Below are 87,796 nucleotides of genomic sequence, written 5' to 3'. Positions count from 1 at the left end.
CAGAACGTACACGATTCATTCGGATTTGGCTCTTGTTCTTTTTGATTACCCTATTATGTTTATGAAAAAGCGACGAATTTTTGAAGTCTCTCGCGTTATCAGATGAATAATGGAGAAATGAATTTATGGGAAATGCGGTTAAGTTGGGCGATATAGATACGGGGCACGACAGCCATCCGCCGACGTCAGTCATTGCTGGCTCTTCCACGGTTAAGGTCGATGGCCTTTCTCTGGCGCGTGAAGGCGATCCGTTGGCGGCTCATGGCCACGCACGTAACATCTGCGGTGGTTCATCAACCGTGATCGCGGATGGTAAGCCTGTCGCCCGTACCGGTGATGCAGTGAGCTGTGGGGGGGTGTTGATCGGTGGGGGAACGGTGACTATCGGATAGCTTTTCCGAAGTGATAACCCACTCATCGATATTTCAAACCAACGTATCACTAGCCGAAAGTTAGCGAGCAGCGGTGGGCTATTCATCTGAGGGGCAAGATAGTACGACCGGGTCATAATGCGTCAGCCCTTTCATTCTGTTTCCCTGAAGGGGCTATGACCTCGACTGGCGTGGTCTTATGGTGCAATGCGGTCAGCCAGTCTCCTACGGTTTCAAATCTCCGCCTTATCTACGTCCAATCCTTCGCTGCATTCTGGCGCTGGCGTTTCTACTCACCCCAACCCGTAATTAAATTACATTTTTCCCCAATTTCTCCGCCGAAACAGAAAACGCAAACCTTCGACCTCTATCCAGGACTCTGAATTGAACGGCGCAACGTGATGTAAGTCACAATGTTAAAACAAAGTTACTGAATTGAAGTGTGATGGTGGTCACGTAAGAGGGGCTGTCAAACGCCAAATTTTAACAATGTAACTGACTTTCAGATCTGATTTGTGATGGAGATCGCGTGAAATCCTACCTGAGGTGGGGTAACTGAGTGATCTCAGTCACAAATTCCCCTCGGGGTACTGGGGGCGAAAACGGCGTGATAGAGTCGATTTGTCTAGAGAACGACCGATGGTTTTTGGCGAAACCATCTCACTATTACGACGCGCACCGTCCCTGAGCGCGTACCACCGAGGGGAGTGAGTTTTATGCTATCACCAACTATTAAGGTCAAGATACAGAATTTTGGCCGCTTCCTCAGCAACATGGTGATGCCCAATATCGGCGCATTCATCGCCTGGGGTTTAATCACCGCGCTGTTTATTCCTACCGGCTGGCTGCCGAATGAGACGCTGGCCAAACTGGTCGAGCCCATGATTACCTACCTGCTGCCGCTGCTGATTGGTTATACCGGCGGCCGGTTGGTCGGCGGCGAACGCGGCGGGGTCGTGGGCGCTATCACCACAATGGGCGTCATCGTTGGCGCAGACATGCCAATGTTTATGGGGGCGATGATGGCCGGCCCGCTGGGCGGCTGGGCTATCAAACGTTTCGACCGCTGGGTTGACGGTAAAATCAAAAGCGGCTTCGAAATGCTGGTCAACAACTTCTCTGCCGGGATTATCGGGATGCTGCTGGCGGGGCTGGCCTTTATGGCCATTGGACCGCTGGTCTCATCGTTGTCCAAGGTGCTGGCGACCGGGGTAAACCTGCTGGTGCAGGACAACCTGCTACCGCTGACCTCCATTTTTGTGGAACCGGCGAAAGTGCTGTTCCTCAACAACGCCATCAACCATGGGATTTTCTCCCCGCTGGGGATCCAGCAGGCGACGGAAACCGGCAAGTCGGTGGTCTTCCTGATCGAAGCCAACCCCGGCCCGGGACTCGGCCTGCTGCTGGCCTACATGTTCTTCGGCAAGGGCAGTGCGAAACAGTCCGCGCCGGGCGCCGCCATCATCCATTTCTTCGGCGGTATCCACGAAATTTATTTTCCGTACGTCCTGATGAATCCACGCCTGATGCTGGCGGTGATCCTCGGCGGTATGACAGGCGTCTTTACGCTGACGCTGTTCAACGCGGGGCTGGTCTCTCCGGCGTCTCCGGGGTCGATCTTCGCGGTATTGCTGATGACGCCGAAGTCGTCGCTGATCGGCGTGGTGCTCTCTATCCTGATGTCGGGTTTGGTCTCTTTCCTGGTCTCTGCGGTGATGTTGAAACGCGTGCCGGTGGGGGATGAAGAAGACAACGGTCTGGCGGACGCGACCCGTCGCATGCAGAGCTTGAAACAGAAAGCGAAAGGCGGCAACGCGCCGGGCGCGGCTCAGCCACAGCCGGTGATGCGCGCTACGCTGGATGCTTCGCAGGATCTGAGTTTGGTGCGGAAGATCATTGTGGCCTGTGATGCCGGTATGGGGTCGAGCGCGATGGGCGCGGGCGTGCTGCGCAAGAAGATAAAGGATGCTGGACTGACGCATATCTCGGTCACGAATATGGCGATCAACAGCCTGCCGGAAGAGGTCGATCTGGTCATTACCCACCAGGATCTTACCGAACGAGCGTTGCAGCACGCGCCGCACGCGATCCACCTTTCTCTGAGTAACTTCCTCGACAGCGGCTTGTACAACGAGCTGACGACCCGGCTGCTGGCGGCGTACCGTCCGGTAGCGGCGAACGATAACCGACTGATTAATCAAACCATTGTCGCGGCCAATGATGACTGGTTCGATCCGGCCGAACACGAAGCCAATCTGTTCGAACTGGGTGAGAACAACATCTTCCTCAATCTACAGGCCGACAGTAAAGAGCAGGCCATCCGCTTTGCGGGCGAACAGCTGGTCGCGGGCGGATACGTGGAGCCGGCCTACGTCGAGGCCATGCTGGAGCGCGAAGCCATGACCTCCACCTATCTGGGGGAATCCATCGCCGTTCCGCACGGCACGGTTGAAGCCAAAGATCGCGTCCTGCGCACCGGCGTCGTGATTTGCCAATATCCGCAAGGCGTCAGATTCGGCTCCGAGCCGGACGACGTCGCGCGGTTGGTGATTGGGATCGCCGCCCGTAATAACGAACATGTTCAGGTGATTGCGCGTCTGACGAATGCCCTGAATGACGACGGCATCATCGAGCGGCTGGTGGAAACCCGCAGCGTGCAAGAGATGCTGGTGCTGCTCTCCGGCGAACGCGTGGCGTGAAGCCTATCGGACCGGCGTTTGACCGGTCCGTACGTGCAGCTCAACGATTTTGACAAGATATCGAGGTCGACAATGAAAGCGATTCATTTCGGTGCAGGCAATATTGGTCGTGGCTTCATCGGCAAATTATTGGCGGACGCCAAGTCCGAACTTATTTTTGCCGACGTCAATCAGCCGCTGGTGGATCAACTGGCTCATCAGCAGCACTATGAGGTTCATGTTGTTGGAGAAGCGTCGCATGTTGAACGAGTTAACCGCGTCAGCGCGGTGCATAGCGCCAGCCCCGACGCCATCAATGAGATCGCCCGCGCGGATATCATCACCACCGCCGTCGGGCCGCAGGTCCTGAGTAAAATTGCGGGAACGTTGGCGCAGGGATTGATAGCGCGGCATGAGCGCGGCAACCGGCAGCCTCTAAATATCATCGCCTGCGAAAATATGGTGCGCGGCACCAGCCAGCTTCGTCAGCATGTTATGGCGGCACTGCCCGACGCGTTGCATGCATGGGTCGACGAGCATGTGGGATTTGTGGATTCGGCCGTGGACCGCATTGTGCCGCCCAGCGCAGCGGCGAACGACGATTCGCTGGAGGTGACGGTCGAAACGTTCAGCGAATGGATCGTCGACAGCACGCAGTTCAAGGGCGAGCTGCCGGTCATCGCCGGGATGGAACCCACCGCCAACCTGATGGCCTATGTCGAGCGCAAGTTGTTTACGCTCAATACCGGCCACGCCATAACCGCGTATCTTGGGTGTCTGGCGGGCTACCGGACGATCCGCGAAGCCATACTCGATGATGCGGTGCGCGCGGTGGTAAAAGGCGCAATGCAGGAAAGCGGCGCGGTGCTGATTCAACGCTACGGCTTCGATCCGGCGCAGCATGCGGCATACATCGACAAGATCCTCAGTCGTTTCGAAAATCCGTATCTGCACGACGATGTCGAACGCGTGGGCCGACAGCCGCTGCGCAAATTGGGCGACGGCGACCGGTTAATCAGGCCGTTGCGCGGTACGCTGGAATACGGCCTGCCGCACCGTAATCTGCTGATCGGCATCGCCGCGGCGCTGAAATACCGTAGCGATGAGGATGAGCAGGCGCGTGAAATGGCGGCGCTGATTGATGCGCACGGCGTCGAAAATGCGCTGATCCAGATTACCGGACTGGAAGATCGTCCCGAGGTTGTCACGCAGGTGGCAACGTTATATCACTCTCTGTAACGCAAGGTGAAAAACGATACTGATGCCAGAACAGCGTTATTCTCCCGCAGGTAAACGTCGGGTGGCGGCTTCCGAGCCGCGCCCGACGCAGAAAAACGTGCCGCAGCCCAAGACGGGGATGGAAGACGAGCAGGCGTTCGAAAGTCACATTCTGGAACGCCTGAACGCCAGACCGACCGTCTCGGGGTTTATCCAGGCGGCGGTCGAACTTCTGGCCGATGCGATTGACCATCTGGTCCTGCAGGCGTTCCGCAAGGATGATTATGCCGTCAAATATGCCGTGGAGCCGCTGCTGGAGGGCAGCGGCCCGCTGTCTGCGCTGCCGGTTCGCCTTAAACTGATCTATGCGCTGGGCGTGATCAGCCGAGACGAGTACGAAGACGTTGAACTGCTGTTGGCGTTAAACAATGAACTGGAGCATGGCGGACAGCGTTACCGGTTTACCGATGATGAAATTCTGGGGCCGGTCAGCATGTTGCACGGTATGACGCCGCTGCCGCCTCAGTTCAACTCGCATTTGCCGGAAGATGGGGTGGACACCTCGCTGCTGGAGATGCAAAAACAGCGCTATCAGCAGCGTATCCAGTCCTCGCTGGTGTTGTGCATAACGGATCTGGTCTCGCGCCTGTACCACAAGACCGCGTTCTGATCGGCATTATGCCTGTAATATGACGGGCAAAGCGCTCGACGCCGTGGGGGTCGTACGGCGTCGGCCGTTTATTCACTAGACAATCAAGGCGTATCCCTATGCGCTCTTGTTTCTTGTTTCTTGTTTCTTGTTTCTTGTTTCTTGTTTCTTGTTTCTTGTTTCTCGCTGTAATTCCTGGCTTTTCCCTTCTGAACTCCTCTTCATACCTTGTTTCGCCCGTTATCGTCGATGCGCGATGGTTGGCGGCCGTTGACCTTTGCGCCGTCAGGCCGAATAATCATGAACGTTGACTCGGGGTGCCCTTCCACGTGAAGGCTGAGAAAGACCCGTACCACCTGATCTGGATAATGCCAGCGTAGGGAAGTCACGGAGTCTCACCGGCTCCCGCCTTCTTGATCGCCGGTTGGGAGACTTATGAATACTCGACCTGTGCCGTTTCCGTCCGCGCTTGCGGCGGATTCTCTGAAACTCTTTCACCGCCGCCCCCCTTTAATTCACTGTCTGACCAATGATGTCGTGCAAAGCTTTACCGCGAATGTGCTGCTGGCGCTGGGCGCGTCGCCCGCGATGGTGGTGGAGCGCAGCGAAGCCGCGCAGTTCAGCGCGTTAGCGGATGCGCTGCTGATTAATATCGGTACGCTGGAGCCGGTCCGGGCCGAAGCCATGCGATCTGCGGTGGCGAACGCCAATCGGGCCGAACGCCCTTGGGTGCTGGACCCGGTCGCTGTCGGCGCGCTGACGTTTCGCAGCGACTTCGCCCGTGAACTGCTGGCGCTGCGGCCTGCCGCCGTACGCGGTAACGCTTCAGAGATCCTGGCGCTGTCCGGCGCCGCTTCGCAGGGCCGGGGGGTAGATAGCGGCAACACCTCGCTGGCCGCGCTGCCTGCGGCGCGGGAGCTTGCCCGACGCTGGTCCGTTTGCGTGGCCGTGACCGGCGAGGTGGACTACGTCACCGACGGCGAGCGTGACTGGGCGGTGGCGGGCGGGCACCCGCTGATGACCCGCGTCGTCGGGACCGGCTGCGCGTTGTCGGCGGTGGTGGCGGGGTTTTGCGCGTTGCCGGGCGATCGCCTGCAACATATCGCCGCCGCCTGCGCGGTGATGTCTGAATGCGGGCAACGTGCCGCCAACGGCGCGGGCGGTCCCGGCAGTTTTATCCCGCGGTTTCTGGATCAGTTGTTTATGGCAATGGAGGCGACCGCGAAATGAAGCGTATCAACGCATTGACGATTGCGGGCACCGATCCAAGCGGCGGCGCGGGCATCCAGGCCGACCTGAAAACCTTCTCGGCATTGGAAGCCTACGGCACCAGCGTGATCACGGCGCTGGTGGCGCAAAATACCTGTGGCGTGCAGTCGGTCTACCGTATCGAACCCGCCTTCGTGGCCGCGCAGCTTGACTCGGTGCTCGGCGATGTGCGGATTGATAGCGCCAAGATCGGCATGCTGGCCGAGGCCGATATCGTCGAGGCCGTCGCCGAACGTCTGCGCCGTTATCCGGTACGCTTCGTCGTGCTCGACACGGTGATGCTGGCGAAAAGCGGCGATCCGTTGCTGCAACCGTCGGCGGTACAGTCGCTGCGTCAGCAACTGCTGCCGCAGGTCTCCATCATCACGCCGAATTTGCCGGAAGCGGCCGCGCTGCTGGCGTGCCCGATCGCCGAGAACGAAAACGAGATGCGGGAGCAGGGCGAAGCGCTGCTCGCGTTGGGCTGTCAGGCGGTGCTGATGAAAGGCGGCCATCTTTCCGATCGCGAAAGTCCGGACTGGCTGTTCACCGTTGGGGCATCACCGTTGCGTTTTTCGGCGCAGAGAGTCAATACCCGCCATACTCATGGTACGGGCTGCACGCTGTCGGCGGCGTTGGCGGCATTGCGTCCCCGTTGTGACGACTGGTCGGCCTGTGTGGCCGCCGCCAAAGCCTATCTGCAAGGGGCCTTACAACAGGCGAATACGCTGGAAGTCGGTCAGGGCATCGGGCCGGTGCATCATTTCCACCGCTGGTGGTGATGCCTATCTCTGCGGAAAATGAAATTTACATGGACAGTCTCAGGGGCTACCGGTAATTTTGTGACCGGTGTCAGGTTTTTCCGGCCGATTCACGACGTTCGCAGGGACGTCGCACACAGCAATAGCAGTTCGCCGCCGGCGTAGATGCAGAAAAATGAAGGATGGTTAGGAGTCATGTACATGGCAGGTTCAACGCGTTCGATCATGATCGCCAAAGGGTTACAAACAATACTTAACATAGGTTTATTGGCTCTCGCTATTATTCTGGTGGTGTTTTTGGGCAAAGAGACGCTGCACCTGGCGAAGGCATTGATGGTGAGCAGTGAGAAGGATTCCACCTATCTGTTGATTGAAAGTCTGGTCGTGTATTTTCTGTATTTCGAATTTATTGCGCTAATCGTGAAGTATTTTGAGACGGGCTATCATTTTCCGCTGCGTTACTTCGTCTATATCGGGATCACCGCCATCGTGCGGCTGATTATCGTCGACCACAAAAATCCCACCTATACCTTGATCTACGCGGGCGCGATATTGATTCTGGTGGTGACCTTGTATCTGGCAAACAGCCAGCGGCTAAGACGCGAATAGCGATGTCCCGACCCCGGTCGTTTACTCGCTCAGCAGCGGGCAAGGGCTGGGGAAGCGGCAGCGCAGCGCCGCTGGCACCACCTCGATACGGAAGTGTTTGTCGGTCAGCGGCTCGCCATCGAGGTTGAACGTCATCTCGTTCGGCGCGCTAATGTCCAGCCACGGCAGTGCGGTCGTGATCACGTTGGGATTTTCACCGCCGGACATCAGCGCCTGCATCATATTCGGCAGCAGCTCTTTCGCAGACAGCACGCGCAGCTGCAACAGCCCGTCATTCAGTACCGCATCCGGGCACAGTTGCTGTCCGCCTCCCGCCTGACGACCGTTGCCGATGGCGATGACCAGCGTATCGCCCTCCCAGTCAAAATCCGGACCTTTAACCTGACAGCGTTCGGCCTTCAGCGTGTCGATGCGCAGCAGCGCGTTCAGCACATAGGCCGCGCCGCCCAGCGCAGATTTCATGGCCGCCGGCGTTTCGGTGGTGATACGGGTGGCGAAACCGCCCGTCGCCATATTGATAAAGTAGTGTCGGTCGTTGACCCGAGCCAAATCGATTGCGGTCGCGCGGCCTAAAATCGCCAGCCGCAGCGCCTGATGCAGGTCGGTCGGAATCCGGCAACTGGTAGCGAGATCGTTGGCCGTGCCCAGCGGCACAATCCCCAGACAGGGGCGATGTTCCGCTTCCTGATGCGCCAGCGCCACGGCGATTTCGTTGATGGTGCCGTCGCCGCCTGCGGCGATCACATTGTCCGCTTCCATCGCTATCGCTTCACGGACATAGCGCAACGCGTCGCCGTGTTCCCAGGTGACGCGCACGTGCAGAGGATAACCTTCTTCACGCAGGACTGTCACCGCCTGACGCAGTTCGTCGTTTTGGCTGCTTTTGCCGTTCAAAATGATGATGGATTGAGGTTTTTGCGCCATGACGACGTACTCCCTGAAAAGACCTTGATGAAACCGAAAATGAGGCGAAGCATGCAGATCGCCTCCGAAAATAGTGTAGTCAGCGTAGCAGAAAAGCGTGACGCGCGGACAATGGATACGTGGCGGGGTGATCAGGAAAAGAAAAAGCCAGCTCAAGGGAGATTGAGCTGGCGAAAGAGGTGGTTCCTGGTAGTGTTACTACGCTTATTTTTCGTTCTGTGTTTTCTCAGCGGTTGAATAATAACCGACCGCGTCCGCCATTGATGTGATCCATTTCTAAAAAACGTCAGAACAGCGTTCTGCTCTGACTGTCGGCACATTATTTGGCGTGAGGATGACGGGTGTTGGTCCCCGGCAGATTACGCAGCAGCAACGCGTATTCCAGCGAAATGTCTTCCGGGACCGGCAGGTAGACGATATGGCCGTTGCCCGGCGCGACGTCGGTATCCTGACCTTTAGCGTTCTGCATCCCTTCAATCGTGAACTGCACGTTGCCGCCCGGCGTCATCATTTCTACGCTATCGCCGCAGGAAAACTTGTTTTTCACCGCGACTTCCGCCAGACCGTTACGCCGTTCGCCGGTGAACTCGCCGACAAACTGCTGGCGGTCGGACACCGAATAACCGTAGTCGTAGTTCTGGTAGTCTTCGTGGACGTGACGGCGCAGGAAACCTTCGGTATAGCCGCGATGAGCCAGCCCTTCCAGCGTCTGCAACAGCGATGGGTCAAAAGGTTTTCCCGCCACGGCGTCGTCGATGGCGCGACGGTACACCTGCGCGGTGCGTGCGCAGTAGTAGAAGGATTTGGTACGACCTTCGATTTTCAGCGAGTGCACCTGCATTTGCGTCAGGCGTTCAACGTGTTGGATCGCCCGTAGATCGCGGGAGTTCATGATATAAGTGCCGTGTTCATCTTCGAACGCGCTCATATATTCGCCGGGGCGCTGGCTCTCTTCCAGCATAAAGACCTTGTCGGTCGGCTCGCCGATGCCCAGCGTGGGTTCGACGTTAGCGACCTGAATCGGTTCATGCATGTGGACAATGTTGCCCACCTCGTCTTCTTTACCTTCCTGCACTTTGTATTCCCAACGGCAGGCGTTGGTGCACGTGCCTTGATTGGGGTCGCGTTTGTTGATGTAGCCGGAGAGCAGGCAGCGGCCGGAATAGGCCATACACAACGCGCCGTGAACAAAAATTTCCAGCTCCATCTCCGGCACCTGCGCGCGGATCTCTTCAATTTCCTGCAGAGACAATTCGCGGGACAAAATCACGCGGCTCAGCCCCATCTGTTGCCAGAATTTTACGGTTGCCCAGTTGACCGCGTTGGCCTGCACCGACAGGTGAATCTGCATCTGCGGGAAGTTTTCACGCACCAACATGATCAGACCCGGATCGGACATGATCAGCGCATCCGGCTGCATGTCGATCACCGGCTGGAGGTCGCGCAGGAAGGTTTTAATTTTGGCGTTATGCGGCGCGATGTTAACGACGACGTAGAACTTTTTGCCCAGCGAATGCGCTTCGTTGATCGCCTCGGCCAGCGTCTGATGATTGAATTCGTTATTGCGCACGCGCAGGCTATAGCGGGGCTGGCCGGCATAAATCGCGTCAGCGCCATAAGCGAAGGCGTAACGCATATTTTTCAGCGTACCGGCCGGAGACAGTAGTTCCGGTTTAAACATGGGTTTCTCTCAAGTCTGATCTCAGGTCAGGCTGCCCCCGGGCGGGAGCAGTAAGGCGGCAGATTCTAGCGCTTATGCGGGGAAAAATCAGTATTCGGCTTACAAAAAGTATGCCTATTTCGTTTCTCCACGGCGGGTGCGGCGGTTCTGCGGTCGATCGAGATCGATTTCCGGTCCCTGCGGCACGATGCCGGTAGGATTGAGCCAGCGAATGCCGTAATAACCGGTCTTGTAGACGCCGTTGGTGATCGTATCGTAAGTCAGCGTGTTCCCGCGGTTGATGTCAGGACGCAGCCCGGCGGGATAGAAGCCCTCGAGGTTGCCAGCGAGCGTTTTGACGGCGTCGCTCGCCATGTACAGCACAGCTCATGGACGTTGCGCACGGCGGGGGGATGCGGACCGGCAATCTGCGGCGTGCTGAACGTCCAGCCTTGCTCGCCGTTTTTAGGCTATTCCGCCGCCACGACCCGACCCCATAGACCATCCGCAGAATCCGACATCGCTGACGTTTTTAGCGTTTGATAACCAGAACATTCAGGCTAACAACCTGAGCTTGAGTGGCTATCGTGAATTTTTCACCGACTCTGACAGTTTCTTTGAATGCCCGTCAGGACGACTCCGGCAGTGTCACCGGGCGGCGCGCGCGTCGGTGGGATAGTCGGTCAAAGAACAGATAAACCACCGGCGTGGTATAGAGCGTCAGCAGCTGACTCATGACCAGCCCGCCGACGATGGTGATCCCCAGCGGCTGACGCAGCTCCGCGCCGTCGCCGCTACTTAACACCAGCGGCAGCGCGCCCAGCAGGGCGGCCAGCGTCGTCATCAAAATGGGGCGGAAGCGCAGCTGGCAGGCCTGAAATATCGCTTCGCGCGCGCTGAGATGCTGAGTGCGTTGCGCCACCAACGCGAAGTCCACCATCATGATGGCGTTCTTCTTCACGATGCCGATCAGCAGCATAATGCCGATGAGCGCGACCAGGCTGAACGGCTTATCAAACAGCTTCAGCGCCAGCAACGCGCCTACCCCCGCCGACGGCAGGGTGGAGATGATGGTCAGCGGGTGCACGTAGCTTTCGTACAGCATCCCCAGCACGATATACACCGTGACGATGGCGGCGATGATCAGCGCCACCTGGGACGACTGCGACTGCTGGAACGCCAGCGCGGTGCCGGCGAACTGGCCGCGGACGTTGGAAGGCACGCCCAGCGCGGTCATCGCGCGCTCAATGGCGAAGGTCGCCTCGGACAGGCTGGCGTCCGGCGGCAGGTTGAAGGAGATCGTCGCCGCGGCGGATAGCCCTTGATGGTTGACCGACAGCGGCGCATTAGCGGGCAGCCAGTGGGCGAAATAGGACAAGGGGATCGCCTTGCCCTCACTGTTGATAACGAACATCTTGTTCAGCGCGGTGGCGTCCTGCGCATACACCGGATCGACCACCATCACCACCTTATACTGGTTCAGCGGCTGATAGATGGTGGAGATCTGCCGCTGCCCGAAGGCGTTGTTGAGCAGGGCATTGATATCCGACACGCTGATGCCAAGCTGAGCCAGGGTGTCGCGATCGTAGGTCAGCGCCAGCTCGGCACCTTTGTCCTGCTGGTCGGAACTGACGTCCGCGAGTTCCGGCAGTGCGGTGAGGGCCTCGCGAATTTTCGGCTCCCACTGGCGCAGCGCGCTCAAATCATCCGACAGCAGGGTGTATTGATAGCTGGCGTTGGCTTCGCGGCCGCCCATCCGCACATCCTGCACCGCCATCAGGAACAGGCTGGCGCCCGGCTCCTGAGCCAGTTTAGATCTCAGCCTTGCGATAATCTGCTGCGAGCTGGCGCCGCGTTCCGCCAGCGGCTTTAGACTGATGAACATCGACCCGCTGTTGGTCCGGTTACCGCCGGTAAAACCGGTCACGTTATCCACAGCGGGATCGCTACTGACGGTTTTCATCAGGTCCTGCATCTTGGTTTTCATCGCCTGGAACGAAATGCTCTGGTCGCCTTGCACAAAGCCCATGATCCGCCCGGTATCCTGCTCCGGGAACAGGGTTTTCGGCATGTCGATATAGAGCCACACACTGAGGCCGATCGTGCCGAATAGGACCAGTACGACCCAGCGCGCACGCGCCAATACCCAGTTCAGGGAGAGCGCATACCGCTCCTGCAAGGCCAGCAGCACCCGGTTGAATCCTCGCCGGCGAGGCTGGCTGCGGGGGGCGTGGGGACGCAGCAGGCGCGCGCACATCATCGGCGTCAGGGTGAGCGAGACCACCAGCGAAATCATGATCGCCACGCACAGGGTGACGGCGAATTCACGAAACAGTCGTCCCGATAGCCCGTCCATCAGCAGCAGAGGAATGAAAACGGCGATCAGCGACACGCTCATGGAGACGACGGTAAAGCCCACTTCGCGCACGCCCTGTATGGCCGCCTGCATCGGTTTGATGCCGGCTTCGATGTGCCGGGCGGTGTTTTCCAGCACCACAATGGCGTCATCCACCACGAAGCCGGTGGCGATCGTCAGTGCCATCAACGACAGATTATTCAGACTGAAACCGCACAGATACATGGCGGCGAACGTGCCGATCAGCGAGATAGGCACCGCCGCCGCCGGGATCAGCGTGGCGCGCCCCGAGCGCAGGAACAGGTACACCACCAGAATCACCAGCGCGACGGCGATGACCAGCGCCCGCTCCACCTCCGCCAGCGACGCGCGGATGGTGGGGGAGCGGTCTTGCGCGACGTTTAAATGCACGGATGCGGGCAGCGTGGCGCTCAGTTCGGGCAACGCGGCGCGGATGCTGTCGACGGTGGAGATGATGTTGGCTTCGGGCGCGCGGCGGATAATGACCAGCACGGCGGGTTCGCCGTTCGTCATCCCCGCGTTGAGCGTGTCCTGCACGGAGTCTTCGACTTTCGCGACATCGCTGAGTCGCACCGGCGCGCCGTTATTGTAGTGAACGATGAGCGGACGATAGACCTTCGCCGTCTTCAGCTCGTCGTTGGTTTCAATCTGCCAGTGGGTCGTCTTGTCATTCACGCTGCCGACGGGCAGGCGCACATTGGCGTTATCGATCGCCTGGCGGACTTCATCCAGCGATACGCCCTGATTGAACAGCGCCAGCGGGTTAAGCGATACCCTCACCGCCGGAAGCGAACTGCCGCCAATGGTGACATCGCCGACGCCCTCCAGCTGTGAAATGCGCGGATAGACCTGATTGGTGGCGATATCGTACAGCTGGCTGGGGGAGTAGGTGTCCGAGGTCAGCGTCATAATCATGATCGGCGCGTCTGACGGATTCACCTTACGGTAGGTGGGGCGGCTAGCCATGCCGGAGGGCAACAGACTCTGGGCGGCGTTGATGGCGGCCTGCACGTCGCGGGCGGCGCCGTTGATATCACGATCCAGCTCAAATTGCAGAATGATGCGGGTGCTACCGAGTGAACTCATGGAGGTCATTTCAGTGATGCCCGCGATGCGGCCGAGCGCCCGTTCCAGCGGCGTCGCCACCGAGGATGCCATGGTTTCCGGCGAGGCGCCCGACAGCGAGGCCGAGACCGAGATCACCGGGAAGTCTACCTGCGGCAGCGGCGAGACCGGCAGCAGTCGGAAGCCGAGCACGCCGCATAGCGCAATCGCCAGCGCCAGCAGCGTGGTCGCGACGGGACGATGAATAAACAGCGCGAACAGCTTCATCAGACTTCTCCCTGCGTTTCAGCCGGTTTGCGGCGCAGACGAAGAGAAAGGCGGTCAAACAGCAGGTAGATCACCGGCGTGGTAAACAGCGTCAGCACCTGGCTCATCACCAAACCGCCGACCATACAGATGCCCAGCGGACGCCGGAGTTCGGCGCCGACTCCGGTGCTCAGCATCAGCGGCAGCGCGCTGAGCAGCGCGGCCATCGTGGTCATCAGGATGGGGCGGAAACGCAGCAGACAGGCCTGATAAATCGCGTCATACGGCGACATGCCCTGTTGGCGTTCGGCGGCCAGCGCGAAGTCGATCATCATGATCGCATTCTTTTTCACGATCCCGATCAGCAGGATGATGCCGATGATAGCGATGATATCCAGATCGCTTCCGGCGACCAGCAAGGCCAGCAGCGCGCCGACGCCCGCCGTGGGGAGGGTGGAGAGGATGGTGATCGGATGGATGAAACTTTCGTACAGCACGCCGAGCACGATATACATCGCGATCACCGCAGCGATAACCAGCCAAACGGTACTGGTCAGTGCGGATTGGAAGGCAAGGGTGCTGCCCTGGAAACGCGTGGTGATTTCCGACGGCAGTTCCATGCTCTGCTGCGCTTTCTCGATGGCTTTGACCGCATCCCCCAGCGCATAACCGGGCGCCAGATTAAAGGAGACCGTCGCCGCCGGGAAGCGGTCGACGTGGTTGATCGCAAGCGGTCCCTGACGCTGTTCCACCGTGGCGATACTGGCCAGCGGGACGACGCCGCCATCGCTGTTGATCAGCCGGATATCGTCGAGGGCCGCTAATCCGTCACGCTGGCGGGTGTCTTGCTCCAGCACGACGCGGTACTGGTTCGACTGCGTGTAGATAGTGGAAATCAGCCGTTGTCCGAAGGCGTTGTAGAGCGCGTTATCGATATCCGACATCGAAATACCGAGCCGGGTGGCGCTGTCCCGGTCTACCTTCACGTAAGCGACGGCGGCTTCGTCCTGCCAGTCGCTGCTGACGTCCTGCAATTCGGGCAGGGCGGAGAGCTGTTCCACCAACTTTGGCACCCAGGCGCTGAGCGTATCCAGCGACAGCGTTTGGACCGTCAGCTGGTACTGGGTTTTGCTGATCTGGGTATCGATAGTCAGATCCTGAACCGGCTGTAGATACAGCGTAACGCCCGGCAGCTGCGCCGTCTGCTGCTGCAAGCGCGTGATGACCTCGGTCATGCTGTCGCTGCGCTCGCCGTGCGGCTTAAGGTTGATTTGCAGACGTCCGCTGTTGAGCGATGGGTTGGTGCCATCCACGCCGATCAGCGACGAGACGCTTTGTACGTCCGGATCTTTCATGATGATGGAGGCGACCTGCTGCTGCTTTTGCGCCATCGTGGTGAAAGATACGGTCTGGGAGGCGTGTACGGTGCCCTGAATGATCCCGTTATCCTGCTGGGGGAAAAAGCCTTTCGGCATCACCAGATACAGTAATACGGTCAGCACCAGCGTGCTTAACGCCACACAGAGCGTCAGCCAGGGATGTTGCAGTACCCGGGTCAGTCCCCGACCGTAGGCGGCGATCACGCGGTCGAAGAAGCGTTCGCTGGCGCGGGTGAAACGGTTTTGACGACTCAGGCCTTTGTGGCTCAACATGCGGGCGCACATCATCGGCGTCAGAGTGAGCGACACCACGGCGGAAATCAAAATGGAGATCGCCAGCGTCATCGCGAATTCGCGGAACAGCCTGCCGATGATATCTCCCATAAACAACAGCGGGATCAGCACGGCGATGAGCGAGAACGTCAGGGAGATAATGGTAAAGCCGATTTCGCCTGCGCCCTTGAGCGCCGCATTCAGCGGTTTCTCGCCGCGCTCAATGTAGCGGGCGATGTTCTCGATCACCACGATGGCATCGTCCACCACGAAACCGGTGGCGATCGTCAGCGCCATCAGCGTGAGGTTGTTGATGGAGAAACCGAGGAAATACATGGCGGCGAAGGTGCCGATCAGCGACAGCGGTACCACGATGCTGGGGATAAGCGTGGCGACCGCGTTACGCAGAAACAGGTATATCACCATAATAACCAGCGCGATGGCCAGAATCAGTTCGAACTGTACGTCGTCGACCGAAGCACGGATGGTAGTGGTGCGGTCCGTCAGCAGCGACATTTCGACCGACTTGGGCAGGCTGGCCTGTAAAGACGGCAGCAAACGACGGATATTGTCCGCCGTCGCAATGACGTTGGCGCCCGGCTGGCGCTGCACATTGATAATGATGGCCTGCTGACGGTTCGCCCACCCGGACAGATAGGTGTTTTCCGGCGCCTGTTCGACCGTGGCGACGTCGCGCAGCCTGACCGGCGCGCTGTTGCTCCAGCTGATGATCAGCTGGCGATAGTCGTCAATCGAACGCATCTGGTCGTTGGCGGAGAGCGTTACCGAGCGGGCTGGGCCGTCGAAGCTCCCTTTCGGCGCGTTGACGTTAGCGGCGGTGATGGCGGTGCGCACGGTTTCGCTGCTTAGGCCATAGGCCGCCAGCGCGGTTGGATTCAGACGTACCCGAACCGAGGGGCGTTGCCCCCCCGCGAGCGATACCAGTCCGACGCCGGAAACCTGAGAGATTTTCTGGGCGATGCGGGTTTCCACCAGATCCTGCACCTGCGTCATCGGCATGGCGGTGGAGGTCACCGCCAACGTCATAATCGGCGGATCGGCCGGGTTGACCTTACTGTAAACCGGCGGATTAGGCAGATCGCTGGGCAGCAAATTGGTGGCGGCGTTGATGGCGGCCTGAACATCCTGTTCCGCGACGTCGAGCGCCAGATTGAGCTGGAACTGGAGCGTGATGACCGAGGCGCCGCCGGCGCTTTGGCTCGACATCTGCTTTAGTCCGGAGATGCCGCCGAACTGCCGTTCCAGCGGCGCGGTCACCGCAGACGTCATGACGTCCGGGCTGGCGCCGGGATACAGTGTGACCACCTGAATCGTCGGGTAATCGACTTCCGGCAGCGCGGAGACGGGCAGGGCGCGATAGCCGATGATCCCGGCCAGCAGAATCGCCACCATCAACAGCGTGGTGGCGACCGGACGTAGAATGAACAGTCTGGATGGGCCGCCGCCCTGATTCGGCGTGCTGTCCTGCATTAGGGCGTCTCCGCTTTTCTTGCCTGACGATCGTCACCGGCGGTCGTAGACGTTCTTTCGGTGGAGGACGACGGAATGACGTCGACCTGCATGCCTTCCGTCAGACGGTCGATTCCGTCCGTCACTACCTGTTCGCCTGCGTTCAGGCCGCTGTTAATCACCACGTTCTGTCCGTACTGGATACCGATGGTGACCAGATGCTTGCTCGCCTGATTTTTGTCATTCAACAGCCAGACGAAGTGGCCTTCGTTGCCCATCTGCACGGCGGCGGCGGGGGCGAGGACCGCGTTCAGCAACGTATCCACCTTCATCCGGATATTCACGAACTGATTAGGAAACAGGAGGTCGTCGCTATTTTCGAAACGCGCTTTCAATTTGATGGTGCCGGTGGTGGTGTCGATCTGGTTATCCATGCTGAGCAACTGGCCCTGCGACAGCATCTGCTGGTTGGCGCGGTCCCAGGCTTCGACGACGATGGGCTGGCCGGATTTCTGCGCCTTGATAATAGTGGCGATGCTATCTTCCGGTAGCGAGAAAACGGCGTCGATAGGATGCGTTTGCGTCAGCACCAGCAGGTTATCCGTACTGGTGATGTAGTTGCCGATATCCACCTGACGCAGCCCGACGCGTCCGCTGGCGGGCGCGGTAATCTTGCTGTAGTCCAGCTGTAACTGGGCGCTGTCCAGCGCGCCCTGATCTGACTGGACGGTGGCTTCGTACTGTTTCACCAGCGAGGTCTGAGTATCCAGCTCCTGACGGGATACCAGATTGGTTTTTACCAGTCCCTGATAACGTGCCAAATCCTGACGCGCATTGGCAAGCAGCGCTTTGTCTTTCGCCAGCTGTCCTTTCGCCTGCGTCACCTCAACTTCGAACGGGCGCGGGTCGATTTCCGCGAGTAGCGCGCCGGCGGCGACCTGTTGGCCTTCTTCGAAGTGCAGCGCCATCAATTGTCCGCTGACCCGGCTGCGTACGGTGACGGTATTCGCCGATGTGACGGTGCCAAGCCCGGTCAGGTAGTAAGGAACCGAGGAGGTAAATGAGCGCGCCACCTGCACGGGCGGCGTGGTCATGGATCGACGACCTTCTCCTCTGCCGCTGCTGGACGCAGTTTTCGCCGTTGAACCCGCGGGCGGGGTAGTGGAGTGGAAATATCGCCATGCAATGACGGCGATGACGGCAACGGCGATCAATGACAGCCAGCGAAAGAGACGTTTGGTATTCATAGTAATGAAACGAGATCTCCAATGCCCCAAACTGGGGGAGTTAGCAAAGGGTTTAGTGCTTATGCTATCGGGTGAAGTGCGTATAACTATAGAGAGTAAATAAGAAACATAAATGAAGACAATAGGGAAGAGATCTTCATACGGATAAAAATTACCCGGTCAGCGTTTGATGACCGGGTAGCATGACGTCAGATAATCATTAGTCAGGCGCTATAACACCAGTCCAGCGATAGCCGCAGACAGCAGGCTCACCAGCGTGGAGCCGTAAACCAGCTTCAGACCGAAGCGGGATACCGCGTTACCTTGTTGTTCGTTCAGGCCCTTGATCGCGCCGGCCACAATGCCGATGGAAGAGAAGTTGGCGAAGGAAACCAGGAACACAGACAAAATCCCGACGCTACGCGGAGACAGCTGGTCGGAAACTTTCTGCAATTCCATCATGGCGACGAATTCGTTAGACACCAGCTTGGTCGCCATAATGCCGCCAACCTGGAGGGCTTCATTCGCCGGAATACCCATGATCCAGGCAAAGGGGTAGAAGAAGTAGCCGAGAATTTCCTGGAAGCTAAGTCCGAAGAGCGCACTGAACAAGGCGTTAATGGCGGCGATCAGCGCAATAAATCCAATCAACATGGCGGAGACGATGACGGCCACTTTGAAACCGGTGAGAATGTAATCCCCCAGCATTTCGAAGAAGCTCTGATTTTCGTGCATGTTGCTGAGCTGCAGTTCCGGCTCATCGTTGACGCTATAGGGGTTGATCAGAGACAGTACGATGAATGTACTAAACATGTTCAGTACTAGCGCGGCCACGACAAATTTGGCGTCCAACATGGTCATGTAAGCGCCGACGATAGACATGGACACCGTGGACATTGCCGTCGCCGCCATCGTGTACATTCGTTTTTCCGACATTTTGCCCAAAATATCTTTATAGGCGATAAAGTTTTCCGACTGTCCCAAAATCAGCGAGCTAACCGCGTTGAAGGATTCCAGTTTGCCCATTCCATTTACTTTTGACACGACGGTACCGATTACGCGGATGATAAAAGGCAGAACTTTGATGTATTGCAGGATACCGATCAACGCAGAGATGAAGACGATGGGGCAGAGTACCTTGAGGAAGAAAAAGGCCAGGCCTTGAGCATTCATGTTGCCAAAGACGAAGTTGGTGCCTTCAGCGGCAAAACCGAGCAACCTGTCGAACATGCCCGCGAATCTGGTAACGAAACCCAACCCGACGGAAGAGTAGAGGAAGAAATAGGCCAGTATGATTTCGATGACTAAGAGCTGGATGATGTAACGGATACGAATGCTTTTTCGATCGCGGCAGATCAAAAGCGATAGGCCGGCGATAACGATTAACGCCAGGACGAATTGCACGAGATGGGACATGTTTGCTCCAGATATGATACGGGCCAAATTTTCACGTTAGGTTGGTAACGTCGGCGTCAACATTGAGAGTAGATACGCTGGGCGCGAATTATATATTGGAAAATAACCTAAACTAAAGCGTTGGTCTCATAGCATTAACTTTTATTCGGCGCAGTGGTGCCGGGGACCAGCGCGTTGTTGACTAAGCATTGTACAAGCGCGGCCGCTTTTTAGTGGCTACTTTAAGGCGAGTTTAATTAAAAAGGAGATTGCCTATGACTGCTTCCACCCCTTCCCGAGAGCTTGGACGTTCTGGGATCCACGTTCCTCTGATCACTTTTGGCGGTAACGTTTTCGGCTGGACTATCGATGAGCCGACCTCGTTTAACCTGCTGGACGCGTTGGTGGATCAGGGACTTAATTTCATCGATACGGCGGATGTGTACTCCGTATGGGCTGATGGCAACCAGGGAGGCGAATCTGAGACGATTATCGGCAACTGGCTGAAGAAAAGCGGTCAACGCGACAAGGTCATCATCGCGACCAAAGTCGGTATGGAAATGGGAAATGGCGGCAAGGGGCTGGCTCCTGCCTATATTCGACGTGCTGTAGAAGATTCTCTGCGTCGTCTGAACACGGACTATATCGACCTCTATCAGGCGCATACCGACGATAAATCGACGCCGCTGGAAGATACGCTGTCGACGTTCGATGCATTGATTCGAGAGGGCAAAGTTCGTGCTATCGGGGCCTCGAATTATGAAACCGATCGGTTGGCTCAGGCGCTGAAAATCAGTAAAGACCATCAGTTGGCTCGTTACGAAACGCTGCAGCCTGAATACAATCTGTACGACAGACAGCATTATGAGTCGGGTCTGGAAGCGATTGCCAAAGAGCATGGACTGGGCGTGATCAGTTATTACTCGCTGGCTAGCGGATTCTTGTCCGGTAAATATCGCCACCCGGAAGATGCCTCCAAGAGCTTACGCGGTAAAGGCGTCGTGGATCGTTATCTCAATGATCGGGGCATCAAGATTGTTGAGGCTCTGGATCAGGTCGCGAAGGCGCATAACGTATCGTCCAGCCAGGTCGCGCTGGCCTGGTTGATCGCGCGTCCGAGCGTGACTTCGCCCATTGCCAGCGCCACGTCGGTTCATCAGGTCGCCGAACTGGCTGCTGCGACCCGGTTGTCTCTGACAGAGGAAGATATTGCCGTGCTGAATAACGCAAGCCAATATTGATGAGGTAAACATAAGCGCGCGTACTTGTTTTGACAGGACGCGCGTATCACTCTCCATTACGGCGACGCATTTTATCTGACGTCTACAATCGCGTAAAAAAGGAAGAAAACAACCGAAGATTACCTATGTTGTTATTCCTGCTCACTTATTTTTCGTCGTTCCCCCCTTCAATGACAAGCATTACGGTCTTGTCGTAGATTCCATTCTTATTTTTTTGCACTTTATTCTTTTCTCTTTCTTATTCGTTTATTTAGTTTTCGTATTATTTATTGTCACACTAAAAGTGAGCCTAATCCTTCGCTGAGTCAAAAATTAGCAAGAAAAGGAGTTGGTCATCAGGGAATCAAAGCGGCAATGAAAATAAATGGCGTATTTTATTTTAACGTCACTCGATTAATAAAAAGCACACGATTTTTTTGGCAGGTAAAAATAGCTTAGCGTGGGAAGGTGAAATAAAAAAAGCAGCAAGCGAGGCAGTTTACCGAGTCGGTGATTAAGCATGAATCGACATGTAAAAATAAAAAGTGGCCCCCGAAAATCAGGAGCCACTCATCATTCTTGGGATATGACGCAGTGAGTCACTACGTCATTATCTTCCATGAAAGGCGATTGCGATTAAGCCTGCGGCTGAGTCACAACGTCTTTGATACCTTTCACTTCGATTTCTACACGGCGATCCGGGGCCAGGCAGTCGATCAGGGCTTTACGGCCTTTCACGCTGTCACAGGTAGAACCGGTAACCGGGTTGGATTCGCCAAGACCACGGGCAGAAATTTTGTCAGCCGGGATGCCTTTGGCAACCAGGTAGTCAACGACGCTCTGCGCACGGCGAGTGGACAGGCCTTCGTTATACTGTTCTGAACCCAGACGGTCAGTGAAGCCCAGGACAACTACGGAACCGTCTTTAGGATCCATGGTGCTCAGCTGAGTGTACAGCTGGTCCAGAGAGCTCTGGCCTTCAGGACGCAGTTCTGCTTTGTTGAAAGTGAACAGTACGTCAGATTTCAGCGTGAAACGTTTGGTCTGAACTACCGGAGCCGGGGCCGGAGTCGGTGCTACGACCGGAGCCGGAGTTTCCTGACCGAAACGGTAAGAAACGCCAACGCTCAACATACCGTTATCAGGACGACCACCAACGGTGCCTGCGTCACCAATGTTGCTCACCCACTGGTAGTCCAGACGAGTAGCCCAGTTTTTGGTTACTGCGTATTCCAGACCGACTGCACCCATAGGAGAAATGCCGGTGTCGTTGCCGCCGCGGCCAGTCACGTCATCGTGGCTGTCAGCACGCCAGAAGAAACCACCCAGACGAGTATAAACGTCCAGATCGTCAACGATTGGGTAGCTCAGTTTGGCAGCCAGCTGAACGCCCTGTGCTTTGAAGTTACCACGGTTTTCACCGGTGTACTTCATACGGCCCAGCCAGTCATAACCCAGTTCGAAGCCCAGGTATTGGTTAGCCTGGTAACCACCGAAGGCGCCTGCGCCCAGCTGGTTTTCGTGAGGGGAGTTAGTGGTTTGGTAACCGTTGCCGTACAGACCAGTATCATGGAACTGAGACCAGCCCAGTTTGGCGCCTGCGTACCAGGTATTGTCGTTAGGTGCTGCTTGAGCTACGGAAGCCAAGCCAGCCAGTGCCACTGCAACTGCGATAGCTGTTTTTTTCATTTTACGCCTCATTATCATCCAAACAGGTAATTAGCTCTTCGAGATAATAAACCTTTGGTTAAAATCTTTTTGAAGGAGACATTGCTCTTAATTATTCTCACCAGTCAGCTGATGTTATATGAAGAGCAACTCCTGCGAGTAAAGTCTACAACGTGATGCAAAAGTTACAAGTATGATGTTAGAAGCCTCAGACAAAAACCTAGCGTTTCACACATACTTACTAACAAATAATAGATTAATTTGTCAGTTTGAACAGTTTATTTATGGGCGGTGATGAGAGGCGGGGAGTAAAGAACTCAATGCCTGCGGGGGATCTTTAACTTAGCGCTCTTCCCCCGTAGGAATACTCTTAATTTACTTAATGATACAATCTGGAGTGAATTTTTAACGTAGAAAATGGTCTGTTGATGGCTTTTCGCTCTGGTCGCATGATAAATCCGTATGTATTTCCGCTTTCCGCCGCCTCGCGCAGGCGCATTTTTTCTTCGTTTTCCAGCTCCGTCGGCAACCAACACAACACCGCACTGTAGTTTCCCGTTCTCAAGGCTTTTTCCATTGCCTCTAACGTCACCGCCGGATTGATATGATGAAGTTCAATCATTTTATCGAGCGGCAAGCCGGCTTGCTGTAGCCAGGCACGGCTGAGTTTCTGCTGCGGCGCCAGCCATAACAACCAGCGAGACTGCAACCCTAATTGCTGCAATAACGGCAGCAGCAGGGGCGCCAGAATCGGCTGATCGTCGCTGTAGACAATTTCACTGATGATGCCGCCGCCGTTAGGTGCGACCGCAGGCGCATCCTGCGTGCGTAAAGAAGACTGAGAGAAGCGGCGAGCATTGACGAGTTGTGTGCGCATAAGTGAATTCCACCGGCAGAGTTACTGTATGCGCATACAGTAATGCGTGTATAAATAAAGATCAATCGGAATTTGAAAGCGCCTCGCATAATTTACAGGGAATGTCTAGCAACGCGATTTTGTATTTGAGGCAACCGTTTTCGTATGCTTAATTACTTGTTCCCGTTACGTATATTGCGATTTGGCAATCAGGGTGAACATGATAAGGACAATGTTATGAAGCAGCTATGTGAAAAAAGGATTCGGCAGTCTAAGTACGTTTTTTCCCCTTTGGGAACCATTAGTTCCCGGTCTCAATTTGGCGGCTACAGCATCGCAGCAGATAAGATTATCTTCGCGCTGGTATCCAATGGTGAGCTTTATCTACGGGCGTCGCGACAAAATGAAGTGCATTTCCGCGCCCGGGAGATGGCGAGTATGGTTTACACCAACCGCGGGGTACCTGTCCCTCTGAACTATTACGAGGTGGACAACACCTTGTGGAACAACGAGCCGGAACTCCTGCAACTGGCGTCGATATCGCTGGAGGGGGCCAGGAACGATAAGGCCATAAGGACGCGAAGTGTCAGGCTGAAAGACCTTCCCAATCTTAACCACTACACAGAGCGGCAACTGTGGAAAGCGGGGATCCGCAACATCGAACAGTTGCATGAACTGGGGGAGATACAGAGCTTTCTTCGCTTAAGCGCTGTCAGACATGACCTCAATCTCAGCGTGTTGCTGGCGCTGGCGGGCGCCATTCGTGGCGTTCATCAGGCGGCGCTGCCGGAGCATGTTCGTCAGGAGTTGACGCAGTGGTTTAACTACCACCTCGCGAGCCAGGGGAAACGCCCTAAACACTGATTAGGTTGATTATTCAGCCTGGGGACCCGTGCGCGCAGGGATACTCGGCGCGCACGAGTTTTGGCGCGCACGAGTTTTCGCTGAATAGCGATGAAGATGGAACCGCGAGAGTCGACGCGATTAAGCCTGCGCAGGTCCGGCCGGCGCTTCCGCCATCTGGACCTTTAAGGCTTCTAACTCCGGCAATAGCTCGCTCATCAGGCCAATCTGCTGCAAGACCAGCTGATCTTTGCTTTCAGATTCTGGATTGGCGGCGCGAATGCGCGCTTCCAGCGACTCCAGCCGTTGACTTAGTGGTTCCCGATCGTTGCCTTCGTGATGCAAGGCGTCGTCCACGTAGCAAACGGCGTCATCCAGCAGCTGCAACGTTTCAGGCGACGTGAGTTTTTCCCGGTGGGCGCCCAGCGTGGAGATATAGCTCAGCAACGTGTGGTTCAGACACATCAGCCGGAAAGCATGCTCGCGTATCTCTTTAGTGGCATGCGGCTCGGCGGACATATTAGAGACCACTGACGCCAGTTCGGCATCGCTATTATGTGCATCGCGGCGGGCGATACGGTACGCCAGGCTGTTATTTTTCCCCTCATGATACTGCTTCATGATCGCGTCCAGATAACGGCAGTTGGCAAACAGCGTTTTGTTGACGACCGCCGGCAAAGAGCGAAAACGCCAGTCGGGCCAGATAAAGCTGACAGCCGCCCAGGCGATGCCGCAGCCGATCAGCGTATCAAGCACCCTTGGCACGGTCACTTCGTACCCTTCGCCCAGCAGGTTGAAGCACAGCAGCACCAGCAGGGTAATGAATAAGGTCGCATGGGCGTACTGCACGGTACGGAAGGCGAAAAACAGCACGCCGCTGATGACGATCAGCGTCATCTGTCCTTCTACCGACGGGACGAAATAGAGAATGGGCAGCCCGAATAGCACCCCGGCCAGCGTGCCGATGACGCGCAGCTTAAGGCGATGGCGTGTGGCGTTATAGTTCGGTTGGCAGACAAACAGGCTGGTGAGCAAAATCCAATAGCCGTGCTGCAGATGAGTGACCTGAATAAGCGCATAACCGCCGCACAGCAGCACGGACATACGCACTGCATGGCGGAATAGCGCCGACTTGGGCGTCAGATGCCGGCTGATACGCAAGCAGATATCGCTCCAGCCGGTGATTTTATCATCCGCCAGCAACCGGTTTTCCTTTTGACCTTCCTGCTCCACGGACTGCTCGGATTCAATGGTGGCTAGTTGGGCGTCGATGGCGCGCAAATTGTTGATCAAATGGCGCATGGCTTTTAGCTGCACGGCGGCCGTGCCTTGCGTCGCCAGCTTTTCAAGGGTCAACTCCAGATGCGAGAAGGCTTTTTCGATACGCGGATCGTGCTGATACTTCTGGTGCAGCATGATGGACTGGGCTAACTGTTCACAGGCGCGAGACTGCATCGATAGCAGTCGCTGGAAACGAAACAGCGCATCGCTGTAGCGCAGCGTTTCACGTAGCTGTGCATACTGCACATGGGAGGAGCTGGCGCGCTCGTGAATATCCTGCGCGACGAAGTAGTAGTGCAGCGTTCTGCGCGTGCTGCGCTGACCGCGGTCTCCCCGCAGACGGGTCAGCAGCGAAGACTTGGCCTGGTTCAGCGTCTCGACCAGTTGGCTGTTGGCCATCGCTACATCGATCAGTGGTTGATTGTCGTCTTCGATGTCGGGATCAAACAGATTGGATTTGGCGTCGAGGTAGTGCGCAAGCTGATGATAGCAGCGGGCCAGGCTATCCTGTAGAGGACGGATGGGGAAGAGGATGTGCCCAAGCAGCGTGAGCAGGTTGTACCAAAGCGCGCCAACCAGCAGCAAAGCGGGCTGCTGATACCAATTGTCGTAAAGCGAAATCCCGAGCATGGTGTAAATTGCGATCAGCAACGCACCGAATGCAATGGTGGCATAGCGCTGCCCAAGCGCGCCCAGCAGAATAAATCCGCAGGTGGAAAGCGCGAGTCCAAGGCCAAATAGCCACGGGTAGGGAAACAGCAGCTCGATGGAGACGGAGGCGAAAAAAAAGCAGGCCAGCGTGATGAGCAGATTCATCAGGCGTCCAGTCAGACGATCATCCAGATCGGCCAGCGCCGCTGCGACCACGCCGAGCGTGAGCGGGATCGTGGCGGTTGGAATATCCAGCCACCAAGGAACGGCGGCGGCACCGGCCAGCGCCAGAAAAATACGGATGTTATAGAGCCAGTTACTGTTATAGAGGTACCGGCGTATGGAAGCTGTAAGGGTTACAATCACGATACTTCTGCCTGATTACTGGAAACGGCGTCGGGCGTTCGCTTCCCGCGCGGCTCTGGCTTCTTCCACGGAGACCACGCGGCGACCGACAGGCCAGAGTGCGATGGCGGCAATTTTGAAGTTGGCGATACCGACGGGAATGCCGATGACGGTCAGGCACTGTGCAATCCCGCAGGCGATGTGTGAAAGACAAAGCCACCAACCGAAAAAGATCACCCAAAAGACATTCAACAGCGTGCCGCCCGCATTAAGTAAAGGGTTTTTTTCTGAAGGACGCAACTCGTCGACGTGTACGGCTTCATTGCCGTAGGGCAGCAGCGACAGTTTGGTGATTTCCCAGCAGGAGCGAGTCAGGGGAAGCGTAAAAATTAAGATGATGCTAATGCAGGTTGCAGCGAGCCAGGCTAGCGTGGTGAAAAACCCGCCCAGGACAAAATTCAGAATGTTGAGCACGGTGCGCATAGTTACTCCAGGACCAGTATTTTTGAATCAAACGCTATGATGGAGAAAGAATTATCACATTATTGGCAACGATATCCTAACGCGTTTTTATGGCTAGAGCGTGCGGTGAAATAGCGGTTAAACTAGCGGCTAAACAGCAAGAACTCACAAGGTCGGCGCGGAGATAATGGAACTTAAATCAACCTCGATGGGCAAGCATTTGGCGCAGCACCCCTATAACCGGGTGAGATTGCTCAATGCCGGAGTCAAAGTCAGCGGCGATAAACATGAATACCTTATCCCGTTCAATCAATTGATGGCGATCCGCTGCAAAAAAGGGCTGATTTGGGGCGAGCTGGAATTCGAACTGCCCGCGCAAAAAGTGGTGCGCCTCCACGGCACCGAATGGCAGGAAACGCAGCAGTTTTTTCACTATGTCATGAAAGCCTGGCAGGGATGGAGCGAAGAAATGAGCCAGGTCAGCGCCGAGGTGCTGACACGCCAAATTGAAGCGATTCACCGGCTGGAAACACGCGACCGCTGGTTTGGGCGTAAAGAGCTGACGCAGTTGCAGCAGGATATTCGCGATGCATTTTCCGCGCTGCCGTTGCCGCTGGAGAGGCTCCGTGAATTCGACAACTGCCGGGATCACTATTTACGCTGCCAACAGTGGCTGGAAGCGGGAGAACCGCAGCGAGAAAAGGCTAACCAGCACTGGACGGCGCAGACGCTGGAGGCGCAGCAGCATTTTTTCGCCAACGTGGAAAGCTCGCCGCTGAATCCTTCCCAATGCCAGGCCGTCATTAATGGCGAAGACGCCGTGCTGGTTCTCGCTGGCGCAGGCAGCGGCAAAACGTCGGTGCTGGTGGCGCGGGCCGCATGGTTGCTCTATCGCGGCGAGGCGACGCCGGACCAGATTCTGCTGCTGGCCTTCGGCCGGCAGGCGGCGGAGGAGATGAATGAGCGCATTCAGACGCGCCTCAACACCGGCGATATCAAAGCCAAAACCTTCCATGCGCTGGCGTTGCACATTATTCAAAGCTGCAGCCGCAGCGTTCCCACTATCAGTAAACTGGAGACCGACTCCGAGCATCGCCGCCGCTTCCTGATCAAAGAGTGGCAGCAGCAGTGCAACGATAAGAAAGCACAGGCTAAAGGATGGCGGCAGTGGTTGACCGATGAACTGGCGTGGGATGTGCCCGAAGGCGACTTCTGGCGAGATAAATCGCTGTCCTCCCGCCTGTCGGGTCGTCTAGAGCGCTGGCTAGGGTTGATGCGTTCTCACGGCGGTACGCAGAGCGAAATGGTGGAACTGGCGGATGAGGATCGGCGCGCGGTATTCCAACAGCGCATCAGGCTGATGGCTCCGCTGTTGAAAGCCTGGAAGAAGGCGTTGAAAGAGGAAGGGGCGGTCGACTTCCCTGGGTTGATCCATCAGGCCGTCAATTTACTGGATAAAGGGCGTTTTATCAGTCCCTGGAAACACATTCTGGTCGATGAGTTTCAGGATATTTCACCCCAGCGAGCGATGCTGTTGTCTGCGCTGCGACGGCAAAATCGTGAAACCAGTCTCTTCGCGGTAGGGGATGACTGGCAGGCTATCTATCGTTTCAGCGGCGCTGAACTGGCGCTGACGACCGCGTTTGAGCGCCATTTCGGCGTTGGGGCGCAGTGCGTGCTGGATACGACTTACCGTTTCAACCGGCGTATTGGCGAGGTCGCCAGTCAATTCGTTCAGCAGAACCCCAGCCAATTAAAAAAAACGCTCAACAGTCTGCGCGACGGGAACAAGAAGTCGGTTGTGCTGCTGCCTGACGAGCAGTTGGAAGGGCTGCTGGATAAAATGAGTGGTTATGTGAAGCCTGAAGAGCGCATTTTGGTGTTGGCGCGTTATCACCACTTACGACCCGAGGCGCTGCAAAAAGCCTCGACTCGCTGGCCTAAGCTGAATATCGATTTCATGACCATCCACGCCAGTAAAGGGCAGCAGGCCGACTTTGTGATTCTCGTCGGGTTGCAAGATGGCAAGGATGGTTTCCCCGCACCGGGACGAGAGTCGATGCTGGAAGACGTGCTGTTGCCCAAGCCCGAAGATTTTCCTGACGCCGAGGAACGTCGACTGCTTTACGTGGCGCTGACCCGGGCAAAACATCAGGTCTGGCTGCTGTTCTGCAAAGATGAACCGTCTGTCTTCGTCGAACAACTGCATCGTCTGGGCGTGCCCAGGCAGCGGAAGCCGAGTTGAAATCCTACGGGACTGAGATAAAGCAGAGGGCGTCAGTTAAGTGGTTATATCGCGTCTGATAAGGAGGGAAGGGCAGCAGCGGCCCGTATCCCTCCATCTGTCCTGATGCTTATCTCAGGCGCGCCTGCAGGTAACGCTGGTAGTCGGGAATGGCAATGTCGACGGGTTGAGTAAACAAATCGGAGTTCACCAGAAAGTCCGCCGTGGATCGATTCGTGGCGACGGGGATGTTCCAGACGGTGGCCAGACGCAGCAGCGCCTTCACATCCGGGTCGTGCGGTACGGCATTCAGCGGATCCCAGAAGAATATCATCATGTCGATCTTACTTTCCGCGATCAGAGCGCCGACCTGCTGATCGCCGCCCATCGGTCCACTCATCATGCTTTTAACCGGCAGGCCGGTGTGGAGCTCAATCAGGTTTCCGGTCGTTCCCGTCGCATAGAGATGGTGTCCGATGAACTTGGGTTTATTGGCGGTAATCCATTCCAACAGTGATTCTTTGCAGTGGTCGTGGGCGACTAGCGCAATATGCTTGCGTGCTTCGATTTTACGGGTAGTGAGCTTAAGCTCCATCATGACTTCCTTAGCACTGTGTGTCTGTCAGGTGACAAAATCAGATTTTCGATTGAATACAAAAAGGTGAGGGCTTGCACGTACCCCTGGGGGGCGTATCTCAACGTCCGGGAGTGTGTTCCGATTATTGACCGTCTGTGCCCACCGCCCACTGAAGGAAACGCTGTCGGGTTTTCTGGTCGGCTTTTTGAAACCAGTACTGCATCAGGATAAACGGATCGGTTTTATCCGCAGAGGGCGTCAGCGGCTTGGCATTGTCATCGTTTGCAGGCGGCGCCACGGGCTGCGAGGGTGGCAGGACGGTGAGCGCGGGGACGGAGGCTGGGTGCGCTGCGTTGTTGTAGGCGATCATTTTTTTCTCGATGTCGCCGCTTAAATCGGCCTCAGTCAGCGTTATCTGGTCGGTCGTCGCGCTTATGGGGCGGTTATTATCACCCTTTAGCTGAAAGTGCGCTTTTTGCTTGAACTGCTTGCGTGATTTCGGCGTGGAAAGATCCGGTAAGTGGATGGCTATCGCGCTTTGATTATGGGTGTTGAATGTGGCGATCAGCCCATTGCTGTGGAAAACCTCTTTCATACCTTTATGGACGTCGACCGTTTTGCTCACCCGGAACAGGAGCTGGTGATCGCCGCCATTCAATTCTAAACTGCCCGCGCCTTTGAGCAGCGAGGCGGGCACCTTTCTGCCATCAACGACAATCAGCTCGATATCGGGGCCGAGTTTTAACGTCGTGGCCATTACAGGCGTTGCGCACATGACCAGTGACAGGCAGATAAAGGCAAACTTGAATTTCATCATTTCCCCAGAGTATACGGCAACCGCAATATTGTTTAGTAAGGTGCAGCGTGTGTCAAAGTCTCCACCGAGAAACCTCCGACAGTTTATGTTTCGTTAAGAGACGGCGAAGAATAGCGTTTTGTTGACCCGGCGGAAAATGATATTTCATGGGAGGCGCTGTTTGCTCGGGAGATGAGATACACTAAAACCATCATCTCGTTATCGACGAAGGGGAGCAGGATGTTAAACGACGTTGAGATTCAATCGGTGCTCGGCTCCGTCAAGACCATCGCTCTGGTCGGCGCCAGCGATAAAAGTACACGCCCCAGCTATAGCGTCATGGCTTATCTGCTGGGTCAAGGATATGACGTGATCCCGGTAAGCCCCAAGCAGGCCGGACAGACGCTGTTAGGGCAAATGGCCTATGCGTCGCTGAACGATATTCCTCGGGCGGTGGATATGGTGGATGTCTTCCGCCAGCCCGAAGCGGCGTTCGGCATTGCACAAGACGCCATCGCGATTGGCGCGAAGGTGCTGTGGCTGCAGTTAGGCGTCATTAATGAAGAGGCCGCTGTTCTGGCAAGCGACGCAGGGTTGAAGGTCATCATGGACCGCTGTCCGAAAATCGAAATCCCGCGGTTGGGACTGGAAAAATAGCCTGCCGGGCCTTATGACTTCCGGGGAAGTGATAAGGCTGGCATGCGATGAGGTTAGTGCAGCAGCTTAGGTGCTTGGCTTCTGATGCGGGCCGCTAGCTCATCGAGCGGCGAGTCCGATTCGACATGCTCATCCTGCTGTAACTGTTCTTCCGCCAGATAAGTATGGACCGGCTGCCCTGCTTCATCTTCCATAACCACGTGGTACCACGGTGTTGTGCGCTGCGTCTCGGCAACGGCAAGCTCTTCCCACGCGGGTTTTTCCAGCGAATACTCAGGGTCGATGTCGACCACTACTCCGGGAAATCCCAACAGCTTATGACGAATCTGCTGTCCGATGCCAAATTTACAGATAATCATATAACCTCCCGAGAGACGAATTTGACTTACGATAAATGGGGTACGCCAACGGCAATTTCAAGCGTGGAGAACAGGCGTTTTTCAGGGGGATGTGACACGGCTCAGACGTGTCGCACCAAGGTATAAGGCGTAGCTTTAAGACGAAATTGAGGAGCGCGGATGTCTGAGGTGGCGGTGAAAGTCTACGTTTACGGTCTGGTTCAGGGGGTCGGGTTCCGTTTCCATACGCAGACTCGGGCGCAAATATTGGGGCTGACCGGATACGTCAAAAACTGTGATGATGGTAGCGTCGAGCTGGTCGCGTGCGGCGAATCAGATACGGTGGATGAAATAGTGAAATGGGTGAGAGAAGGTGGACCAAAACATGCCCGCGTTGACCGGGTGTTGACCGAGCCGCACGGCAATACCGATTACCGTGCGTTCGATATACGCTATTAAATTCAGATGCATTTCACCGGCTTGGGCAATCCGGCGATTTTGGTGGCCTGCTTAGCGGGACCTTTGGGGAATAAGCGATAAAGATAGCGGCTATTCCCTTTTTCCTCGCCATATTTCTGCGCCATCGCTTTGACCAACATTCGTATCGCGGGCGAGGTGTTGAACTCCAGATAAAACGCCCGCACAAAGCGCAGCACTTCCCAATGGGCTTCCGTCAGAGCAATCCCCTCTTCCTCCGCCAGCAGTGGCGCCATTTCTTCCTGCCAGTCATGGCTATTTTTCAAATATCCCTGCGCGTCTGTCTCGATGACGCGGCCTTCGAACGTAAACATAACACCTCGGAATGACGTCAAAACGCGCCTAGTTTACCAAACTTTGGCTGAGGGAAGGCGGCGCAAAGGCAAAAGCCCCACCGGAGTGGGGCTTTGACGAGAGGGGAAGACGCTAAAATTTAATTACTGCGGCTCATCCCCAACAAGCTCAGCAGGCTGACGAACACGTTGTAGATGGAAACGTACAGGCTGACCGTGGCGCGGATGTAGTTGGTTTCGCCGCCGTGAATGATGTTGCTGGTTTCCCACAAAATGGCACCGGCGGAGAACAGAATAAACATGACGCTAATCGCCATCTGCAGCGCAGGAATGTGCAGGAACAGGTTGGCGATGGTGGCGACCAACAGCACGACAAAGCCTGTGATCATCATTCCGGACAGGAACGACATATCTTTACGCGTGGTCAATACGTAGGCGGAACAGCAGAAGAACACCAACGCGGTGCCGCCCAAGGCCAGCATGATGATGTCGCCCGCGCCGGACGCGATGAGCGTGCTCAGAATCGGTCCCAGGGTATATCCCATAAAGCCGGTCAGCGCGAAAACAGCCAAAATCCCCGCCGGGCTGTTCGCCAGTTTATAGGTCAGGAACATCAGGCCATAGAATCCCACCAGCATCAGCAGGAGGCCAGGGGCAGGGAGGTTGAAGACGGTGCTGAGCGTCGCGGTGACGGCGGAAAATCCCAGCGTCAGCGACAGCAGGAAGTAGGTATTGCGCAGCACTTTGTGGGTACTGAGCAGTGAATGTTCACGTGATGTTGAGGTAACAATGCGATCCATAATGGCGACTCTCTCTTTAAGGGGTCTTTATTTCACGCCTAGATTAGGTAGTCACGCTGTGTGATTAAAGGTGTTTTACCCTTCTTTACTTGTATTCACCTACGTGTGCAGAAGAAAGAGTGAGCGAAATGATGAATTTGCACCCATTTAATCGCCATCAGCCTATTTTTAAGGCAATTGAATCGGTTGCCGCTTTACAATATCAGGCGCTCTGTTTATAGTTCGCCTCGTTGCGGAGGAGTGGCCGAGTGGTTGAAGGCACCGGTCTTGAAAACCGGCGACGGGAAACCGTTCTAGAGTTCGAATCTCTACTCCTCCGCCATCCATTTCAAGGGGCTGCTTAATAGCAGCCCCTTTTCTTTTTGCGTTATGCTAAACGTGATTCCCCCCTCGCGTTGTTTTTCTTCTTTATCGTAGGAATGCGCAGTGCTATTTAGCCTGAGCTGGCTCATCATCACTGCACTCACTGCACTCACTGCACTCACTGCGCCCAGTTTTTTCGTCTATCGTATGCCCGATTATTGACGAAGCGACGTGGCGCCGGAACGCGCTGAGCTGCCGGGGTTGCGTCAGATGAATAGTTTCTCGGATGGTGAAGGTGGTGAATGCGCCTTGACGAGCATGGAATGCCCCGGCTTTCTCGTGGTGTAGTGCCCTAAGCGGTCAAGGCGCCTCTATCGTTGGGCGGTCTGAACGGCATGATATTACTTACCCGAACCGTTTAAAGTTGACGGACTGACTGAGCAGGACTTTCGCAACGACGTGAAATTCATCTTGCTCGCCATCTTCGATATGCCAGGACTGGTATTTAGCGTTGTCGGAGAGCACCAATAGCCGATGTTTCAGCATTTGCAGACGTTTGACATAAAGCATATTGCCGAAGACAAACACATAGACCCCATCTCCGTCGAAGGTGTCGACGGACACATCGACAAAAATCATATCCCCCGGCTCTATCGTGGGCGCCATGCTGTCGCCTTTGACCGTCACCATTTTAATGGTGTTGGCGGGTTTACCGCCAAACAGCAGCCGCGCCTGTTCATGGGTGTATTCAATGGCTTTTACGGTTTCAACAAATTCGGATGACGACACGCTGCCGTTCCCAGCGCTGACCTGAATGGCGAGCATATCTACGCGATAGCGTTGATTTTCAAGACGCTTAGCGGGGATCTGTGCAGCCGGAGGCGTATTGGGCGAAACCGCGGTGTCAGCGATGCTGTCCTGGGGCATAAAGAACCAATGTGCCGGATAGCCGCTGACCTGAGACAGTTTTTGCAGGTGAGCGCCGCGCGGCACCGTTTTACCCGACACCCAGCCCTGAACGGCCTGAGGCGTAATCGACAGTTTGCGAGCCAGATCAGACTGGCTCCAGCTTTTCTCTGCAAGTAAATCCGCGATGCGCGATGCCATGAGTAGGCGACTCTCTTCATTCATTTTATCTATGTTACAAGTCTATCTTTAAATTTTCATTTAAATTAATACTTGTAATCACCCAAATCTGTTGTAAGTTTAAATTGTCAATAACCAATAGGGAGCCAATATGACAACGTGTATCAATGTACTCATCAACAACGCCGCCACTTCATTACAGAGTGGCTGGCCGCACACGCCCACTGTGAGAGAAAGCGAATCTTGTGCTTTTTGCGTCTTACTGTCAGGGGGGCGCAGCGAATCAGCCAAATTAAATGCGCTGAAACCCTTAAAAAAAATCTTCGTCCGAGTCTGCAAAAGATGGTTCATAAGTAAGCGAGAGGAGGTTCACCATGGCCGAAGTTATTGAACAACGCGTTATCAGCAACGGTTTTCATTTATCCAGTGGAGAACCGGGCTTCATGAATGATATCCAGACGTTTCTGTACGACAGCGAGACCTCTCTGTGGCACGGATACTATCTCTGGAACGGGGACTATGCCTGGGGAGGAAATGGCTCAGAATGGCGACATTTCACGACGTCTGACTGGGTGAAATTCGAAGACCACGGGGTTGCCATCCCGAAATACCAAACGCCTCAGGGAGATATTGCTACCGGTTCGGTGGTCATCGATCAGGACAATCTTGTGGGTTATGGCGAGGGCGCCTGGTTAGTCTATGTCACCAGCTATAGCGATGGACTCCAAACCACGAATCTTTGGTACTCGAACGATAAGGGTTATACCTTCAAATCGTGCGAATCTAATCCCGTACAACCCAATGAGCTGCAACTGGAAAATTATCGTGACCCGTTTGCGTTCATACAGAATGGCTCGGTATACATCTATCTTGCCGAAGGCGACAAGATCGGCATCTATCGTTCCCCTACGGGTAAAGCGCCTTTTACTTATATTGACAGCATAGTGATTGACAACATGGGGTTAGTTGAATGCCCGACGTTGCTGGAAATGCGTTGTAGCGATCTGGGATACAACAAGTCCGTGCTGGTGTTTGGTGCCAATGGTGGAACGTTGGGGACGACGGGGACGTTTATGCATGTGGGAACGGTGGATTACGACACGATGGTATTCGGTAATATCGAAACATCTGCGCCGGTAGTCATCGATCACGGTCCCGATTTCTACGGCGCGCGTGCCGGATATGATGAGATGAAAAGCTTCGATCGTTTGTACTGCCTCGGTTGGGCCTCAAATTGGGGTTATTGGCAGGATGCGGATGCGCAGCCCATCGTCGACAAGTCCAGCAACATCGGCATTGCGACCCTCATGCGTAAACTCAAACTGCGCTACGTGGACAGTGAGTACTACATCGAAAATAAACCGGTATCTTCTTTCTCGGATGCGATTGTTTCAGAAATTACTGAAACCCTCGACAGCGGAGATACTGCGCTGCCCTTAGTGATTGATGGGCGGGGCTATATCGGCTTTGACTTTCAGGGCAGCACCGCCAGCGAGATCAAAATCGAGGTTGGAGGTAGTGACTGGAATTTTGTCGTAACCTATATCCCCGCGACCCGCGATTGCAGCATTGTTCGCCGGTCGGCAAAAGCTGAGGGGATCACCGAGTTTGAAAAACCTCACTCGTTCACGTTAAGCAAAGACATTTCATGGATGAACATGTTTATTGACTTTGGCGTGATCGAGCTGTTTTTCAGTACAGGCGAATCCTGCACATATGTCACTTTTTCTTCGGCAGGAGATGTTCAGGTCAATATCGTGAGTATGTAATCGTTTATACGGTCCGTTTCCCCTTCCAAGACGCGGACCGTAAGAAGATGTTCGACGCTGTCGTTCCTACAGAAATGGCAGCGCTGATAAATCTTAGTCGGACCTTTTCGCTACCTGCCAGCGATTCCCATGTCTGGTGTAACCTTAAGATACCGCGGCTAAATCTCGCTCAATCCACTGCAAAATCACTTCAACGACGTAGCGTTGCTCTTTCGGCGTCAGCGGCCGTTGTTTGGCTATGCCGTGCCATTTCAGCAAACATCCTCGGCAGCAGGTCGCCGTGGCATGCTGGGCGATAAAGACCGGGTGACCGCGCATTGGCGTCTGTTTTCCATCATTGTTCGGCGTCGCGGGCGCCAGCCGCTGCGCGATGAAGTCGGCGGCGTGTGAAGCAACCACGTTTTTGCCTTTGCTGTAGCAATAATCACGCTCTTTGATACCGAGATGAAACCGCTGGCGAAAAGTGGAGCGCGAAAGGCGGAGAAATAAATCGTGATTGGCAGACATGGTGTAATGCTCGTAAACGTCAGTATTTCGAAACACAGGAAGCATAAAGGCTTTTGGATGAGAAGCAAGTGTGCATGGCGTAACTATTTGTATGTTAAGTAAATTTAAATCATGTGACTTATTGTCTCCTCTCTCACAAAAGTAACCCACCGCCATTTATCTCAACGGAAAACAGAGCTACGCTGAAAGTGTCAAAGTACACAGTCTAAGGGGGCTGTTATGTATAAGACTATATTAGTGCCTGTCGATATCGATGAAGAAGAGCTGACCCAAAATGCCCTGTCTCAGGCCACGTTTCTGGCAAAATTATCCGGTGCGAAACTGCATCTTTTCCATGTTCTCCCGGATGTTTCCGCCTATATTTCCGCATATGCGTTCGGTCTGGAGGAGTTTGAAAACGAGGCGGTGGTTAAGGCGGATGAAAAGCTGCATGAACTATTGAGCCAGATCGACCTTCCGGCGGAGCAGCTTGACCACAGTATTACCTTCGGCACGCCGCGTGATGAAGTATTGGCGTTGGCCGAGGAGATCAAGGCCGATCTGATTGTGGTCGGTTCACGCCGTCCTAGCGTTAAAACCTACCTGCTGGGGTCCAACTCCTCGGCGATTGTACGCCATGCCAACACCTCGGTGCTGGTGGCGCGATAACATATTGAAAACGCGCCGCAGCCTGCGGCGTCCGCCACTCAACGAAGCTGGCTGTCTTTACTGCCGCGGCGGTTGTAGCCAGCATTAATGCTGCGCTGTTTGTCGATTTTCCCCTGACAGGCAACGCAGTAGCGCACGCCCGGTAGCGCTTTACGCCGGGCTTCCGGTATGGGCTCCCCACACTCCTCGCAATAGTCGGCGCTTTCGCCGCGATGTAACTGGCTGCGCGCCTGCGCGATGGCATCATCGACGGTGGCGTCGATTTGTTCCTGTACGGAACCGTCACTTGACCAACCACTTGCCATTATTGACCTCCTGCTTGCTGGATGACGCGGTCATCGTTTGCATCGTATGTGACACGAATACACAACGCCCGCCTCGATGCGAGTCGGTAATCATAAAATAGCTGAAATCAGCAGAACGCGTGGGCTAAGCGACTATTCTCGTTGAGCAGGAGTGGTGACGGTAGATGTGGCCAGGGAATGCTCAACACGTATCTGCTGCTGAATTTCCTGGTGATAAAGAAAGGCGCCGACGGCGGAATAAGCAAAGCGACCTAACAGAATGATGAGACTGATCATGAGTACGGTACGGGCTATACGCGTACTACTTCGTCGTTGACGTAACATGATTCTTCGCCTGTGGGTAACCGTAGACATTACCGGATATATTCCTGATGAAAGCGGACATTCGCTGTTGTTTATTTAGGCACAAGCAGACGGCGGGGTCAATGCGCCTGGGGCAAAAAATCACCCTCAGGCGAAAATGTGAAAAATCTCACAATGTGAAGCAGGAGAAGGGCGCCGGGTCAGTCATCCTGCCCTAAATTTGCGTCGGCGACTCTTTTTCCTCTTCAATCAACAATGTCCAGTCGCTGATGCCCTGCCAGTATTCCTGCTCCTTTTCCAGATCAAGCTGCACCAGTGTATTTTGGCTGAAATAGCCGAACGGAAAAAGCAGGGTCCAGGTGCGATCTTCCGTCGCCAGACGGAGCATCTGCGGCGACGTCGTGGCCTGACGCTGGTTGTTCAGCAGCGTAGCCAGCCGCAACAGCAGTATCATCGGCAGATACTGTTTCTTTTTGAACTGGTTCAGGCGCGGCAGCTCGTCCGTTTTTATTGCCTTGCGATGCCAGCGCACCAACAGCGACAGCACCATCTGCTGTTCCTGATTGAACCCTGGCAAGTTGGTATTTTGCAGTATGTAAGCGGAATGGCGGTGCATGCCGCTGTGATTGATGCCGAGGCCCACTTCATACAGCATGGCCGCCCATTTCAGAATGGGCCCCAACTGCGGGTTAACCAGCGAGGGATTCTGTTCTTCCCATTGGGTGTACAGCAGTTCCGCCGTTTCACGTACGCGATTAGCTTGCTCGCGATCGATGTTGTAATGGCTGGCCAGACTTTTCGCGGTGCGGATACGGATATCCTGATGGCGGAAGCGGCCCTCCATTTCATACAGTACGCCTTCGCGCAACGCGCCGTCCGACAGCCTCAGCTTATCGATAGCCAGCGTATCGAAGACTCCGCAAAGGATGGCAAGACCGGGAACCAGCACGTTCTGTCGCTCATCCGTCAGGCCCGGCAGACTTAGCGCCTTAACGTTCTTATGCTTCAGGATCTCATCCCGCAGCATTTCGAGACGTTCCAGCGTAATCTGGCCGTCTTTCTCGCCCATTGCCAGCAGGATCTCGTTGGCCGCTTTGATGGTGCCGGAGGCGCCCAGCGCATAGTCCCACCCGTAAATGCGGTATTGCCAGGCCAGGTTTTCCAGCTGCTGCGCGGCGGCAAGACGGGCGCGTTTAAAGTTGTTGGCGTTAATTTCGCCGTTGGGGAAAAACAGTTGGGCGAAGCTGACGCATCCCATGCGGCGGCTTTCCACCAGCTTAGGCTCGAAATCTTCGCCTATTACCAGCTCCGTCGACCCGCCGCCGATGTCGATGACCAGCTTACGGCCTTTTTCCGGCTGCGTGTGTTCCACGCCCATAAAGATCAGTCGTGCTTCTTCGTGTCCGGAAATAATGGAAATTGGGTAGGGGATGATTTTGGCGGCGCGGTGCAGAAATTCCTGCGCGTTTTGCGCTTCTCGCAAGGCGTGCGTGCCGACAATAGAGACATTGGCTGCTGGAAATCCCTGCAGGCGCTCGGCGAACAGCGTAAGACAGTTCAAACCCCGTTCCATGGACTCCTCGCTCAACCGATTCTGGCTGTCGAGTCCGTCTACCATATGCACCCGTTGTTTCAGGCGGCTAAGCACCTGAAGCGCGCCATTGACCACGCGGGCGACCACCATATGAAAGCTATTGGAGCCCAGATCGATGGCGGCGAATTCCTGGGGTTTTTCAGCGATATTTTCGGTTAAAGGCATGGCTCTGGCCTACTCTTCGGGTTGCTCAAGGACCTTAAGATATTCATAGATCGCATTCTGGGCGCGGACTTTGCGCCGGTTGCCACGGGTGACGTAATGATTGTTCAACTCCTTGTCCAACACACGAGCTTTGACCGTATCGCTGAACAAAATCTCCAGAATGTCGAGGATTCGCGCTTTCAGCGTCTGGTCCAGCACTTCCACCGCGACTTCGATGCGGTAATCGATGTTGCGGGTCATCCAGTCGGCGGAGGAGAGAAACACCTGCTGGTCGCCGCCGTTATGGAAAACGTACAGCCGGTCATGCTCCAGATAACGGTCTATGATGCTGGTGACGCGGATATTATCACTGATCCCCGGGATACCGGGAATCAGTGAGCACATCCCACGGACCAACAGGTTCATTTTCACTCCGGCGCCGGACGCGGCATACAGCCGGTCCACCAGGCCTTTGTCCACGAGGTTATTCACCTTCAGGGTGATTTTCGCCTCCAGCCCGTTCTGCGCGTTGGCAATTTCGCGGTCGATCAGCTCATAGAGGCGGCTACGAGAGTTCTGGGGGGACACCAGCAGGTGATCGAAGGTTACCGGCCGGTACGGGTTTTCGATGAAGTTGAAGACCCGGCGCACTTCGTTGGTGATACGTTCGTCGGCGGTCAGCAGCGAATAGTCGGTATACAGCCGCGCGGTTTTTTCGTTGAAGTTACCGGTGCCGATATGCGCATAGCGCACCACGTTGTCGCCTTCGCGCCGTGAGATCAAAAACAGCTTGGCGTGAATTTTCAGCCCGGGGATGGAGAAGATGACGTGCACGCCGGCTTCCGTCAGTCTTTTCGCCCAGTGAATGTTGGCGGCCTCATCGAAACGCGCCTGCAACTCCACCACTACCGTCACCTTTTTGCCGTTATGCGCGGCGTGGATCATGGAGTTGATAATGCGCGAATCCTTGGCGACACGATAGATGTTGATTTTGATCGCCAGCACGCTAGGGTCGAAGGACGCCTGCCGCAGAATCTCCAGCACATGCTCGAAGGTATGGTAGGGGTAATACAGCAACACATCGCGCTCGCGGATGGCGTCAAAGCCGTTGCGGAAGTGATTGAACCCTAGATGACGCAAGCGCGGCAGCGGCTTGTTGACCAGATTGGCGCGGCCCACGTTCGGGAAGCCGATGAAGTCTTTGAAGTTGTGGTAGCGGCCGCCGGGAATGACCGAGTCGTAAGAGGTGATATCCAGTTTCTTGAGCAGGCACTCCACCATCGCATCCGGCATATCGCGCTGATAGACAAAGCGGACCGGTTTGGCCGTCAGCCGCTGTTTAAGGCTGGACGACATCAGCTCCAACAGGCTGGACTCCATTTCCGTCACCAGATCGTACTCGGCGTCGCGGGTCATCTTCATCGAGTAGGCGTTAAGCTCATCGTAATCGAAGAATCCCCAGAAAATATCATCCAGACAGTAGCGCAGGATATTATCGATGAGAATCATGGTCTTGCGCCGGTGTGGCGCTTCCGGCGGCAGATCGACGAAGCGAGCGACCTTGTCGGACGGGATTTCCAACAGCGCGTAGTCCGTCTTTTCACCGCGAATAATTTCGATAGCCAGATAGGTGTAATCGTCTTTCAAAAACTGAATCAGATTAGTTTCAGGCAGCAGCAGAATCGGGGTGATATGCGGACGCAGGTAGTGCTTGAAATAGTCGCGCAGCCACGCCTGCTGGTTGGGCGACACCTGACGCTCGTTGACCAAAAAAATCTGGTTACGCGCCATCTCCAGCAGCAGCTCGTTATACAGGTTGTCAAACAGCTGATCGGTTTTCAGTACACGCATCTGAATTTTGCTCAGCAGGTGACGCAGTCCGCTGGCGGAGCCTTGCTCTTCGTTAATCAGAATTCGGCGTTTCAGATCGGCGAATCGGACCTTGTAGAACTCGTCCAGATTGCTGGAGTAGATGCCCAGAAAGCGCATACGTTCAATCAGTGGATTATTCTTGTCGGCGGCTTCTTGAAGTACGCGTTCATTGAAAGATAACCAACTCAACTCTTTGTCTATGTAGAGTTTGTCCTGACTCATTCTCACTCCGTTAAATGATTTTACTGAAGTGTTTCTACTATCCATTACCATTATGGCGCGTGAATGACGGGCGTGGCGAGTATTCAAATGGACTTTTTCTTATGCCGTTGAACGGGCGTGAGGAGACGTTCAACAACCTGTTCAAAAAAGCGTCAACGGCATACTGGGTGGTCAATACCAGAGGTGGAGCGTACGGCGTGTAACGCCGTACGCTGCGGCTTATTGACACAGGCTGTAGATAATGGCGGTCATTGCAATCAGTCCCGTCAGCGTCACGAAGAGATTGCTGAGCAGGCCGCTGTAGCGCCGCATCGCGGGGACGCGATGGATCGCATACATCGGCATCAAAAACAGCAGGCAGGCGATAATCGGGCCGCCCAGCGTTTCAATCATCCCCAAAATGCTGGGGTTCCACGTGGCCACCAGCCAGGTGGTCAGCAGCATAAAAAGGGTAGTGATACGGTTCAGCGTGCGAGGAGCCAGCGTTTTGCCGCCCCGCCGCAGCGTTTTCACCATCAGTCCGTTGAATCCCTCGCCCGCGCCAAGATAGTGACCCAGGAACGACTTGGAGATAGCGACGGTCGCGATCAGCGGCGCCGCATAGCCAATGAGCGTGCTGTCAAAATGGTTCGCCAGATACGACAAGATAGAAATATTTTGCGTTTTCGCCGCCATCAGCTCTTTCGGCGACAGCGCCAGCACGCAGCTGAACACGAAGAACATCACCGTCAGCACCATCATCACATGGCTGTAGGACAGAATACGCGCGCACTTCTCCTCCGCCGCATCGCCATACTCCTTGCGCTTGGCGACGGCGAAAGACGAGATAATCGGCGAGTGGTTAAAGGAGAACACCATCACCGGTATCGCCAGCCACAGCGTCGCGGGCAGGCTGCTGCCGTTCACGGTGCCGGACAGGGACAACGTCTGGAATACCGATAGATTCCAGTGCGGCACCAGATAGCAGGCCAGCAGCAACAGCACGGCCAGAAACGGATATACCAGCACGCTCATCGCTTTCACGATAGTGGCTTCTCCGAAGCGCACCACGAACATCAGGCATAGAATCAGCGTCAGCGCGAGCAGCGCGCGCGGCGGCGAAGGCAGGTGCAGCTGGTGGGTGATGAAGCTGTCGACGGTATTGGTGATCGCCACGCTATAAACGAGAAGAATGGGATAAATAGCGAAAAAGTACAGCAGGGTAATGAGATGACCGGCCCGGGTGCCGAAATGCTCCTCCACCACCTCGGTGATGTCCTCCGCGTCCCCTTTGCCTGACAGGACGAAACGGCATAGCGCGCGATGTGAATAGTGCGTCATGGGAAACGCGATAATCGCCATGATGATGAGCGGCAACAAACCGCCGATACCGGCATTAATGGGCAGAAACAGCACCCCGGCGCCGATGGCCGTGCCATACAGTCCCAGCATCCAGACGGTGTCGCTTTTGCGCCAGGTGGCGGCGGTGTCGAAAACCGCGCTGCTTTCCTGAATTGAGCTCATACAACTCTCTCCTGAGCGAGTCATGCATATAAAACAGACGTCCGGCTTACGACGTGGGGCCGGGCGAAATGTGCGAGGGAAGATGACATCAGGACCGCGGTCCTCGCGCGATGCTGACATCCTTGTCACAGGCGGCGGGCGACGCAGCGAACAGGGCAATACGTGACGGCCAGAAGCCGGGGGAAATACCGTTGAACAGAGGAGACATCTTCATTGCGGGAAATACATCCTTAAATACCAGTTTCCGTTAGCGCCACGGTGATAACACGCGATCATTGCATTCAGGCAAAATCTGATGGCCGGAATGACGGCGCTATTATCTCGCGAAATAAATCACGGGTGCAAACCCGGTCGCCTGCCACGAACTCCTGACGAGGCGACGGACAAGCACGGTGTTAAAACGTGGCCTCGACACGCTGTGCCCTTGCCGCATCGGCGCGCGGATCTCCGGGGACATCCGCGCAGCCTCAGATTAGGCCGAGAGCGTTTGCTGCGCCCACGTAAGCCCTGACTGATACTCCGTCGGCAGCATCGGCGCCAGCGCCTGCAACGTCTCGCGGAGGAGAGCGGCGTCCGGATCGCTGAGATTCAGATGCCCGACCTTCCGGCCTGGACGCACTTCTTTCTCATACCAGTGCAGATGCGTCAGCGGCAGCGTCAGCCAGTCGGCATTCACATCGGTGCCGATGAGATTGACCATCACCGACGGAGAACTGACGACGGGCGCGGGCATCGGCAAATCGAGTATCGCCCGCAAATGCAGTTCGAACTGGCTGATAGACGCGCCGTTCTGGGTCCAGTGGCCGCTGTTGTGCACGCGCGGCGCAAGCTCGTTGATCAGCAGTTGGTCGCCGACGATAAAGCACTCCATCGCCATCACGCCGACATAGCCCAGATGATGCAAAATGGCGGACAGCATCTTTTCAGCCTGCCGTTGCAAGGCCGGTTGAGGATGCGGCAGCGCGACGCTGGCGCGCAGAATGCCGTCCTGATGCAGATTGTGGGTCAGCGGATAAAATACGCAGTCGCCCTGCGCGTTGCGCGCGCCGACCAGCGACACTTCGCCGGAGAAGTTGATTCCCTGCTCGACGATGCACTCGCCGTAGCAGTCCGCGGGCAACGTCGCCTCATCACCGGGGCGCACTCGCCACTGGCCGCGGCCGTCGTAGCCGCCGACGCGGCGCTTAACGATGGCCAGCGCGCCCAAGCGGCTAAAAATGTCGGGCCAGGTGTCGGGGCTGCTCAGCAGCTGCCACGGCGCCGTCGCCAGCTGTAGTTCATCCAACAGCTGCTTCTGCGTATAGCGATCGGCAAGACGCGGGAAAATATCGCGGTTAATGAACGCAGGCTGTATCGCCAGCTGGCGAGTGAGGGCGGTTTCCGGCCAGCGTTCGATCTCTGCGGTGATGACGCTGTGCTGGTAGGGGATAGATTCAGGCTCGGCGTCCAGTCCGACAGGATAGACAGCGATGCCCAGCGGTTCGCCAGCTTGACGCAGCATGCGTCCCAGCTGGCCGTTACCCAATACGCATACCGGTTTCATACATCCTCCCGCGGATCGGAATGCTGGAGCACTTCGTCGGTTTGACGCTGACGCCAATCCGTCAAGCGCGTAGACAGTTCCCGGTCATGCAGCGCCAAAATTTGTGCGGCCAGCAGGGCGGCATTGGCCGCGCCGGCTTTGCCTATCGCCAGTGTCCCCACCGGAATGCCGCGCGGCATTTGCACGATGGAGTACAGGCTATCCACGCCGCTCAGCGCTGCGCTCTGTACGGGAACGCCCAGCACCGGCACCAGCGTTTTGGCGGCCAGCATGCCAGGCAGGTGCGCAGCACCACCGGCTCCGGCGATGATGACGTCAAAGCCGTTATCCGCCGCCGTTTCGGCAAAACGGAACAGTTTATCCGGCGTGCGGTGCGCGGACACGATTTCAACGTGGAAAGGGAGATTCAGCGTGGTGAGGATTTCTGCTGCGAACTGCATGGTGGCCCAGTCACTCTTTGAACCCATCACGATGGCGATTTTTGCCGGGGCAGCGTTGGATGACATGCCTGTAGTGCTCCTGTGAGTGTGCCTGACGCCGGTCAGTGCACAGGGTGATAAGACGCATCGCGCCGAGTCGGCGCTCCGGCGACGAGGGCGTAGAGCATACCATGCCCCTAAAGAGAGGAAAACGGTTGCGTCGAGGTGCAAGGCAGGGTTTAACGCCAAAAATGGGGAGGGACAGGATTCAGAACGGAAACGCGTGCAGCGAAATACCGTCGGGAGTGACTTTGATGACCGAGCCTTCCTCATGCCAGGCGCCAAGTACGGCCCGCTGGGCGGTCTCGCCGTCGACGGTCAGCGTATGGATCGCTGGTCGATGCGTATGACCGTGGATCAGGGTCTTGACCTGGAAGTGACGCAGCCGGTCTACGACCTGCTGAGGATTGACGTCCATGATCTCAAGCGACTTGATCTGGTTAGCCTGCTGGCTGGCTGAGCGCATGCGCGCGGCGATGCGTAGCCGCAGTCGCAGGGGCAGCCACAGAAAAAAACGTTGGATCAGCGGGTTGTGAACGCGGCGGCGAAAACGCTGGTAGGCGGCGTCGTCGGTGCACAGCGTGTCGCCGTGCAGCACCAGATACTGGCGACCATACAGCGTAATTCGGTTTTCCTCCGGCAGCAGCGTCATACCGCTCTGGCGGGCGAAGCGCTTGCCGATCAGGAAATCCCGGTTGCCGTGGATGAAGTAGCAGGGCACCCCCTGCTGATGCAACGTCCGCAGCGCAGCGGCGACGGTCTGGTGCAGCGGCTGTGGGTCGTCATCGCCTATCCAGGCGTCGAACAGGTCGCCCAGGATGTACAGCGCGTCGGCCTGCACTGCCTCTTCGCGTAAAAAACGCAGAAAACCGGCGGTAATAGCCGGTTCCTGTTCGCTCAGATGCAAATCGCCAATAAACAGCGTCGCCATGCTGGGAGAATTACTCGCTGACCGTGACGCTGGTCACGACGACATCTTCCTTCGGCACATCCTGGTGCATACCGCTGCGCCCGGTGGCTACCGCTTTGATTTTGTCGACCACGTCCAAACCTTCCACGACTTCGGCGAAAACGCAGTAACCCCAGCCGTCGGCGCGTTCGGAGCGGAAGTTCAGGAAGTCATTGTCCACTACGTTGATGAAGAACTGGGCGGTGGCCGAGTGCGGATCGTTGGTGCGAGCCATCGCCAGCGTGCCGCGGGTGTTTTTAAGCCCGTTGTTGGCTTCGTTTTTGATCGGCGCTTCGGTGATTTTCTGTTCCATACCTGGAGCAAATCCGCCGCCCTGAATCATAAAGCCATCGATCACGCGGTGAAAAATGGTGTTGTTGTAGAAGCCGCTACGGCAGTATTTCAGAAAGTTTTCAACGGTAGCTGGCGCTTTGTCCGCGAAGGTATTGATGACGATATCGCCATGGTTGGTATGAAACGTAATCATAATGATGAATCCTACTTAGCCATAGTACATAGAATAAAAGGGAGGTTTACAGAGGCGGTGTGCCACCAAGAGCGCTCTTATAACATAAGTGAATGCCTGAGTCAGCAAAGGCCGCCTCGCGCGAGCGCCTCGCGGCGGGGGCGGGGGCCATCAGCCAGCGGCGTGACACGCGCTTGGGCTTCAACTTTGCCGTACGATCCGCAACCAGAGAACGGGGTCATTTAACCGTCGCTGCAACAGGGGAAGAAACGATTTTTCAAACGTGACGCGGCGATCGGTAAAAGGCCCCGGATTAAGTGATAATCATTCTCCTTAATCAAGTAATCACAAGGGAGGTGCATGATGCTTAACGGGTTCAATTCACTCTTTGACAGGCCGGATTTCGGCAAGCTGGTACTGCGTGTTTCTTTCGGTGCCATGATGCTGTTCCACGGCGTTCATAAGTTGATCGCGGGTATTGACGGCATCCAGTCGATGGTGATGGCGCATGGGCTGCCCGGTATTGTCGGTTACGGCGTCTATGTGGGTGAAGTGATCGCGCCGGTGTTGATGATTTTGGGCATTCTGACCCGGCCGTCCGCGCTCATTTTTACGCTCACCATGTTAGCCGCGTATGGGCTGACTGACCTGAATGCGGCCCTCACGCTGGACAAGACCGGCGCATGGGGCATTGAGAGCATGGCGGTGTACTTTTTTGCCGGTCTCGCCATCTTGATGCTCGGCGGCGGTCGTTACTCGCTGGCGTCCAATCCCCGTTGGCGGTAACTCGACATCGATCCTGATGCCAGAAGACATAAAGGAAAACCGCGCCTGAGACGAGGCAGTGCGCGCGACTAAGAGACAAAAAGTCTTACCCCTTTCATGTGAGGGGTTATTTTCCCGCCTTACCCTCGCCCGATCCGCCGGTCGGGCTTTTGTTTTTGCACGTAAAAATCTTTTTCTCAGGATGAAATAACTGCCGCCGCTCAATGGTACCGATCTTGCAATAGGTCAGGGTTCGGGGTTCAATACGCAGCCTGGGCCTGAAACTCCGGGCCACCCATACTTTTATGCGCGTACCGCAAAACAGTGATGCTTATATCCTGCGAACACCATGGAATGTCCCGATGCTAAAGATTTTTAATACCCTGAGTCGTCAAAAAGAGGAATTCAAACCCATTCACGCTGACAAAGTCGGTATGTATGTGTGCGGGATAACCGTTTACGACCTGTGTCACATCGGTCACGGGCGGACTTTCGTGGCGTTCGACGTGGTATCGCGTTACCTGCGTTATCTCGGCTACGAAGTCAAGTATGTTCGCAATATTACGGACATTGACGACAAAATCATTCAGCGCGCGGCTAAAAACGGCGAAACCATCGAGCAATTGACCGACCGCATGATCGCCGAGATGCACGCCGATTTCAGTGCGCTGAATATTCTTCCGCCGGACGTCGAGCCGCGCGCCACCCGGCATATCGATGAAATCATCGCGCTGGTGCAGCAGTTGATGGAACGTAATCACGCCTATGTGGCGAAGAACGGCGACGTGATGTTCGCGGTCGAAACCGATGCGGATTACGGCATTCTGTCTCGTCAGGATTTGGACCAGTTGAAGGCGGGCGCGCGGGTTGAAATCGCGGACGTCAAACGCAACCCAATGGATTTCGTGTTGTGGAAGATGTCGAAAGCTGGCGAACCGAGCTGGCCGTCGCCGTGGGGCAACGGTCGTCCCGGCTGGCATATTGAATGCTCCGCTATGAACTGCAAGCAGCTGGGTGAACACTTCGACATCCATGGCGGCGGTTCGGATCTGATGTTTCCGCACCATGAAAACGAAATTGCTCAGTCCACCTGCGCCCATGGCGGCGAATACGTCAACTACTGGATGCACTCCGGCATGGTGATGGTCGATCGGGAAAAGATGTCCAAATCCCTGAACAATTTTTTCACCGTTCGCGACGTATTGGCGCACTACGATGCTGAAACCATTCGCTATTTTTTGATGTCCGGGCACTACCGTAGCCAGTTGAACTACAGCGAAGAGAACCTCAAGCAGGCGCGCGCCTCGCTGGAGCGCTTATACACCGCATTGCGCGGCATGGACACATCGGCGGCCGCCTGCGGCGGCGAAGCCTTCGAAGCCCGTTTCCGCGAGGCGATGGACGACGACTTCAATACTCCGGAAGCCTACTCCGTGCTGTTTGATATGGCGCGCGAGGTCAACCGGATGAAGGTGGAAGATCCTGCGGCGGCAAACGGTCTGGCCGCCGCGCTGCGGCAGTTGGCGAAAGTGCTGGGCCTGCTGGAGCAAGATCCGGAGCTGTTTCTGCAGAGCGGCGCGCAGGCGGACGATGACGAAGTGGCGGAAATCGAAGCGTTGATTAAGCAGCGCAACGATGCGCGTCAGAGTAAAGACTGGGGACTGGCCGATGCCGCGCGCGATCGCCTCAACGAAATGGGGATCGTGCTGGAAGACGGTCCGCAGGGGACAATCTGGCGCCGTAAGTAAGCCGTCGTTCCTCCCTTCGCGGCGGCGCGCTTCGTTTCGCTGCCTCTCACGCAGCATCAACAGGCCGGAAGCTGATTCGCTCCCGGCCTGTTTTCATTGATTCTCGCCGATGCTGAGTTCCTTCCTGAACCCGAATCCTGAGTATCCCGCACGCAGGCGAGGTTAGGCGCATTGCGATGGCGCGTTATGGCAGAGGAAAACGTGACAGGGAGGGGGGAATAAGCGATGACCCCACATCTCCGCGAGGGCGGGATGTGGGTGAAATACGCGATGCCGCGACGGCCTGCGTCGGGCGAACTATGCCTGAACGGTGACCGCGTGGTCAGCGAAACGCACGACCTGACCGGCGACGATTTTGCAGCGCTTACGCGTTTCGATATGGTCGTCGACGCTCACGTCGCCGTTGGCGATGAGCTGTTTGGCGGAGGCGCCGCTGTCGCTCCAGCCGAGGAGTTTCAGCAGATCGCACAGTTCTACGTGCGGATGTTGGTTCAGGTGAAAAATTTCCATAATCTCAGTTTATGCCTTTGCGGGTGTGTCGTGATATTCCTCGCAGGCCTGCAAGGTATTTTGAATCAGGGTGGCGACGGTCATCGGGCCGACGCCGCCGGGGACCGGCGTGATGAAAGAGGCGCGTTCGCTTGCACCGGCAAAATCAATATCGCCCACGACTTTGCCGTCTTCCAGTCGATTGATGCCGACATCAATCACGACCGCGCCGGGTTTGATCCAGTCGCCCGGAATAAAGCCGGGTTTACCGACGGCGACGACCAGCAAGTCCGCGTTCTCAACGTGCTGACGCAAATTCTTCGTGAAACGATGCGTTACGGTCGTGGTGCAACCGGCCAGCAGCAGCTCCAGACTCATCGGACGGCCGACTATGTTTGACGCGCCAATGACGACGGCATTCAGGCCGAACATGTCGATCTTGTACTGCTCCAGCAGCGTGATGATCCCACGCGGCGTACAGGATCGCAGCAGCGGCGCGCGCTGGCAAAGGCGGCCGACATTATACGGGTGGAAGCCATCCACGTCTTTATCGGGCGCGATGCGCTCAATGACGCTGGTGTTGTCGATGCCTTGCGGTAGCGGCAACTGCACCAGAATACCGTCGATGGTTTCATCGGCGTTCAGTCGGTCAATCAGCCCCAGCAGTTCGCCTTCGGAGGTGGTGGAGGGCAGATCGTAAGAGCGGGAAACGAAACCGACTTCCTCACAGACCCGACGTTTGCTGCCGACATAGATCTGAGAAGCAGGATCGTCCCCTACCAGGATAACCGCCAGACCCGGCGCTCGCTTACCGGCGGCCAGACGCTCTTGGACACGTGCAGCAACGTCGCTCTTAACTTGCTGCGCAATCGTTTTACCATCAATAAGTTTCGCAACCATCTACAGAAAATCCATCATTTCACAAACGGGGGATGGCGCGTATTTTGTCAGAAGCGGCGCGTGCTGTCAGGCGTTGTATCGACATTAATTGCTGACGCTCAATCGTTTCCGTCCGTCATCGCCCCTGAGAGAACCCTCGACATACCTCGGATAAAGGGGGAGGCGCAGAGGCGATAAGCCACCAGATGCCACGCCGCCATCCTGTGACGGATCCTGACGATCGACGGAGGATACGCGTTCCATCGCTGCGCGTGCTTACGTAGAAAGAAGTCGTCAAGAACGCCGCTCGGAGGGAGTTCGCTTGGGCGCTCACAGCGCGGTGTTTGAGTAACTCATTGATTCTAAGCTGAAAACAGGTAGGAAGACACATGACACAACAGGTTATTTTCCCCGCAAAAATCGTACGCGGGGCGGACGCCAGCCGTCAGCTGGGGGACATCTGCGCCGGGTTAGGGACACGTGTATTGGTTGTCGGCGGTCATCAGGCAGTGGCGGCGACGGAGGCGATAATCCGCACCCAACTGACCCTGGCCGGTCTTACGTTAAGCGGCGTTGAGTGGTTCGGCGGGCATTGCAGCGACAAGCAGGTCGAACGACTGTGTGCCCGCGTGGCGGAAACCCATAGCGACGTACTGCTGTCCGTGGGCGGCGGGAAGTCGCTGGATACCGGTAAGTTGGTGGCGCATCAGGCGGGTATTCCCGTCGTCACGTTGCCCACCATCGCCGGCACCTGTGCGGCGGTGACTCCGCTTTCTGTGCGTTACGAAGAGGACGGGCACTTTGTTGACTTGTGCCATCTGCCGTCCGCGCCGAATGCGGTCATCATCGACAGCACGTTGTTAGCGCAAGCGCCCCTGCGTTGGCTCGCCGCCGGGCTGGGCGATACGCTGGCGAAGTGGTACGAGTTTCGGGCGATCGATACCGGACATAATCAAAGCGGTCTGGCTGCCTCTTCCCGCGCTCATAGCGCGATTTGTTTCCAACTGATCGAACGTTTTGGCGCCGAAGCCTGTCGCGCGGTGGCGGAAAATCGCAGCACCGAAGCGCTGGATCAGGTGCTGGATGCGATCTTCCTGTTCGCCGGACTGACCTCCATCATGGCCAGCGGCGCGCATGCCGCTGCGGCGCACGCGTTGTTCGAAGGTTTCACCGTGTGCGACAAAACCCGCGATTTTGGCCACGGCCTGCTGGTGGGCTTCGGCAATCTGTGCCTGCTGGCGCTGGAAGCGCGGAGCGACGAAGCGCTGCTGGAGGCGCTGTCGCTGGCGCATGCCTGCGCCGTGCCGCTGACGTTGGCGGACATCAGTCCCGATCTGACCGATGCCGAACTGCAAGCCATCTTGCAAGCGGCCGTTAAAACAGCGGATATGGACGCCATGCCGTTCACGGTGACGGAAACAATGCTGCGGGAGGCGATTCGCCGCGTCGAGTCGCTGGCGGCCCGCATCGCCCGCTAAGCGCGCGATGGCAGAAGAAGAGGCGGCGGGCGTCATTACGCCGCCGGATACACGATAAGCCGTAGCAGCTGCCAGGCGATAAACAGCATGTACACGCCGATAAAGCTATCCAGCACCCGCCAGGTGCTGTTCTTCTCGAACAAGCGCGCGCAGGCGGAAGAGAGGTAGCCGATGGCGTAAAACCAGAGGCCGGACGCCAGCAGCGCGCCCGCTAAGTAGAAGATTTTGTGCTCATGACTCAGCCCGGACGATATGCCGCCGATGATGGCGACGGTATCCAGGTACACGCTGGGGTTGAGGAGGCTGACCGCCAGACAGGCGGTGACAGCGGAAAGACGGCTGGCGCGCGCGTCGCCGGTCGCGCCAAGGCGCAGACTTTGGTTGCCTCGCCAGGCGCGGCGAAGCGCGCAGAAGCCGTAGTGAATCAAAAACAACACGCCCGCCAGCGTCAGGCATGTCAGCGCCCACGGGTGGGCGCTGAGCAGTTCGCCGACGCCAAAGACGCCCGCGCTGATCAATAAAATGTCTAACATGAAGCAGAGGGTACAGACTAAAAAGACATGTTCCCGACGCACTCCCTGACGCAACACAAATGAATTCTGTGCGCCGATAGAGAGCAGCAATCCGGCACTGGTCATAAAACCGGTGATAAATACGGTCGTAGACATACTCTTTAATTCGCTCTGGTTTGATAGTGAAAAAGAATGAACACGCGTCTGGGCGATATTCAAAAAGGAATAAACGGCCGGTGACGTCAGCATCACTCAATAAAGGCAGCGCTTATTTTATCTTTTATTGAAATATTCCATGCGTTGCGACGGATAAACAATTCGACTCCAATATACCAACGCCGAAATGGTTATGGGATCGGCGATGCATCAATACGCATAGCCACGCTGGCGACAAAATGATTTATGTATTCTCCACCCTGTTTCAATCGGGAGAATTCGATGTCGCTATCATCCCTTTCCGCGACCCATGAGGCCAATTAATAATAGTGATTGTCGATTAGCAAAAGCGATAAAAGCCGAAAAAGCGGTCACTCGATTGTGATTCAGGCGCGATGTGAAATAGTTCATAAGGACAGGCGGTGAGATGTCTGCTCTAAAATTAAATATTAAAAAACAATATGATAGTATGATTTTTCTTTATCCCTGTTTGCGGCGGTTTTGTGCCTTGGGCGTCACTCAGGGCGAGCGGAAATGTTACCTCGCCATAAACTCAGGCATACCCTCCACCACAATACGTCTGCGCGGCGAGATATTTTTCGATACTGTCGCTACCTCGCTAAAATAGCCATGACCCCTAAAATGCAATGGCGTCTGGCAAGGTGGAGGAATAAATACTCGCCGGAGTTTACTGGGTAAATATCAACTCACTATCGCCGAGGTTTATTTTTGCAGCGAATACGTTTAATCAGCTTTAAGGGGCGTTGAATTTGACCATTGGGAGATGAACGTATTTATCTCATCGTGATTAATTCTGGCGTCTATTCATTTTCATCGAATGGTGAATATGATGGTCTGCTTCTCGAACGTCGAGCGGAAATGTCGTCCAGCTACTGCCTGTCGATTTATCGTGGGGCGCACGAAATAAGGTGCGAAGAAAAGGGACAACTTCTGGCGTGAGTGACGATGCTGTGGGGGAGGGGATACGCCTGTATTCGGGTACGCATTGATAACGCCGATGCCGTCATCCGTGGGAGAAAGTCCCTGTGCCTTAAAAGAGTGCGCGTCGATCATGCTGTTGCACCGCCACTAAACGCCAATTGCCAGAACACCTGTCTATCAATAAAACCTATTCCACCGTAATGACCTGTGGTTTGCGCCGAAAGCAGCTCGGGTTAAGCGGTTTCTCATTATTAGAAAGCTTATATCTAAAATCAGTAAGGTTAGGAAGCCGGGGTTGGCTCCACTCTTGCAACTTCCTGTCGGAACGTAGGTGAGATTGTGGCGATTTAATTCTTTCATGAAGTGTATCGAATGGAGAATCCTATGGCTTGTTCACTGACAAGACAGATCAAACGCGGTGTTTTGTCTGCACTCCTCCTCGGCTGCGCATCTTCCAGCTATGCGGGAAAACAGAATGACACGCTGGTTTACGCCTCCGATAACGAGGTGGAAAACGTCAGCCCTTATCATAACAACCTTCGTGAAGGCGTGATCCTGGCCCACCTGGTCTGGGATACCCTGATCTATCGCGATCCCAAAACCGGCGAGTACAAACCTGAACTGGCCTCAGACTGGACTTGGGAATCGCCCACTTCTCTGCTGATACATCTGCGTAAAGGGATCACCTTCCACAACGGCGATCCCTTCACCGCGGAAGATGTGGCTTACACCTTCAACCATATTGCTGGCCCCGGGACGTCGTCGGTGATGCCGCAAAGCGTGGACTGGATCGACACCACCGAAAAGGTGGATGACTACACCGTCCGGCTGAAGCTGAAAAAACCGTTCCCCGCCGCGTTGGAATATCTCTCCGGCCCTACGCCTATCTATCCGTCAGCCTATTACCAGAAGGTGAAGCTGGCCGGATTCAGCCAGGCGCCCATCGGCACCGGCCCTTATAAAATCACCAAAGTCACCCCGGCTCAGGGCGTGAGTATGGAAAAGAACCCCGATTACTTTGCGGATAGCCCGCAGGGACAACCGAAAATCGGCAAGCTACAGTTTGTGGTCATCCGCGATCCGGAAACGCGACTGGCGCAGCTGATGACCGGTCAGGTGGACTGGATCTGGCGCGTGCCCGCCGACCAGATCACCTCGCTGGAGACCATGCCGAACCTTACCGTCAAAAGCGGTGAAACCATGCGCATCGGCTTTATGGCCTTAAACACTCACGCCAAAGGTCCGGGCGGCGAGCCGTTCAAGGATCTGCGCGTGCGTCAGGCGGTGAACTACGCCATCAACCGCGAGGCCATCGTCAACAATCTGGTGCGCGGCGGCAGTCAGCCGGTGTATTCCGCCTGCTTCCGTACCCAAACCGCCTGCGACACCAGCAAGGTCATCAAATATGACTACAACCCGGAGAAGGCAAAGCAGCTGCTGGCGGAAGCCGGTTATCCCAACGGCTTTGATACCGATATCTGGGCCTATCGCGAGCGCGACTATGCTGAAGCGATCATCGGCGATCTGCGCAAGGTCGGTATCCGTGCCCGTCTTCACTACGTTCAGTACACGGTGCTGGCGGCGGATCTCATTTCCGGTAAAGCGCCCATGGCGATCCGCACCTGGGGATCGTTCTCCATCAACGATGCCGCCGCGTTCACCACGCCGTATTTCGGCGGTCGGGGCGATGATATTTGGAAAGACGCCGAGGTCACCGCCACACTGGCGAAGGCGGATGAAACGCTCGACCCCAAACAGCGCAGCGCCCTGTACGCAGAGGCGTTGGGGCGGATCTCCTCACAGGCTTACCTGGCGCCGATGTTCTCCTACTCCACCCACTACGCCTTCACCTCCGATCTGAACTTCGAGGATTGGCCGGATGAGCTGCCGCGCTTCGCGATGGCCAGCTGGAAATAAGACGTGAAACGAGCCGGAAGACGCGCGACGCCTTCCGGCGACGGCCCGCAGGAGGAGTGACTGATGCTTATCTATATTTTGCGACGGCTGCTGGTGGCGCTGGCGGTGCTATTCACGGTGGCCGTGGTCAGCTTTTCGCTTCTGCACCTATCGGGCGATCTGGCGGCCGCGATTGCGGGTCCGGACGCCTCCGCAGAGGTGATCGAGGGAATACGTCGGCAGTATGGGCTGGACCAGCCGCTGATCACCCAGTTCGGCCAGTGGATGTGGGCGGCGTTGCATCTGGATTTCGGCCGCTCGTTCTATTTCGAAAACACGGTGATGGAGCTGATTGGTCAGCGCATGCCGATCACGCTCAAGCTGGGCGGCGTCTCGCTGCTGCTGGCGCTGGTGGTGGCGATCCCGCTGGGCGTTCTGGCGGCGGTGTTCCGCAATACCTGGGTTGACCGAGGCGCTATGTTCATCGCCGTCATCGGGCAGGCGATGCCGAACTTCTGGTTCGCGCTGATCCTGATTCTGCTGTTCGCCGTCGGGCTGAAATGGCTGCCGGTGGCGGGCAACAGCAGCTGGCAAAACTTCGTCCTGCCCGCCGTCGCGTTGGGCTACTACGCCATGCCGTCGCTGATGCGACTGACGCGCTCCGGCATGCTTGACGTGCTGGGCGCGGACTATATCCGCACCGCCCGGGCCAAGGGGCTAAGCGCGTTTCGGGTGATCGTCAAGCATGGTCTGCGCAACGCCATCATCCCGGTGGTGGCGCTGGCGACGGTGGAACTGGGCTTTATGCTGGGCGGCTCGGTCGTGATCGAATCCGTGTTCGCGTTGCAAGGGCTGGGCCAGCTGGCCTGGGATTCGATCTCCCGCAACGACTTCCCGGTGGTGCAGGCCATCGTGCTGATTATCGCGGTGTTTTACATCGTATTGAGCTTTCTGGCGGATGTGCTGAATGCCGCGCTGGACCCTCGACTGCGGACGCAATAAGGAGCTTTCATGAAACCATCCTCACCGCTTCCCTCCGCCGTCATCGCATCGACGCCGCCCGACACGGTCCTTCTGCCCGAGCCGGGTCCGGCCCGGCGCTGGCTGCGGCGGATGATGGGCCATCACAGTATGGCGATAGGCGTGGTCATCCTCACCGTCATTATCGTGGCCGCGATACTGGCGCCGCTGATCAGCCCGCACGACCCCTATGCGCAAGACATCAGTCAGCGCCTGATCCCGCCGGTGTGGCATGAAAAGGGCGGCTGGGACCATCTTCTGGGCACCGACAAACTGGGGCGCGACTACCTGAGCCGCCTGTTGTACGGCGCGCAGGTCTCGCTGCTGATCGGACTGGTGTCCGTGCTGGTGGCCGGTTTCATCGGTATCACGCTGGGGGTGACGGCGGGCTATTTCGGCGGCCGCGTCGACGCGGTGGTCAGTTATATCCTGACCGTGCGTCTTTCCATGCCGGTCATTCTGGTGGCGCTGGCGATGGCGTCGATGGTGGGCGGTTCCGTCAAAGTCGTGATTATGCTGCTGGGACTGTTGCTGTGGGACCGCTTCCTCATTGTCTCCCGCTCGGTGACGCGCCAGCTGCGTGAGGCGGAGTTCGTGGCGGCGGCGAAAACATTGGGCGCATCATCCCTGTTCATCATGCTGCGCGAGATCCTGCCCAACCTGCTGGGGCCGCTGACGGTGGTCGCGACGCTGGAGATCGCCCACGCCATTCTGCTGGAGGCCACGCTGTCGTTTCTGGGGCTGGGCGTCCAGCCGCCGATGCCGTCGTGGGGGCTGATGGTCGCCGAAGGCAAGGCGTACATGTTTTTTCAGCCGTGGGTCATTCTGATACCGGGCGTCATGCTGGCGATACTGGTTCTGGGCATCAATCTGGTCGGGGATGGTCTGCGCGACATCACCGCGCTGGACGGACGGGGTTAAGGGGGCGGCGATGAATGATGACATTTTGCTGGATGTGAAGAACCTGCGGGTCGACTTGCCGACGCCGCGTGGCATGCTGCATGCGGTGCGCGGCATCGACTTCTCCGTGCGCCGGGGCGAGATGCTGTGTCTGGTCGGGGAGTCGGGCTGCGGCAAATCCATGACGTCGCTGGCACTGATGGATCTGTTGCCGCGAAAAGCCGTTCGCACGGCGGACCATATGCGTTTCAAAGGTCACGATCTGCAAGCGATGACGCCCCGCCAGCGGGCCGCGATGCGGGGCGACGAGATGGCGATGATTTTTCAGGAGCCGATGACGTCGCTCAACCCATCTTTCACGCTGGGCAATCAACTGTGTGAAACGCTGCTGGCGCACCGCAAGGTGTCGATGTCGACCGCGCGAGACCGGGCGGTGTGGCTGATGGAGCGCGTGGGCATTCCGATGGCGGCGGACCGGCTGAATCAATATCCCCATCAGCTGTCCGGCGGCCTGCGCCAGCGCATCATGATTGCGATGGCGCTGATGTGCGAGCCGGAACTGATCATTGCGGATGAACCCACCACGGCGCTGGACGTCACCATTCAGGCGCAAATTCTGCGGATGCTCCGCGCGCTGCAACAGGAGTTCGGCACCGCGGTGATCTTCATTACCCACGACCTGGGCGTAGTGGCCCGCATCGCCGATCGCGTGTCGGTCATGTACGCCGGGCAGATCGTCGAAACCGCCCCCGTGATGCCGCTGTTTCATCAGCCGCAGCACCCTTACACGCGCGGGCTGCTCGACTGCATTCCGGTGCAGGGGAAGACGATGCCGGGGCAACCCCTTCGCGCCATTCCCGGCGTGGTGCCGAGCCTGGTCGGGCCGCAGCAGGGCTGTGCTTTCTTCAATCGCTGTTCGCGCTGTACTGACGCCTGCCGTCGGGACATCCCTTATGTCGATGTCACCGACGCGCACGCGGTGCGCTGTGTTCAGGCCCAAAAGACCGTGGAGGCGCTATGACGATAGATAGTGTAGAAGGGCTGCGGGCGCCCTCGCCGCCGCATATTCCGGGCAATGAGGATCTGGCGCTGGAGCTGTGCGTGCTCAGCCGGGTCTTTCGCCTGAATCGCGGCATCTTCACGAAACCGGGAGAAATCCGCGCCGTGAACAACGTCTCGTTGCGCATCCGGCGGGGAGAAACGCTCGGGCTGGTGGGCGAGTCGGGCTGCGGCAAAAGCACGCTGGCGAAGATGTTGCTGGGACTGCTGCCGCCGACCTCCGGCAACGTGTTGATCGAGGGGCGTGAAATCGACGCGGGCGACCGTAAAGCGCTGGCGTCGCGCATCCAGCCCATCTTTCAGGACCCATACTCATCGCTGAATCCGCGCCGCACCGTGGCGGATATCGTGGAGGTGGCGCTGCGGCTGCACAACATGGGGACGCCGGAGGAGCGCAAAACACGAGTGAAAGAGATGCTGGACGTCGTGGGTATGCCCGCGCGGACGCACCAGCAATATCCTGGACAGCTGTCCGGCGGTCAGCGCCAACGGGTGGCGATCGCCCGGGCATTGATCATGCGGCCGGCCATTCTGATCTGCGACGAGCCGACCTCCGCGCTGGACGTTTCCGTGCAGGCGCAGATCCTCAATCTGCTGCTGGCGCTCAAGCAGGAGTTCGGACTGACCTACCTGTTCATCAGCCACAACCTGTCCGTCGTGGAGCATCTGGTCGACCATGTCGCCGTCATGCAAAAAGGCACGATTGTGGAGCAGGGGACGCGTGAGCAGATCTTCCGTTCGCCGCAGCATCCTTATACCAAAACGCTGCTGGCGTCGGTGCTGACGCCAGAGCCGGGGTTGGGCATCCCGGATATCAGCCAGTTCGGCGAGTAAGGCCAACGACACGACGCGCGACCGTCAGGGAGCCGGGCCGGGGCCTTGCTCTCCGTGCCGCTGCGTGCCGAATCACTATCATCGAAAGAGAGGACGGACAAATTATGACGCGTGAAGACACGATCCGAGCAGCGGAAGAGTATTTCAACAGCGGCGCGTTCAGCGAGACGCTGGCGCGCCGGGTAGCCTATCGAACGGAGAGTCAGGACGAGGGAACCGGGGCGGTGTTGATGGCCTATCTGACGGAAGAGATGGTGCCGCGTTTGCAGGCCATCGGTTTCGACTGCCGAATTGTGGACAACCCGATAGCGGGGAAAAGTCCCTTCCTGCTGGCCCGGCGGCTGGAAGCCGACGCGCCCTTGACGGTGCTGACCTATGGTCACGGCGATGTGGTGCGGGGCTATGACGATCAGTGGCGCAGCGGGCTGTCGCCGTGGCGGCTGGTGCAGGACGGCAATCGCTGGTATGGCCGCGGGACGGCGGATAACAAGGGCCAGCACACCATTAATCTGGCGGCGCTCGAACAGGTGCTGAAAGGCCGCCACGATCGTCTGGGCTACAACATCAAGCTGATTCTGGAGATGGGGGAAGAAGCCGGATCGCCGGGGTTGAACGACGTCTGCGCGCAGTACCGTGACTGGCTGGCGGCCGATCTGTTCATCGCCTCGGATGGCCCACGCATCTCCGCCGTACGTCCCACGCTGTTTCTGGGATCGCGCGGCGTGTTTAATTTCGAGCTGCGGCTGACGCCGCGCGAGGGCGGTCATCACTCCGGCAACTGGGGAGGACTGCTGAGCAACCCAGGCATTCGACTGGCGCACGCCATCGCCTGTCTGGTCGATGCGCGGGGACGAATTCTGGTGCCGGGGCTGCGGCCTCCGGCGGTGTCGGAGAGTTTGCGCCAGATACTGGCGGATATCGAACTGGGCGGCGGGCCGACCGACCCGGAGGTTGACCCGCAGTGGGGCGAGCCGGGGCTGACGTCGGCCGAGAAAGTGTATGGGTGGAATACGCTGGATGTGCTGGCCTATGTCACCGGCAATCCCGACAAACCGGCGCACGCCATTCCGCCTTCCGCCTCGGCGCATTGCCATATGCGTTACGTGGTCGGCAGCGACGTGGCGCACTTTGCGCAACATCTGCGGCAGCATCTGGACGCCAATGGGTTCGCGGACGTCGAGATCGTCAACGCCGTCAGCTGCTATCAGGCCACCCGGCTCGACCCTAACGACCTGTGGGTGGAGTGGGGCGCGACGTCAATCGCACGCACCTCCGGAAAAGCGCCAGCCGTGTTGCCCAACTTCGGCGGCGGGCTGCCGAACGCCTGTTTTTCGGAAACGCTGGGTCTGCCGACGCTGTGGGTGCCGCACTCCTATCCGGCCTGCTCGCAGCATGCGCCCAACGAACACATTCTGGCGGACATGACGCTGGAGGCGCTGCGGATCATGACCGGGCTGTTTTGGGACTTGGCCGAACAGGGTGCGGAGCAGCTGTGCCTACGCCGGCAGGCTGAGTCCACGCAGACCACCGCCTGACGCGCAGCTGACTCATCCCCCGCGGGGTTATCGCGCCTGTTCTGGTTGACGCCGGAGCGGGCGCGGTTCGTTGAGGGAGAGAAAGGGGGTAGACTTTGACAACCCCTTCGAGATGAACGGAGCGACCGATGCACAATAACGAAATTCGTTACTTCATGGCCGTGGCGAGCACCGGATCGCTGAGCGCCGCCAGCCAGCAGCTGTTCGTCGCGGTTTCGGCCATCAGCCGTCAGATCCAGCAGTTGGAGCATCGGCTTGGCGCGCCGTTATTCGAACGGCATCCGCGCGGCATGGTGCTGAACGCGGCGGGCCAGATTCTGGAACATCACGTGCGGCGCAGTATGGCGGATATGGAGCTGGCGGTGGCCGAAATCGAAGGGTTGAAATCGGTTCGCCAAACCACCATTCGGGTCGTTTGCACCGACGGTATCGCCTTTAATTTGATGCCGACGCTGTTGGCGAAGTTTCGTCTGACGCACTCATCGGTCAACTTCGTGCTGACGGTGGGTTCCACGCGGCAGGTGCCGGATCTGGTGCGCAACGGCGAATGCGATGTGGCGCTCAAATTCAGCCTGTCGTTGGAGCACGGCGTCGACATCGTCGCCTCGTATCCGGCGCCGGTGCTGGTGATCATGCAGGACTCGCATCCGCTGGCGCATGTCGGGCTTAAACTGGCCGATCTGAACGGCTATCCGGTCGCGTTGCCGGATCAGGCCGCCACCATCCGTCAACTGTTCGATCTCTCCTGTCGCATGAACGGCGTATTCATCGACCCGATACTGACCTGTAATCACTTTTCCACTCTCTATGAGTTTGTGCTGAATACACCGGATGCCGTCGCTATCTGCAGCCATTTTTCGGTGTTGTACCGAGTGCGTAGCGATGGATTGCAGATGCGCTCGATCGACGGCGAACCCTTCAGTCAGCGGACCATGCAGATTCAAACCGATGCGGCCAAACCGCGCACGGCGGCGCTGAACGACTTCTGCGATTTTCTCAAACGGGAACTGGCCGAGCAGGATGAGCGAATACGCCGGGAGTATGCCATCTCCGCCCGCTGAGCGCAGAGGGTGAGGGCGCCGCGCGTGGGGTTTCACCATGTTCGTCCCCCCGCGAATGCAGAGGATAAAATACGGGGATAGCTCGCTGGGTTTTTGAGGGTGAATTTAATTTCTTTAAGGATATTTTTTGCGGATTTATTAGCGTTTTCACGCTTATTTTTTGAAATTTAGAGCAGGTATTGGGTATTTTTTTGCAATTTTAATCACTCCACATTCGGGTAGTATCTAACGCAAGGGGCAGTCTTTTTCCCGTAAATCGTGACCACCTGTGACTACTATGTTCCCTATTACCTGTCGGAGCCTGATGATGAATTTAGAAAAATTCCCGCGTTATCCGTTAACTTTCGGACCGTCGCCGATTACGCCGATGAAACGACTCAGCGAGTATCTGGGCGGTGAAGTTGAAATCTATGCCAAGCGCGAAGATTGCAATAGCGGTCTGGCCTTCGGCGGCAATAAGACGCGCAAGTTGGAGTATCTGATCCCCGAGGCGCTGGAGAAGGGCTGCGACACGTTGGTCTCCATCGGCGGTATTCAGTCGAACCAGACGCGCCAGGTGGCGGCGGTCGCCGCGCATCTGGGGATGAAATGTATTTTGGTGCAGGAAAACTGGGTGAATTACGCCGACGCCGTCTATGATCGCGTGGGGAACATCGAGCTGTCCCGGATCATGGGGGCGGATGTGCGTCTTGACGCCGCGGGATTCGATATCGGCATCCGTCAAAGCTGGAAGGATGCGATGGACGAATCGGCGAAGAACGGCGGGAAACCCTTCCCAATCCCCGCCGGCTGTTCTGAACATCCTTACGGCGGCCTCGGCTTCGTCGGTTTCGCGGAAGAAGTGCGCGAGCAGGAAAAAGCGCTGGGATTTAAATTCGACTATATCGTCGTGTGCTCGGTCACCGGGAGTACGCAGGCGGGGATGGTGGTGGGGTTTGCCGCCGACGGCCGTGCGCGCAACGTTATCGGGATTGACGCCTCGGCCAAGCCGGAGCAGACCAAGGCGCAGATCCTGCGTATTGCCCAGCAGACGGCCGACCTGGTCGAGCTGGGACAGGCGATTACCGAAGATGATGTGGTGCTGGATACCCGTTACGGCGGCCCGGAATACGGCCTGCCCAATGAAGGCACGCTGGAAGCGATTCGTCTGTGCGGGCGTCTGGAAGGCGTATTGACCGATCCGGTGTACGAAGGAAAATCCATGCAGGGGATGATCGATAAAATTCGCCGCGGCGAATTCCCTAAAGGCGCCAAAGTGCTCTATGCCCATCTGGGCGGCGCGCCGGCGTTGAGCGCCTATAGCTATATATTCCGCAACGGCTAAGGGCACCACGGTGTGGCGATAACAGCCCGCGTGACGCGGGCTTTTTCATGTCAGGCAAACAGGAGACTGCTGGAAAATCGGTATTCAGAACGGTAGCTGAGTGGTGGACAACACTTCCCGCAGGCCGATGAACGACCGAATTTGGCGCACGCCTGGCAGGAACAGCAGTTGTTCGGCGTGCAGGCGGTTAAAACTCTGGTTGTCCTTGGTGCGGATCATCAGCATGTAGTCGAACTCGCCGGTGACGACGTGACACTCCATGCAGCCGCTGATCTGCTGAACCGACGTCTCGAAATCCTTAAATGCGCCGGGGGTAGACCTGTCCAGCACGACGCCGATGATGACGACCATGCCCGCATTCAGCGCCTCGGGGTCGAGCAATGCGACATAACCTTTGATCAGACCCAGCTGTTTCAGCCGCTCCACGCGCCGCAGGGTGGCGGGAGGACTGAGGTTTACGTTCTCCGCCAGTGCGACGTTAGAGATGGACGAGTCGGCTTGTAGTAGCCGCAGAATGGTCACATCGAAGCGATCCAGCTCGTAACGCCTGGTCCTGTTATCCGCATCGACGGGCGACGCATCAGATTTGAATTTCATGAGTTCCTCACAAAAGCCGTCGAAGCGGCGTTGCCGCGTGATTGCGTCAGTTCCGACTTTGTCGGTGAATCACTTCGCCCCGTGGCGCCTGTTCCTATTAAAAACCATAAAAAAAGCCGTGGACAAGCAATATCATTAAATCGAATGGAGAGCCGCGTGGAAAGGGAAACTTGGCAGGATAAAGTAAAACGGCTCCCCGGTGGATCGGAGAGCCGTCACGATGTGACGCGGATGGCGTCAGGGCGTGGTTAGCGTGGGGTTAGAACTTTTCCCAGTTTCCGTCTGACGGCGTGCCCGAGCCTAGTTTTCTCGGCGCGATAGCCGGTGCGGACTGAGCCGGTTTGCCCGGCGCGGGGACTTTGGTACGCGATTCGGACTCTGCTAACTGGAAGATGGAAACCACTTCCGTCAGGCGACGCGCCTGATCTTCCAGCGACGATGACGCGGTGGTGGACTCTTCCACCAACGCGGCGTTCTGCTGCGTCACGCTGTCCATTTCGATGACGGCCTGACCGACCTGAGTAATGCCCTTGCTCTGCTCGTTCGAGGCGGATGCAATTTCACCCATGATGTCGGTGACGTTGGTGATGGCGCGAACAATGTTGCCCATCGCGTCGCCCGCCTGAGTGACCTGCTCAGAGCCGATTTTCACGTTGCTGACGGACTCATCGATCAGCCCTTCGATCTCTTTGGCCGCTTCGGCGCTGCGCTGCGCCAGGCTGCGAACTTCGCTGGCGACGACGGCAAAGCCTCGACCCTGTTCACCGGCACGCGCCGCTTCAACGGCGGCGTTCAGCGCCAGAATGTTGGTCTGGAACGCGATGCTGTTGATGACGTTGATGATATCCGCGATTTTCTTCGAGCTGCCGCTGATGTTGTTCATCGTTTTGATGACATCACTGACGACGCTACCGCCTTCATTTGCCGTTTTAGAAGCGTTCTGCGCCAATACGCTGGCTTGGTTCGCGTTTTCTGCGTTCTGTTTCACCACGGCGCTGAGCTCTTCCATGCTGGCAGCGGTTTGCTCCAGCGCAGAGGCCTGCTCTTCCGTACGAGAGGACAGGTCGGTGTTGCCTGCGGAAATTTCACCCGAGCTGCGATAAATTTCGTCGGCGCTCATGCGAATGTCGGAAACGGTATTGATCCAGTTTCCCTGCATCTGTTGTACGAACGGGATCAGGCTGCCGACGCAGTTTTTGCCGAAGTCTGCAATTTTGGTATGTAGCTGACCTATGGCCAGCACCTGCAGATGTTGTTTGATCTGATCAAGCGGACGCACCACAAACTTGGCCAGGTAACGATCGGTCAGCAGCACGATGATCAGGCCGACAGCCAGCGCCGCCATCAGAATATATTCACACCATTTCACCCAGTTGCCGATGCGGTCCTGAGCTTCGGTCTTCAGCGTGCCGATGACGGTGTTGTATTGAGTGATGGCCGTGGTGAACTCAGCACGCAGCGGGCTGTATGTCTGTTCCGCAATCTGCTTATAGGTATCCAGGCGATCGGCTGCCAGCGCATCGTACATCGGTACAACGGCTTCGCTGTAGAGACGCTGTGAGCTGTTATAGATCGCGTCGATTGTGACTTTATTAATGTTGGCGTGATCGGTCACCTGAAACTGCGCCAGTCCCGCTTTCAAACGCGCGATTTCTGCCGCGGCTTGCTGCATTCCCGACTTAAACCCGTCTGGGTTGTTATTGAGTTTTTGCTCCATGGCTCGGTCCAGGATGTTCTGGACCCGGTAATACTGTCCGCTGGCGCCGTTGATGATATCGCCGTTGTCCTGTTGGACGTTGGTCAGTTCGATTTCTGAGGTCAGCTGGCCCAGAGAGTAAAGTGCGAAGGCTGATACGCCTCCCCATAATAAAGAGAACAGGATAAGGATAAGAACCATCATGGTTCTGATCTTGATGTCACGAATAAAATTCATAGTCGTAGCCCTGGAGTATTGAGTATGAGTTCTTGAATAATCAGAACTATGTTTTATGCATCCATTCATTGGGACGCTTGTGGGGGAACACGCGAGCCAGATATAAATCCATCAACGTTTCATTTCTTCAATGCAGTTATCGGCAAACAGGTAATCGACTTCATCGCTTTTTTTCGAAAAGAAGGTAATTAAATGTCAACGAAAGTTTCAGGATTTAATATATTTCTGGGGTGATGATGATCAGCGAAACTATTATTAAATCCGTAATAGCGTAGCGCTTTTAATCTAATAGTCGAAAGCTTGGTGATTAGGTTGTTCATTGCCGTTTGGTGCAGTAGACGGCCGAGTTTTATAAAAAGTAAAAAAAAAGCCGCAGATAAGGTGGGGAAAGCGTCGACTTCTTGAGGTTTTTTTATATCTCTATGATTATAAAAATTATTTTTTCTTGTGTTTTGGGTCGAAATAAAGATGAGAGAATGCCAGGAAATTAATAAATCACGGTAATGTTTAGGGCTAAACTAAAACGAAAAAATTCAGATGCAGGCTAATCATCAACCTTATTGAGTCTGATCCGAAAATGAACCGAGATGAACAGTTATCCCTTGAGTGTGCCATTACGGCTGGAAATGTTAATTTTTGTGACGGATCTTGGCCAGGCCGGGTTAGCGAGAGAGTGCCGCACGTTTTTTATGAAAAGTTGAGCGGTGAGTAAAAACAGCACAGTTTATGAGGAGGGATTCAAAATGGATTCCACACCTATTTATCTAAAAATGGATAATATAAATTTTAATACATTTAGAGAAGTTGTTAGACGCATGGGGGAGGTATGTCTAAAAATAGGATAAACGGGGAAACAGTAAAGTGCGGAATGACCCTTTATTATCTTGATCGCCTTTTTTAATAATGATAATCCGTTTTTTAAATAAATATCCGGGCAGAGAAGTCATATTCATCTCCGCACCATTCTCAAATAATTGTCGTTCTCATTGAATGCACGGGAAAATGACTCGCTCATTCCTCACCGAGCAGATCTCGTTGCCCTCAAGATGTTCTCTGTGAAAATTTCAATAAAGAGGGACTGACATTCGATCCTTCTGGTCAATGTTCTGCGTCTTGATATAAGCCCTGTGCCGATTTATCAGCAATAAAATACCGTCGAAATAACGACTAATCATACTGAGGAAAATCCATACAAAGGCCTGCTTTTTTATGTTGCCCTCTCAGGAAGGGATTTCGTTGAAAGAATGTACAGAAAGAAAAAACTGGCGTTTATTAAACGCCATCACCATGTTATGCGGCTAATAAATACCCTGTCTTCCGGAGGGGGAATATATTCAATGAAGTCTCGCTTCTCTTTTTTAAAAGATTAACATTATGATTTTTATGTGAAATTTATGGTGTTGTTTGCATCTGAGATCGACTATTGACGTTCAGAATAGGCCAGTTCAAGAGGGGAGTACATAAAACCAGCAGCGCCGGAAATAGCCGTTAATCCTATGTGGGTATGTGGGATGTTGTGAAATAAGCGAATAAAAAACGGCAGGGCGCGCTTAACGAACACGTTGAAGAAATAAATGACATGTCATTTTATCGCCGATAAAACCCTACACTTTATAATGTTTTTACATTAAACACTTTTATTTAAACAGAGTGGTAACATAACTGCAAATACTAAATAATTAAGACATTAAAAAAAAGTATTATGACATTAAAAAAACCACATAATAAAAGAATAATAATCGTAGGCAAATAAAACACGAACAATAAAAAGGCAGCCTGCCATTTCCGAATTTAAGAATTTGCTAAAAATTTGTGAAAATTAGGTGGTATTTTAATGACAAACATTAACGATAGATTATTGCAGCCGTTCACGTTGCCTAATGGCGTCACCCTGGAAAACCGGGTCGTTATGGCGCCAATGACAACTTGCACCGGCTTTTTTGATGGTTCCGTCACCAGGGAACTCATCGAATACTATCAGGTGCGTTCCGGTAAGATCGGCGCGCTGATTGTGGAATGCTGCTTCATCGACGATCGCGGACGGGCTTTCCCTGGCGCGATCGGTATTGATGACGACAACAAGATTGAAGGGTTGTCCAAAGTCGCGAGCGCGGTCAAAGAACAGGGTTCTAAAGCTATCCTGCAGATCTACCACGGCGGACGCATGGTCGATCCTAAACTCATCGGCGGCGAATCTCCGGTAGGGCCGAGCGCCGTTGCCGCACCTCGCCCCGGCGCGCCGACGCCTATCGAGCTGACGGCGGATGAAGTGGAAGAGATGGTCGCTAAGTTTGGTCGCGCCATTCATCGCGCTATCCAGGCCGGATTCGACGGTGTGGAAATCCACGGCGCCAACACCTATCTGATTCAGCAGTTCTATTCTCCGCACTCCAACCGCCGTGAAGACAAATGGGGCGGCAGCCGCGACAACCGTACTCGCTTCCCGATGGCCGTGCTGGATATCGCACACCAGATGAAAGACAAGTATGCCGATCCGTCTTTCATCATCGGCTACCGTTTCTCGCCGGAAGAGCTGGAAGAGCCGGGTATCCGTTTCGACGATACCCTGTACCTGCTGGAAAAATTGGCAGCGCGCGGTCTGGACTACGTGCACTTCTCCATGGGCCACACTCTGCGTCCTTCTATCGTCGATACCGAGTCCGCGACCCCGCTGATCGAAAAATATATTGCTATGCGTTCCGACACGCTGGCGCAGGTGCCGGTCGTGGGCGTCGGCGGCATCGTCAACAAGGCGGATGCCGATGTCGCGCTGGAGCACGGTTATGATCTGGTTGCGGTGGGTAAAGGTTGCATCGCCTACCCGGACTGGATGGATCGCATCACTGCGCAGGAACACATCGACCTCTACATCGACAGCACCAAGCGTGAAGAACTGACTATCCCGGAACCGCTGTGGCGCTTCTCGCTGGTTGAAAGCATGATCCGCGATATGAGCCTGAACGCTAAAAAGTTCAAGGCGGGTGTCTACCAGGAGAAAGTGCAGGACAACGATAAAGAACTCATCGTTAACGTCAGCCTGGAAAAAGACCACATCAAAGATATCGCGCTGGCCGATACCGCCGGATGGGATGATGAGCTGATCGGCAGCTTTGAAATCATCAGAACCCGTATTCTTGATGCCAATAGTTCGCACGTCGACGCCGTGACCGGCGCCACAGAACAGAGCGAAGCCATCAAAAAAGCGGTGACGAAGGCGATGACGAAGTCGTTTAAAGAAGCGATTATCGAAGAGGGCGGCAACCCGGACGAAGTCCAGCAGTACGACGTGGTTGTCGTCGGCAGCGGCGGCGCGGGTCTGGCGACGGCGATTCAGGCCGCTGATGATGGCGCCAAAGTGCTGATTGTCGAAAAAATGCCGGTGATTGGCGGGAACACGATCAAAGCCTCTGCGGGGATGAACGCAGCGGAAACACGTTTCCAGAAAATAAAAGGGATCGTCGACGATAAAGAGCTGTTCTACAACGAAACGCTGAAAAGCGGCCAGAACAAGAACAACCCTGAACTGGTGAAATACTTCGTTGAACACGCCCACGAAGCCATCGACTGGCTGGCCGATCGCAACATCGAGTTGAGCGACCTGACGACCACCGGCGGCATGAGCGTCGACCGAACTCACCGTCCGGCCAGCGGCGCGGCGGTAGGCGGCTACCTGATCAGCGGACTGGTGAAAAACCTCAACCAGCGCAACATCGACGTGATGTTGGAAACGTCTGTCACCGAGATTTTGCAGGAAGAGGGTAAGGTTTCCGGCGTTCGCACCCTCAACGACGAAAACGAAGAGCGCGTCATTCCGACGAAGACCGTGATCATGGCGACCGGCGGATTCAGCGCCAACCAGGACTTGGTGGTGAAATACCGTCCGGACCTGAAAGGCTTTGTAACGACGAACCACAAAGGCGCCACCGGTAGCGGGATTACCTTGCTGGAAGCGCTGGGCGCGGATACCGTCGACATGGGTGAAATTCAGATCCACCCGACGGTGGAGCAGAATACGTCTTATCTGATCTCTGAATCTATCCGCGGCGGCGGTGCGATTCTGGTTTCCCAAAGCGGTCAGCGTTTCTTTAATGAATTGGAAACGCGTGACAAGGTGTCTGCGAGCATTATCAACCTGCCGGAAAAATACGCCTATATCGTCTTTGACGATCACGTCAAAGAGAAAAACATGGCGGTCGGCGAATATGTTGCTCAGGGCTTCGTCGAAGTCGAAGACTCCATTGCGGCGTTGGCTGACCGGTTGGAAATTGAACCTGCCGAGCTGACCAAAACCATCGAACGTTACAACACGTTTGTTGAAAAACAGCACGATGACGATTTCGGCAGAACGACCGCGTTGCGTAACCCGATCAACAAAGGACCGTTCTACGCCATCAAGATCGCCCCGGGCGTTCATCATACGATGGGTGGCGTGGTTGTAAACACGGCAACCGAAGTGCTGAATAGCAATAAAGAGGTTATTCAGGGCGCCTACGCCGCGGGTGAAGTGGTCGGCGGCATTCACGGCGCCAACCGCATCGGCGGAAACGCCGTGGCCGATATCATCATCTTCGGTATTCAGGCCGGTAAACAAGCGGCGGCATATGCTAAACGGTAACGTCGGGTCATAGCGTACGCAGTCCACAGGCGGGGCAAAGTTGTCAACTTTGCCCCGCCTGCGTTTTAATGGCCTCCATCATTAGCGATGTTTTTCCCCTCTAACCGCGACGGTGCTTTTATGACGACGTCTGAAGACAACTCTTTTTCCTATGCCGCGACACTGATGGGCACGCGAATTTCCTTAACGCTTTTTTCTCTTAATGAGGATCTGGTTGTTCAGGCTTTCAAACGCATTAAACGTCTCGAAGATTTGCTGACGGTGAATCGCTCCCTGTCGGAAGTCATGAATATTAATCACGCGGCGGGTCAGCATCCGGTAGTGGTTAGCCCCATCGTGTATCAGTTGATTAAGCGCGCCCGGCAGGTGAGCCTGCTGGACAACAGTCATTTCAATTTCACCATCGGGCCTATCGTCAAGCTGTGGAAGATCGGTTTCAGCGGCAATACGGTGCCTGACGCGGCAGACATTCAACAGCGCCTTAGCCTGACGGATCCTCGCCACGTGATCCTGAACGATGAAGCGCGCTCCGTCTTCCTCAAACAGGAGGGCATGGAGATCGATCTGGGCGCTATTGCCAAAGGTTATATCGCCGACGTGATTAAAGGCTACCTGCGGCAAAACGGTGTCGAAGACGCGTTATTGAATCTGGGCGGCAACGTGCAGGCGATGGGGCGATCGTTAAATGATCCTCACGGGCGATGGAGCATCGGCCTCAAAAAGCCTTTCGCTGAACAGGGTGAGTTGATCGGCGTGATTAAAGTAATTGATAAATCCGTCGTGACTTCCGGTACTTACGAGCGTTACTTCACCCTTGATGGCGAGCGGTATCATCATATTCTGGATCCGAAATCGGGCTATCCGCTGAATAACGAATTGGACAGTGTCACCATCGTGTCGAACGAGTCCATTGATGGCGACATCTACACCACCCTGATGTATGGCATGGGGGTGAAAGCCGGGATCGCGTATCTGCAAGACTTCCCTGGTATTACTGCCATCTTCGTGACGAAAGAGAAACAGATCATTCTGTCGCCGAACCCCAATTACGAGTTCGAGCTACTCGACAAGCATTATTCGGTTGTTGCGTGACGAGGCAGATAGCGTCGCGGTGATCGCTCATGCGAATATTCGAGCTGGCCTTGGAAGCATCTACGTGATTCGCCTGCGTATTTATAGGCTGGAACGTTTCAAGTGCATGCGATGGGCATGGCGCTGGCGTAAGTTGCTCTATTGATTCGCATCCCTGTTTGCCTGAAATGGCCCCTGAGGCGGAGAAAAAAATCCCGACGTTCATGACGGGATGCCGGGATCTTAGCGCAGGGAAGGGCGTTAGAAGTCGTAGCTCATGGACACCTTGAGCGTACGGGGTTCCCCTTGGAAGACATATACGCCGTAATCCTCCACGCCAGACCAATATTTCTCATTGGTCACATTGTTCAACGCCACGCGCCAGATCATCTCGTTCTGGTCATTATTCACGCGAGTACGGTAGCGCAGACCCAGATCCAACGTGGTGTAGCTGTCGAGCTTTTTGGTGTTCTCCGCGTTGGCGTACTGTGAACCGGTATGGTTCAGCTGCGCCGTCGCGGTCAAACCATCCACCGGTTTGATGTCGTATTCAGCGCCCAGCACGCCGTAGAAACGCGGGACGCCGATGGCATCATGACCGTCGTTGGCGCCGTCGGCGGTTTTGGTTAGCGTAGGATCCAACCAAACCGTGCTGGCGTTAAGACGCACGCCCAATACGGGTTCACCAAAGACGCTCAGCTCCAGCCCGCGGTTACGCTGCTCCCCGTCGACGCTGTAACGATTGCTGACGCTATCAATAATGGCTGAAGGCTTCTTGATTTCAAACAGCGACATCGAACCGCCTACGCGACCCATATCAACCTTGACGCCCACTTCATTCTGTTTCGAATGGATGATGCCGGTGCTTTGGCCTGCGTTAGCCGCCGTGTTCGGCGCGATGCTGCCCGGCTCCAGGCTTTCTGTATGGTTCGCATACAGCGACAACTGTTCCCACGGCTTGTAAACCACGCCATAGGTCGGCATCCAGCGGCTTTCGGTAAAGCGAGAGTCCGCCTCTTCCTCGCCGGTCGCGTTACTGTAGTTGCGTACCACCACTTTTTGGTGACGCCCGGCCACGGTGAACAGCAGTTGGTCGTTCAACACGCCGAGCGTATCGCTCAGCAATACACCCTGCATGCGCGAACGACTGGTAGTCAACGGATCGGCATAACGCCCGCCCCACAGGGCGTTGTCCGGCATGGCAACATCGCTGTTGTGGTAGATATTGGTGGCAGGGTTGTCAAACGACATGCCCCAGGCGGTTCGGGAACGCGTGGTCAGGGCCGAGTAGCCGACATTGACCCGATGGGATACGAAGCCGGTATCGAACCTGCCGCGTAAGCCGGCCATGCCGCTGAAATTATCGACGATATTGTTGGTGTCCAGACGTGAGACAGTCGCCTCGCCGTTTTCGCTGATGAGCGTCGGAGAAGAGTATATCCCCATTTCATTGGCATGCTGCCCGCCCAACGCGGCATAGGTGGTCCAGCTGTCGGTCAGATCGTATTCGGCGCGAGCCATCCCGAATTTATTGGAGATATCGCTGTAAGCCCACTTTTGCGAATAGTTGCGCGTGTTGCCCGGTACGACGGGAACATCGTCTATACCGCTGATATTGATGCCAGTTTCACTGCCGTGGAATGTTTTTTTCTGGTAGCCCAGATCCAACGACGTTCGGAAGCGGTCGCCGCGATAATCCAGCCCGAGAGAGGCCATGGTGGTACGACGTTTATCGTCATCCACGGCCGTTTCGCCTTCCCGGTGTACCACATTCATGCGTACGCCGAACTGATTGTCGTCGCCGAAGCGACGCCCCAGATCCAGACTACCGCCTACCTGCGACGATGAGGTGTAATCGACGCCTACGCGAGTGGTCGGCGTGTCTTCCGCGCGTTTGGGTTCGAGGTTGATCATGCCGCCGACGCCGCTGGTGGAGGCACCGTTAACCAGTGAATTAGCGCCTTTGAATACTTCCACGCGGTCGAGCATCTGGGTATCCACCACTTGACGCGGCACCACACCTGCCAGCCCCCCCATGGTCATGTCTTCCCCATACAGCTTGAAACCGCGGATCCGGTAGGTTTCCGCCAGGTTGCCATAACCCTGAACCGCCTGCACCCCTGCATCGCTGTGTAACAGCTCGGCAATGGTTTTCGCCTGTTTGTCCTGCACCATTTTGGCGGTGTAACCGACCACGTTAAACGGCACATCCATGGCCTTTTGTTCACCGAGCATGCCCAGACGCCCGCCGTTGGCGACCTGGCCCTCCAGATAGGCGGGGACCAGCGCATCGCCGCCAGGCCGGAAGTTCTCCGCCTCGCTCGCCTGCACCACGATCGTATCTTTTGAATCGGTCGCGGCATCGGCGTCAGCCTGGGTCGGTGTCGTTGCTGCGGTAGCCGTCTGAGTAAGAGAGCCTACCGCCAGAGCCAGCAAGGTTTTACGTAAAGGCGTGGATGTGTTTTTGACGTTATACATAGTTCGCTCAACTATAGAGAAAAGTTGAAATGGCAAATCCCGTTTCCGGGGCGTTTTTTTATTGATTCAACGTCGCAGGCCGGGTTGCGCGTGACCTGAGGATTGACAAGCTTCAGCGATGTAGTCACCGGCAATGCCCTGAATATGGGGGCTATGAATAATCGTTTGCCGAGAGCGGCGTTCTGCTTGCCGCGCGGTTGGCGAAAGACCGTGGATAAATAACCGCAATTAAAAATAAGAACTATACGCATCCGCGTTACGCAATCAAGGGATTTGTGGAAACCAGAGGGAAGCGGTGTGGGGAGCGCGTGGGGTAGAGCGATGCTTTCGAAAAATGGGGAGAGTATCAATACGCTAAAAGCGCTCTATAACATTAAAACAAGAGAATAATGGATACAAAAACGCAACATTGTTATTATATGCTTTCATGGTGCATTGATATTACTTATCCTCTTGAGCTGAATGGTGTAGCGAAACGCTTCAGATTGCCTAAACGATAACTATTTCATTCCAGCTAATTATTTTGTGAGTCCCCTTTTTTACGTGTTTAACATTACCTTGATCATCCCTCCTTCTGATGCCAAAATTTGCCCATAAATTTACAGAATCTTAGCGGTTACTATGCTCAGACTTATTGCGCGTTACATGTCCGTCGGCGTTTTGAACACGTTGTTACATTGGGCTGTTTTTAGCGCTCTTTATATGTCAGGTCAAAAGCAATTCTTATCGAATTTCATCGCTTTTTGTGTCGCTGTGACCTTCTCATTCTTCGCCAATGCCCGTTGGACCTTCACTGCTGAAGCTACGACGGCCAGATATACGATGTATGTGGTTTTTATGGGAGCACTGGCTGCGTTGATCGGGGGGTTGGCGGATGTGGTCAGGCTTAATCCAATCTGCACTCTCATTGTATTCTCGGCCCTGAGCCTGGTATGCGGTTTTATCTATTCACGTTATGTCGTTTTCAAGGTTAGAAAATGAAAATATCTCTGGTAGTGCCCGTTTTTAACGAGGAAGAGGCTACTCCCATTTTTTATGAAACTGTCAGGGGGTTTACTCCCTTCAAAGACTGGCAGGTTGAAATTGTCTTCATTAACGACGGTAGTTCCGATAGCACCGAAGCGGTCATCCGCGATCTTGCTCGCCAAGATCCACTTGTGACATGTGTTTCATTTACCCGCAACTTCGGCAAAGAACCTGCACTGTTTGCCGGACTTGAGGCCGCAACAGGGGATGCCGTAATTCCTATCGATGTCGATCTTCAGGACCCGATAGATATCATCCCTGCAATGGTTGCAAAATGGCAGGCTGGAGCAGATGCCGTATTAGCCAAGCGATCAGACAGAAGTTGCGACGGGCGTTTAAAACGAAATACCGCAGCTTTGTTTTACAAGCTGCATAATCGTATCAGTCATCCAAAAATTGAAGAAAATGTGGGTGATTATCGTCTGATGTCGAGAGAAGTAGTGGAGAATATCAAACTGCTGCCTGAGCGAAATCTTTTTATGAAAGGAGTGCTTAGCTGGGTAGGTGGCCGTGTAGAAGTAGTCGAATACACGAGAGCTGAGCGTGTGGCAGGGAGCACAAAATTTAATGGCTGGAAGCTCTGGAATCTGGCTTTAGAAGGGATTACTTCTTTTTCCACATTCCCACTTAGGATGTGGACTTATATCGGTTTCTTTGTTGCGGGTCTGTCCTTTTTATACGGGATCTGGATGATAATTGACAAAATTATTTGGGGTAATGCGGTTGCTGGTTATCCATCCATTCTTGTATCCATTCTTTTCCTTGGTGGAGTCCAGCTTATAGGTATTGGTGTGCTCGGTGAGTATGTCGGAAGGATTTACTCAGAAGTTAAGAATCGGCCACGCTATGTGGTAAAAAAATAGTGACAAATACTATTTTATTCCCGGTGTAATATAAAATATAAACGGAATTCATCATGAATAAAAGTTGGAAATATGCCGCGTACTATTTTGTAAGTATCCCGGTAATCCGAACCATTCACTTTTAGAGATCTTCCGGCATACTGAATATGTCCCCATGAGGAGATCGCTATGCGTAAAGCCCGATTCACCGAACATCAGATTATCGCCGTCCTGAAGTCTGTCGAAGCAGGACGGACCGTCAAGGATGTGTGTCGCGAGGCCGCTATATCTGAAGCTAGCTATTACAATTGGAAGGCGAAGTATGGCGGGATGGAAGCGGCAGATATTAAAAAGATCAAAGATCTGGAGGACGAGAACCGGCGGCTCAAACAGATGTTTGCCGATCTGAGCCTCGAAAACCGGGCACTGAAGGACGTCATAGAAAAAAAGCTTTAAAACCAGCGATAAAGCGTGAGCTTGTCAGCTATCTGACGACGCAGTTTACGATGAGTATACGCCAGGCATGCAGGACGCTATCGCTGAGCAGGACGGTGTTTCGTTATCAACCGGATACGCGACGTGATGAACCGGTGATCCAGAGCCTGACTGAGGCGGCTGAACGCTATCCCCGCTACGGATTTAAGAAGCTTTTTCAGGTGCTTCGCAGGCAGGGCCACGTCTGGAACCACAAGCGTGTACACCGGATTTATTGTCTGCTAAAACTCAATTTTCGTCGTAAGGGTAAACAACGCCTGCCGGTGCGTAATCCGGCCCCCCTGGCCACGCCGGAAGCCCTTAACCAAAGCTGGTCGATTGATGTTATGCAGGACGCGCTAACATGCGGCCGACGTTTTAGGACTTTCAACGTCGTTGATGATTTTAACCGCGAGGCTCTCGCCATCGAAATTGACCTGAATATCCCGGCGCAGCGCGTTGTGCGGGTTCTGGAAAGAATAGTGGTAAACCGTGGATATCCGCTGAAGATGCGGATGGATAACGGACCGGAACTGGTATCACTGACTCTTGCGCAATGGGCTGAGGACCATGGCGTAGTGCTGGAATTTATCAAGCCAGGCAAACCGACGCAAAACGCATTTATCGAACGGTTTAATCGAACGTACCGGACAGAAATACTGGATTTTTATCTGTTCAGAACACTGAATGAAGCACGGGAAATAACGGAGCGCTGGCTGAATGAATATAACAATGAGCGGCCTCATGAATCCCTGAATAACCTGACGCCGGAAGAATAACGGCAGATGACTGAGAAACCGGAAATCTCAAAAAGTGAGTGGAACTAAAACAGGTGTGCTTACAAGTTGACCTCGGTAGAACTCGTGACGAAAAAATTCAGTACTTTCAGAGAGTATAATGGATAAAAAGCGAATTCGATCGAGGTGTGTCGATTTGAATGGTACGCCCTACAGGATTCGAACCTGTGACCTACGGCTTAGAAGGCCGTTGCTCTATCCAACTGAGCTAAGGGCGCCTTGGGAAGAGAGATTGCGATGTGCCGCAACCAATAACAAGTGGGCTGGATTATACCCACCCCCCCCGATGAGTCAACGACTTGGCGGCCGATTTTGGCCAGACGGCGATTCCCTGTACAGCAAAGCACCGTTCTCGCTTTTCACTGATTGATAGCGTCGCTTGTTCGATCCTCATCGAGAAAAGCCTTTTTAGTTTCATCGTCGCCCATTGCCACTGCGAGGCGATACGCAATTACGGTCTCCTCTGATTGGAACTTTGCCATACTTTTGTACTATTGGATTACACTTTAGCCTGTCTGGTGTGGGTGTATGGAACTCCGCCGTCTCTGATGAACTTGGGAACCTTTCGCTATATGCCAACTTTATTTTCCGTAATGATGCGTGTTTTTTTGTGGGCGATGTTGGTCTTGCCGATGGGATATGGCGTGGCGGCGGAGACGGCATCCCAATCCGCACAAGCGAGCGGGGAGTCTAACGTCAATGTCGATGCTGAATTGGTACAGCTCCAGAAACAGTTGGACGGTATCAAGCAGCAGGTGTCGGGAGTCAATAACGACAGCAAGTTCGGCGACCTGAACGATCAAACCCAGCAGCTCATCAGCAAGGCGGACGAACTCTCGGCGGTCGTGACGCCGCTTCGTTCACAAATGCAGTCGCAGCTTAATGTGCTGGGACCGGAGCCCGAGTCGAGTTCCACGCTCAATGAAACCAATGAGGTGACGCGTAAACGTAATAGCCTCAATCAGAAAAAAGCCAATCTGGATTCACAGTTAGAACAGATACAAGCGCTGCACGCCAGTGCGACCAATCTTTCCATACAGATCGTCAACCTGAGGCGGAACGCACTGAAGACACAGCTGGCGCTCGATTCGGGCAGTCTTTTTGGTGCGCGCTTCTGGTCGCCGATTGTTAATCCACAGCCGGAGGACGTGAGCCGGTTATCCTCGTTTTCTCAACAGGTCGCGAGTGCATTTACCGGAGCATGGAGTGCGGAATGGCGCTGGGGCTCTGCGATATTGCTGCTGATTGCGCTGGCACTGGTGACGCTTGGGGGCAAATACCTCGAGAAATATCTGGCCTGGCTGGGGATAAACAAGCTGCCGGAAGGACGGCTGCGGCGCAGCTTTCTTGCGACCGCGACCGTCATGTCTACCGTACTGACGGTGGGGATTGCCGCCAATTTGATCGATATCACATTTACTCGTCATGATATCGCCTCTGAACGCGTCGCCTCTTATATGGATACGCTGGTACGCCTCACCGTGTTCTGCTCCATGATTGCCGGATTGGGGAGGGCCTTCCTGTCTAATCAACGGCCTTCGTGGCGTCTTCCCGCCATCTCCAATCCGGTGGCTAAGGCTATGACGCCGTTTCCGGTGATCGCCGCGTTAATTATTTTGATATTCGGAATCATCGAGCAGGTGACCATCACCATGGGCACCACGGTTGCCGTTACCATCGTTGTTAACGGGCTGGCGACGCTATGCCTGGCATTGACGACGGGCATGGTTGCCTTGAGAAGTAATCAGATACGTCGTCAGATGGTCGAAACTGGCGAGCAACCGGAAGCGCGTTCCACGCTTTCCGGGATCATTCATCTGGCAGTTTTGCTGACGACCTTTGCCGTACTGGTTTCGCTGGTTATCGGCTATATCTCTCTGGCGCGTTTTCTGATCTACGAGCTGGTGTGGATAGCCATCGTGTTTTCCTGCCTCTATCTCTTTTCCACGCTGGTGTCTGATGCGTGTGAGAGTCTGTTTTCGCCAAACAATCTTAGCGGTCAGCGTATCAAGAGTTCGTTGAATCTTGATGACCGTCATTTAGCTCAGGCCACGGCGTTGCTCTCTGCCGCAGGCAAAGTCTTCCTGATTCTCATGGCCGCTGTCGCGCTGCTGAATGGGACGTTTGGCACCACTACGCCACTGGAGCTGATGAAAAAGGCGCTGGATATCTGGGGTGGGAAAGGGCTGGAAAACTTACGTATTGTTCCGGCCCGGTTGGTGGATGCACTGATTTTCCTGGCGATAGCCCTGTACGCCATGCGTTCTTCACGGCGCTGGCTGGAAAATGATTTTCTTCCAAAAACCACCCTGGACCGCGGGATTCGGGCGTCGATGGTTACGATGTTCAGCAACGTCGGCTATATCATCATCATTTTGCTAACGCTGGCCACACTAGGCATTCAGTGGAACAAGCTAGCGTGGATTGTCAGCGCGCTGTCGGTAGGTATCGGCTTCGGGCTGCAGGAGATAGTGAAAAACTTTATCTCGGGAGTCATCTTGCTGACGGAGCGTCCTGTGAAAGTCGGCGATCTGATTAACATCAGCGGAGTTGAAGGGGATATTCGGCGTATTAACGTGCGAGCGACGGAAATTCAGCTCGGCGACCTGTCGACGGTCATTGTACCTAACTCGCAATTTATCTCGCAGAACGTACGCAATATTACGATGGGCAATGCCCTTGGCGTAGCGACGCTCGCGCTGTCTTTCCCATTGGATACCGATCCCCAAGAGGCCAGAACCATTCTGCTGGATTCCTATACGGAGCATGAAGGCATTTTAACCAGCCCCGCGCCTTCGGTGACTTTTAGTCAATTAAGCGCTGACGGAATGGTGCTCAGCGTGACTGGATATGTCAGCAGTCCTCGCCTGGTGGCGAGTGTTAAAAGCGACCTGCTGTTCGAGATAATCAAACGTCTGCGCGCAGCGGGTATCCCGCTGGCGGTACCCCAGCGCATGGTGCTGGAAAATGCGCAAAACACAACTACCGTACCTCCTTCGATGTTGGGCGACGACGCGACGCGCACCTGAAAGGTTTGAAGGCTAAATTCGATGTGGCGAACTATTTGATTTTTGGCACAAAAGCCACCGATCGTTGGATGAGTAGTGAAGCGAAAAAGTTGTCGACTTCCCTTATGAAGAGGCAATGTGCTGATGTCGGGACTGACTGTAAAGAGTAAGCCGACAGACGATACGCAATAGGGTCATCTGTCGGCTTCAAAGGCTATCTGGTACAGGCGGCGTTTATTGCGTCTGCTGTTTGACCATCTCGATGTAGATCTCGCGCAGGCGACGCGTAATCGGGCCGGGCTTGCCGTCGCCGATGGTTCGGTCATCAAGCGTCACTACCGGGAGAACGAACGTGGTGGCTGAGCTGATGAAAACCTCTTTGGCATGATAGGCTTCTTCCGGCGTGAACAGCCGTTCTTCCAGTCGGATGCCATCCTGTTCGGCCAACTGCAAAATAGCCTTGCGGGTGATACCGTGAAGGATGTCGTGACTGAGGGGACGGGTCACCACCGTATTATCGTGCAGCACGATGTAGCAGTTGCATGAACTTCCTTCCGTCACAAAACCATTCTCCACCATAAAGGCGTCTTCCGCGTTGTGTGCGTGGGCAAACTCTTTTGCGAGACAGGCTGCCAGCAGGCTTACGGTTTTAATGTCGCGACGATGCCAACGAATGTCCGGGCAGGTCACGACCCGAAGCCCGCGTTCCGCTACCGGATTTTCAAGCACCGGTCGAGCCTGGGTAAACAGGACCAGCGTCGATTTCACGTCGGCGCCGGGGAAGTGAAAATCACGATCGCCTGCATTGCCGCGCGTCAGTTGAAGGTAGATAGCGCCTTCCTGCATCTGATTTTTTTCGATTAAGGCCTGATGAATATTTTTCAGCTCTTCAATGCTGACCGGCAGCGTCAGCGATAGCTCCCGACAAGAGCGCTGCAATCGGGTCATATGACCATCGAATTCGGCCAATTTGCCGTTGACCACGGCGGTGACTTCATAGACGGCATCCGCAAACAGAAAACCGCGGTCGAACACGGAAACAGACGCTTCCTGTTCTTGCACATAGCGGCCGTCAACATAAACAAGACGTTGCATTACAACACTCCTTTAACTCGTCATTTGGCGCAGCTTATGCGTTAGCCCCATAGTGCCGCCGTAGGTGGTGCGATGATACTGCCATCATAGTGCAGACCATTTTCACGGTCGCGTTGCAACAGCAATGGGCCATCCAGATCGACGACTTCAGCGCCTTGCGCTACAAAGGTGGCTGGCGCCATCGACAGCGACGTGCCGACCATGCAGCCGACCATAATCTGCAGGCCCGCTTTGTGGGCTTCGGCGCGCAGTCGCATGGCCTCGGTCAGCCCGCCGGTTTTATCCAGCTTGATATTGATCATGTCGTAGTAACCGGCGATGGCGCTGAGTGAATCGCAGTCATGGCAGGACTCGTCGGCGCAGATAGGAATAGGATGCGGTAACACCTCCAGCTCGCTGTCTTGTCCGGCGGGCAGCGGCTGCTCAATCATCGTCACGCCTAGCGCCGCCAGCTCGGGCACCAGTTTCAGATAAAGCTCGGCGTTCCAGCCCTCGTTGGCGTCGACGATCAGTCGCGCGGCAGGGGCGCCTTCACGTACGGCGGCCACTCTCGCCAAATCGTCTTTGTCCGCCAGTTTCAGCTTCAGCAAAGGTCTGGCAGATTGTTTCTGGGCCGCTATACGCATGTTGTCCGGCGTATCTAACGACAAGGTATAGGCGGTTTCGAGCGCGTTGGGCGCCGATAACGGCAGTCTCTGCCAGACTCGCTGTCCGACTTGTTTACATTCCAGGTCCCAAAAGGCGCAGTCCACCGCATTACGCGCCGCGCCGGACGGCAGGCGGCGTTGAAGCGCGATCCGATCCAACCCGTTGCGGAGATCGTCCTCCAGCGACCGGATCTGTGCTATTACGCTATCGATAGACTCGCCGTAGCGCGCGTAGGGAACGCACTCGCCATAGCCTGTCGTGCCACCCGCGCTCAGCGCGACGACAACGACATCGGCCTGCGTTTTGCTGCCGCGCGAAATAGTAAAGGTGCCTTGCAGCGGCCAGCTTTCATGAGAAACGTGAAGTTCTGTCATAGGTCAGCCAACTGGTCAACGATGCGTCCAACGCCCTGACGGAAGGGATCGACCACCGGCAGGCCGAATTTACTCTCCGTCTCGGTAATGAATTTTTGCGCGGCGGCTTCATCCAACGCCGAGGTATTCACGGAGATGCCGACGAAACGCGCATTGGGATTGGTGAGGTGCGCCATCGATAAATTCAGCGCCATACAGGCGGCGAGATCGGGGACTGGATAGTCGACGCCGCGCAGGGTTTTACGCGTTGGTTCGTGGCAAAGCACCAGCGCATCCGGCTGCGCGCCGTGAATGATGCCGGTAGTTACGCCCGCGAAGGACGGATGGAATAGCGATCCTTGACCTTCGATCACATCCCAGTGATCGGCGTCATTGGCCGGAGCCAGCACCTCGACGGCACCGGCGGTAAAGTCAGACACCACGGCGTCGATGCTAACGCCTGAGCCGCTAATCAGAATGCCGGTCTGACCGGTCGCTCGAAAAGTCGCTTTCTCGCCGCGCGTCAGCAGCTCTTTCTCAATCGCCAACGCGGTATACATCTTGCCGCAGGAGCAGTCGGTGCCGACCGGAAGCAGCCGTTTGCCAGTCCGTTTGCGACCGTTTGCGACCGGGAAGGTTTGTGTTGGATGGCGAACGTCGTGAAGGTTTCTTCCCAGCCTGGCCGCCAGCGCGCTGAGTTCAGGGACGTCGGCTAGACGGTTATGCAGCCCGGCGGCCAGGTCCATACCGCTTTCCAGCGCTTCGCTCAATACGGCTATCCATGCGTCGGAGATGATCCCGCCCCGGTTGGCGACGCCGATCACCAGCGTTTGCGCTCCGGCGGCGCGAGCCGTCGCGATGTCCATATCGGGCAGTTGGCAATCGGCGCGACAACCCTCCATACGAAACTGGCCTACACAATATTCGGGATGCCATTGCTTGATGCCGATGGCCACTTTTGCAGCCAGCTGATCGTGCGCATCACCCAGAAATAACAAATAAGGCTTTTTGATATCCATCATACATCCTCGAATTAAATTAAGGCGTCAGTCATTAATCATGCGATATGCGTTTGGGGCGAGAAGGTCTGTCTGTTTAATCGATAATAACGAGAGTTATATTGTTGTCAATGTAGGGGTTCAATCAGTTTTTATATCTATATAATTGGTTTTTTTCTGGTGTTAAATTTCAACTTATGTGTTTTATTTGAAATTAAATGTCGATATTTTTTTATATTTAGGATTGTCGTTTTTTTAATAAAAAAATTAGACGGCGTTTTTATTATTTATTTTTTAATTCATTGTTTTTTAAGTGTTTTTATTTTTTCTTTTCGCCTGCTCTATTTTGGTGATGATGATGCATTGTTGGGCCCCAAAATAATGCAATATCGGCTCTGTTTCGGTAATAAATAAGTCAGCTATTTACGTTGGTATGCTCCTTTTTTTGACTCTCTGTCTACGGAGGCTTAGACAATGATAATCCTTAAAAATAAGAGAGGAAGTCTACTCGCCTGTTCCGATGGGATGGGGGGAACGCCGTCATTCGCCGTTTCGCTTGGGTGTGGAAGGCGCGTCAAATTTTTACGTTGAGCTTATCGACAGCGCCCGGAAACTGGGATAGCGTGAGGGCTGACTCGCTCGCGGGTCAATACGTCGCTCGGACGGTCCGGGCGCTTACGTGACTACGAGGTATTTATGGCTGATAGCAATTCTCCGCGCCGCTTTTCGCGCATCGATCGTCTTCCCCCTTATGTCTTCAACATTACCGCTGAATTGAAAATGGCTGCGCGTCGCCGTGGCGAAGACATCATCGATTTCAGTATGGGAAATCCGGATGGCCCCACACCGCCGCACATTGTTGAAAAACTCTGTACGGTTGCCCAGCGCGAAGATACGCACGGCTATTCGACCTCTCGCGGCATCCCGCGTCTGCGCAGAGCGATCTCGCGCTGGTATGCTGACCGCTATCAGGTGGATATTGACCCGGATAGTGAAGCCATCGTCACCATCGGCTCTAAAGAGGGGCTGGCGCACCTGATGCTGGCAACCCTCGATCATGGCGATACGGTATTGGTGCCCAATCCCAGCTACCCCATTCATATTTACGGTGCGGTGATCGCCGGTGCGCAGGTTCGCTCTGTACCGTTGGTGGACGGCGTTGACTTCTTCAACGAGCTGGAGCGCGCTATATGCGAAAGTATACCCAAACCCAAGATGATGATTCTGGGGTTCCCTTCCAATCCGACGGCACAGTGCGTCGAGCTGGATTTCTTCGAGCGGGTCGTGGCGCTGGCGAAACAATATGACGTGCTGGTCGTGCACGATCTGGCCTACGCCGACATCGTCTATGACGGCTGGCAGGCGCCTTCCATTATGCAGGTGCCCGGCGCCAAGGATATCGCGGTAGAGTTTTTTACCCTGTCTAAAAGCTATAACATGGCCGGATGGCGAATTGGCTTTATGGTGGGGAATCCTGAGCTGGTCAATGCGCTAGCCAGAATTAAAAGCTATCACGATTACGGGACCTTCACGCCGTTGCAGGTGGCGGCGATTGCGGCGCTGGAAGGCGATCAACAGTGCGTGCGCGATATCGCGGAGCAGTACCGTCAGCGCCGCAACGTGCTGGTGCGCGGGCTTCATGAAGCGGGCTGGATGGTCGACGAGCCGAAAGCGTCGATGTACGTATGGGCGAAAATACCGGAAGCGTATGCGCACTTAGGCTCCCTTGAGTTCGCTAAACGCCTATTGGCGGAAGCCAAAGTGTGCGTGTCGCCGGGGATTGGTTTCGGCGACTACGGCGATACCCACGTTCGTTTCGCACTTATCGAAAATCAGGATCGTATTCGCCAGGCGGTCAGGGGCATCAAGTCCATGTTCCGCGCGGACGGCATTTTGCCTGCGTCGCAGAAAAAACACGGCCATAGCGCCTAGCTCTTAGCCTTAATCGGAAAAGCCGGGTTCCCGCCGTTCGTCTCATCGGTAGACGACGGCGGTTCAGGTTTTTTATGGATGTTTTATCAAAAGGACGAATCAAGTCATGCGTTTCTCTTCGCTTCATCTCATCGGTTTCACCTTCTGCTGCTTGATTATCGCTGGTTGCCAGTCATCTTCTCCGTCCCGTTCCGGGAACGCCAGAGCCACTCAGGATGAGCAAATCAATCAGCTCGCGTCGTTGGTCGCCGCCGGAAAATATCTGCGCACGCAGTGTAACCGCAGCGATTTGCCGGATGACAATACGCTCATGCGCGGCGCGCTGCGTCAGGGTGAAAAGAAGGGATGGGATGTCAGCGGGTTTCAAATGTTGCCGCCGCTGAGCGACACGCTCTATGAAGGACTCCTGAAGGATGGGACGCCGAAAGATCAACAGTGCTCGGCGTTCAATCTGTCCGTGTCTCCCTTCCTTAGCGCCATTCGCGGTTAGGGGGATGATGGGTTGTTCTCGGAAGATTCTGGTTTTCCTCCCGGCCAGTCTTCCAGCGCATCCAGAATAAAAGGCTCGCCGTTGACGCTGAACACGGTGACATCCTGCTGAATTTGTTCGATCACCACGCCGCTAAATGGGCTATCGCCTTCACGATAGCGTTGGTTGTTCAGCGTGACGCTGCGCCGCTCCGGTTCCGACGTAAACACGTGTGCGCTGTAGGTGAAGGCAGGCAATTCGCCGTTGTCCGCCGAAGGGGTGGGCGGCATAGGCGCGGCGTTGGCGGCGGGCAAGGTTGCCGCGTGGCTGGGCGGCGCCGTAACGATGTGAGGCGGAGGCGTTATTGCCTGGCGGAATTCTTGCCAGCGTTGATGCCCCAACCATCCCAGCGCGAATAGCAGCAGGGCATAGAGGACCAGCAGATAACCGGGGATGACATAGCCTCGGGAAATCGGGGTCGATGGGGTTACTTCCGGTGCGCTGTCCACATTTTTTCCTTAAATATCATGCAATAGCTTCCTTTCTTGCTCACTTTTGGAACGTCGGGATTCCCGGATTGACGGATTTGCGCGAAGGCCCGCATAACCAGATTAATATCCCGATATAGCGCGGGAGAACGCTCAGGGGGGCGGTTCCTTAATTCGGCGGTTCGTGGCATCATATACCCGTTTTTTTCTCGGGGGAATGGATTGCCTGAGAGGCGACGGCAGGGCCTAAACGGCTTTGATGGATGGGTCGGCCTTGTTGCCAAGGCATAGGGATAATGTTTCTCATGGATAAAGTAAAATTGCCATCGTTGACGCCACGGACGCTCAGACGGAGCCTGCTGGCGCTGTTTCTGCTGTTGACCGTTTTGCAGACGGCATCGTTGTTTCAACACCGTGATCTGGCCCCTTTGCCTGCCGTCGCGCGGACGCCGACACCTCAGCCACCTTCCTCTCTTGATCTACCCAATGACTACTCTCTGTTTGGCGTCGCACCGGAAAAAGCGGCCGCTCCCGATCCGGAAGCTGAACATCCCGATTCGCTACCACTTTCTTCCCTGCATCTGTCGCTGACGGGCGTATTACTGAGCCAGGATGCCGCGCATTCGATTGCGATCTTCAGCAAAGATAATCAACAGTTCAGCTGTAGCCCCAACGAATCTCTGCCCGACGACGACGCCAAACTGGTAGCGATCCACGCCGACAGCGTGGTTCTGCTTTACCAGGGCCGTCATGAGGTGTTGCGGTTGTACGAACAACCGGGCGGCGAAGAGTCTCAGACCGATACGGCCGCCTTGCAGCAGCTTCAGCCGCGGCCTTCCTCTCCGATTAGCGACTACCTTGAGCTTGCGCCGCTGATTAACGGCAACAAATTGAGCGGATATCGCATCTCGCCGGGTCGGCATCCTGATGTCTTTTACCGGGTGGGACTGCAGGATCGCGATGTGATTATCGCGCTGAACGGACTGGACTTGCGTGACGAAGCGCAGGCGAAAACCGCCATGGAGCGGATACCGGAAATTCACACATTTACCCTGACCGTCGAACGGGAAGGGCAACAACAAGATATCTACATGGAAATTGGGGGCGAAGAGTAACGTGCGGAGCAAAGGAGTGATCAAACGATGGGAGCGAGCGGCAATCGGCTCGCTGCTGTTGGCATCTTGCTGGTGCTGGGGCGCAGAGTTTTCCGCCAGCTTCAAAGGAACTGACATTCAGGAGTTCATCAATACCGTCAGTAAAAACCTGAATAAAACCGTCATTATCGACCCCAGCGTGCGCGGCACTATTACCGTGCGCAGCTACGACATGATGAACGAACAGCAGTATTACCAGTTTTTCCTTAGCGTGCTGGACGTCTATGGCTTCTCCGTCGTTCCGCAGGATAACGGCGTTCTGAAGGTCGTGAGAGCCAAAGATGCGAAAACGGCCGCCATCCCGCTGGCCAGCGATGAACAGCCGGGCCACGGCGATGAAATTGTGACGCGCGTGGTCGCGCTCAATAACGTCGCCGCGCGCGACCTGGCGCCGCTGCTGCGCCAACTGAACGACAGCGCCGGGGCGGGGAGCGTCGTCCACTATGAACCGTCCAATACGCTGTTGATGACCGGCCGCGCGGCGGTGGTC

73 protein-coding genes, 2 tRNA genes and 1 riboswitch (1 of these 76 cut by a window edge) are annotated in these 87,796 nt (G+C 55.5%); of the genes, 36 read left to right on the top strand and 39 right to left on the bottom strand.

Features of this window, described 5'->3' with window-relative positions; all coding sequences use genetic code 11:
- Positions 1-125 precede the first annotated feature (125 nt).
- The 7 genes from BLU64_RS06890 (at position 126) to psiE (ending at position 7,534) form a co-directional block, all read left to right on the top strand.
- Complete coding sequence (locus BLU64_RS06890) at positions 126-392, top strand: type VI secretion system PAAR protein (RefSeq protein ID WP_026744153.1); 267 nt, start codon at positions 126-128, stop codon at positions 390-392.
- 695 nt (positions 393-1,087) lie between these two features.
- Positions 1,088-3,070, top strand: a complete 1,983-nt coding sequence (locus tag BLU64_RS06885) for a PTS mannitol transporter subunit IICBA (protein WP_074728203.1) — start codon at positions 1,088-1,090, stop codon at positions 3,068-3,070.
- Positions 3,071-3,142: 72 nt separating this feature from the next.
- Positions 3,143-4,288 carry a mannitol-1-phosphate 5-dehydrogenase gene (locus BLU64_RS06880; RefSeq protein ID WP_074728202.1) on the top strand — a complete coding sequence of 382 codons (1,146 nt, stop codon included), beginning with the start codon at positions 3,143-3,145 and terminating at the stop codon, positions 4,286-4,288.
- A gap of 118 nt (positions 4,289-4,406) precedes the next feature.
- Positions 4,407-4,937: an MltR family transcriptional regulator gene (locus BLU64_RS06875; RefSeq protein WP_036153641.1), complete on the top strand. Its 531-nt coding sequence runs from the start codon at positions 4,407-4,409 to the stop codon at positions 4,935-4,937.
- 282 nt (positions 4,938-5,219) lie between these two features.
- Positions 5,220-5,316: riboswitch (TPP riboswitch) on the top strand.
- 35 nt (positions 5,317-5,351) lie between these two features.
- Entirely contained in the window at positions 5,352-6,146 is a 795-nt protein-coding gene (gene thiM, locus BLU64_RS06870) for a hydroxyethylthiazole kinase (RefSeq protein ID WP_026744149.1), read from the top strand.
- Positions 6,143-6,946 (top strand): bifunctional hydroxymethylpyrimidine kinase/phosphomethylpyrimidine kinase, encoded by an 804-nt coding sequence (gene thiD / locus BLU64_RS06865; RefSeq protein WP_074728200.1) that lies wholly within the window; start codon positions 6,143-6,145, stop codon positions 6,944-6,946. Before thiM ends, thiD begins: the two co-directional genes overlap by 4 nt.
- 180 nt (positions 6,947-7,126) lie before the next feature.
- Entirely contained in the window at positions 7,127-7,534 is a 408-nt protein-coding gene (gene psiE / locus BLU64_RS06860; RefSeq protein WP_026740059.1) for a phosphate-starvation-inducible protein PsiE, read from the top strand.
- A gap of 21 nt (positions 7,535-7,555) precedes the next feature.
- Here psiE and yegS read toward each other — a convergent pair whose 3' ends face one another.
- From yegS to BLU64_RS06820, 7 genes are all read right to left on the bottom strand, one after another.
- Positions 7,556-8,458 (bottom strand): lipid kinase YegS, encoded by a 903-nt coding sequence (gene yegS, locus BLU64_RS06855; protein ID WP_074728198.1) that lies wholly within the window; start codon positions 8,456-8,458, stop codon positions 7,556-7,558.
- Between the two features lie 319 nt (positions 8,459-8,777).
- Positions 8,778-10,139 (bottom strand): prephenate-dependent tRNA uridine(34) hydroxylase TrhP, encoded by a 1,362-nt coding sequence (gene trhP, locus BLU64_RS06845; protein WP_026744145.1) that lies wholly within the window; start codon positions 10,137-10,139, stop codon positions 8,778-8,780.
- A gap of 114 nt (positions 10,140-10,253) precedes the next feature.
- Positions 10,254-10,493 (bottom strand): hypothetical protein, encoded by a 240-nt coding sequence (locus BLU64_RS06840; RefSeq protein ID WP_026744144.1) that lies wholly within the window; start codon positions 10,491-10,493, stop codon positions 10,254-10,256.
- Positions 10,494-10,746: 253 nt separating this feature from the next.
- Positions 10,747-13,827, bottom strand: coding sequence for a multidrug efflux RND transporter permease subunit MdtC (gene mdtC / locus BLU64_RS06835; protein ID WP_074728196.1), 3,081 nt, complete (start codon positions 13,825-13,827; stop codon positions 10,747-10,749).
- Complete coding sequence (locus tag BLU64_RS06830) at positions 13,827-16,949, bottom strand: MdtB/MuxB family multidrug efflux RND transporter permease subunit (RefSeq protein ID WP_074728195.1); 3,123 nt, start codon at positions 16,947-16,949, stop codon at positions 13,827-13,829. The genes mdtC and BLU64_RS06830 overlap by 1 nt, the downstream gene beginning before the upstream one ends.
- Entirely contained in the window at positions 16,949-18,175 is a 1,227-nt protein-coding gene (locus BLU64_RS06825; RefSeq protein ID WP_074728193.1) for an MdtA/MuxA family multidrug efflux RND transporter periplasmic adaptor subunit, read from the bottom strand. Before BLU64_RS06825 ends, BLU64_RS06830 begins: the two co-directional genes overlap by 1 nt.
- Positions 18,176-18,385: 210 nt before the next feature.
- Positions 18,386-19,570 carry a NupC/NupG family nucleoside CNT transporter gene (locus BLU64_RS06820; RefSeq protein ID WP_026744140.1) on the bottom strand — a complete coding sequence of 395 codons (1,185 nt, stop codon included), beginning with the start codon at positions 19,568-19,570 and terminating at the stop codon, positions 18,386-18,388.
- Positions 19,571-19,824: 254 nt separating this feature from the next.
- Here BLU64_RS06820 and BLU64_RS06815 point away from each other — a divergent pair, with 254 nt between their 5' ends.
- Entirely contained in the window at positions 19,825-20,790 is a 966-nt protein-coding gene (locus BLU64_RS06815; RefSeq protein ID WP_026744139.1) for an aldo/keto reductase, read from the top strand.
- A 615-nt stretch (positions 20,791-21,405) separates the two neighbouring features.
- Here the strand turns inward: BLU64_RS06815 and ompA are convergent.
- On the bottom strand, positions 21,406-22,458 hold the full coding sequence (ompA, locus tag BLU64_RS06810) for a porin OmpA (protein WP_026744138.1): 1,053 nt from the start codon (positions 22,456-22,458) through the stop codon (positions 21,406-21,408).
- A gap of 358 nt (positions 22,459-22,816) precedes the next feature.
- Positions 22,817-23,314 carry an SOS-induced cell division inhibitor SulA gene (gene sulA, locus BLU64_RS06805; protein ID WP_074728191.1) on the bottom strand — a complete coding sequence of 166 codons (498 nt, stop codon included), beginning with the start codon at positions 23,312-23,314 and terminating at the stop codon, positions 22,817-22,819.
- Between the two features lie 216 nt (positions 23,315-23,530).
- Between sulA and BLU64_RS06800 the strand changes: the two genes are divergently transcribed.
- Positions 23,531-24,157 (top strand): TfoX/Sxy family DNA transformation protein, encoded by a 627-nt coding sequence (locus BLU64_RS06800; protein ID WP_026744136.1) that lies wholly within the window; start codon positions 23,531-23,533, stop codon positions 24,155-24,157.
- Positions 24,158-24,277: 120 nt separating this feature from the next.
- Here the strand turns inward: BLU64_RS06800 and yccS are convergent, their stop codons facing one another.
- Complete coding sequence (gene yccS / locus BLU64_RS06795; RefSeq protein ID WP_139171487.1) at positions 24,278-26,434, bottom strand: YccS family putative transporter; 2,157 nt, start codon at positions 26,432-26,434, stop codon at positions 24,278-24,280.
- Between the two features lie 15 nt (positions 26,435-26,449).
- The gene (locus tag BLU64_RS06790; RefSeq protein ID WP_026744134.1) at positions 26,450-26,896 is read right to left on the bottom strand and encodes a YccF domain-containing protein; all 447 of its coding nucleotides are present in this window, start codon (positions 26,894-26,896) and stop codon (positions 26,450-26,452) included.
- 166 nt (positions 26,897-27,062) lie between these two features.
- On the opposite strand from BLU64_RS06790, the gene helD reads away from it, so the two are divergent.
- Positions 27,063-29,120, top strand: coding sequence for a DNA helicase IV (gene helD / locus BLU64_RS06785; protein ID WP_074728189.1), 2,058 nt, complete (start codon positions 27,063-27,065; stop codon positions 29,118-29,120).
- A 109-nt stretch (positions 29,121-29,229) separates the two neighbouring features.
- Here the strand turns inward: helD and BLU64_RS06780 are convergent, their stop codons facing one another.
- Complete coding sequence (locus tag BLU64_RS06780; protein WP_036153630.1) at positions 29,230-29,694, bottom strand: methylglyoxal synthase; 465 nt, start codon at positions 29,692-29,694, stop codon at positions 29,230-29,232.
- Between the two features lie 124 nt (positions 29,695-29,818).
- Positions 29,819-30,490 carry a DUF2057 family protein gene (locus BLU64_RS06775; protein ID WP_074728187.1) on the bottom strand — a complete coding sequence of 224 codons (672 nt, stop codon included), beginning with the start codon at positions 30,488-30,490 and terminating at the stop codon, positions 29,819-29,821.
- Between the two features lie 222 nt (positions 30,491-30,712).
- Here BLU64_RS06775 and BLU64_RS06770 point away from each other — a divergent pair, with 222 nt between their 5' ends.
- Complete coding sequence (locus tag BLU64_RS06770) at positions 30,713-31,129, top strand: CoA-binding protein (protein ID WP_036153626.1); 417 nt, start codon at positions 30,713-30,715, stop codon at positions 31,127-31,129.
- A 53-nt stretch (positions 31,130-31,182) separates the two neighbouring features.
- On the opposite strand, the gene hspQ is transcribed toward BLU64_RS06770, so the two are convergent.
- Complete coding sequence (hspQ, locus tag BLU64_RS06765; protein WP_026744129.1) at positions 31,183-31,488, bottom strand: heat shock protein HspQ; 306 nt, start codon at positions 31,486-31,488, stop codon at positions 31,183-31,185.
- Positions 31,489-31,647: 159 nt separating this feature from the next.
- Here hspQ and yccX point away from each other — a divergent pair, with 159 nt between their 5' ends.
- Positions 31,648-31,926, top strand: coding sequence for an acylphosphatase (gene yccX, locus BLU64_RS06760; protein WP_026744128.1), 279 nt, complete (start codon positions 31,648-31,650; stop codon positions 31,924-31,926).
- Positions 31,927-31,928: 2 nt separating this feature from the next.
- Here the strand turns inward: yccX and tusE are convergent, their stop codons facing one another.
- Together tusE and yccA are read right to left on the bottom strand one after the other, a co-directional pair.
- Positions 31,929-32,258 carry a sulfurtransferase TusE gene (gene tusE / locus BLU64_RS06755; RefSeq protein WP_026744127.1) on the bottom strand — a complete coding sequence of 110 codons (330 nt, stop codon included), beginning with the start codon at positions 32,256-32,258 and terminating at the stop codon, positions 31,929-31,931.
- A gap of 119 nt (positions 32,259-32,377) precedes the next feature.
- Positions 32,378-33,037, bottom strand: a complete 660-nt coding sequence (gene yccA, locus BLU64_RS06750) for an FtsH protease modulator YccA (protein WP_074728185.1) — start codon at positions 33,035-33,037, stop codon at positions 32,378-32,380.
- A 234-nt stretch (positions 33,038-33,271) separates the two neighbouring features.
- On the opposite strand from yccA, the gene BLU64_RS06745 reads away from it, so the two are divergent.
- Positions 33,272-33,359 (top strand) — tRNA-Ser (locus tag BLU64_RS06745).
- Between the two features lie 386 nt (positions 33,360-33,745).
- Here BLU64_RS06745 and BLU64_RS06740 read toward each other — a convergent pair.
- A complete protein-coding gene (locus tag BLU64_RS06740; RefSeq protein ID WP_099049277.1) occupies positions 33,746-34,447 on the bottom strand; it encodes a S24 family peptidase in 702 nt (233 codons plus the stop codon).
- 353 nt (positions 34,448-34,800) lie between these two features.
- On the opposite strand from BLU64_RS06740, the gene BLU64_RS06735 reads away from it, so the two are divergent.
- Positions 34,801-36,195: a glycoside hydrolase family 32 protein gene (locus BLU64_RS06735; RefSeq protein ID WP_051625600.1), complete on the top strand. Its 1,395-nt coding sequence runs from the start codon at positions 34,801-34,803 to the stop codon at positions 36,193-36,195.
- Positions 36,196-36,339: 144 nt separating this feature from the next.
- Here BLU64_RS06735 and BLU64_RS06730 read toward each other — a convergent pair whose 3' ends face one another.
- Complete coding sequence (locus tag BLU64_RS06730) at positions 36,340-36,702, bottom strand: DUF4186 domain-containing protein (RefSeq protein ID WP_026744124.1); 363 nt, start codon at positions 36,700-36,702, stop codon at positions 36,340-36,342.
- A gap of 219 nt (positions 36,703-36,921) precedes the next feature.
- Between BLU64_RS06730 and BLU64_RS06725 the strand changes: the two genes are divergently transcribed.
- On the top strand, positions 36,922-37,350 hold the full coding sequence (locus BLU64_RS06725) for a universal stress protein (protein WP_026744123.1): 429 nt from the start codon (positions 36,922-36,924) through the stop codon (positions 37,348-37,350).
- Positions 37,351-37,388: 38 nt separating this feature from the next.
- Here the strand turns inward: BLU64_RS06725 and BLU64_RS06720 are convergent, their stop codons facing one another.
- The 10 genes from BLU64_RS06720 to ppiB all read right to left on the bottom strand — a co-directional run bounded on the left by BLU64_RS06720 (position 37,389) and on the right by ppiB (position 46,751).
- Entirely contained in the window at positions 37,389-37,655 is a 267-nt protein-coding gene (locus BLU64_RS06720; protein WP_026740034.1) for a DksA/TraR family C4-type zinc finger protein, read from the bottom strand.
- A gap of 132 nt (positions 37,656-37,787) precedes the next feature.
- Entirely contained in the window at positions 37,788-37,979 is a 192-nt protein-coding gene (locus BLU64_RS06715; protein WP_235195131.1) for a YfgG family protein, read from the bottom strand.
- Between the two features lie 193 nt (positions 37,980-38,172).
- The gene (ppx, locus tag BLU64_RS06710; protein WP_074728183.1) at positions 38,173-39,717 is read right to left on the bottom strand and encodes an exopolyphosphatase; all 1,545 of its coding nucleotides are present in this window, start codon (positions 39,715-39,717) and stop codon (positions 38,173-38,175) included.
- Between the two features lie 9 nt (positions 39,718-39,726).
- On the bottom strand, positions 39,727-41,790 hold the full coding sequence (gene ppk1, locus BLU64_RS06705) for a polyphosphate kinase 1 (protein ID WP_026744121.1): 2,064 nt from the start codon (positions 41,788-41,790) through the stop codon (positions 39,727-39,729).
- 219 nt (positions 41,791-42,009) lie between these two features.
- On the bottom strand, positions 42,010-43,293 hold the full coding sequence (locus tag BLU64_RS06700) for an HAAAP family serine/threonine permease (RefSeq protein WP_026744120.1): 1,284 nt from the start codon (positions 43,291-43,293) through the stop codon (positions 42,010-42,012).
- An 88-nt stretch (positions 43,294-43,381) separates the two neighbouring features.
- Positions 43,382-43,507: a hypothetical protein gene (locus BLU64_RS17780; protein ID WP_268748632.1), complete on the bottom strand. Its 126-nt coding sequence runs from the start codon at positions 43,505-43,507 to the stop codon at positions 43,382-43,384.
- A gap of 258 nt (positions 43,508-43,765) precedes the next feature.
- Positions 43,766-44,836: a 5-(carboxyamino)imidazole ribonucleotide synthase gene (gene purK, locus BLU64_RS06695; protein ID WP_026744119.1), complete on the bottom strand. Its 1,071-nt coding sequence runs from the start codon at positions 44,834-44,836 to the stop codon at positions 43,766-43,768.
- Positions 44,833-45,342 carry a 5-(carboxyamino)imidazole ribonucleotide mutase gene (gene purE / locus BLU64_RS06690; RefSeq protein WP_026744118.1) on the bottom strand — a complete coding sequence of 170 codons (510 nt, stop codon included), beginning with the start codon at positions 45,340-45,342 and terminating at the stop codon, positions 44,833-44,835. The genes purK and purE overlap by 4 nt, the downstream gene beginning before the upstream one ends.
- A 181-nt stretch (positions 45,343-45,523) precedes the next feature.
- Positions 45,524-46,246 (bottom strand): UDP-2,3-diacylglucosamine diphosphatase, encoded by a 723-nt coding sequence (gene lpxH, locus BLU64_RS06685; protein ID WP_026744117.1) that lies wholly within the window; start codon positions 46,244-46,246, stop codon positions 45,524-45,526.
- A 10-nt stretch (positions 46,247-46,256) separates the two neighbouring features.
- Entirely contained in the window at positions 46,257-46,751 is a 495-nt protein-coding gene (ppiB, locus tag BLU64_RS06680; RefSeq protein WP_026744116.1) for a peptidylprolyl isomerase B, read from the bottom strand.
- A gap of 342 nt (positions 46,752-47,093) precedes the next feature.
- On the opposite strand from ppiB, the gene BLU64_RS06675 reads away from it, so the two are divergent.
- Positions 47,094-47,516 (top strand): DoxX family protein, encoded by a 423-nt coding sequence (locus BLU64_RS06675; protein ID WP_026744115.1) that lies wholly within the window; start codon positions 47,094-47,096, stop codon positions 47,514-47,516.
- 341 nt (positions 47,517-47,857) lie between these two features.
- Complete coding sequence (gene cysS / locus BLU64_RS06670) at positions 47,858-49,243, top strand: cysteine--tRNA ligase (RefSeq protein WP_026744114.1); 1,386 nt, start codon at positions 47,858-47,860, stop codon at positions 49,241-49,243.
- A gap of 297 nt (positions 49,244-49,540) precedes the next feature.
- Here cysS and ybcJ read toward each other — a convergent pair whose 3' ends face one another.
- Positions 49,541-49,753 carry a ribosome-associated protein YbcJ gene (ybcJ, locus tag BLU64_RS06665; protein WP_026744113.1) on the bottom strand — a complete coding sequence of 71 codons (213 nt, stop codon included), beginning with the start codon at positions 49,751-49,753 and terminating at the stop codon, positions 49,541-49,543.
- Between the two features lie 9 nt (positions 49,754-49,762).
- The gene (gene folD / locus BLU64_RS06660) at positions 49,763-50,632 is read right to left on the bottom strand and encodes a bifunctional methylenetetrahydrofolate dehydrogenase/methenyltetrahydrofolate cyclohydrolase FolD (RefSeq protein ID WP_074728181.1); all 870 of its coding nucleotides are present in this window, start codon (positions 50,630-50,632) and stop codon (positions 49,763-49,765) included.
- A gap of 368 nt (positions 50,633-51,000) precedes the next feature.
- On the opposite strand from folD, the gene BLU64_RS06655 reads away from it, so the two are divergent.
- Positions 51,001-52,089 (top strand): iron-containing alcohol dehydrogenase family protein, encoded by a 1,089-nt coding sequence (locus tag BLU64_RS06655; RefSeq protein ID WP_074728179.1) that lies wholly within the window; start codon positions 51,001-51,003, stop codon positions 52,087-52,089.
- Between the two features lie 35 nt (positions 52,090-52,124).
- Here BLU64_RS06655 and BLU64_RS06650 read toward each other — a convergent pair whose 3' ends face one another.
- A complete protein-coding gene (locus tag BLU64_RS06650; protein ID WP_026744110.1) occupies positions 52,125-52,757 on the bottom strand; it encodes a LysE/ArgO family amino acid transporter in 633 nt (210 codons plus the stop codon).
- A gap of 1,326 nt (positions 52,758-54,083) precedes the next feature.
- Here BLU64_RS06650 and BLU64_RS06645 point away from each other — a divergent pair.
- The 8 genes from BLU64_RS06645 to BLU64_RS06610 all read left to right on the top strand — a co-directional run bounded on the left by BLU64_RS06645 (position 54,084) and on the right by BLU64_RS06610 (position 63,328).
- A complete protein-coding gene (locus BLU64_RS06645; protein WP_026740020.1) occupies positions 54,084-55,616 on the top strand; it encodes an ABC transporter substrate-binding protein in 1,533 nt (510 codons plus the stop codon).
- A gap of 63 nt (positions 55,617-55,679) precedes the next feature.
- Positions 55,680-56,597 carry an ABC transporter permease gene (locus tag BLU64_RS06640; RefSeq protein ID WP_074728178.1) on the top strand — a complete coding sequence of 306 codons (918 nt, stop codon included), beginning with the start codon at positions 55,680-55,682 and terminating at the stop codon, positions 56,595-56,597.
- Between the two features lie 9 nt (positions 56,598-56,606).
- Positions 56,607-57,536 (top strand): ABC transporter permease, encoded by a 930-nt coding sequence (locus tag BLU64_RS06635; protein WP_026744107.1) that lies wholly within the window; start codon positions 56,607-56,609, stop codon positions 57,534-57,536.
- A gap of 10 nt (positions 57,537-57,546) precedes the next feature.
- Complete coding sequence (locus BLU64_RS06630) at positions 57,547-58,536, top strand: ABC transporter ATP-binding protein (RefSeq protein ID WP_026744106.1); 990 nt, start codon at positions 57,547-57,549, stop codon at positions 58,534-58,536.
- Positions 58,533-59,408, top strand: a complete 876-nt coding sequence (locus BLU64_RS06625; protein ID WP_036153617.1) for an ATP-binding cassette domain-containing protein — start codon at positions 58,533-58,535, stop codon at positions 59,406-59,408. Before BLU64_RS06630 ends, BLU64_RS06625 begins: the two co-directional genes overlap by 4 nt.
- A 104-nt stretch (positions 59,409-59,512) precedes the next feature.
- On the top strand, positions 59,513-60,943 hold the full coding sequence (locus BLU64_RS06620) for a M20 family metallopeptidase (RefSeq protein WP_074728176.1): 1,431 nt from the start codon (positions 59,513-59,515) through the stop codon (positions 60,941-60,943).
- A gap of 128 nt (positions 60,944-61,071) precedes the next feature.
- A complete protein-coding gene (locus BLU64_RS06615) occupies positions 61,072-62,004 on the top strand; it encodes a LysR family transcriptional regulator (protein ID WP_026744103.1) in 933 nt (310 codons plus the stop codon).
- Positions 62,005-62,311: 307 nt separating this feature from the next.
- Positions 62,312-63,328, top strand: coding sequence for a 1-aminocyclopropane-1-carboxylate deaminase (locus BLU64_RS06610; RefSeq protein WP_026744102.1), 1,017 nt, complete (start codon positions 62,312-62,314; stop codon positions 63,326-63,328).
- 84 nt (positions 63,329-63,412) lie between these two features.
- On the opposite strand, the gene BLU64_RS06605 is transcribed toward BLU64_RS06610, so the two are convergent.
- On the bottom strand, positions 63,413-63,925 hold the full coding sequence (locus BLU64_RS06605; protein ID WP_026744101.1) for an Lrp/AsnC family transcriptional regulator: 513 nt from the start codon (positions 63,923-63,925) through the stop codon (positions 63,413-63,415).
- A gap of 259 nt (positions 63,926-64,184) precedes the next feature.
- On the bottom strand, positions 64,185-65,858 hold the full coding sequence (locus BLU64_RS06600; protein WP_051625599.1) for a methyl-accepting chemotaxis protein: 1,674 nt from the start codon (positions 65,856-65,858) through the stop codon (positions 64,185-64,187).
- A 1,834-nt stretch (positions 65,859-67,692) separates the two neighbouring features.
- Here BLU64_RS06600 and BLU64_RS06595 point away from each other — a divergent pair.
- Positions 67,693-70,473: a flavocytochrome c gene (locus BLU64_RS06595; RefSeq protein WP_074728174.1), complete on the top strand. Its 2,781-nt coding sequence runs from the start codon at positions 67,693-67,695 to the stop codon at positions 70,471-70,473.
- A 120-nt stretch (positions 70,474-70,593) separates the two neighbouring features.
- On the top strand, positions 70,594-71,565 hold the full coding sequence (locus BLU64_RS06590) for an FAD:protein FMN transferase (protein ID WP_074728172.1): 972 nt from the start codon (positions 70,594-70,596) through the stop codon (positions 71,563-71,565).
- 240 nt (positions 71,566-71,805) lie between these two features.
- Here the strand turns inward: BLU64_RS06590 and BLU64_RS06585 are convergent, their stop codons facing one another.
- On the bottom strand, positions 71,806-74,022 hold the full coding sequence (locus BLU64_RS06585) for a TonB-dependent receptor (protein ID WP_026743505.1): 2,217 nt from the start codon (positions 74,020-74,022) through the stop codon (positions 71,806-71,808).
- Positions 74,023-74,643: 621 nt separating this feature from the next.
- Between BLU64_RS06585 and BLU64_RS06580 the strand changes: the two genes are divergently transcribed.
- The 3 genes from BLU64_RS06580 (at position 74,644) to BLU64_RS06565 (ending at position 77,143) form a co-directional block, all read left to right on the top strand.
- Complete coding sequence (locus BLU64_RS06580) at positions 74,644-75,003, top strand: GtrA family protein (RefSeq protein WP_026743506.1); 360 nt, start codon at positions 74,644-74,646, stop codon at positions 75,001-75,003.
- Positions 75,000-75,911 (top strand): glycosyltransferase family 2 protein, encoded by a 912-nt coding sequence (locus BLU64_RS06575; RefSeq protein ID WP_074728170.1) that lies wholly within the window; start codon positions 75,000-75,002, stop codon positions 75,909-75,911. The genes BLU64_RS06580 and BLU64_RS06575 overlap by 4 nt, the downstream gene beginning before the upstream one ends.
- Before the next feature lie 168 nt (positions 75,912-76,079).
- A protein-coding gene (locus BLU64_RS06565) for an IS3 family transposase (RefSeq protein WP_244888411.1) occupies positions 76,080-77,143 on the top strand; the annotation gives its coding sequence in 2 pieces (ribosomal slippage) (positions 76,080-76,332 and positions 76,332-77,143; 1,065 coding nt in all).
- A 159-nt stretch (positions 77,144-77,302) separates the two neighbouring features.
- Here the strand turns inward: BLU64_RS06565 and BLU64_RS06560 are convergent.
- A tRNA-Arg gene (locus tag BLU64_RS06560) sits at positions 77,303-77,379 on the bottom strand.
- A gap of 354 nt (positions 77,380-77,733) precedes the next feature.
- Between BLU64_RS06560 and BLU64_RS06555 the strand changes: the two genes are divergently transcribed.
- Positions 77,734-80,190 carry a DUF3772 domain-containing protein gene (locus BLU64_RS06555; protein ID WP_074728215.1) on the top strand — a complete coding sequence of 819 codons (2,457 nt, stop codon included), beginning with the start codon at positions 77,734-77,736 and terminating at the stop codon, positions 80,188-80,190.
- A gap of 213 nt (positions 80,191-80,403) precedes the next feature.
- Here BLU64_RS06555 and BLU64_RS06550 read toward each other — a convergent pair whose 3' ends face one another.
- From BLU64_RS06550 to dgcN, 3 genes are read right to left on the bottom strand one after another with little or no spacing between them, the layout of a single operon-like run.
- Positions 80,404-81,264 carry a D-amino-acid transaminase gene (locus BLU64_RS06550; RefSeq protein ID WP_026743510.1) on the bottom strand — a complete coding sequence of 287 codons (861 nt, stop codon included), beginning with the start codon at positions 81,262-81,264 and terminating at the stop codon, positions 80,404-80,406.
- 41 nt (positions 81,265-81,305) lie between these two features.
- Positions 81,306-82,286, bottom strand: coding sequence for an N-acetyl-D-Glu racemase DgcA (dgcA, locus tag BLU64_RS06545; RefSeq protein WP_026743511.1), 981 nt, complete (start codon positions 82,284-82,286; stop codon positions 81,306-81,308).
- A complete protein-coding gene (gene dgcN, locus BLU64_RS06540) occupies positions 82,283-83,284 on the bottom strand; it encodes an N-acetyltransferase DgcN (RefSeq protein WP_026743512.1) in 1,002 nt (333 codons plus the stop codon). The genes dgcA and dgcN overlap by 4 nt, the downstream gene beginning before the upstream one ends.
- Before the next feature lie 675 nt (positions 83,285-83,959).
- On the opposite strand from dgcN, the gene alaC reads away from it, so the two are divergent.
- Positions 83,960-85,195: an alanine transaminase gene (gene alaC, locus BLU64_RS06535; protein ID WP_026743513.1), complete on the top strand. Its 1,236-nt coding sequence runs from the start codon at positions 83,960-83,962 to the stop codon at positions 85,193-85,195.
- A gap of 106 nt (positions 85,196-85,301) precedes the next feature.
- A complete protein-coding gene (gene gspS, locus BLU64_RS06530) occupies positions 85,302-85,685 on the top strand; it encodes a type II secretion system pilot lipoprotein GspS (protein WP_036153326.1) in 384 nt (127 codons plus the stop codon).
- Here the strand turns inward: gspS and gspB are convergent.
- Positions 85,682-86,173, bottom strand: coding sequence for a type II secretion system assembly factor GspB (gene gspB, locus BLU64_RS06525; RefSeq protein ID WP_026743515.1), 492 nt, complete (start codon positions 86,171-86,173; stop codon positions 85,682-85,684). The genes gspS and gspB overlap by 4 nt on opposite strands.
- Before the next feature lie 284 nt (positions 86,174-86,457).
- Between gspB and gspC the strand changes: the two genes are divergently transcribed.
- Together gspC and gspD are read left to right on the top strand one after the other, a co-directional pair.
- Complete coding sequence (gene gspC / locus BLU64_RS06520; RefSeq protein ID WP_026743516.1) at positions 86,458-87,267, top strand: type II secretion system protein GspC; 810 nt, start codon at positions 86,458-86,460, stop codon at positions 87,265-87,267.
- A gap of 43 nt (positions 87,268-87,310) precedes the next feature.
- Positions 87,311-87,796, top strand: partial view of a type II secretion system secretin GspD gene (gspD, locus tag BLU64_RS06515; protein WP_071999795.1) — the 5' portion only. It continues 1,605 nt past the right edge of the window; only the first 486 of its 2,091 coding nucleotides appear in the window; the start codon lies at positions 87,311-87,313; the stop codon falls past the right edge of the window.

Source organism: Lonsdalea quercina, from assembly GCF_900107885.1.
Taxonomy (GTDB): domain Bacteria; phylum Pseudomonadota; class Gammaproteobacteria; order Enterobacterales; family Enterobacteriaceae; genus Lonsdalea; species Lonsdalea quercina.
This window is presented reverse-complemented; position numbering and strand designations above follow the sequence as displayed.

Coding starts and splice junctions, on each gene's coding strand:
- BLU64_RS06735 (WP_051625600.1), top strand. CDS start 34,801: ATGGCCGAAGTTATTGAACAACGCGTTATCAGCAACGGTTTTCATTTA.
- tusE (WP_026744127.1), bottom strand. CDS start 32,258: ATGTTTACGTTCGAAGGCCGCGTCATCGAGACAGACGCGCAGGGATAT.
- BLU64_RS06605 (WP_026744101.1), bottom strand. CDS start 63,925: ATGAAATTCAAATCTGATGCGTCGCCCGTCGATGCGGATAACAGGACC.
- folD (WP_074728181.1), bottom strand. CDS start 50,632: ATGGTTGCGAAACTTATTGATGGTAAAACGATTGCGCAGCAAGTTAAG.
- ompA (WP_026744138.1), bottom strand. CDS start 22,458: ATGAAAAAAACAGCTATCGCAGTTGCAGTGGCACTGGCTGGCTTGGCT.
- BLU64_RS06720 (WP_026740034.1), bottom strand. CDS start 37,655: ATGGCAAGTGGTTGGTCAAGTGACGGTTCCGTACAGGAACAAATCGAC.
- thiM (WP_026744149.1), top strand. CDS start 5,352: ATGAATACTCGACCTGTGCCGTTTCCGTCCGCGCTTGCGGCGGATTCT.
- BLU64_RS06890 (WP_026744153.1), top strand. CDS start 126: ATGGGAAATGCGGTTAAGTTGGGCGATATAGATACGGGGCACGACAGC.
- yegS (WP_074728198.1), bottom strand. CDS start 8,458: ATGGCGCAAAAACCTCAATCCATCATCATTTTGAACGGCAAAAGCAGC.
- BLU64_RS06730 (WP_026744124.1), bottom strand. CDS start 36,702: ATGTCTGCCAATCACGATTTATTTCTCCGCCTTTCGCGCTCCACTTTT.
- thiD (WP_074728200.1), top strand. CDS start 6,143: ATGAAGCGTATCAACGCATTGACGATTGCGGGCACCGATCCAAGCGGC.
- BLU64_RS06880 (WP_074728202.1), top strand. CDS start 3,143: ATGAAAGCGATTCATTTCGGTGCAGGCAATATTGGTCGTGGCTTCATC.
- BLU64_RS06595 (WP_074728174.1), top strand. CDS start 67,693: ATGACAAACATTAACGATAGATTATTGCAGCCGTTCACGTTGCCTAAT.
- lpxH (WP_026744117.1), bottom strand. CDS start 46,246: ATGGCGACGCTGTTTATTGGCGATTTGCATCTGAGCGAACAGGAACCG.
- BLU64_RS06700 (WP_026744120.1), bottom strand. CDS start 43,293: ATGAGCTCAATTCAGGAAAGCAGCGCGGTTTTCGACACCGCCGCCACC.
- BLU64_RS06775 (WP_074728187.1), bottom strand. CDS start 30,490: ATGAAATTCAAGTTTGCCTTTATCTGCCTGTCACTGGTCATGTGCGCA.
- BLU64_RS06875 (WP_036153641.1), top strand. CDS start 4,407: ATGGAAGACGAGCAGGCGTTCGAAAGTCACATTCTGGAACGCCTGAAC.
- BLU64_RS06800 (WP_026744136.1), top strand. CDS start 23,531: ATGAAGCAGCTATGTGAAAAAAGGATTCGGCAGTCTAAGTACGTTTTT.
- BLU64_RS06840 (WP_026744144.1), bottom strand. CDS start 10,493: ATGGCGAGCGACGCCGTCAAAACGCTCGCTGGCAACCTCGAGGGCTTC.
- BLU64_RS06575 (WP_074728170.1), top strand. CDS start 75,000: ATGAAAATATCTCTGGTAGTGCCCGTTTTTAACGAGGAAGAGGCTACT.
- BLU64_RS06645 (WP_026740020.1), top strand. CDS start 54,084: ATGGCTTGTTCACTGACAAGACAGATCAAACGCGGTGTTTTGTCTGCA.
- yccA (WP_074728185.1), bottom strand. CDS start 33,037: ATGGATCGCATTGTTACCTCAACATCACGTGAACATTCACTGCTCAGT.
- BLU64_RS06825 (WP_074728193.1), bottom strand. CDS start 18,175: ATGAATACCAAACGTCTCTTTCGCTGGCTGTCATTGATCGCCGTTGCC.
- helD (WP_074728189.1), top strand. CDS start 27,063: ATGGAACTTAAATCAACCTCGATGGGCAAGCATTTGGCGCAGCACCCC.
- BLU64_RS06675 (WP_026744115.1), top strand. CDS start 47,094: ATGCTTAACGGGTTCAATTCACTCTTTGACAGGCCGGATTTCGGCAAG.
- BLU64_RS06630 (WP_026744106.1), top strand. CDS start 57,547: ATGAATGATGACATTTTGCTGGATGTGAAGAACCTGCGGGTCGACTTG.
- BLU64_RS06615 (WP_026744103.1), top strand. CDS start 61,072: ATGCACAATAACGAAATTCGTTACTTCATGGCCGTGGCGAGCACCGGA.
- BLU64_RS06610 (WP_026744102.1), top strand. CDS start 62,312: ATGAATTTAGAAAAATTCCCGCGTTATCCGTTAACTTTCGGACCGTCG.
- ybcJ (WP_026744113.1), bottom strand. CDS start 49,753: ATGGAAATTTTTCACCTGAACCAACATCCGCACGTAGAACTGTGCGAT.
- hspQ (WP_026744129.1), bottom strand. CDS start 31,488: ATGATTATCTGTAAATTTGGCATCGGACAGCAGATTCGTCATAAGCTG.
- trhP (WP_026744145.1), bottom strand. CDS start 10,139: ATGTTTAAACCGGAACTACTGTCTCCGGCCGGTACGCTGAAAAATATG.
- BLU64_RS06715 (WP_235195131.1), bottom strand. CDS start 37,979: ATGTTACGTCAACGACGAAGTAGTACGCGTATAGCCCGTACCGTACTC.
- purK (WP_026744119.1), bottom strand. CDS start 44,836: ATGAAACCGGTATGCGTATTGGGTAACGGCCAGCTGGGACGCATGCTG.
- BLU64_RS06725 (WP_026744123.1), top strand. CDS start 36,922: ATGTATAAGACTATATTAGTGCCTGTCGATATCGATGAAGAAGAGCTG.
- cysS (WP_026744114.1), top strand. CDS start 47,858: ATGCTAAAGATTTTTAATACCCTGAGTCGTCAAAAAGAGGAATTCAAA.
- ppx (WP_074728183.1), bottom strand. CDS start 39,717: ATGCCTTTAACCGAAAATATCGCTGAAAAACCCCAGGAATTCGCCGCC.
- BLU64_RS06640 (WP_074728178.1), top strand. CDS start 55,680: ATGCTTATCTATATTTTGCGACGGCTGCTGGTGGCGCTGGCGGTGCTA.
- mdtC (WP_074728196.1), bottom strand. CDS start 13,827: ATGAAGCTGTTCGCGCTGTTTATTCATCGTCCCGTCGCGACCACGCTG.
- BLU64_RS06580 (WP_026743506.1), top strand. CDS start 74,644: ATGCTCAGACTTATTGCGCGTTACATGTCCGTCGGCGTTTTGAACACG.
- BLU64_RS06780 (WP_036153630.1), bottom strand. CDS start 29,694: ATGGAGCTTAAGCTCACTACCCGTAAAATCGAAGCACGCAAGCATATT.
- gspS (WP_036153326.1), top strand. CDS start 85,302: ATGCGTTTCTCTTCGCTTCATCTCATCGGTTTCACCTTCTGCTGCTTG.
- purE (WP_026744118.1), bottom strand. CDS start 45,342: ATGTCATCCAACGCTGCCCCGGCAAAAATCGCCATCGTGATGGGTTCA.
- gspC (WP_026743516.1), top strand. CDS start 86,458: ATGGATAAAGTAAAATTGCCATCGTTGACGCCACGGACGCTCAGACGG.
- BLU64_RS06620 (WP_074728176.1), top strand. CDS start 59,513: ATGACGCGTGAAGACACGATCCGAGCAGCGGAAGAGTATTTCAACAGC.
- BLU64_RS06600 (WP_051625599.1), bottom strand. CDS start 65,858: ATGAATTTTATTCGTGACATCAAGATCAGAACCATGATGGTTCTTATC.
- ppiB (WP_026744116.1), bottom strand. CDS start 46,751: ATGATTACGTTTCATACCAACCATGGCGATATCGTCATCAATACCTTC.
- BLU64_RS06650 (WP_026744110.1), bottom strand. CDS start 52,757: ATGTCTACGACCGTATTTATCACCGGTTTTATGACCAGTGCCGGATTG.
- BLU64_RS17780 (WP_268748632.1), bottom strand. CDS start 43,507: ATGAAGATGTCTCCTCTGTTCAACGGTATTTCCCCCGGCTTCTGGCCG.
- dgcN (WP_026743512.1), bottom strand. CDS start 83,284: ATGGATATCAAAAAGCCTTATTTGTTATTTCTGGGTGATGCGCACGAT.
- BLU64_RS06635 (WP_026744107.1), top strand. CDS start 56,607: ATGAAACCATCCTCACCGCTTCCCTCCGCCGTCATCGCATCGACGCCG.
- BLU64_RS06590 (WP_074728172.1), top strand. CDS start 70,594: ATGACGACGTCTGAAGACAACTCTTTTTCCTATGCCGCGACACTGATG.
- sulA (WP_074728191.1), bottom strand. CDS start 23,314: ATGCGCACACAACTCGTCAATGCTCGCCGCTTCTCTCAGTCTTCTTTA.
- BLU64_RS06625 (WP_036153617.1), top strand. CDS start 58,533: ATGACGATAGATAGTGTAGAAGGGCTGCGGGCGCCCTCGCCGCCGCAT.
- ppk1 (WP_026744121.1), bottom strand. CDS start 41,790: ATGAGTCAGGACAAACTCTACATAGACAAAGAGTTGAGTTGGTTATCT.
- BLU64_RS06585 (WP_026743505.1), bottom strand. CDS start 74,022: ATGTATAACGTCAAAAACACATCCACGCCTTTACGTAAAACCTTGCTG.
- BLU64_RS06550 (WP_026743510.1), bottom strand. CDS start 81,264: ATGCAACGTCTTGTTTATGTTGACGGCCGCTATGTGCAAGAACAGGAA.
- BLU64_RS06555 (WP_074728215.1), top strand. CDS start 77,734: ATGCCAACTTTATTTTCCGTAATGATGCGTGTTTTTTTGTGGGCGATG.
- BLU64_RS06655 (WP_074728179.1), top strand. CDS start 51,001: ATGACACAACAGGTTATTTTCCCCGCAAAAATCGTACGCGGGGCGGAC.
- BLU64_RS06885 (WP_074728203.1), top strand. CDS start 1,088: ATGCTATCACCAACTATTAAGGTCAAGATACAGAATTTTGGCCGCTTC.
- BLU64_RS06820 (WP_026744140.1), bottom strand. CDS start 19,570: ATGTCCCATCTCGTGCAATTCGTCCTGGCGTTAATCGTTATCGCCGGC.
- BLU64_RS06770 (WP_036153626.1), top strand. CDS start 30,713: ATGTTAAACGACGTTGAGATTCAATCGGTGCTCGGCTCCGTCAAGACC.
- yccX (WP_026744128.1), top strand. CDS start 31,648: ATGTCTGAGGTGGCGGTGAAAGTCTACGTTTACGGTCTGGTTCAGGGG.
- psiE (WP_026740059.1), top strand. CDS start 7,127: ATGGCAGGTTCAACGCGTTCGATCATGATCGCCAAAGGGTTACAAACA.
- BLU64_RS06740 (WP_099049277.1), bottom strand. CDS start 34,447: ATGGCATCGCGCATCGCGGATTTACTTGCAGAGAAAAGCTGGAGCCAG.
- BLU64_RS06815 (WP_026744139.1), top strand. CDS start 19,825: ATGACTGCTTCCACCCCTTCCCGAGAGCTTGGACGTTCTGGGATCCAC.
- alaC (WP_026743513.1), top strand. CDS start 83,960: ATGGCTGATAGCAATTCTCCGCGCCGCTTTTCGCGCATCGATCGTCTT.
- dgcA (WP_026743511.1), bottom strand. CDS start 82,286: ATGACAGAACTTCACGTTTCTCATGAAAGCTGGCCGCTGCAAGGCACC.
- BLU64_RS06830 (WP_074728195.1), bottom strand. CDS start 16,949: ATGCAGGACAGCACGCCGAATCAGGGCGGCGGCCCATCCAGACTGTTC.
- BLU64_RS06790 (WP_026744134.1), bottom strand. CDS start 26,896: ATGCGCACCGTGCTCAACATTCTGAATTTTGTCCTGGGCGGGTTTTTC.